This window comes from Streptomyces sp. NPDC007095 (assembly GCF_040634475.1).
Classification (GTDB): domain Bacteria; phylum Actinomycetota; class Actinomycetes; order Streptomycetales; family Streptomycetaceae; genus Streptomyces.
This window is the reverse complement of the sequence record NZ_JBEYFS010000005.1, coordinates 6246-112146: the sequence shown is the minus strand read 5'-3', so window position 1 is coordinate 112146 and position 105901 is coordinate 6246. Positions and strand designations below refer to the sequence as shown.

Here is a 105901-nt window from a genome sequence, read left to right as displayed (position 1 = left end):
TCCTCGTACTGGACGTACTTGGGCTTTCGGCCGGTGCGGCGAGAGTGCGTGCCGGGCGTCGCGACGGGGCGAACGTTGCCTGTTGCGGCACTAGCCATCGCGGGTCAGTGCAGTTCGGCGCACGGCATCGCTGGGTGCTGGGTGCTGGGTGCTGGGTGCAGGGCGTAGATCGCCCTGCACCTACCGGCGTTCCGTTCACACCCCCGCTACCCGGACACCCCCGCCCCCCGCCGCAACCGTCGCCGACGTATGCCATGGGTCAGGAACGCCACCGCGCCCGCCAGGCATAGCCCACCCGTGACGACGGGGATGATCGCGAACCACGGTGTGTCCCACCAACCGCCCGCGTCGCCCGCGTAGGTGACGCCCGCGGCGGTGAGGAAAAGGCCGGCGACCAGCTTTCCGGGCTGGAACTCATGACGTGGCACGGATCACCTCCGCCTGTCCCACGCCGACCTGGAGGTTCAGGTCGAGCGTGCCGCCGTCCTTGCCGCCGGTCGGGGCCGGCAGGGTCACCTGCTTGTGCTTGCCTGGTTCCACGTCCACGTCCTTCTTGCCGTCGCCCGGCAACTGGATGTCCCCGACGCCCACGTCGATGTTCAGCTTCACGGTCGCGTCCTTGGGGACGATCACCTTCAGCCGGCCCGCGCCCACCTCCGCGGTCGTCGTCACCGTCTGGCCCTTGGCGAGGCCGAGATGGGTGAGATCGAGAGTGCCCACACCCGTGCCGAGGTCGAAACTCTCCGGCACGGCGGCAGCGGACCTGGGAGTCCACTCGACCCGCATCCAGTGGGTGCTGATGTCCTTCGGCATGGCCACGGAGCCCGCCAGCAGCGCCGCCGTGATCACTGCGAGGAAGATCGACCCGGCGCCCGTACGCCCCACGAACGCGCTGAGCGCGATGCCCAGGCCGAACACGACGAGCGCGCAGGACAGACCGGTCTGCAGGCTGGTGGCGAGCGGATGGCCGTTCCACGTCAGGCCCGTGCCGAGGCCGCCTGCGACCAGCGCGAGCAGAAAGACCCAGCCGCCGATCCAGCGCGGGCCGCGCGGCTGCGGCTCACGGGCCGCGCGGAGGTCCCGTATGTCCGGGCGGGGCATGCCGCGGGCGATGTTGAGCGCCGCCGCGACATCCCGGTCCCGGGCGTCCGGCGGGCCCCACAGATAGCCGGTGCCGCCCACGTGCGAGCCGTCCTTGACGATCGGGTCGCGCCACCAGGAGGGGTAGGAGACGGGGACGGGCGGGGCCTGCGCCTCCGGCGGTGCGTCCGCCACCGCCTGGGCGGCAATGGGGCCTCCCCTGCTCGAGCGCAGCCGAGAGCTTGGGGAAGGGTCGGGGTCGGGGGCGCCGCGCTGCTGCGACCAGTACCCCGCACCCGCGAGAAGCAGGGAGAGGACGACGGCGAAGGTCAGCACGCTGCCGTTGTTCAGCATCGACAGGAACACCCCGCAGCCGACCAGCGCGAAGAGCACGGCCGCCAGCGCGTGGCCTTCGACGCGGCCGGTGAGGAGCTTGCGGACCTCGTTCTCCTCCTCGTCGTCGTAGGGAACGAACAGCCAGACGAAGCCGTAGAAGATGAGACCGATGCCGCCCGTGGCAGAGAGCACGGCGAGCACGATCCGGAAGATCACCGGGTCCATGTCGCACTGCCGCCCCAGCCCGGCGCACACGCCGCCCAGCATCTTCTGCCGACGGTCGCGCCGGAACCTGCGCGGGCCCTCGGGCGCGGGCGGCTCCCCGTGCGCGCGCGGTTCCTCACCTGTCGCGCCTGGTGCTCCCGCACCCTCCGCGGTTCCCTCGGCGCCCGTGGCGGTGCCCGTGGCGGTGCCCGCGGAGGGCGGCACGGCGTCCCGCGGCCCGGCGCCCGATGGTGGGGCGCCCGGGCCGGGGCCGGGATCCGGCTCCGCCGCCGCGTGCTGCTGATCTGTCATGTGTCCATGGTGACGGGCGGGAAGGCCCGGCGGCAGTCGGGACGACCCTGGCCGAACCCTGATATCGGCCCTGACGGGGGCGGAGGGAACCGTTCGAGCACCGGTCTCTCGAAGATCAGGGGAGTCTCGGGGGTCGACCCTGATGCTCCTGCCCTCCGGCCGTGTGAACATCGATGGCATGCCGGAAGCCGCAGCAGTGCCCCTCGACGACCCGCGGCCCCCGCGCAAGCTCTACCGCAGCAGCGACGGACGCTGGCTCGGGGGCGTGGCGCGAGGGCTCGCCGGGCACCTCGGGCTGCCCGTGATCTGGGTGCGGCTGGTGTTCGTCGGCCTGTTCATGGCGGACGGTCTCGGGGCACTGCTCTACGCCGCGTTCTGGTTCTTCGTGCCGCTCGGCGTCGGCGGCGTCGACTCCGGGCGCACCCCGGCCTTCACCACCGAGACCGCCCCCGACGGCCGCCGCAGACTCGTGGCCCGCAAGCCGGACCGGGGCCAGATGGTCGCCCTGCTTCTCATGGTCGTCGTGGCCATGGTCTTCGTCGGCAATGTGAATCTCGGCGGCGGGGCAAGGGCCTATCTCTGGCCGACCGTTCTCGTCGGCGCGGGCGTCGCCCTGGTCTGGCGCCAGGCGGACAACGCGCGGCGGGCCCGCTGGGTCGAGGTCGGCCGTCGTCGTCGTACGCTCACGCTGCTGCGCTCCGCGGCCGGTGTCCTGCTCGTCACCGCGGGCGTCTCCGGAATATTCGTGCTCCAGGGCTCGGCGGCCCACCTCGGTTCCGTCCTTCAGGCGGCACTCGCGGTCCTGGTCGGCACAGCGCTCCTCGCCGGCCCCTACCTCGTGCGCATGACCCAGGACCTCTCCGAGGAGCGCCTGATGCGCATCCGCGCCCAGGAGCGGGCCGAGGTCGCCGCCCACGTCCACGACTCGGTGCTGCACACCCTGACGTTGATCCAGCGCAACGCGGAGAACGCGAACGAGGTGCGACGGCTCGCCCGCGCCCAGGAGCGCGACCTGCGTGCCTGGCTCTACAAACCGGAGGGCACCGGCAAGGACGAGGCGGACGAGCCCGCGACCCTGGCCGAGGCGGTCCGCCGCAACGCGGCCGAGGTCGAGGACAAGCACGGCGTCCCCATCGAGGTCGTCGTCGTGGGCGACTGCCCGCTCGACGAGGGCCTGACCGCACAGATGCAGGCCGCGCGGGAAGCGATGGTGAACGCCGCCAAGTACGGTGGCGAGGGCGGCGCCGTACAGGTCTACGCCGAAGTCGAGGGCAGGACGGTCTTCGTGTCCGTCCGCGACCGCGGTCCCGGCTTCGACCTCGACGGGATACCCGCCGACCGCATGGGCGTCAGAGAATCGATCATCGGCCGCATGGAGCGCAACGGCGGCACGGCGCGACTGCGCGCGGTGCCGGACGGCGGCACGGAGGTCGAGCTGGAGATGGAAAGGGCGGAGAAGACGTCATGAGCGACGTGAACGGACCGACCGGGCAGGCCCCGGCATCGAACGGGCCGGAGGATGCCGCCGTGGGTACGGCCGGGACCGGGGCTGAGGCCGCGACCGAGTCGACCACCGGGCCGGACGCCGAGTCCTTCGCCGGTGTGGGCGCGCCCACGGGTTCGACCGCCGTCGGCGCCAACGCGAGCGCTGCCGCGGGCGGCCGTCGTGTGCGGGTCGTGCTCGTCGACGACCACCGCATGTTCCGTACGGGAGTGCAGGCCGAGATCGGAGAGACCGAGCGGACCGGCGTCGAGGTGGTCGGTGAGGCCGCGGACGTCGACCAGGCGGTCACGGTCATCACGGCCACCCGGCCCGAGGTCGTCCTGCTGGACGTCCATCTGCCGGGCGGCGGTGGTGTCGAAGTGCTGCGCCGCTGCGCCCCGTTGATGGCCGACGCCCGGCAGCCGGTCCGATTCCTCGCGCTCTCCGTGTCGGACGCCGCGGAGGACGTCATCGGCGTGATCCGCGGCGGCGCCCGTGGGTACGTCACCAAGACCATCACCGGCACGGACCTGGTGGACTCCATCTTCCGTGTCCAGGACGGCGACGCGGTCTTCTCGCCCCGCCTGGCCGGATTCGTCCTGGACGCGTTCGCCTCCACCGACGCCCCGCCCGTCGACGAGGACCTCGACCGTCTCACCCAGCGCGAGCGCGAGGTCCTGCGTCTCATCGCCCGCGGTTACGCCTACAAGGAGATCGCCAAGCAGCTGTTCATCTCGGTGAAGACGGTCGAGTCGCACGTCTCGGCGGTCCTCAGGAAGCTCCAGCTGTCCAACCGCCACGAGCTGACCCGATGGGCCACGGCGCGTCGGCTGGTCTAGCCGATCGCGTCGAGAGGGTTCAGGGCCACGTCCGCTGAGCCCGCCGGAGGTGCCCGGTGCCTACCGGTGTTTCGCGTCGGGCGCCGGTCCCAGTATCCGTAGCGCCCAGCGGTAGTGGCGTACGGCCTTCACGATGCCGATGAGGCCGGTCAGCCACAGGATCAGGCCGATGCCCATGCCCTGGACGACATCGCTGTACAGGGGGTGGCCGGGCTCGGCCCGCGCGGCCGCCGCGAAGGACGTCCAGGCACCGATCGCGCAGACGCCGAGTGAGGAGAGCAGCCAGAAGAGGCTGAGGCCGGGGGAGCGGAGCCGGGAGTCGGTCGCGGGGTGCCGGTCCAGCTCGGACCAGGCGTCGAGCAGTCGGTGTATGTGGTGGTCCCGGCGGACGGAGAGGGCGACGGCGACGACGGTCGGGGCGAGCGCGGCCAGGCCCAGCAGGGCGAAGAGCGGGCCCAGGACGAAACCGGTGGGGTCGCGCTGCTCGAGTTGTCGCAGCGGCAGCACCAGCAGCGCCCAGCCGACGATCGCCGCGAGCGCCAGCAGCCAGAGCAGCAGCACCCGGTGCACCCCCAGGCTCCGCCGACGCAGCTCCTCCAGCGCCCGCCCCCGGTCGGCCAGCAGCGCGGCCCGGTCCGGCCAGGTCCTGATGTGCGCGGGCGGCGGCGGAGGCGGCAGCAGAGAGCCGGGCATCAGAACCTCTCGGACGATGGAGCGTCGACGGAACGACGGCGGGACGACGGAGCGATGACGACGGAAACAGAGTCCGCGCCGACGCTACCGTGATCCACTTCTCCGTCCGCACCACACCGCGGTCGCCCCCGCGTCTTTCACGCCACTCGGGTGGCTCCCGCGAACGGCATCTCGTCGACCGGCGCCAGCCGCACGGGCGCCGACGGGTTCGGGGCGTGGATCATCTGGCCGTTTCCCACGTAGATGCCCACATGGCTGATTCCCGAGTAGAAGAACACCAGGTCACCAGGGAGGAGCTCGGACCGCGAGACCCGGCGTCCGGCGTCGATCTGCGCGTACGTGGTGCGTGGAAGCGAGATGCCAGCGGCGCGGTACGCGGCCTGGGCCAGGCCCGAGCAGTCGAAGGCGTCGGGCCCGGTGGCGCCCCAGACGTAGGGGCTGCCGAGCTTCCCGTAGGCGTACGCGACGGCCTCCGCCGCACGGGAGTTGGGCGCCGCGACGGAGCCGGGCGACGACACCGGGCCGAGGTCCCGCGCGGCGGAGCGCGAGGCGCGCTGCCCGGCGCTTCCCGTGCCCCCGGCCGATCCCAGGTCTCCGAGCTGCGCGCGCTGCTCGTCGGTGAGCCGCGACAGCAGTTGCCGCGCCGTGTCCAGCTTCCCGGTGATCGTCTTCTTGGCCCGCTTCAGCTCCGCCTGACGCGACTTGAGCGAGGCCAGCTCGACATGCGCGGCCCCGCGCAGCTGCTCGATCTCCCGCAGCTGCTTGCGCACCCGGGCCACGGCCTCCGCCTGTCGGCTGCCGGCCCGCTCGGCGAACGCGGCCCCTTCCAGGTACTGGTCGGGGTTGTCGGAGAGCGCGAGTTGCAGCGCGGGGTCCAGGCCTCCGCTGCGGTACTGCGCGGCGGCGATCGAACCCAGCGCGTCCCGAGCCGTGTTGAGCCGGTCCTCCTTGCGCGCCGCCTCGTCACGCAGCGCGTTCAGCCGCTGCTCGGCCTTGTCCGCCTTGTCCTTCGCGCCGTCGTACTTCTGGGTGGCGACCTCCGCCTCCTCGTACAACTTGTCCACCTTGGCCTTCACCTGTGCCGGCGACAACTGCGGGTCCGCGTGCCCCGTCCCGTCGAAGCCCGTCGCCGTGGCCGCTCCCGCGAGGGCGATGGTCGCGGCTGTGCGGGCCGTGTTTCCACCGAGCGAGCGCTGTCTGGGCTTTCGGTGCGCTGCCACGAGGGCCCACATCCTTCCCGGGGACTTGCGTACGACCGCCGGGGACGAGCGCGGTCAGGGGGGACACGTCCGGCGGCGGCCCCACACAGGGGGAGCGGGCCGCCGCCGGACCTTTCTCGGCGGTGGTGTCCGGCTGCCGCCCCTGGCCCGGGCGGCGGTGGGGAGCCGGCCACCTGGTGGAGGACGCTAAACCTGAGAGTGATGTCCCGGTGACGTCATGTACGGAAGTGACGCCACTGGATCGCGGGGTGACCGCATGTGACCGTGATCCCGGCCCGGCGCCGTCGACTTCACGCGGTGTGATGACCGATGGGGCGGTTCCGGGACAGTCGGTGGTTCCCAGGTGGTAGTGGTCTACAGGAGGTGGGCCGGTGACAAGGGGGGTGGGGGCCGCCGATTAGGCTCCGGCTCCATGGACGTACTCATCCATCTCTTCGTCGGCCTGCACATCATCGGCATCGCCTCGCTCCTCGGCGGTTTCCTCACCCAGATGAAGGCGATGGGCCAGGGCACCGCCCGGTTCGTCCCCGCCATGCTGCACGGCGCGCTGACCATGCTGGTCACGGGCGTCGCTCTCGTCGGCCTCAACCAGGCCGACGACCACTCGGTCAACACCATCAAGATCGGCGTGAAGCTCGCCCTGCTGATCGTGATCCTCGGGCTCGTCTATGTGAAGCGGGACGACGAGAAGGTGGACAAGGGCCTGTTCGGGCTCGTAGGGCTGCTCACGACCGCGAACATCTTCATCGCGGTGCTCTGGACCTGACGGTCCCCCGAAGGCCCCCACGGACGGCTACGGCGCTTCCGGACGCCCGACGACCACGGCGCGTGCGGACGCCCGACGACCACGGCGCGTGCGGACGCCCGACGACCACGGCGCGTGCGGACGCCCGACGACCACGGCGCGTGCGGACGCCCGACGGCTACGGTTCCTGAGGACGCCTGACGGCTACGGTTCCTGAGGACGTCCGACGGCTACGGTTCCTGAGGACGCCTGACGGCTACGGTTCCTGAGGACGCCTGACGGCTACGGTTCCTGAGGACGCCTGACGGCTACGGTTCCTGAGGACGCCTGACGGCTACGGTTCCTGAGGACGCCTGACGGCTACGGTTCCTGAGGACGCCTGACCGCTACGACCACCACCGCCAGCCACGCCGCGACCGAGATCCACAGCAGTACCTGCCCGAGCCCCCTGAGCCAGCCGACGCCGATGGCGGCCGCGACCGACAGCGCCGCGACCGCCGTCATCCCCAGCGGGAACACGGTCGCCCAGCGCAGCACGTCGTAGCGCGGGCGGGGCCACAGGGCCTCCGCCACGGCCAGCACGCAGTACGAGCCGAGGACGAGCACGAGCAGCGCCTCGGTCACCCAGCGCAGCACGCCGTTGTCGTCGTCGTTCCACAGGTAGATGTTCGCCTGGTACGCGAGGATCAGCTTCGACCCCGCCAGCGCCGAGATGGCGAGCGCGCCGCCCGCGACCCACTGGTCCCCGGCGCCCGTGGCGACCTCGCGGTAGTCGAAGTAGAACAGCGCCGGCGCGTAGAGCAGGAGCCCCAGCCAGAACAGCACCAGCGCGGTGTGCGCGAGCCAGTCCGTGTGCGTCGCGGGGGCGAGCGTCGCGCCGAGCACCGCGAGCCCCTGCGTGGCCACACAGCCGAGGAACACCGCTCCGGGCATACGGGGCCGCCATTGCCGTACGACCAGGAAGAGCAGCCCGGGCCAGAGCACCGCCGACAGGGCGAGCAGGGCCTCGGCCGGCACCTCCCACCCCAGCATGACCAGCCGCGTGCCGAGCACGGCGGTCGCCGCGACCGCGGTGAGCGCGCCCGGCGTAGCGGCCTCCGCCAGCCACCGCTCCCGCTCCCGCAGCAGCCGTACGACGAAGGCCGCGGCGAGCCCGAGCCAGCCGACGGCCGCCAGGGCCAGCACGATCCGGGACAGGATCTCGTAGCCGGTCTGCTCCAGCCCGATCGAGATGATGCCGGTGGCCAGGATCGCGGCTCCGGCGCCCGGCGGACTCTGCGCCCACCAGGTGCGCAGGTCGGTCCACCGGGCGCCGGGCGGGGAGATGGCTGACATGGGCCCGATGCTAAGGACCTTCGAGCGGGTTGGCGGCGGGCCACGCGCGCGTGGAGTCCGATGAGCCCCACGCGCGTGTGCCGGGCGCCGGGGCGTCAGGCCGGACGCACCACGCTGTGGATGATCGACTCACCGCCGTAGAAGATCGACTCCTCGCGGACGTACGCGCCCGGCTTGGGGGCGTGGATCATCATGCCGTTGCCGATGTAGAGGCCGACGTGGCTGATGTCGTCGTAGAAGAAGACGAGGTCACCGGGCTTGATGTCGGCGAGCGAGACGGTCGTGCCCGCGTTCACCTGGTCGTAGGTGGTGCGCGGGAGGGTGACGCCGGCGGCCTTCCAGGCGGCCTGGGTGAGGCCGGAACAGTCGTAGGAGCCGGGCCCGGTCGCGCCCCAGACGTACGGCTTGCCGATCTGGGTGCGGGCGAAGGCGAGGGCCTTGTCGGCCTTGGCGGTGTACGAGGAGTCGGTTGCCGAACTCCCGGAGGTGCCGGCGGAGCCAGTGGTCGCGGAGGTGCCGGAACCCGTCTGCTGCTGGGCGGCCGCCTCCTGGGCCTTCTTCTCCGCCGCGGCCTGCTGCTGGGCCAGCTCCGCCGCCTTGCGGTCGGCCGCTTCCTGCTTCTTCTTCTCGATCGCCGCGAGCCGCGCCTTCTCCTCGGCGGTCAGCTTCGAGAGCAGGTCACGCGCCTCGGCGAGCTTGCGCTGCACGTCGGCCTTGGACGTCCTCAGCGCGCTCTGCGTCGTGGTGAGCGTCTGCAGGCTCTGGGAGGCCTCCGCGCGCTTCTTGGTGGTGGCGGCCTGCTCGGTGATGTAGTCGTCGACGGCCACCTTCTGGCGGCTGGTCAGCCGGTCCATCAACTGGGTCTGGTCGAAGTAGTCCTGCGGATTGTCGGCCAGCAGGAGGGTCGCGGTGTCGGGGGCGGAGGCCCCGGTGCGGTACTGCGCCGCGGCGAACGAACCCAGCTCCTCGCGCGCGGTGTTGAGCTTCTCGGTGCGCTGGGCCACATCGTCGAGGAGGGAGTCGACGCGCTTGCGCTGCTGCGCGGTCTTCTCCCTGGTCGCGTTGTACTTCTCGGTCGCCGCCTCGGCCTGGTGGTAGAGGTCGTCGACCTTCTTCTCGACCTCTTCTACGCTCGGCTTGGCATCGGCCGAGGGCGCGGCGTTCGCCGTCTGGGAGAGCAGGGCCACGGAGGTGAGGGCCGCCGTGGCGAGGGCGGGGGTCCGTATACCCGCTATGCGCGTACCCGTAGGACTCCACTTGCGGTGCGACGCCAAGGTGGCGACTCCTTCCGTCATCCGCCTACCGAGTTAGCTGTCGGGTTCGGGCGGGTGATTCCGGAAGGTTTGCCCTACGGTCCTTGTCCCAGCGGACGGTTGGACCGATTCACCCCAAGGTCGGTTGGGTCCCCGGCTCCGGCTGCCACGTGGGCGCACCGGACTCGGCGGAGGCCGCACGGCCCGGCGGTGTTCGCCGGTTGGGTCGAGCGGCCTGCCCGGCACGCTAGCCAACTCATAAGTGTTCTGTGAAGTTTGATGTGCGATATGCCCGATACATTTTCGTGACCTTGATCCTGGGGGCCCTTGATCGGGACTGACTGTGACTGACCGTAATGAAACGATCCTGAACGGTGACGGCGTCCGCGGCGGAAAGAGCGGCGGAAAGGGATCAGGCGCGGTCGCGGAAAGAGATCATGCGCGGTCGCGGAAAAACCGGTCGGGTTTCCAGGGTGGCCGCGGGTTGTCAGTGGGGCCGCCTAGACTCGGAGAGCGATGAGCAGCCTCTTTGATGACAGCTTTCTGGCGGACCTCCAGCCTTCCGGGGCCCACGAGGAAGAGCCCCCGCCGCCGCCCGAGGACGGGGCGCCGGAGCCGCTTCCGGACGACCTGTTCGGCGGCCGCTTCGACGTGCCCGCGAGCCGGGACGCCTACTACCGTGACGGCGCGCCCCGCCCCGCCGTGGACCCGGCGGCCCTGCTGGACGGGCTGAACGAGAACCAGCGCGCGGCCGTGGTGCACTCCGGCTCCCCGCTGCTCATCGTGGCCGGCGCGGGCTCCGGCAAGACCCGGGTGCTCACCCACCGCATCGCCCATCTGCTGGGCGAGCGTCATGTCCACCCCGGCCAGATCCTCGCGATCACCTTCACGAACAAGGCCGCGGGCGAGATGAAGGAGCGCGTCGAGCAGCTCGTCGGCCCGCGCGCGAACGCGATGTGGGTGATGACCTTCCACAGCGCGTGTGTGCGGATCCTGCGCCGCGAGAGCAAGAAGCTCGGCTTCACCTCCTCGTTCTCGATCTACGACGCCGCCGACAGCAAGCGGCTGATGGCGCTCGTCTGCCGTGACCTGGATCTCGATCCCAAGCGCTTCCCGCCCAAGTCCTTCAGCGCCAAGATCTCGAACCTGAAGAACGAGCTGATCGACGAGGAGGACTTCGCCGCCCAGGCCGCCGACGGCTTCGAGAAGACCCTCGCCCAGGCCTACGCGATGTACCAGTCGCGGCTGCGCGAGGCCAACGCGCTCGACTTCGACGACCTGATCATGACCACGGTCAACCTGCTGCGCGCCTTCCCGGACGTCGCCGAGCACTACCGGCGCCGCTTCCGCCACGTCCTGGTCGACGAGTACCAGGACACGAACCACGCGCAGTACGCCCTGGTCAGGGAGCTCGTCGGCCCGGCCGCCGGTGACCGGCCGGAGGACGCGCCGCCGGCCGAGGGCGAGCTCGGGCCCGCCGAGCTGTGCGTCGTGGGCGACGCCGACCAGTCGATCTACGCCTTCCGCGGCGCGACCATCCGCAACATCCTCCAGTTCGAGGAGGACTACCCGGACGCGACGACGATCCTGCTGGAGCAGAACTACCGCTCCACCCAGACGATCCTGTCCGCCGCCAACGCGGTCATCGAGCGCAACGAGTCCCGCCGCCCCAAGAACCTGTGGACCAACGCGGGCGCCGGTTCGAACATCACCGGCTATGTCGCCGACACCGAGCACGACGAGGCCCAGTTCGTCGCCGACGAGATAGACCGTCTCACCGACGCGGGCGAGGCCAGGGCGGGCGACGTCGCTGTCTTCTACCGGACGAACGCCCAGTCCCGTGTCTTCGAAGAGATCTTCATCCGCGTCGGCCTGCCCTACAAGGTCGTCGGCGGCGTCCGCTTCTACGAGCGCAAGGAGGTCCGGGACGTCCTCGCGTACCTGAGGGTCCTGGCCAACCCCGAGGACTCGGTCCCGATGCGCCGCATTCTGAACGTTCCCAAGCGCGGGATCGGCGAGCGCGCCGAGGCCATGATCGACGCGCTCTCGCAGCGCGAGAAGATCAGCTTCTCGCAGGCGCTGCGCCGCGTCGACGAGGCGTACGGGATGGCGGCGCGGTCGACGAACGCCGTGAAGCGGTTCAACACGCTCATGGAGGACCTCCGCACGATCGTCGAGTCCGGTGCGGGTCCGGCGACCGTCCTGGAGGCGGTGCTCGAGCGCACCGGCTACCTCGCCGAGCTGCAGGCCTCGACCGACCCGCAGGACGAGACCCGGATCGAGAACCTTCAGGAGCTCGCCGCCGTGGCCCTGGAGTTCGAGCAGGAGACCGGCGAGGGCGAAGGCACGGGGGCGGCTGCGGGTACGGCGGATGCCGGTGCCGGTGTGGCTGCGGGTGCTGGTACGGCGTCCGGTGGGCTCTCCGCGTTCCTGGAGCGGGTCGCCCTCGTCGCCGACTCCGACCAGATCCCGGACGAGGAGGACGGCAACGGCGTCATCACCCTGATGACCCTCCACACCGCCAAGGGCCTGGAGTTCCCGGTCGTCTTCCTCACCGGCATGGAGGACGGCGTCTTCCCGCACATGCGCGCGCTGGGACAGGTCAAGGAGCTGGAGGAGGAGCGGCGCCTCGCGTACGTCGGCATCACGCGCGCGCGGGAGCGGCTGTACCTCACCCGTTCGTCCATGCGCAGCGCCTGGGGCCAGCCCTCCTACAACCCGCCGTCCCGCTTCCTGGAGGAGATCCCGGAGACGCACCTGGAGTGGAAGCGCACCGGCGCGACCGCTCCGGTGTCCTCGGGTCCCGTCTCCGGTGTGGCCGCCTCGCTGTCGTCCTCGCGTTCGCGGTCCGCGGCGTCCGGCCCCACCGGCTTCGCGACGCGCCGCGGGATCTCCGAGAAGCCGGTGGTCTCGCTGGCGGTCGGCGACCGGGTCACCCATGACCAGTTCGGCCTGGGCACCGTGGTCGGCGTGAAGGGAACGGGCGCGAACGCGGAGGCGACGGTCGACTTCGGCGAGGCGAAGCCGAAGCGGTTGCTGCTGCGGTACGCGCCGGTGGAGAAGCTGTAGTTCTACGGGTTCTACGGGGCGGCAGCTCGGAGCCCGGCGACGGCGTTCGCTCACGTCGTCGGGTGAGGAGCCGGTGGGTTACGTCGGGTCCAGGCCGTGGCTGCGCAGCCACGGCAGCGGGTCGATCGCCGAACCGCCCGCGGGGCGGACCTCGAAGTGCAGGTGCGGACCGGTCGAGTTGCCGGAGTTCCCGGAGAACGCGATCTGGTCACCGGCCTTCACGACCGTCCCCGACGGCACCTTGTAACTGGAGAGGTGGCAGTACCAGGTCTCCGTGCCGTCCATCGCGGTGACGATCGCCATGTTCCCGTACGCGCTGTTCCACTGTGTCCGTACGGTGCCGTCGGTCGCGGCCATCACCGGCGTGCCGTACGACACCGGGAAGTCGATGCCCGTGTGCACGGACATCCAGTTGATGCCGGCCTGGCCGAAGTAGGCGCTGAGGCCCCTCTGCGTGACCGGGAGCACGAATTTCGGCCGCAGCCGCTCCTTGCGGGCCGCCTCCGCCGCCGCCTTCTGCTTCTCGGCGGCCTGCTGAGCCTTGAGGTCGATACGTTCCTGCGTCCGGCTGGCCCGGTCGGCGAAGTCGTCCGCGCCCGCGGAGAGGCTCTGGAGCTGGGTGTCCAGTTTGTTGTTGGCGGCCGACGGCTTCACCGCGGTCCCGTCGGACGCGCTGAGGGTCGTGTTGTCCTTGCTGTCGTTCCCGCCGATGGTGCCCACGGAGGCGGCGGCGATCCCCGCGACCCCCATCACACAGGCCGAGGGAACCGCGACGGTCAGCAAGGCGGAACGCTTCGCCGGGGTGCGCCGCCGGGAACGGGACGCGGACCGGTTCGCGGCACGGGGGGCCGGAGTGACCTCTTCCATGTCCTCGAGCAGCGGCGCGTCCTGCGCGTCACCTGCGTCCTCGAACTCGTCCTCCGCTGCGCCGGGTTCCTCGTACGACACCTGCTCGAAGGTCGCGGTCGCCTGCTGGTCGAAGGGCCGGTCGTCCACGTCGGACTCGGGCACCGGCTGATGCTCGTAGGCCTCGGCGGCGAGCTGCTGCTCGTACGACTCGGCCTGCTGGTGCTGCTCGTACCCCTCGTACGGGTCGTGTTCGCCTGCGGTGTTCCACTGCGTGGCGTCGTACGCGCCCGTCTCCTGGGTGTGCGCGGTCCACTGCTGGGTCTGGCCGGTCTGTTCGGCCTGGAGCCAGGCGGCCGCGTCCCACTGGCCGGTGCCCTCGGGGCCCGGGTGCTGCGCGGGGATGTCGGCGAGCTGCTGGTATCCGCTCGCCCACGCGGTCGTGTCGTAGGCACCGGTGTCGTACGCGGCCTGGTGCTGTGCGGCGTACGGGTCGTAGTGCGGCGTCTGGTGACTGCCGGTGCTCCACTGCGTGGTGTCGTACGAACCCGTGCCGCCGCCGCCCGACATGTCGCCGAAGAGGGGGTCCGCCGCGAAGGTCGAGGTCTCGAAACCCGTGGTCTCGAAGCTTCCGGTCGCGTAGGTACCGGAGTTGGCGTAGCCGTCGTGCGAGGTGAAGTCGCCGTACTGGGCTTCCTGGCCACCGTACGACGCATAGGGCGCCGCGGCGGCATCGGAGGCCGGAGCCGGGGGCGTTACGGTCCCCGACGGGTGACGGTCGTTCACCAACTTCTCTTTCGCCTCGACAACAGGGGCTGGCAGAGCAGTGCGGCGACTGTACCCGGCGGTACGCGGGCGCGACAATCTTCGGCAGGTTTCCTCCACTCGGGAAACGGGCATTCGGCCGTGTTTCGGGGGAGGGCGGGCACGGCTTTGGCCTGGCGTTCGATTGCCGTTCGATGTTGGGGGTGTTCCGCGGAGGCGTTAGGCCACTGTCAGACCCCCGGTTTCGGCGGCGGGCGCGGCGGTGGGGCGGGCCTGTGTCTCCTCGAAGTCGAGTGCCTGCCGTATCCCGGCGGCGACCGCTGGGTGGACCGGCAGGGCGAGATGTCCGATTCCGCTCACTTGGACGCTCTGCGCGAGCAGGTCCGGATGGTCGATGGAGGCGGTCTCCAGCGGGTCCATCAGATGGTCGAGGTCGCTCCAGAAGCTCACGAACTGCGTACGGCAGTCGGGCGCGGGCTTGCGCAGCTCCTCGATCACCTCCGACCCCGGACGCATCTGACGGACGATCGGGTGCGCGTTCATCAGCGGAATGACCTTCGTGCCGGCGTGCGGCGTGCCGAGCGTGACCAGGGTGCGGACGCGCAGGTCTCCGCCGAGGCGCTGGACGTAGTAGCGGGCTATCAGTCCGCCGAGGCTGTGGCCCACTATGTCCACCTGATCGCGCCCGGTGCGCTCGCAGATGTCCTCTATGTGCCGTCCGAGCAGCTCCGCGGCGGCGCGGATGTCGTTCGTCAGCGGCGAGTAGTTGAGCGACTCGATGTGCTGCCTGCCGTGCTGGGCGAGGTTGCGGCGAAGCAGCACGAAGACCGAACGGTTGTCGATGAATCCGTGCAGCAGCACGACCGGCGGCTTGGTCCCGGTGGGCAGCCGGGGCGCGTCGGGCGGGGGGAGTGCGGGGGTGCCGCGGCGCTCCTGGGTGATGCCGGACGGATAGAGGAGGAGGTGCCCGGCGAGGATGGCGATCTCCAGGGCCGTCGCCTTCAACAGGGCCACCGAGAGCCCGGTCAGTCTGCCGGGCAGCAGACGCCGGTGGAGAGGGAGAAAGGGCAACTCAGCCCCGGTGACCTTCATGGCCGACCTCCAGTCGGCACGCGACGGGACCGCTTTGTCCCCCGTGTGCCCTCGTGGAAAGCCGCGGTGGTGGTGCCGGTGGCGATGGCGTGGGCGGTGGCCGACGGTGCGTCCGTGGCGTGTGGTGCGCCGGTGACGCGACGGGATTCCCTGCCGTCGTGCTCCCGCCGGTGCGCGGCACCGCCGTCGCGCCTCCCTGATGCGACGGTGGTGCTGCCACCTGCTGGCGGCTCTCCTTGCGCAGGCTCCGGCCACGGCCCGCGCGGCGCAGATCCCTGCGGCGCGTGTGCCGCAGAAACGCGGAGCGGTGCGCGGCGAATGTGTCCCACCGTGTGATTTCCCCCTCGGTCTTCAGCGGGAAACTGCGGTTTGCACGGATCTGACGATAACGTTCGTTCACTTCCCCTGCCGGTGCGGCGTGGGGCGGTCGATGAAGTCCGTTCATGGAGGCAGTGATGGGTGTGGCAGCCGGTCCGATCCGCGTGGTGGTGGCCAAGCCGGGGCTCGACGGCCACGATCGCGGGGCCAAGGTGATCGCGCGGGCGCTGCGCGACGCCGGCATGGAGGTCATCTACACCGGGCTCCACCAGACCCCGGAGCAGATCGTCGACACCGCGATCCAGGAGGACGCCGACGCGATCGGCCTCTCGATCCTCTCCGGTGCCCACAACACACTGTTCGCCGCCGTCATCGATCTCCTCAAGGAGCGCGATGCGGAGGACATCAAGGTCTTCGGCGGCGGGATCATTCCCGAGGCGGACATCGCGCCGCTCAAGGAGAAGGGCGTCGCCGAGATCTTCACGCCGGGCGCGACGACCGCCTCGATCGTGGAGTGGGTCCGGGCGAACGTACGCCAGTCTGCGGGCGCGTAGCGCCTCTCCTGCGGGGAAGCGGTCCCCATGGCTCGTGCGGCGGCTGCGGGTGGGTCGGGGCTGGTCGCGCAGTTCCCCGAGCCCCTCAAGGGGCGCTCCTGTCAGTGTGGGTCCGCACCATCCAGCTCCGAGGACATCACCGCGCGCAGACGCAGTGTGGTGACGAGGCGTTGGAAGGCCTCCGCCCAGTAGCCACCGGAGCCGGGCGCCGCGTTCTCCGGCTCGTCGGCGACCGCAGTGAGTCCCTCCAGCCGCCCCGCCTCCGCCGGATCCAGGCACCGCTCGGCCAGCCCCATCACCCCACTGAAGCTCCATGGATAACTCCCCGCGTCCCGCGCGATATTGAGCGCGTCGACCACCGCCCGTCCCAGGGGCCCGGCCCACGGCACCGCGCAGACCCCGAGCAGCTGGAACGCCTCGGACAACCCGTGCGTGGCGATGAACCCGGCCACCCACTCGGCCCGCTCGGCGGAGCCCAACGTGGCGAGCAGTTTCGACCGCTCCGCCAGTGACACCGCCCCCGGCCCGCCGGCCTCCGGAGCCGACGGGGCGCCGAGGAGAGCCCGGGACCAGCCCGGGTCCCGCTGCCGTACCGCCGCCCGGCACCACGCGGCGTGCAGCTCGCTCTGCCAGTCGTCCGCCACCGCAAGCGCCACGATCTCCTCCGGCGTACGTCCGCCGAGCCGTCGCGACCATGTCCCGAGCGGCGCTGCTTCGACCAACTGGCCCAGCCACCACGACCGTTCCCCTCGTCCCGCCGGAGCTTTCGGTACAACACCGTCGCGCTCCATGCTCGCGTCGCACTCGTGCGGCGCCTCGACGACGATCGAGGGTGTGCCCCGCGTCCGGTCGACGGCCACGCACGAGCCGGCCCGCGCCCCCATCCGCGCGGCGAGCGCCGAACCGGGCAGCGCGGACAGCAGTTCCGCCGCCGTGGCCCGGACGTTGCGGCTCCGGTCGGCGAGCGCTCGCTCCAGGAACGGTTCGTCCGCCGCGCGCAGTCCGGAGCGCAAGGAGTCGAGGAACATCAGCCGGTCCTCGGCCCGCTCGGTCGCCCAGGTGGTGGCGAGCAGCTCGCGCGCGGCCCTGGGGTCCTGGGCCCGTATCCCTGTGAGCAGTGCGACCCGCTCGGCGAAGAGTCCCTCCTGCCAGAGCTGTTGCGCGCGCCCGGAGTCCTCTGGGCCGGGCAGTGCGGTGCCGCCGCCGGGCAGCGAACGCAGGGCGAAGCGCCACTCCGGGTTCAGCCGGGCGAGCCACAGGGCGCGCGGGCCCGCGAAGGCCAGGACCGCCGGCCGCAGGTCCGTACGGCCCCGGGCCGCGTCGAGAAGCGCGGGCAGTGTCTCCGGGGGTGGCGCGAAACCCCGCGCGTTCGCCAGCGCGAGCCACTGCGGCAGCAGCTCCATGAGGTCGGGTGCCGTGCCCCTGCGGCCGCCGCCTCCCGTGCCGGGCCGGTCCGCCAGCAGCGTCGCCAGTCGGTGGGCCGCGGCGGACGGGAGGGCCGGTCGTGGGTCGGGCGCGGCGGGCTCGGGACGAGCGGCCGCCCGCGCGGCCCGCACCCCGGCCCGCCGCCGCAGGGTTTCCACGGCGGCCGCGTCCAGCAGGGCCACCGGCGCCTCGCGCCCGGCGGCCCAGGCCGGAGGCGAGCGCCGCTCGGTCCCCAGCAGGGCCAACGTGACGAGCTCCTCCCAGGAACCCCCGACGGGCGTGCCCGCGGAAGCGGAGGTCGTGTTCATGAGCGTCCTTTCCGTGGGGAGGCGGTGGTGAGAAGGGAAGTGGTGATGCGGGCGACGGACGTCGGGCGGGTGGTGCGGGCGGTGCCCGTGATGCGGGTCATGCGGGCGGTGCCGATGGTGCGGGTCGCGCGGGCGGTTTCGGCGATGCGGGTCGTGCCGGTGGTCAGCACAGTGACACCGGCTCCCCGTCGCCCTCCGGCCAGGCCGTCAGGGGAGTGAAGCCGTGGTGGCCACACTCTCCGAAGACTGTGACGGGAGCGCCGCCGGAGAGGGCGGCGAGGCGCCACAAGCCGGGTCGGGAGAGAAGGGAAGGGGCGATCGGAAGTCCGAAGTCGCCCTCGGCGTCCGCCAGTTGCCAGGTGTCGTCGACGGGGGTGGGTATCACCCGGGCCAGCGTGACCGGCTGAGAGTCGAGCCAGGGGTCGGCCCGCAGGGCCTCGCCGAAGCGGGCCGCCGCCTGGGGAGTGGTCAGCCCCGGCGGTCGTGTCCGCGCGGGGGCGGGCGGTGTGAACCGCTCGCCCAGGGCCGCTCGGAGCTGTCCGGCGCCCGGATACGCGGACACCTCCGCCTCGAAGACCAGCCCCACCGGCAGCGTCAGCTCCGGCGCGCGGCCGGCGGCCCCATAGGAGAGGAGCAGCACGGTGCGGCCGGTCTCCGCGCCGTAGAGCCAGATCCTGCGGGTCGTGAGCCGGGTGTCCGCCGTGTCGTACTGGGCGAGGACCAGCCAGCGGTCCCGCACCGGCGGCCCGTCCGCAGAACCGGGCAGCCCCACCCGTGAGCGAACCGTCGCGGCCAGGTCGTCCGGCAGCCGCTCACGGCGCAGCCAGCCCTGGTCGAGGAGATGGAGCAGCGCGCATTCCTCCAGCAGGCGCACCGGCCAGCCGGGTCCGGAGGAGGGAATCGCCCCCAACTCCCGCACCCGCGCGGCCAGTCCGGGCGCCTGCGCGTCGATCATGCGGGCCGCCGTCTCCTCCCACATCCCGTACCCCGCCTGCTCGGCCGACGCGAGCCCGCCCCGCAGCAGGTCCGCCAACCGCTGCTCCAGCTCCGCCGCCCCCGCGGTGATCCGCTCGGCCCGCCGCTGCGCCCTGCGTCGCGCCGCCTCCGGATCGCCCGGTGACGCCGTCCCAGATGCCCCGCCCGTCGTCCCCTTCTCCCCCGCTCGCTCTCGTCTCCCCTCTATCCACTGCTCCGCCCAGTCCGGCGCCGGCCCCCGCGACACCGAACCGTCCTCGCCCGCCCAGAGCAGCAGCAGTCCCAGCGCGTGCTTGCACGGGAACTTCCGGCTCGGGCAACTGCACTTGTACGCGGGCCCGGTGGAGTCCGCGATGTCGATGACCGTCTGATAAGGCCTGCTGCCGCTTCCCCTGCACAGTCCCCATACCGTCCCCTCGTCAGAACTGCCTGCCTCCGACCACGGCCCGGCCGCGCCGAGCTTGCTGCCGGCCGTACGTGACGCGGCATCAGGCGCCAGTGCCAGCACCTGATCCGCCGTCCAGCGCACCCCCTGCTGAGTCATGTCTTCGAAGGTAGGTCCCGCCACTGACAATCGACCTTCGCGAGAGTATTTGCGCAGGTCAGAGGCCATTGTCAGTGGCGTGGTGCACGGTGGAACCAGATCCGAACCGGCCGAGCCGGAGGGGGAGCGAGCCATGTCCGTGCCCGTTGAGTCCGTTGAACCGACGACCGTACGTCCGCCCGTGAGCGAGGGCCTGGGCGAAGGTGTGAGCGCAAGCGTGCGCGAGAGCGCGGGCGAGGCGCTGCGACCACATGCCGAGCACGCCTTCGCCGCCGAACTCGTCGCGCTGGCCGCGCAGGACGACCGGCCGCGGCCCGCCCGCTGGCGGCTGTCGCCATGGGCGGTGGCGACCTATCTGCTGGGCGGCACGCTGCAGGACGGCACGGTGATCACACCGAAGTACGTGGGACCGCGCCGCATCGTCGAGGTCGCCGTCACCACACTCGCCACCGACCGCGCCCTGCTCCTGCTCGGCGTGCCCGGCACCGCGAAGACCTGGGTGTCCGAGCACCTGGCCGCGGCGGTCAGCGGCGACTCGACCCTGCTGGTGCAGGGCACGGCCGGCACACCGGAGGAGGCGATCCGGTACGGCTGGAACTACGCGCAGCTGCTGGCCCACGGCCCCAGCCGGGACGCGCTCGTGCCGAGCCCGGTCATGCGCGCCATGGCCGAGGGCATGACGGCCCGGGTGGAGGAACTGACCCGTATCCCGGCGGACGTGCAGGACACGCTGATCACGATCCTGTCGGAAAAGGTCCTGCCGATACCGGAGTTGGGCCAGGAGGTGCAGGCCGTCCGCGGCTTCAACCTGATCGCCACCGCCAACGACCGCGACCGCGGGGTGAACGAGCTGTCCAGCGCCCTGCGCCGCCGCTTCAACACGGTGGTGCTGCCCCTGCCGGAGAGCGCGGACGCCGAGGTCGACATCGTCTCGCGGCGTGTCGACCAGATCGGCCGGTCCCTCGATCTGCCCGCCGTGCCCGAGGGCATCGACGAGATCCGCCGTGTCGTCACCGTCTTCCGCGAGCTGCGCGACGGGGTCACGGCCGACGGGCGGACAAAGCTGAAGTCGCCCAGCGGCACGCTGTCCACCGCCGAGGCGATCTCGGTCGTCACAGGCGGCCTGGCCCTCGCCGCCCACTTCGGCGACGGCATCCTGCGCGCGTCCGACGTGGCGGCCGGCATCCTCGGCGCCGTCGTCCGCGATCCGGCCGCCGACCGGGTCATCTGGCAGGAGTACCTGGAGGCGGTCGTCCGCGAGCGGGACGGCTGGAAGGACTTCTACCGGGCCTGCCGGGAGGTGAGCGCATGACGACCTTCACGGCGGGGCCATTGCTGCTGGGGGTGCGGCATCACGGCCCGGGGTCGGCCCGCGCCGTGCGGGCCGCGCTGGAGGCGGCGACGCCCGAGGTCGTACTGATCGAGGGACCCCCGGAGGCGGACTCGCTCATCCCGCTCGCCGCCGAGAAGGACATGCGTCCTCCCGTCGCGCTCCTCGCCCATGTCGTTGACGAGCCCGGCCACTCCGCCTTCTGGCCGCTCGCCGAGTTCTCCCCCGAGTGGGTGGCGATCCGGTGGGCCCTGGAGCACGGGGTCCCGGCCCGCTTCATCGACCTCCCGGCGACCCACACGCTGGCGTGGGGGAGGGAAGAGGAGAAGGAGGCGGCGGAGGAGGAGAAGGGGCAAGAAGAGAAGGGGGAGAAGGGGGAGAGGGAGGCCGATGCATCCGACCGTTCCGTCGATGCGGACGTGCGGATCGACCCCCTCGCAGTCCTCGCGCAGACGGCCGGTTACGACGATCCCGAGCGCTGGTGGGAGGACGTGGTCGAGCACCGGGGCGGGGCCGGGAGCGGGGCCGACCCGTTCGCGCCGTTCACCGCGCTGGAGGAGGCGATGGGGGCACTGCGGGAGGCCTACGGAGTCGGGGGACACGACCGGGACCTGGTGCGCGAGGCGTACATGCGGCTCCAGATGCGGGCGGCGCAGCGGGAGTTCGGGGACGAGGTGGCCGTGGTGTGCGGGGCCTGGCACGTGCCCGCGCTCCGGCAGAAGACGACCGTGGCCGCCGATCGGGCGCTGCTCAAGGGGCTCTCCAGGGCCAAGGCCGACATGACGTGGGTGCCGTGGACGCACCGGAGACTTTCGCGGGTCAGCGGGTACGGCGCGGGCATCGACTCGCCGGGTTGGTACGGGCATCTTTTCGCCGCCCCGGACCGTCCCGTCGAGCGCTGGATGACGAAGGTGGCGAGGCTGCTGCGCGACGAGGACCGGATGGTGTCGTCCGCGCACGTCATCGAGGCGGTACGGCTGGCCGACACGCTCGCCGCCATGCGCGGTCGCCCACTGCCCGGGCTGGCCGAGACCACCGATGCCGTGCGGGCGGTGATGTGCGAGGGCTCGGACGTGCCGCTGGGGCTCGTGCACGACCGGCTCGTGGTCGGCGATGTGCTGGGCGAGGTGCCTCAGTCCGCTCCCGCGGTGCCGTTGCAGCGCGATCTCGCGCGTGCGCAGAAGCGGTTGCGGCTCAAACCCGAGCCGATGGAGCGGGAGTTGGAGCTGGATCTGCGGGGGGAGACCGACGCCGGGCGGAGCAGACTCCTGCACCGGTTGCGGCTGCTCGGTATCGCGTGGGGGGAGCCCACCGCCTCGCGCGGCAGCACCGGCACCTTCCGGGAGACCTGGCGGCTGAGCTGGGAGCCGGAGCTGTCCGTGCGGGTCGCCGAGGCCGGGGTCTGGGGCACGACGGTGCTGTCGGCGGCGACCGGCAAGGCCGAGGCGGACGCCGTCGCCGCGCACGCCCTGGCCGACGTCACGGCACTGGCCGAGCGCTGTCTGCTCGCCGAACTCCCGGACGCGCTGCCCGTGGTGATGCGGGTCCTCGCCGACCGGGCCGCACTGGACGCGGATGTCGGCCACCTCGCCCAGGCCCTGCCCGCGCTGGTCCGCTCCCTGCGGTACGGCGATGTGCGCGGCACGGACACACACGCCCTCACGGACGTCGCCGTGGGTCTCGCCGAGCGGATCTTCGTCGGGTTCCCACCGGCCTGCACGGCCCTCGACGCCGAGGCCGCCGAGCACATGCGACGCCATGTGGACGCGGTGCACGGCGCGGTGGGGTTGCTGGGGGAGCCGGGTACGCCGGCCTCCGGCGGGATGCGTGAGCGCTGGCACTCCGTACTACGGGTGCTGGCCGGGCGGGACACCGTGCCGGGGGTGATCCGTGGGCGAGCGGTACGACTGCTGCTGGACGAGGGGGAGTTGGGGCAGGACGAGGCCGCGCGGCTCATGGGTCTCGTGCTGTCGCGGGGTACGGAGCCGGGGGACGCGGCCGCGTGGATCGAGGGGTTCGTCGGCGGTGGCTCCGGGGGCGGGATGCTGCTCGTGCACGACGAGCGGCTGCTCGGACTGGTGGACGCGTGGCTGACCGGGGTGCCGGCGGAGGCGTTCACCGATGTGCTGCCGCTGCTGCGGCGCACGTTCTCGGCGTACGAGGCAGGGGTGCGCAGAACGCTGGGTGAGCTGGTCCGGCGCGGCCCGGGGGCGCGGGGGAGCGCCGAGGCCGCCGCGTCCGGCATACCCGGGTTCGCCCCCGACCTCGACCCCGAGCGCGCCGACGCGGTCCTGCCGGTGCTGAGCCTGCTGCTGGGGCTGGACGAGTCCTGCGACGACGACTTTGTGGGGGTGGCCCGATGACAGCGGCACCTGTGGAAGCGACCGGCTCGAACGGAGCCGCCGGAGCCGCCGGAGCCGTCGGAGCCGTCGGAGCCGTCGGTCCCGCCGGACCCGCCGGACCCGCCGGACCCGCCGGAGCCGTCGGACCCGCCGGAGCCGCCGGAGCCGCCGGACCCGCCGGACCCGCCGAAGTCGCCGGCGAGCGGCTGCGGCGGTGGCGGCTTGTGCTCGGGGGTGAGGAGGCGGACGGCACCGGATGCGTGCTCGCGGCGCAGGACGCGGCGATGGACGGGGCGCTCACCGCGTTGTACGGGAAGGGCGGCAAGGGGCGGTCCGGGCGGGACCGTTCGGCGGGGCTCGGTGCGTCGGCGCCGTCGGTCGCGCGCTGGCTCGGGGACATTCGGACGTACTTCCCCTCGTCCGTCGTGCAGGTCATGCAGCGGGACGCCATCGACCGGCTCGGGCTGTCCACCCTCCTGCTGGAGCCCGAGATGCTGGAAGCGGTCGAGGCCGATGTGCACCTGGTCGGCACGCTGCTCTCCCTCAACAAGGCCATGCCGGAGACGACGAAGGAAACGGCCCGGGCCGTCGTGCGCAAGGTCGTAGAGGATCTCGAGAAGCGCCTCGCGAGCCGCACGCGGGCGACTCTCACCGGTGCCCTCGACCGCAGTACGCGCATCAGCAGACCCCGTCACCAGGACATCGACTGGAACCGCACGATCGCGGCGAACCTGAAGCACTACCTGCCCGAGTACCGCACGATCGTGCCCGAACGGCTGATCGGCTACGGGCGTGCCTCGCAGTCCGTGAAGAAGGAGGTCATCCTCTGCATCGACCAGTCGGGATCCATGGCGGCGTCCGTCGTCTACGCCTCCGTGTTCGGCGCCGTCCTCGCGTCGATGCGGTCCATCGCCACCCGGCTCGTCGTCTTCGACACGGCCGTCGTCGATCTGACCGACCAGCTCGACGACCCGGTCGACGTCCTCTTCGGCACCCAGCTGGGCGGCGGTACGGACATCAACAGGGCGCTCGCGTACTGCCAGTCGCAGATCACCCGGCCCGCCGACACGGTGGTCGTGCTCATCAGCGACCTCTACGAAGGAGGCATACGCGACGAGATGCTCAAGCGGGTCGCGGCGATGAAGGCGTCGGGGGTGCAGTTCGTGACGCTGCTGGCGTTGTCCGACGAAGGGGCGCCCGCGTACGACCGTGAGCACGCGGCGGCGCTCGCGGCGCTGGGCGCACCGGCGTTCGCCTGTACGCCCGACCTGTTTCCCGAGGTGATGGCGGCGGCGATCGAGAAGCGCCCGCTCCCGATACCGGACACCGCGTGAGGAGAGGTGAGAAGACGTGAGGAAATGCGAGGGGGCGTGAGGAGTGTGGGAAAGCGGACATGACTGCTCATCGGTAGCAGTGGCGACAGGGGGCTTGCGCAACCTCAGGAAACCCGTGCGAGGATCGACGCCTCTTCCCGCCGCATGAAGGATCACCCCGTCTTGACCCCGCCCGCCGCCGAACTGCCCTTCGCCGGTGCCGCTCTGCGCCTGACGCGCACGGCGGCCGGGCGGCGCGCGCTGCAACTGGCACTGCTGGTGGTCGGGTTGTTCGCAATCGGGCTCCTCTGCGGGGAGCGGGCGCATGCGGCGGACGGGGCGGGCGGGTTGGTGCCGACGGTTCCGGCGAGTTCGTCGGCAGGGGTGGTGAAACCGGCTGCTTCCCTCCCGGTGGCGCACTCGGCGGCGGCCCAGGCCGTCACTCACGTCACGGACGCCGTCATTCACGCTCACGCCACGGACACCGTCGCTCAGGTCGGCGGCACCGTCACCCGCAGGACCGACACCGTCGGGGACGTCGTACGGCCGGCTGCCGACAGCGTCGTACGGCCGGTCGGTGATCTCGTGGAGACAGTGACCGGCGAGTTGGGCCAGGCTCCGCCGAAGACCCTGCCGTCCCTTCCCTCGTCGCCCTCCAGGTCCTCCCTGCCTTCCCTGCCGGAGCTGCCCGGTCTGCCCGGTCCGCCCGCGTTTCCGGGGGCGGGGGGTCAGGTTCCGTCCGCCGGTTCGGGGCCCCATCAATCGGGTGCGGGTGCCGTGACCTCGTCGTCGCACGCGGTGGTGCGGCATGCGGACGCCGGGCCCGTCGGTCCGACGTACTACGGCCCCACCCGCCTCGGTACGGACACCGACGGTGTCGCCGTGCGTGGCGAGCACCGAGGCGTGGCGCCGGGACCGGGGCCGGGGTCCGACCGTCAGGCACCCCCCGGCGACCCCACGGGCGCGCTGGGCGCTCAGTCTGCCGTCGACAACGGCACGCCGCGCCACGGCGATCCTCACGCCGTCACTCCGAGCCACGAGGCGCCGCTGCGGCTCGTGCCCGGCGTTCCCGCGGCGGTGACTGCGGCCGGGACCCGGGACAGGTACCGGGACATTCCGGTCTTCCCCGGCTAGGGCAGTCCTTCCCCCGCTGCCGATCTGCCGCGCGGGGGCGGAACAGGTCTGCCCGCCGTCCGGACCCACTCGGACCCTCTCCGGTCCCCGGACGCAAGCCCAGGACTCTCGGAAACCCGAAGGATCTGACGTACACATGAACAAGAACATCCGCCGTTCCCTCGTCATAGCCGCCGGTGTCACCGGCGCGTGGGCGCTCGGCTCCGCCGTCGCCAGCGCCGATGAGCTGCCCTCTTCGTCGGTGTCGCTGCCCGACGCGACCGTGGGCGGCACGGACACCGCAGCCACAGGCGCCGCAGCCACGGACACCGCAGCCATGGACACCGTCGGCACGGACACCGCAGCCACGGACACCGCAGCCACAGGCACCGCAGCCACAGGCACCGCAGCCATGGACACCGTCGGCACGGACACCGCAGGCACGGACACCGCAGCCACAGGCACCGCAGCCATGGACACCGCAGCCATGGACACCGCAGCCATGGACACCGCAGCCATGGACACCGTCGGCACGGACACCGCAGCCACGGACACCGCAGCCACAGGCACCGCAGCCATGGACACCGTCGGCACGGACACCGTCGGCACGGTGACCGGCAAGGTCGGCGACACCGCCGCCAAGACGGTGTCCACGGTCGAGGACACCGCCCGGACCGCCGTCACCCACCAGATCAAGAAGACCGCCCCCACGGTCACCCACCCCTCGGTCCCGCGGGACGAGGTCGACTACCTCTTCGGCCCGCTCTCGGCCTTCGCGCCGCAGCTGGACCGGGGCTCCGTCGACGAGACCGCGTCGGCCGTCCTGCCGCCGGTCGCGGCCGGCGCCGTACAGGGCGTCACCCCGGTCGTGCACCACGCCGTCGCGCAGGTCGCCGACGACACCGCCGCCTCCGTTCTGCCTCCCGTCGCCCTCACCGCCGTGCACGGCGTGGTCCCGGTCGCCGGGCAGGCGGCAGGGGACGCGGGCGCTCTGGCGTCCGGAGCGCTGGGCGGTGTGCGGCCGCTCGCGGGCGGGGTCGTGGCCGACGCGGGCACCCTCGCGCACGGCGTCACCGGCCAGGTGGACCCCTTCGCCCAGGGTGTCGTCGGCGCCGTTCAGCCGGTCGTCGACCTCGTGCGGCCGGTGGTGGCGGGCGTCGAGGGCAGCGCCACCGGTCTGGCCTACGGCGTCGAGGGGAATGTCGGCGGCTTCGCGGGGGGCGTCGTGGACGCCGTGCGGCCGTTCGCCGGCGGCGTGGTCGGCCAGGCCGGCCCGCTCGCGGGACACGCGGTCACCGGTGCCCAGGGCGTGGCCGAGTCCGTCACGCCGAGCTATCTGCACCACGCCCAGTACGGCGGCACGTACAGCGTCTGACCGTCCCTCCCGCGGTACAGCGGTACAGCGGTAAAGCGGTACAGCGGTACAGCGGTATCGCCGTACCGCTGTACCCACCGACCGACTCCGCGGGGCCACGGTCCCGGACGGCCGAAATCCGTCGGCTGTGTCCGACCGAAACCCCGCGGATGGGGAGGGTGGTCCCCATTGGGGTGAGGACCACCCTCCCCGGGCCCCTCAGGGGCTGTTCGAGGGGCCTCACCAGGCAAACCCCAGCCTGGTGAGGCCCTGTCCCGGCCAGATCTGTGACAGGTATCACCGCTCAGGTGTGACCTGCGATTTAGGGACCCACGTCCTGCGGCGATAACCTGCGGGACGGACATGCCGCGCGCTCGGACATCGTGTGCGCCACCCTTGTGACAGCGGACGTCACGTTGCCCTTCGCGGCACGCCCACGCATCCAACGAACCGCGAGATCACTGATAGGGACGGACGCGCGTGGACCTGTTCGAGTACCAGGCGAGGGACCTCTTCGCCAAGCACGGTGTACCGGTGCTGGCCGGTGAAGTCATTGACACGCCTGAGGCAGCCCGCGAGGCGACCGAGCGTCTTGGCGGCAAGTCCGTCGTCAAGGCCCAGGTGAAGGTCGGTGGCCGCGGCAAGGCCGGCGGCGTCAAGCTCGCCGCCACCCCGGACGAGGCCGTCGCCCGCGCGACGGACATCCTCGGCATGGACATCAAGGGCCACACGGTCCACAAGGTGATGATCGCCGAGACCGCGCCCGAGATCGCCGAGGAGTACTACGTCTCGTACCTCCTCGACCGCACCAACCGCACCTTCCTCGCCATGGCGTCCGTCCAGGGCGGCGTGGAGATCGAGGTCGTCGCGGAGGAGAACCCCGACGCCCTCGCGAAGGTCCCGGTCGACGCCAACGAGGGCGTCTCGATCGAGAAGGCCCGCGAGATCGTCGCCCAGGCGAAGTTCCCGGCCGACGTCGCCGAGCAGGTCGCCGAGATCCTGGTGACGCTGTGGGACACCTTCATCAAGGAGGACGCCCTCCTCGTCGAGGTCAACCCGCTCGCCAAGGTCGCCGACGGCCGCGTCATCGCGCTCGACGGCAAGGTGTCCCTGGACGAGAACGCCGAGTTCCGCCAGCCGGAGCACGAGGCGCTGGTCGACCACGCCGCCGCCAACCCGCTCGAGGCGGCGGCCAAGGCCAAGAACCTCAACTACGTCAAGCTCGACGGCGAGGTCGGCATCATCGGCAACGGCGCGGGTCTCGTCATGAGCACCCTCGACGTCGTCGCCTACGCCGGTGAGAACCACGGCGGCGTCAAGCCCGCCAACTTCCTCGACATCGGCGGCGGCGCCTCCGCCGCGGTCATGGCGAACGGCCTGGAGATCATCCTCGGCGACCCGGACGTCAAGTCCGTCTTCGTCAACGTCTTCGGTGGCATCACCGCCTGTGACGAGGTCGCCAACGGCATCGTCCAGGCGCTCCAGCTGCTCAAGGACAAGGGCGAGGAAGTCACCAAGCCGCTGGTCGTGCGTCTGGACGGCAACAACGCCGAGCTGGGCCGCAAGATCCTGTCGGACGCCAACCACCCGCTGGTCCAGCGCGTGGACACCATGGACGGCGCGGCCGACAAGGCCGCCGAGCTCGCGGCTGCGAAGTAAGGGACGAGGGAAACAACCGCCATGGCTATCTTCCTCAACAAGGACAGCAAGGTCATCGTCCAGGGCATGACCGGTGCCACGGGCATGAAGCACACCAAGCTCATGCTGGCCGACGGCACGAACATCGTCGGTGGCGTGAACCCGCGCAAGGCGGGCACGTCCGTCGACATCGACGGCACCGAGATCCCGGTCTTCGGCACGGTCGCCGAGGCCATGGAGAAGACGGGCGCCAACGTGTCCGTCCTCTTCGTGCCGCCGGCCTTCGCCAAGGCCGCCGTCGTCGAGGCGATCGACGCGGAGATCCCCCTCGCGGTCGTCATCACCGAGGGCATCGCCGTCCACGACTCCGCCGCCTTCTGGGCGTACGCGAAGTCGAAGGGCAACAAGACCCGCATCATCGGCCCGAACTGCCCCGGTCTCATCACCCCGGGCCAGTCGAACGCCGGCATCATCCCGGGCGACATCACGAAGCCGGGCCGCATCGGCCTGGTCTCGAAGTCCGGCACGCTGACGTACCAGATGATGTACGAGCTCCGTGACATCGGCTTCTCGTCCGCCGTCGGCATCGGTGGCGACCCGATCATCGGTACGACGCACATCGACGCGCTCGCCGCGTTCGAGGCCGACCCCGACACCGACCTGATCGTCATGATCGGTGAGATCGGCGGCGACGCCGAGGAGCGCGCGGCGGACTTCATCGCCAAGAACGTGACGAAGCCGGTCGTCGGCTACGTCGCCGGCTTCACGGCGCCCGAGGGCAAGACCATGGGCCACGCCGGCGCCATTGTCTCCGGCTCCTCCGGTACGGCCGCCGCGAAGAAGGAGGCCCTCGAGGCCGCCGGCGTCAAGGTCGGCAAGACGCCGACCGAGACGGCGAAGCTGGCCCGCGAGATCCTCGCCGGCTGACCTTCTCCAGGCTGAACGGGCTCGCATCCCCACGGGGGTGCGAGCCCGTCGTCGTACCTGGCTCAGCCCGTCGTCGTACCCCGCGCGGCCTGACTCCGGAACCAGCTCAGCCCGGTTCCGGAACCAGGCGCTCCGGCCCGCTGACCGTCTCCCCCTTGAGCTTGGCGCGCAGGGCCAGCTCCTCCGCGGACAGCGGCCCGGGCGCGACCCGGGGCGGCACCCCGCGCACCGTGACGCCGGGCGCCAGCGGCGGTTCGTAGTGGTCCGGGGCCGTACGGAGCGTCAGCGTCGTGGCGCCGATGAGGACGACCGTGAAGGCGATGGCGGCGCGGGTCCAGTGCCGGGCGCGCTGCTCTCCGCCCCAGCGGACCGTGGTGGGCTTCGTGGCGCGCAGCCGCTCGGCGGAGGCGACCTCGGCGAGTCGCCGGTGCAGTTCCTTCGGCTCCGCCAGCTCCGGCAGCCGCTTGGCCACGGCCTCGCGCGCGTGCAGCAGCCGGTTGGCCGCCGCGGGCGTGCTCGCCTCCGTCTCGGCCGCGGTCTCCGGCAGATCGAGCCCGACCCCGTCGTAGAGCAGCAGGGTCCGCCGGTACACGGGCGGCAGTTGGAGGAGTACGTCGAGCAGCGCGCGGTCCGCGGGGGCGGTGGGCGGCGGCTCCGGGTTGCGGTGCCGGGGGCGCAGTCTGTGCCAGGGCGAGAGCGCGAACTCGTACGCCGTCGCCCGCACCCACCCCGCCGGATCGCGGTCCATGGCCACTTCGGGCCAGCGGTGCCAGGCCAGCTGGAAGGCGCGCTCCACCGACTCGCGCGCCAGTTCGCGCCGCCCGGTGAGCAGGTAGGTCTGCCGTACGAGGGCGGGGGCACAGAACGCGTAGAGGGCGTCGAAGGCCTGATCGGGCGTCAGGGGGGCCGAAAGGGGTTCGAGTCCGGGTTCGGGTTCGGGCGCGAGTTCGGAGGCGGGTGGGGTTTCGGAGGGCGGCTCGGGGGTGGTCTCGGCGTGGCCGGGGGACGCTCGTACGGGGCCGGTGACGGCGCCGACGAGCGCGGGAGCCGGGTTCTCCTGATGGGTGGTCACCTCCTCGGCGCCCGTCAGCAGCCGCGCGTACGCGTCCCGTTTGCTGCCGCGCGGCGTCGTACGGCCGTTCTCCCATGAGCGCACCGTCGCACGGGTGACGCCCATCGCGGCCGCGACGTCGGCCTGGCTCAGCGACTGGGCCTCGCGCAGGCGGCGGCGCTGCTCGGGGGAGGGCAGCGGGGTCTCAGGGGTGCGTGTCATGTCGGACCCCATAGGGTGCCCCTTAGTACGAAAAAGTACATAGCTGCATATTGAGCGACACATCCAAGGTTCGCCTGTTACGACGAGAAAGCGCGTGTCGTTGGGAGCATGGCGGACGTGACCCAAATGACCGCCCGCAGACTGTCGTTGTCGCCCCTCCTCACCCGGATGCGCCACCGTTCACCCGGACTGGGCGCCAGCCTCCTGGGTGGCGCCCTCGCGGCGGGGCTCGGACTCGGCTCGTTCGCCGTCCTCGTCATGATGTTGTGGATCAGCTCGCCCTATCCGGACAGCGGGCCGAGCGGATCGCTGCACGTGGCCGCCGCGTTGTGGCTGCTCGCGCACGGCGTGGAGCTGATCCGCACCGAGACCCTGTCCGGCCTGCCCATGCCGGTGGGTGTGACACCGCTGCTGCTGGTCGTCCTGCCCGTGTGGCTGCTGTACCGGGCGGCGCGCGGCGTGGCGGACGCCGAGGCCGGGGCGGGGCCGGGCACGGTGTGGACGGGGGTCGTCGGGGGCTATCTGACGGTCGGGCTTGCGGCCGCGCTGTACTGCTCGGGCGGGGAGTTGCGGCCGTCGTGGGTGTGGACCGCCGGATGCCTGCCGTTGCTCGCCGGGAGTGCGGCGGGCGTGGGCGTGTGGGCGGCGTACGGTCGCGCCGACTTCCCCGTGCCCGCGCCGGTCCGGCGGTTGCTCGCCGTGGTGCCCGCCGGCCGGCGCCGTTGCTCGCCCGAATTCTTCGTGGCCTCGGCGCGGGCGGCCGGGGCCGGGGCGGCGGTGCTCGTCGGGGGCGGCTCGCTCTTGGTGGCGGCGTCGCTGGTGTGGCACGGCGAAGCCGCCCGGGACTCGTTCGCGCAGCTCACCGAGGTGTGGTCGGGGCGGTTCGCGGTACTGCTGCTCTGTCTGGCGCTCGTGCCGAACGCGGCGGTGTGGGGGGCCGCGTACGGGCTCGGGCCCGGGGTCGTGCTGGGGGCCGGGCATGTCGTGGGGCCGTTGTCCGCGGCGGGGCCGGGGCCGTTGCTGCCGGCGTTTCCGCTGCTGGCGGCGGTGCCGGTGCCGGTGCCGGTGCCGGGGGCGGGGGCGGCGTGGAGTGAGGTGGGGATGGGGGTGCCGGTGGTGGCGGGGGTGACGGTGGCGTGGTTCCTGGTGACCGCGGGGGCGCGGGGGACGCCTGGGGAGGGGCGGGAGGGGCGTGAGGCCTGGTCGTGGGGGCGGGTCGTGGTGGGGGTGGGGGTCGCGGCCGTGATGTGCGGGCTGGTGATGGCGGTGCTCGCCGGGATGGCGGGTGGGCCGCTGGGGGTGGCGGCGTTGGCTCACTTCGGGCCGGTGTGGTGGCAGGTGGGGGGAGCGGTGGTGGTTTGGACGGTGGGGGTGGGGGTTCCCGTCGGGGTGGGGTTGTGGGGGTGGAAGCTTCGGCGGCGGGGGGTTTCTTGGCCTGCGTGGCCCTCTCGGCCCTCGTGGTTCTCGTGGGGGTCGTGCCGGTTGTGGTTCTCGCGGGGGTTCTGGGCGGGGCGGTCGCGGGGGGACGGAGGTCAGGTGGGGGTGACTCCGTCGGTGGGGGCGACTTCGGCCCCTGTCTCTGCCCCTGCCCCTGCCCCTGCCCCGGCCTCCGGGCCGGCTTCGGATCCGAGCTTGGAGCCGTACGACTTGTTGCCCTCCGATGGTGGGGAGGCGACGTTCTTGGCGACGCCGCCCGAACGGGGCGAGTGAGGAGCCCCCGGTTTCCTCGCCCCCGCCGCCCCTACCCTTTCCCCAAGCTCTCGGCTTCGATCGAGCAGGGGACCCCCATCATCCCCTGGGGCTCCGCCCCAGACCTCGCTCGGGGCCGCACCCCCAGGCCCCGTCCGGGGCTGCGCGCCTGGGCTGTGGTGGAGCTCGCTGCGGATGGTGGGGGCTGGGCACGCAGGTCCCCGCACCCCTGACAGGGCGCGTTCTCCAGCGCGGGACCATGCCCGCCTGTCCGCGTTCGAGCTAGTGCCGCAACAGGCAACGTTCGCCCCGTCGCGACGCCCGGCACGCACTCTCGCCGCACCGGCCGAAAGCCCAAGTACGTCCAGTACGAGGACTTCCGGCCGGCACGCCGAGAGCACGCACCGGACGCCGCTCCTTGACGGGCAAACGTTGCCTGCCGCGGCACTAGCTGTGCGTTCCCAAGACGCCCCTCAGGTCCTTCGGGAGGAGGTCGTTGCAGGACTGTTTGGCGGCGTTGGTGAGGGCGTCGTTCGTGCAGGAGTAGTAGTCGCTGTACACGAGCTGCGCGGTGAAGGTCGCGGCGACCATGACGATGGCCAGGGACGCGGTGACGAGGCCGCTCACCGCGGCGGTCGTCTGGGGGCGGGTGTTCGCTTCGGGGGCCGGGGTGTCCGGGTCCGGCGTGCGGGGCTTGGCGCGCAGGGCACTGCCGCCCCAGTACACGGCGAGCGCACCGAGCAGCAGTGCCACGTACGGCCAGCTGAACAGGGCGAAGAAGAACGCCCACATTCCGGAGAGCAGCGCGTAGCGCGCGCGGCGCTGGGCGGGGTCCGTCGGGTCCCAGCGCATTCCGGCGCCCGGCCCACCGCCAGGACCTTCCGGGCCGCCCTGACCCTGCGGAGCCCCGGGACGGTCGCCGAAACCGCCGCCCGACGAACGCCCCGGCTGCCGGTCGCTCCACTGACTGCCCCAAGGGGACTGTCCGGGGTCGGAACCGTCGTTCTCGTTCGGGCTCTGGCCGGACGCGGGACGTCGAGGCTGCCAGGGGCGGTCGGGCGTGCCCTCAGGCGGCGCAGCGAAGGGATTGTCCTCGGAGCCGGAGCCGGAGCCGGAGCCGGAGCCGGAGTCTGTGTCCGGGCCGCGTCCGCCCGCGGAACCGTTCGCCCCCGCGGGCGTGTCTCCGCTCTCCCGCGGCGGGGTAGGCGAAGGGCGCCGCTCGCGCAGCAGGAGCGGAGGGAGTCGGAGACTGCGGTCCGGCATCAGGTGTGCGTCTTCCCCTTGGTGGTTCTGGCGGGCGGCGTGTCCACACGGCATCGTGCTCGCGACGCGCACCCCGAGCGTCCTGCCCGGGGCTCGCACCCCGGGCGTTCGTTTCCAGGATCAGGACCCGGGATTCACGCCCCGGGTACCGCTCCGCAGAGTCCCTGCCCCGGGTTTTGCGTCCGAGGCCCGCGCCCCGGACGTTCGCCCCCGGGGCTCGTACCCCGAACGTTCTACCCGTCCCAGGTCAACGTCCCAAGCGCACAGGGCGTTCCCCGTGCTGAACGGTGTCCCGGGAGGATCCACCGCAGACGCTACCTTCCGGCCACGCCCCCGTCCCGTGGGGGCCGCCCGGTGTGCCGGTATCGTTGCTGACGGTCGGCCGCTTCGTAGACTTCCCCGTATCCAGGGGCGCGAAGCATTCGTACGACCGTACAAACGCTCCCCCGAGAAAGGGCCCCGTCGTGGCCAAGACCAAGCGCCTCGTCGTGCTGGTCTCCGGATCAGGCACGAATCTGCAGGCACTGCTCGACGGCATCGCCGCGGGCGGGCCGGAGGCCTACGGGGCCGAGATCGTGGCCGTGGGCGCCGACCGCGACGGCATCGAAGGGCTCGCCCGGGCCGAGCGGGCCGGGATCCCCGCCTTCGTCCGCCGCGTCAAGGACTACGACACCCGGGACGAGTGGGACCACGCGCTCGCCGAGGCCGTCTCCGACCACGAGCCCGACCTGGTGGTCTCCGCGGGGTTCATGAAGATCGTGGGGAAGGAATTCCTCGCCCGGTTCGGTGGGCGGTTCGTCAACACGCATCCCGCCCTGCTGCCGAGTTTCCCGGGGGCCCACGGCGTACGCGACGCGCTCGCGTACGGCGCGAAGGTCACCGGCTGCACCGTCCACTTCGTCGACGACGGCGTCGACACCGGACCGATCATCGCTCAGGGCGTGGTGGAGGTCCGGGACGAGGACGACGAGAGCGCTCTGCACGAGCGCATCAAGGAAGTCGAGCGAAGACTGCTCGTCGATGTCGTGGGGCGCCTCGCCCGCAACGGCTATCGCATTGAGGGACGAAAGGTAGTTATCCAGTGACCGCCGACAGCACAGTCACGGCCGAGAGCACCGAGGGCACCAAGCGGGTCATCCGGCGCGCGCTCGTCAGCGTCTACGACAAGACCGGGCTCGAAGATCTTGCCCGCGGGCTCCACGAGGCCGGTGTCGAGCTCGTCTCCACCGGCTCCACCGCCGCCAAGATCGCCGCGGCCGGGGTCCCCGTCGTCAAGGTCGAGGACCTGACCGGCTTCCCCGAGTGCCTCGACGGCCGCGTCAAGACCCTGCACCCCAAGGTCCACGCCGGCATCCTCGCCGACCTGCGTCTGCCCGACCACCAGCGGCAGCTGGAAGAGCTGGGCGTCAAGCCGTTCGACCTCGTCGTCGTCAACCTCTACCCCTTCCGTGAGACCGTCGCCTCGGGCGCGACGCCCGACGAGTGCGTCGAGCAGATCGACATCGGCGGGCCTTCGATGGTCCGAGCCGCCGCCAAGAACCACCCGTCCGTGGCCGTCGTCACCAGCCCCGACCGGTACGGCGACGTCCTCGCCGCCGTCAAGACCGGCGGCTTCGACCTCACCACCCGTAAGCGGCTCGCGGCCGAGGCCTTCCAGCACACGGCCGCGTACGACGTCGCCGTCGCCTCCTGGTTCGCCTCCGAGTACGCCCCCGTCGACGCCTCCCGGTTCCCCGACTTCCTCGGCGCCACCTGGGAGCGCGCGCACACTCTCCGCTACGGCGAGAACCCGCACCAGCCCGCCGCCCTCTACACCTCGGGCACCGGCGGTCTCGCGGAGGCCGAGCAGCTGCACGGCAAGGAGATGTCGTACAACAACTACACGGACACGGACGCCGCGCGCCGTGCCGCGTACGACCACGAGGACCCCTGCGTCGCGATCATCAAGCACGCCAACCCGTGCGGCATCGCGATCGCCGCGAACGTCGCCGAGGCGCACCGCAAGGCGCACGCCTGTGACCCGCTGTCCGCGTTCGGCGGGGTGATCGCGGTCAACCGGCCGGTGACGAAGGAGATGGCGGAGCAGGTCGCCGAGATCTTCACCGAGGTCATCGTGGCGCCCGAGTACGAGGACGGCGCCCTCGAAGCCCTCACCAAGAAGAAGAACATCCGCGTGCTGCGCGCCCACCGTGCGCCCGCGAACCCGGCCGAGCTCAAGCCGATCGACGGCGGCGCGCTGCTCCAGGTCACCGACCGCCTCCAGGCCGACGGCGACAACCCGGCGAGCTGGACCCTGGCGACCGGTGACGCCCTGAACGAGGGCGAGCTCGACGAGCTGGCCTTCGCCTGGCGGGCCTGCCGTGCGGTGAAGTCCAACGCGATCCTGCTCGCCAAGGACGGCGCCTCGGTCGGCGTCGGCATGGGCCAGGTCAACCGCGTCGACTCCGCGAAGCTCGCGGTCGAGCGGGCGGGCGCCGAGCGGGCCCGCGGGTCGTACGCGGCCTCGGACGCGTTCTTCCCGTTCCCGGACGGTCTGGAGATCCTCGCCGAGGCGGGCGTCAGGGCCGTGGTCCAGCCCGGCGGTTCGGTCCGTGACGAGCTGGTGGTCGAGGCCGCGAAGAAGGCGGGCATCACCATGTACTTCACGGGGACGCGGCACTTCTTCCACTGATCCGCGGCGGGTCGGTGTGTGCGCGGCGGTCCACCGGGGTTCCGGTGGGCCGCCGCTACCGTGCGGGCGCGGTGGTGGCGGCGCCCTTGACCGCGCGCTCGCAGTTCGGCCAGTCGTGGAAGTCGCGCTTCTTGCTCCACAGGCGTTGGGCCGCCCTGATGTTCCACTCCGGGTCCAGCGCCTGACGCGGGGTCCCGCCCAGCTCGCGCAGGCGCAGGTCGGATATCTGGAACAGACCCCAGTTACGGGTGCCGTTGGTGTTGGGCAGGATGTGCAGCGGGTCGAGGAACGACTGGCAGTCCGCGATGGCGACCGCCGCGTCGGGTGCGTCGGTGAAGACCGCGCGGATGTGCGCCCGTACCTTCGCCGGCGGCCACACGGTCATGCGTACGTTCGAGGTGTAGAGCGCCTTCTTGGTGGCGTCCCCGACGACTCCGTTGGGCTGGAGACCGGTGAACACCTGGAAGGCGGTGACCCGGCGCAACGTCTGCGGGCCGAAGTCCGAGTCGACGTCGATGTCCGCGCCCTTGGCGTGCAGCAGCCGTTGTACCTCGCCCACGCACGCGTCGTGCTGGCCCATGGCCACCACGGGCTGACAGGCGGCCGAGAAGAGCAGACGGCCGTCCGCCGCGGAGCCGCCGCCGCTGCCGGATGACGGGCGATCGGTCGTCAGGGCCCAGGCGGAGACACCGAGCGTCAGGACCACGGCCCCGATCACGACGACACGGAACCGGCCCTGCCGGAACTGGTCAAGACGGAAACGGCCCTGACGGACCGGCGGAACGGGCCCGACCTCCACCGCCCCCGACTCCTTGTCACCGTCACCGTCACCGAGATCAGTGGCGACAACGGCATCTGCGGGATCCACCGCGTCTCCTGCGGCCTCCGTCCCCGTCTCCGCCTCCGCCTTTGCCTCCGCCTCCGTCTCCGTCTCCGTCCCCGCCTCCGTCCGGGCGGCGTCGGCCAGGGCCCACTGACGGTGCAGCGTCCGCAGTTCGTCAGGGGTCGCGCCGCAGGCGGTGGCGAACCGGTGCACGCTTCCGTAGTCCTGGGGCACCGAAGTGCCGCGGCAGTAGCGGTGCAGTGTGGACCCGGCGGTGCCGGTCTTCTTGGCGAGGGCCTCGTAACTCAGACCTGAGCGGTTCTTCAGCGAACGCAACAACGCGGCGAACCGTTCGGTTTCCGGGCACGCGGGCATCACTGTTCCCCCCTGGCACTTACGGCACGCTGGTCAGACGTTCCAATGGCTGGACACAGTAGCCGTCCCACGGCCGTCCCAAGGGTTAGAGAACGCGCCAAGTAGCGGGCGTCCGGCCGTCCCGGCGTCCCAGCCCGCCCGGTCTCCTTGCCCGGCCGGGACACGCGTTGCCACCTTCTGGCTGTCCGACCACCAGCAGCCGCATCGCAAGGAGAAACAGACCCATGAACCTTTCCGTACGTCGTCCGCGCCGCCTCTCCCCGCTGCTCGCGACCCTCGCCGTCAGCGCGGCGGCCGCCACCACCCTGGCCCTGCCCGCCTCCGCGTCGGCGGCACCCGCCTCGGCCGCCGCCGTGGACTGCGCGTCGGGTGACGTCTGCTTCTGGACCGGCTTCAACTTCACCGGCAGCAAGTGCTCGTGGAGCGTCGCCGACCCCGACTGGCAGAGCGGCGCCATCAAGTGTTCCTGGGCCGCCACGACGAACGTGAAGTCGGTGTGGAACGCCGGCACCGGGTCGTACAGCGGTGTCGCCTTCTACGCGAACACCAACTACAACGGCCGGATCGGCTGCACCCGGCAGCAGCAGGGCGGCAACCTCGCCGGTACGTACAAGGTGCGGTCCCACCAGTGGATCACCGGTAACTGCGGCTGAGCCCTGGCACACGTGCGCGGCGGTGGCTTCCGGCCCCCTCGGGGGAGGGCCGGAAGCCACCGCCGCATTCCTTTGCGCTCGCTGTACCCCTAGGTGGACGCCGGTGAGGCTGCACCACCCAGATCGGGGCCCAGTCAACGGCCTCTACCTCACATGGCCGGAAGTCGGCCTGGAAGCCGGCCTCGTGGCGGCTGTGCCGCCGGTGGCCTCAGACCGAGTACTTCGGACGGTCGAACCAGGCGGCGCCGTCCGCCTTGCCGACGAACACCGCGATGAGGATGGCGAGCACGGTGTGCACCAGACCGATGACGATGAACGGGTAGATACCGAGGACCGCGGTGAGGATGCCGAACACCAGCGCGGCGATGCGGACGCCGCCGCCGCCGTTCGCGCACTTGACGCCGAGCCAGATCGCGAAGACGCCCCACGCCAGGACCGCGACCGTGATGCCCCACAGGACGCCGGCCGAGTAGTCCGCGAGCTGCTGGAACTGGACGTCGTTCTTGAGGTCCGCGTTGTTCTTCGCGGCGGAGACGGCGAGCGCCGAGATCGCGATCAGGACGGCGCCGAGCACCTGGAGACCGCCGATGACGAACAGCATCACGCGCGCGGCCTTGACCGTGCCGGGCATCTCCATCGGGCCGCCGGGGTAGCCGCCGTACGGCTGCTGGCCGAGCGGCGGGGCCTGCGGGTAGCCGTAGCCGGGCTGCTGCGGGGCGCCCTGGGGGTAGCCGTAGCCGGGCTGGCCCTGGGGCGGGTAGCCGGCCGGCTGGCCCTGCGGGGGACCGTAGGGGTTGTTCGGGTCGCCGAAACTCATGGCGGGTTTTCCTCCGTTGCCTGGTGCGGGGACGCGCGGCAAGGTGCGGAGGAGAGTTCTACAGAGCGGTCCGTCCCCCCGGTACTGTCCGCGGCACTGTGATGTTCATCGTTCTAAATGCCTTACTTATTTGTCCAGGGCCCTTCCGATTGTGTTGTGCAGGTGTTGTGCAAGCGCAACATCGCTGATCACGGCTGGTCGCGGCTGGTGGCAGAGGGAAAGGGGCGCCCGGATTGGAACCGGGAGCGGGTCATCCGCGAGGATGGGGCCATGACCGCCCAGATTCTCGATGGCAAGGCCACCGCAGCCGCGATCAAGTCCGATCTGACCGCCCGCGTGGCGGCCCTCAAGGAGAAGGGCGTCACGCCCGGCCTGGGGACCGTCCTGGTCGGCGACGACCCCGGCAGCCAGAAGTACGTCGCGGGCAAGCACCGCGACTGCGCCCAGGTCGGTATCGCGTCCATCCAGCGTGAACTGCCCGCGACCGCCACGCAGGAGGAGATCGAGGCGGTGGTGCGCGAACTCAATGAAGACCCCACCTGCACCGGCTACATCGTCCAGCTCCCGCTCCCCAAGGGCATCGACGAGAACCGCATCCTCGAACTGATGGACCCGGACAAGGACGCCGACGGCCTGCACCCGATGAACCTCGGGCGGCTGGTCCTCAACGAGCCGGCCCCGCTGCCGTGCACCCCCAACGGCGTCCTCACCCTGCTGCGCCGCTACGGCGTGGAGATCAAGGGCGCCGAGGTCGTGGTCGTAGGCCGCGGGGTGACCATCGGGCGTCCGATGCCGCTGCTGCTGACGCGGCGCAGCGAGAACGCCACGGTCACCCAGTGTCACACCGGCACCCGCGATCTCTCCGCGCATCTGAAGCGCGCCGACATCATTGTCGCCGCGGCCGGATCCGCCCACCTCATCCGCGCCGAGGACGTGAAGCCGGGTGCCGCCGTCCTTGACGTCGGTGTCTCGCGCAGCGCCGAGGGCAAGATCGTCGGAGACGTCCACCCGGACGTCGCCGAGGTGGCCGCGTGGATCTCCCCGAACCCCGGCGGCGTGGGCCCGATGACCCGCGCCCAGCTGCTCGTCAACGTCGTGGAAGCGGCGGAGCGCAGTGTCGGCTGACGGCGGGCCCGAGGACACCGCGGCCCGCGACACCGACCCCGACGCCGAGTCGGCCGTACGGGAGGCCGCGTCCGCGAACGGCGGGTCGGCCGTGCGGAGGTCGAGGGCGGTGAAGGGTGAGTCCGTCGTGCGGAAGGCGGGGTCCGTGAACGGTGAGGCCGGTCCTCGGGAGGCGGGGTCCGTGAACGGTGAGGCCGGTTCGGGGAAGGCGGGATCCGTGAACGGTGTGGCGGGTGTGCGGGAGGCGGAGGGCGCCGAGGGCGAGCCGGGTGCGCTCGACGCCGTGAGCGCGCCCGACGCCGAGGGGAAGCCGCGCCGCACCACACGGCGCTTCCCTCTGTTCACGAGGGACACCGCGCGGCCCGAGGGCGGCGGCCGGGCGGCGGGCGGCGACGCCCCGGCCCCGGCCCGCCAGTGGCCGATCCTCGCCGTGCTGTCGTCCGTCGGACTCGGCCTGCTGCTGACCGCCCTCGACGTGTTCCGGCTCGGCACGGTCCTGATCGGCGCCGCGCTGCTGGCCGGCGCCGTGCTGCGCTGGATGCTGCCCGATGTGGGCATGCTCGCGGTCCGCTCCCGCTTCACGGACATGCTCACGTACGGCGTGCTGGGCGTCGCCATCGTGCTGCTCTCGCTGATGGCACAGCCCAACCCGTGGCTGGTCATCCCGTTCCTGGACGACACGCTGCACTTCACCGTCCGCTGAGCCCCCCGCGCATGCCCTGAAGCAGGGCGCGGCCCGTCCCCTCCCCCGAGTAAGGACGGGCCGCGGCCGGGCGGCCGGACCGCCCGGATCAACCCTTCTGCACAGGCACCGCCTGTTCAACAGCCGTCAGTTCCCTGTGGCACGGAAGTGACCATTCCGCCATGGTGTCCGCGTCGCGTGACGGGAACCGTCCACCGCCCGGCGTCGTCAATCGCTCACGGGGAACGACACGGGAGCGCCTGGGAAGCGCTGCGGGAGGTGGGTGAGCGATGGGTGCCTGGCAGCCGCTGCCGGAGGAGCTTCCGGCGGAGGTACGGCACTTCGTCGAGCAGTTGCGACTGCTCAAGGACCGCACCGGGATGAGCCTGGTCGCGCTGGGCACGCGTACCGCGTACAGCAAGTCCTCCTGGCAGCGCTACCTCAACGCGAGCCAGCCGCCGCCCCGCCAGGCGGTCATCGCCCTGTGCCGGGTCGCGGGTGTCGCGGGCGAGGAGACCGAACGCTTCGGGGTGCGCTGGGAACTGGCGGTGCGGGCCTGGCCGCGTGAGCCCGTGCCGCCCGTGCCGCCCGTGCTCGTGCCGGAATCCGACGGCGTGTCCGGGCCACCGCCGCTCTCGGACGGGCTGTCGGACCGCGCCGACAGGACGACCGACGTGCCCCAGGCGACCTGGCTGCCCTCGGTCGGCCGGGACGCCGTCACCTGGGCACCGTCGGCCGGCAGGGTGTCACCGGCGTACGACATTCCCAGCCCCGCGTCGGTCAGCCGCCGGGTCGCCTCGGCGAAGGTCATGCCGGTGACAGGTGGCACGGCGTGCTTCTGCCGGGTGTTGAAGGACTTGTCCTGGCTGCCGTCGCTGCCCACCGGGCGGGCGATCCCCCGGTCGGGGTTGTGCACGTCGACGAGCTGGAGCTTGTGGATCTCCTGCGCCCCGGGCGGCGGCTCGACCACCACGACACGGTCCTGCCGGTAGTCGGCCCACTTCTTGTTGCCGTCCTTGAACCGCACGTCGGTCTTCGAGGCCTTTCCCTCGAAGGGGAGCAGCGGATTGCCGCAGGAGCACTTCACCGCGGGCAGTCCCTGTTGGTCGACCAGAATAGCGATTCCGGCCTGCAGCAGCGCGGCGTACGAAACCGCCTTGCCGTTCTTGTAGTCGTGATTCGTCACGAGAGTGTCGTGACGCAGTACGACGGGTGTGAGTCGATCGATATAACTCGGGATCTGATCGGTGCTTATATGCAGGACCCGCGCCCATTCCTGGGCCTTCGCCGAGTTCTTGGGGTCGGTGAGGAATTTCTTCAGCTTCGCCACGGCGCAGGTGCCGGGTTTCGTGCTGCCGCCCCACACGCCGGTGCCAGGGCCGGTGCCTGGGGCGGTACTGGGTGCGGGCGCCGGTGAGCCGCTTCCGGCGCTGCCGTCCGGGGCCCCGCCGTACAGTCCGGGGCTGTTACTGGCCTGCACGCCACCGCTGGGCCGGGCCTCGGGCAACTGGATGTCCGTGCCGAGCTGTCGGTCCTCCTTGAAGAAGGGGGAGACCGAGGAAACCCCCGCCGCCACGGCCCGCACCACGAACAACTGATCGGATTTGCTGCACCCGCTGACTATCAGTACCGAAACCAGCAGTAGAGCGAGCCTTCGGGCGGCGGAAAACCCCGCCCTTTGCATGGACGCACGAATTGACATGACCGCTCCCCCTGCGGTTTCCCCCGATGTCCCCCCATGCTACTGAACCGAAAAGCCTTTCACGCAAGGTGAATTGCAAAGTTAATTCAGCGGCCGCGTGCGTTGAGTGAGGCCAGATAGGCGTTGTACGCCTCGAGTTCCTTGTCGCCGTCGCGGTCTGCGGCCCGGTCCGTGCGGCGGGCCTGCCGCTTCTCGGAGGCGTACCACTGGAAGAGCAGCGCGATCAGCACGAGGACGGAGGGGATCTCGCTGAACGCCCAGGCGATACCGCCCGCGGCGCTCTGGTCGGCGAGCGCGTCGATGCCGAGCGAGGCGGGCGGGTTCTTGTACGTGTCGACCATCGGCGCGGACGCCATCATCAGCGCGATACCGAAGAACGCGTGGAACGGCATGCCCGCGAACAGCTCCAGCATCCGCATCAGATAGCCCGGCCGGTGCGGTCCGGGGTCGACGCCCATGATCGGCCAGAAGAAGACCAGGCCGACGGCGAGGAAGTGGCACATCATCGCGATGTGTCCGGTCTTGGAGCCCATCAGGAAGTCGAAGATGGGGGAGAAGTACAGCGCGTACAGGCTCGCGATGAACAGCGGGATCGTGAACGCCGGATGCGTGATGATCCGCATGTAGCGGCTGTGCAGGAACATCAGCAGCAGTTCACGCGGACCCTTGTTGCCTCGCGTGGCGGCCACCGGCAGTGCGCGCAGCGCCAGCGTGATCGGCGCCCCGAGCAGGATCAGGATCGGCGAGAGCATGCTGATCACCATGTGCTGCACCATGTGCACGCTGAACATGACCATGCCGTAGTCGTTCAGCTTGGTGCACATCACGAGCATCACGGTCAGCACGCCGAGCACGAAGGCGATGGTCCGCCCGACCGACCACTTGTCACCGCGCCGCGCGAGCCGCACGACCCCCCAGCCGTACAGGCCGAGTCCCACCAGGCAGGCGACGAGGAAGAACGGGTCCGCGGACCACACGAGCCCCCGCCCCAGCGTGAACGGCGGCAGATCCATGGTCATGCCGTGCCCGCTGTGATCCATCCGCCGGCTCCTGATTCGTACGTTGTGCGCTGTCTGTCCGAACCAGAGTAGAACTGACCCCGGCCACAACTGTGACCGGGGTCAGTGCAGCGCGAACGAACCCTCAGAGCACGCACTCCGCCTCGGCGTACCGCTCCTCGGGAACCGTCTTCAGGCTCTCCACCGCCTCCGCGAGCGAGACCATGACGATGTCGGTCCCCCGCAGCGCGGTCATCTTCCCGAAGTCGCCGCGATGCGCGGCCTCCACCGCATGCCACCCGAACCGCGTCGCCAGCACCCGGTCGTACGCCGTCGGCGTACCGCCCCGCTGGACGTGCCCGAGGATCACCGGCCGGGCCTCCTTGCCGAGGCGCTCCTCCAGTTCCAGGGAGAGCTGCCGGGCGATACCGGCGAAGCGCTCGTGCCCGTAGACGTCCTTGCCGCCCTCGTCGAATTCCATCGTGCCCGGACGAGGCTTCGCCCCTTCCGCGGCGACCACGATCGCGAACCGCTTGCCCGCCTCGAAGCGCTCGCCGACCCGCGCGGCCAACTCCTCGATGTCGAAGGGGCGTTCGGGGACGACGATGGCGTGCGCGCCCGCGGCCATGCCGGAGTGCAGGGCGATCCAGCCGGTGTGGCGGCCCATGACCTCCACGATCAGTACCCGCTGGTGGGACTCGGCGGTGGTCTTCAGCCGGTCCAGAGCCTCGGTCGCGACGCCCACGGCCGTGTCGAAGCCGAAGGTCACGTCCGTGACGGCGATGTCGTTGTCGATGGTCTTCGGCACGCCGACGATCGGCAGGCCGCCGTCCGAGAGCAGCCGGGCCGCCTTCAGCGTGCCCTCGCCGCCGATCGGGATGATCGCGTCGAGACCGAGCTCCTCGACATGGCCCTTGGCCCGTTCCACGCCGTCACGCAGCTGCGCGGGCTGGACCCGGGAGGAACCGAGGATCGTGCCGCCGCGAGCCAGGATGCCGCTCACCGCGTCGAGGTCGAGCTTCAGGTAGTCGCACTCCAGAAGCCCCTTCCAGCCGTCCCGGAAGCCGATGACCTCGTCGCCGTGGTCCACGACGGCGCGGTGCACGACGGACCGGATGACGGCGTTCAGGCCGGGGCAGTCGCCGCCGGACGTGAGGACACCAATGCGCATAGCCCGAAATACCTTCTCAACGTGGGCCGGGGACCGGACCACGCTGTCCGGCTGGAATCCCGGTCACCCTACCGGCGGGACGGGGTGGTGCCGTAGCGGGCGTCCGCCTGGTGGACGCGGCCGCACAAGTGAGCGGGCACCCGGTCAGGCGGGCCCGACCTGGGTACACCGTGCCGGATACGCCTCGGGCGCGCTTGAGGTATCCCTCGAGCGCGCCCTGCGGACATCCCGCACCGTTTGTCCGTTGTTGGCCGACCGTTCAGGCGGGCTGCTGCGCCGCGGCGATGCGCTCGCCCCGGAGCGCCTCGTACCAGCGGTCGTCGATCGGCGGCAGCGCGTTCACGTCGAGCGCCAGCTTCAGCAGCAGGTCCGCGATCTGCGGGTTGCGGGCGAGCACGGGCCCGTGCATGTACGTGCCGAACACCGTGTCGTTGTACGCGCCCTCGGTGCCGTCGCCGGTGCCGTTGCCCTTGCCGAGCCGCACCTGCGCGAACGGACGCGCGGTGGGGCCGAGGTGGGTGACGCCCTGGTGGTTCTCGAAGCCGGTCAGCTGCGGCAGGCCGAGGCGCGGGTCGATGTCTCCGAGTACGTCGCCGACGCACCGCTCGCCCTCGCCGCGCACCGAGACCACGTCGAGCAGGCCGAGGCCCGGCTCACGCTGTCCGAGGTCGTTGATGAACTCGTGGCCGAGGATCTGGTAGCCGGCGCAGACCGAGAAGACGATCGCGCCGTTGCCCACCGCGCGGTGCAGACCGCCGTCGCGGCGCAGGCGCTCCGCCGCGAGCCGCTGTGGCCGGTCCTCGCCGCCGCCGATCAGATAGATGTCGCCGGAGGTCGGGATCGGCTGGTCGCTGCGGACGTCGAGACGGGCGACGTCGAGACCGCGCTGGCGGGCCCGGCGCTCCACGACGAGGGCGTTGCCCTGGTCGCCGTAGGTGCTCAGCAGGTCCGGGTAGATCCACACCAGGCGCAGGCTGTTGTCACTCATTCTCTTGGTCCTCCGTGGCTGCTCAGTTGCCGACACGACGCCTCAAATCCTGGAATGCGGTGTAGTTCGCGATGACCTCGATGCGACCGGGCGGGGCGAGCCGCACCGCCTGGTCGAGGTTCTCGCAGACCTGGAAGGACTGGTTGGCGACCTCGAGACGCACGGCGAGGTCGAGCTTGCGGTCGCCGAGCACGAAGATCGGGTGCCCGGTCAGACGGGTGTAGTCGACGTCCCACAGCCAGGAGGTGTCGGTACCGTCGGCGCCCCGCGCGTTCACGGACAGGATGACCGGGGTCGGCGGCGGGTCGATCAGGGAGAACGTCTCGAGCCAGCCCGCGGGGTTCTTGGCGAGCAGCAGACGCAGGTCACGCTGCATGAACTGCACCACGTCATAGCGCCCGGCGACCGCCTGCACCTGGTACATGCGCTCCAGGGCGACCTGCGGGGGCACCCCGAAGACCGCGGCGACGGCGGCCGACGAGGCGGCGTTCGCCTTGTTGGCCCGGCCGGGCAGCTGGAGGTGGATCGGCCACGCGGAGCCGTGCGGGTCGAGGACGTGGTCCCCGGACAGCGCCCAGGTCGGCGTCGGACGGCGGAAGCCGCAGTCGCCGCAGAACCAGTCGTCGCCGGGGCGCTGCATCACACCGCCGCAGGACGGGCAGGACCAGGCGTCGTCCTTCCACATCTGACCGGCCGCCACCCACATGACGTTCGGCGAGGAGGAAGCGGCCCACACGACGAGCGGGTCGTCGGCGTTGGCGACCACGACGGCCTTGGAACCGGCCAGGCCCTCGCGCCAGTGCTCGGCCATCATCCGGGTCTCGGCGGCCCGGTCGAGCTGGTCGCGGGAGAGGTTGAGCAGGGCGATGCACTTCGGGTCGGTGTCGCGGGCGACACCCGCGAGGTACTTCTCGTCGACCTCGATGACCGCGAACTTCGCGTCCGAACCCCCGGCGAGAGCCGAGGTGATACCGGCCGGCATGTTGGCGCCCAGCGCGTTGGACACGACCGGGCCCGCGGCGCGCAGCGCCTCCGCGATCAGCCGGGTGGTCGTGGTCTTGCCGTTGGTCGCCGACACCAGGATCACGTCCAGGTGGGTGGCGAGCCTCGCCAGCAGATCGGGGTCGAGCTTGAGTGCCACCCGGCCGCCGATCACCGATCCGCTGCCGCGTCCGGCGGCCCGCGAGACGGCCGCCGCCGCCTTGCCCGCCGTCACGGCCAGCTTGGCCCGCGGCGTCAGCGGGTCCGAGTTGCCTGACATCGTTTCTCGATCCTCCTTGCGTACGCGCCGCGCCTCTGCCCCCGGCACCGTGTGGGCCTCAGCCTATCGAGATCCACTCACGTGCCCGAATCGCGGCACCTCCACGGTGCCCGCGCGACATTCGCGCGCCCATGAGGACCGTACCCTTGCCGCCATGCGACACGGCTCCATCCCCGGCACCCGAGGGCGCGTCCGGCCGGTGACTCTGCTCGGCGACCCCGTTCTGCACACACCGTGTGAAGACGTCACGGACTTCGGTCCCGAACTCGCCCGGCTCGTCGAGGACATGTTCGCGACGATGTACGCCGCCCAGGGCGTCGGCCTCGCCGCGAACCAGGTCGGCGTCGCCTCGCGGGTCTTCGTGTACGACTGCCCGGACGACGAGGACGTCCGCCATCTGGGACACGTGGTGAACCCCCGTCTCGTCGAGGCGGACGGAGTGGTCCTGCGCGGGCCGGAGGGCTGTCTCTCCCTGCCCGGCCTGGAAGCGGGGACGGAGCGGTACGACCACGCCGTGGTCGAGGGTTTCACGGTGGACGGGGAGCCGGTGTCGGTGCATGGCACCGGTTGGTTCGCCCGGTGTCTGCAGCACGAGTACGACCACCTGGAGGGTGGTCTGTACGTGGACCGGTTGAGCGGTTGGCGCCGGCGCCGGGTGATGAGGCAGGCGGCGCGGGCGTCCTGGGGGCGCTGAGCTCTGTCGGCCGGCTGCGGGTTGTCTCGGGTCGAGGGCGCAGTTCCCCGCACCCCTGAGGGGGCGCCGACCTGAGCGCCCCGTTTTTGGGGGCGCGGGGAACTGCGCGGCCAGCCACGACACTCCCGCAGCCGACAGCCGACAGCTGACAGCCGACAGCCGACAGCCGACAGCCGACAGCCGACAGCCGACCTCAGAACCCAGGACCCCCGACACGATCGCCGGCCGCGGCCAGCCGGCCCCACAGCAGGTCGGCCAGACTCCGTACCAACTCGGCCCGGGAGCAGGGCTGCTCACCGAGCCACCAGTCCCCGGCGGCATGCATCATGCCGACGATCCCGTGCCCCCACACCCGCGCCAGCTGCTGACTGCCCGGTCCGAGATCCACCCGTTCCTCGATGACCTCGGCCAACTCCTCGCCCATGCGGCGCAGCAGCGGCGCGGAGTGCTTGCCCAGGTCGAAGCCCCGGTCGGCGGACGAGGCGCCCTCCGTGGGATGCATCAGGAAGCGGTAGACCTGAGGGTGCGCCTCGATGGCCGCGAGATACGTGTCGAGCGTGGCCTCCACCCGCTCCCGGCGCTCCGCGGGCGCGTCCAGCGCGGCCCGCAGCGCTCCGAGGAGGGCGTCGGTGTGCCGCTTGGCCAGGGCCGCGTAGAGTCCGCCCTTGTCGCCGAAGTGGCGGTACAGGATCGGCTTGGTGATGCCCGCCTCGGCGGCGATGGCGTTCATCGAGGCGCCGGGGCCGTCGCGGAGCACCACTCTGTCGGCGGCCTCCAGCAGCTCGCGCCGGCGGCGGTCGGCGGACCTCTGCTGGTCGGTCCGCTGTGTGGTGTCCATGATCTCTCCCCACCCGTGGTGATTCGGTGACGCCTGCGCAAAGTAACACTCATCGGCCCATGCGCATCGAACGGGCTGCCGAGCTGAACGTGGGAGTTGACTTTTACTACTGATCAGTAACAGACTCCAGTTACCGCAAGTAACACTTTAGTGCAGTGCTGGAGGGGACATGGCCGAGTTCACCATGGAGCTCAACGACGAACAGAGGGAGGTCCGCGACTGGCTCCACGGGTTCGCCGCCGATGTGATCCGCCCCGCGGCCGCCGAGTGGGACGAGCGCGAGGAGACTCCCTGGCCGGTCATCCAGGAGGCCGCGAAGGTCGGCATCTACTCCCTGGACTTCTACGCCCAGCAGTACTTCGACCCGACCGGTCTCGGTATACCCATGGCCATGGAGGAGCTGTTCTGGGGTGACGCGGGCATCGCCCTGTCGATCGTCGGCACCGGCCTCGCCGCCGTGGGCGTCCTCGCCAACGGCACCGAGGAGCAGATCGGCACCTGGATCCCGCAGATGTATGGTGACGCTGCCGATGTCAAGGTCGCGGCCTTCTGCTCCTCCGAGCCCGACGCCGGCTCCGACGTCGCCTCGATGCGCACGCGTGCCGTCTATGACGAGGCCAAGGACGAGTGGGTGCTCAACGGCACCAAGACCTGGGCGACCAACGGTGGCATCGCCAATGTCCATGTCGTCGTCGCGGTCGTCGACCCGGACCTCGGCTCCAAGGGTCACGCCTCCTTCATCGTGCCGCCGAACACGCCGGGCCTCTCCCAGGGGCAGAAGTTCAAGAAGCACGGCATCCGCGCCTCGCACACCGCCGAGGTCGTCCTCGACAACGTTCGCATCCCCGGCTCCTGCCTGCTCGGCGGCAAGGCGAAGCTGGACGAGCGCCTGGCCCGCGCCCGGGAGCGCGCGAAGGCGGGTGGCGGTGAGCGGGTGAAGAACGCCGCGATGGCCACGTTCGAGGCGTCGCGTCCGGCCGTCGGGGCCATGGCGGTGGGCACGGCCCGCGCGGCGTACGAGGTCGCACTCGACTATGCGACGACGCGTGAGCAGTTCGGACGTCCGATCATCGACAATCAGGGTGTCGCGTTCCAGCTCGCCGACATGCGTACGTCGATCGACGCGGCGCGTCTGCTGGTGTGGCGGGCTTCGTGGATGGCGGTCAACGGGAAGCCGTTCACCGCGGCCGAGGGGTCGATGTCCAAGTTGTTCGCCAGTGAGACGGCGAAGAAGGTCACCGGGCAGGCGATCCAGATCCTGGGTGGAAATGGCTACACCCGTGAGTATCCGGTGGAGCGGATGCACCGTGATGCGGCCATTTACACCATCTTTGAGGGTACGAGTGAGATTCAGCGGCTCGTGATTGCGCGGACGCTGTCGGGAATGCCGATTCGCTAGAGGTGTCCGGCGCAGCCCCGCCCCCTGAAGACGGGGCGCCACCCTCACCGGTGTTTCAGAGGGGTGAGTTGCTCGATGTCGTACCTCGCCCTCAGTTCCTCGATCGCCGCATGGTCGGGTGGACCGCCCGAACCCAGGATCTCGAGCAGCTCCTCGAAGTAGCGCTCGTGGTCCGGGGGCGGGGAGGCCTGGAAGAACATCTTCGCCTGGGTCTCGGTGGGGTTGGAGAAGGCGTGCGGACAGCCCGGGGGCACGACGATGACCGTGCCCGGGGTCGCCCGTACCACCCTGCTGCCCGAACTCGACTCCCACTTCTGCCAGTTGTCGGGGGTCCGGATCAGGGGCTCGAAGGCGAGCACGTCCAGCTCGCCTTCGAGCACGTAGAACAGCTCCTCGCTGCGCGTGTGCACATGGGCGCCCACGTCGAACCCGGGCGGTACCAGTACCTCGAAGGTGGACGCCGTGCGCGAGTGTGAGCCGGTCACCTTGAACGTCACGTGCTGGGCCGGGGTTTGTACGATCCGGCCGTGACCGGGTGGTACGAGAAGCCCTTCGGTCATGGTCATCAGTCGCTCACCACGTCACGGGCAGGGCCTCGGGGCCACGGATCAACGCGCCTTTCCTGAACGGGACCTGACTCGGGGGGACGGCGAGCCGCAGCCCCGGCATCCGTTCCAGAAGCGCGTCGACCAGGAGTTCCGACTCCAGCCTGGCCAGCATCCCGCCCGGGCAGTAGTGCGGGCCGAAGCCGAACGCCACATGCGGATTGGGGCTGCGCTCGAAGTCGATGTGCTCCGGGTCCGGGAAGACCTCCGGGTCGCGGTTGGCGGCCAGGTACGAGACGTAGACCGGGTCGCCGGCCCGGATCAGTACGCCCCTGATCTCGATGTCCTGCCTCGCGATCCGCGACAGGCCGACCGTGTTGCGGTGCGGGATGTAGCGCAGCAGCTCGTCGATGGCCTGGGGGCGGATCTCCGGGTCGGAGCGCAGCCGGTCGGCCAGCGCCGGGCGGGTCATGAGCAGGTAGAACATCTGCCCGCTGTTGTTCGTGACCGCCTCGCCGCCGATCTGGAGGAGGACGGCGAGTCCGACGGCTTCCTCCAGATCGATCTCGTCCCGGCCCACGGCGGCGCCCAGCAGCGAGGTGACGTCCTCGTCCCTGCTGCCGCTCCGGGCGCCGATGAGCTTCCTGAAGTAGGCGCCCATATCCTCCTTGGCCTTCTCGCTGACCTCGGCACCGTGCGAGGAGGACAGGATCAGCTGCGTCCTGGTGTGTATGCCCTGCCGGTCGTCGGCCGGGACGCCCATCAGCTCGCAGATGACCGCGATGGGGAAGGGACTGAGGATCGCCTCGGTGAGATCGGCGGGCGGTCCGACCCGCAGCAGCTCGTCGACCATCTCGTCGAGCGTGCGCCGGGCCCTGACGCGGACCCGCTCCACCCCGCGCGCCGTGAAGGCCGCGGCCACCGAGCGGCGCAGCCGGGTGTGGTCGGGCGGGTCCAGGAAGCCCACCGCGCCCCGGGCCGGGATGAAGTGCGGGGCGAGCCGGGTGACCGGCTGGTCCATGACCGCCTCGCGGCCGAACCGCGGGTCGTTGGCGACCATGCGCACATCGTCGTGGCGGGTCACCAGCCAGGCCCAGCCCTCGCCGTTGGGCAGCTGGATCCGGGTGACCGGTCCCTCGCGCATCAGCTCGGTCAGGACCGGGTCGAAGTCCACGCCCTTCAGGTCGAGGGCGGGCCAGTGCCGGACAGGCGGCAGTGGCCCGGTGATCGTCTTCTGGGTCATTCGGGTTCACACCATCTCGTCGTTGGCGTTGCGCCAGCGGCCCAGGGCCATTTCCGCGGTGATGCCGGGGCCGAAGCCCGCGAGCAGTCCGCGTGCGGAGTGCTCGGCGCCGCCCTCGTCGAACAGCCGGCGCAGCGCGTCCAGGACGACGGCGCTGGCGATGTTCCCGTACTCGGTGAGGGTGGCCCGGCTGAACCGGAAGGCCTCCGGCGCGACCTCGAGGTACTTGCTGAGGTCGTCGAGGATCCTGGGGCCGCCCGCGTGGATGATGTAGAAGTCCAGGTCGGAGGCGTCCCAGTCGTGCTGTCGCGCGAGGGCGTGGAGGGCTGGGGCGAGCGGTTCCATCGTCCCGGGAACCCGCTTGTCCAGTAGGAAGTGGAAGCCCGTGGCGCGGACGTCGTACATGATCCAGTCCTCGGTCTTGGGGATCAGGTAGGAGCCGTTGCGCTCCAGGTGGATGCCGGTGCCGCCGTTGCCGCGGACGACGGCGGCGGCGATGCCGTCGCCGAACAGGCCGTTGCAGAGCAGCGAGCCGACGCTGAGGTCGGTCGGCTGGTAGCAGAGCGAGCAGAACTCGCAGGCCACGATGAGCGCGTTGGCGTCGGGGTACGCCGTGCAGAAGTCGTGGGCCCGGTTGATCGCGGCGCCGCCGGCCGCGCAGCCCAGCTGGGCTATGGGTATCTGCCGGGTGTCGCTGCTGAAGTCCATCGAGTTGATCAGCCAGGCCGTGAGCGAGGGCATCATGAACCCGGTGCACGAGACGTAGATGATCATGTCGATGTCGGTGGTGAGCAGCTCGGCGTCGTCCAGTGCCCGTTGTATGACGGCGGGGACGCGGGCCTTGGCCTCAATCTCGTAGACCTTGTTGCGTTCCTCGAAGCCCGGGTGTTTCAGCGTCTCCTCGATGGGCTGCACGATGTGCCGGGTTTGGACGCCGGTGTTCTCGATCAGCCGGAGTGCCAACGGCAGCTGGGGGTGGTCCTCATGACGGGAGCGGGCCAGCTCCAGCGTCTCCTCCATGGTGATCACGTATTCCGGCACGGAGACCGAAGGTCTGCACAAAGTCGCCATGACACGCGCCTTCTTTCGCCTTCCGGGGAACTCTCGTGCCCCGGCGGAAGGGTGGTTCACCCACGGGGGCGGTTCACCCACCGGGGTGGTCCATCCACGATCACCCGGAAGCGTGGGGATCTCTCGTCGGGTTACTCCATTCCGGGGATTCTTGGGAGGGTGCGGGAGCACGCGGGAAGAGGCCCCGGGACGGCCGAACCGAAGGAGTACGCCATGGTGCGCACGGCCAGGGAACTGCTGGAGGACGCCACGGCGAAGCTCGCCCCGGACCCCCACGCCAACCGGCTGTTGCCCCTCATCGCGCGGGGCGCGGCCCAGCGTTCCACGCTCGCCGCCCTCGCCCTCGAACAGCGCCATGTGATGGCCGCGGACCGCCGTGCGTTCCTGCATCTGGCCGAGCGTCCGGACGTCGAGCCGCAGAGTGCCGCCTTCTTCGCCCTCCTCGCGGAGGGTGAGGCTCTGGCCCAGGACCGGCTGGGTGCCTTTGCCGACGCCTGCGGGGTGGACGAGGCGCGGGCGGCGGCCTACGAGCCGCTCGCGGACTGCCAGGCCTATCCCGCGTACGTCGCGTGGCTGGCCCTGAACGGCTCACCGGCCGACGTGGTGCTCGCACTGAGCGCCAACTTCGCGACGTGGGGCGGCTATTGCTCGGCGATCGCCGAAGCCCTGCGCCGCCAGTACGGCTTCGGTGGCGAGGTGTGCGGCTTCTTCGACTTCTTCGCGGCACCCGCCCCGGAGCTGGAGCGGAAGGCGCTCACGGCTGTACAGGCGGGGCTGGACGCGGGGCGGATCGGGGAGACCGAGGTCCTCCGGTACGGGCGGCTGCTGCAGAGCTACGAGGCGAAGTTCTGGCACGCCCTGTGGGAACTCGACCAGCGGCCGGCCTGAGGGCGCGTCCGCCCGGCGCGCGGACCGGGCGGACGCGCGCCGTCAGTCGGACGTCGTCCCGCTGCTGTGCGCGATGCAGGCCACGTCGATGCGGTCGGCGAGTTTGGCGAGTTCGATGGTCAGCGTCGCCACCGTGTCCTCGTCGAGTCCGTCCTGGCCGGCCTCCACCAGGTGCAGCCACCGGCCGCCCACCGTGCGCAGCAGTTTGCTGACGTCGGCGGCCGCCACCTGCAACGTGCCGCGGTCGTCGACGATCAGAGGCAGGGTCACTTCGCGGTTCACAGGGGGATCGTAGCTGCGGAACGCTTACGCTCCGTGCCATACCGTGGTGATGTTGCAGAACTCGCGGATTCCGTGCCCCGACAGCTCACGTCCGTAGCCGGACCGCTTGGCCCCGCCGAACGGGAACGCCGGGTGGGAGGCGGTCATGCCGTTGAAGAACACGCCGCCCGCCTCCAGGTCGCGTACGAAACGGTCCACCTCGGCCTCGTCATTCGTCCAGACGTTCGAACTCAGCCCGAACGGCGTGTCGTTCGCGAGCGCCACCGCCTCGTCCAGATCGGCGGCGCGGTAGAGCGTGGCTACCGGCCCGAAGGTCTCCTCCTGGTGGACGCGCATCTCGGGGGTGATGTCGGTGAGGACGGTCGGCGCGTAGTACCAGCCGCGCTCCGTGAAGCCTTCGGGGCGCTCGCCGCCGCACAGCACGGTCGCGCCGTTCTCCACCGCGTCGTCGACGAGTTCCTCCAGGTCACCGCGGCCCTGTTCGGTGGAGAGCGGGCCGATGTCGGTGTCCTCGTCCAGCGGATCGCCGACCTTCAGCGCCTTCATGCCGGCCGCGAAGCGTTCGGCGAAGGCGTCGAACACGTCCGTGTGCACGATGAACCGCTTGGCGGCGATGCACGACTGCCCGTTGTTCTGCACCCGGGCCGTCACCGCGGTTTTCGCCGCCCGGTCCACGTCGGCGGACGGCATGACGACGAACGGGTCGCTGCCGCCCAGCTCCAGCACCGTCTTCTTGACCTCGTCCCCGGCGACCGAGGCCACCGAGCGCCCCGCCGGTTCACTTCCGGTCAGCGTCGCCGCCTTGACCCGGGGGTCGCGCAGGACGTCCTCCACGGCGCCCGAGCCGATCAGCAGCGTCTGGAAACAGCCCTCGGGGAAGCCCGCCCGGCGGAACAGGTCCTCCAGGTAGAGGGCGGTCTGCGGCACGTTCGAGGCATGCTTGAGCAGGCCGACGTTGCCCGCCATCAGGGCGGGCGCGGCGAACCGGACCACCTGCCAGAGCGGGAAGTTCCACGGCATGACGGCCAGCACCGGGCCCAGCGGCCGGTAGCGCACCAGGACGCGGGAGGCGCCGGAGTCCTTGACGTCGGAGCCGGCGGGCTCCTCGTCGGCGAGCAGCTCCTCGGCGTGGTCGGCGTACCAGCGCATCGACTTCGCGCACTTGGCGGCCTCCGCGCGGGCCTGCTTGACGGGCTTGCCCATCTCCGTGGTCATCACCCGGCCGATGTCGTCCCGTTCCTCGTCGAGGAGGTCTGCCGCCTTGTGCAGCAGCCGGGCCCGCTCGGCGAAGGACGTGGTGCGATAGTCGCGGAACGTGGTCTCGGCCCTGGCGAGCCTCCGCTCGATCTCCTCGGCGCCGAGCGCGTCGTACGTCTTGAGCGTCTCGCCGTTCGCCGGGTTCACCGTCGCGATGGGCATGGCCGACCTCCTGAAGCGGGCTGTTCTTCGAGCGGGCAGTTCTCCATAAGTCTCTACAGGCCCGAGTGCTCCGCCAGCCGGTCGAGAAACGCCGCCTGCGCCGGCACGATCAGCTCCCCGGCCCGGTCAAGGCCGAACCATTCCACCCGGTCCAGCTCGGGAAACTCCTGCCGCAGCCCCGACTTCGGCGGCCACTCCATCTCGAAGGTGCCCGGGACCACGGTCGCCGGGTCGAGGTCCGCCTCGATCGCCCAGGCCGTGACGACCTTGCCGTTCTTCTGCTCGACCTCGCCGAGCGGGACGGCCTCGCCGTCGGGCGGCGGCAGCCCCAGTTCCTCCTGGAACTCCCGGCGCGCCGCGTCCCAGGCGGTCTCGTCGGGCTCGTACTCGCCCTTGGGCACGGTCCATGCCCCGGCGTCCCGCCGCGCGAAGAACGGGCCGCCCATATGGCCGAGCAGCACCTCCGGACCGTCGTCGGCGCGCCGGTACAGCAGCAGTCCCGCACTGCGCTTCCCCTTCACGGGGCCACCTCCGGGTGTGCGGCGAGCAGGGTCTGGACCGTGTCGGCCTGCGCGGGCGTCTTGTCCTCGCGGTAGCGCACCACGCGGGCGAAGCGGAGGGTGACCCCGGCCGGGTAGCGGGTGGACCTCTGCAGACCGTCGTAGGCGATCTCCACGACGAGTTCGGGCCGTACGGTGACCACGTGGCCGCTGTCCTCGACGGCCAGCTCCCGGAGGCGCTCGGTCTGCCAGACCAGCATCGCGTCCGTCATGCCCTTGAAGGTCTTGCCGAGCATCGCGAAGGAGCCGTCCGCGGCGCGGGCCCCGAGGTGCAGGTTGGAGAGCTTGCCGGTGCGCCGCCCGTGGCCCCACTCGGCCGCCAGGACCACCAGGTCGAGGGTGTGCACGGGCTTGACCTTCAGCCACGACGCCCCGCGCCGGCCCGCGCTGTAGGGGGCGTCCAGGGCCTTCACCACGACACCTTCGTGACCGCGCTCCAGCGTCTCGGCGAGGAATCGTTCCGCCGAGGGGATGTCCTCGGGGCCGTGAGCGAGGGCGCGCCGCACCCGCATCGGCTCGGGCACCAGCCGCGCCAGCTCCGCGTGCCGTTCGGCGAACGGCAGATCCAGCAGATCCCGCCCGTCGACCGACAGCGTGTCGAAGAAGACGGGAGAGACCGGCACGCTCTTGGCGGCCGTGGCCACGTCCACCCGCGAGCCCACCCGCCCGGCCGTCTCCTGGAAGGAGCGCGGCCGCCCGACCTCGTCCAGTGCGATCACCTCGCCGTCCAGGATGAACCGGGTGCCCTGCAACTCCACCGCTGCGGAGGTGAGTTCGGGCAGCCGGTCGGTGATGTCGTCGAGGGTGCGAGTGTAGATCCGTACGTCGTCGCCGTCGCGGTGCAGCTGTACGCGGATGCCGTCGAGCTTCTCCTCGACGGCACACGCGCCCAGCTTCTCCACGGCCTCGGACACGGACGTGGCGCTGTGGGCGAGCATGGGCAGCACCGGGCGGCCCACCGTGAGCCGGAAGTCGTCCAGGGCCCCCGGGCCGTCCGTCAGCAGCGCCTGCGCCACCGTCTTCAGCGATCCGGCGAGCATCACCGCCCGCCGCACGTCCGCGGCGGGCGCGCCGGTCGCCTCGGCGAGCCCCTCGACCGCGACCGCGTCCAGCGCGCCCTGCCGCACCTCGCCGGTGAGCAGCCCGAACAGGAACCGCTGCTCGTCCTCGGTGGCCGCCGCGCGCAGCTCGTCCATCAGCCGCCTGCGCTCCGCCTGCGAACCGGTGCCCGTGACCGCGCCGACCTCCGTCAGCCGGGCGTCCACGTCCCGCACCGTGAGCGAGGGCTCGGGCGCCGGCGGCACAGGCCCGCTCAGCAGCTTCCAGCCGATGCCGAGCCGCCCCTGCGGGAGACGGCCCGCCAGATACGGGATCACGATCGGCACGTCGTCCGCTTCGGCGTCCCGGAACAGCTCGGCGAGCAGGGCGGTCTTCCGGGACCGCGCCGAGGTGGCGGCGACCTCCCGGGACACACGGGCGAGCCGGGCGAGCAGCATGGAGCCATGGTGCTACGGAGGGACGCCGTCCACACCCGGGCGGTTCAGCTCCAGGGCCGGGCCGCGTCGAGGTCGGCGAAGAGCAGCTCGCCGTTGAGCGTGGCCGCCGCCCGGTAGCCCGCGCCCGCGGCGTTCACGACCTGCTCGGCGAAGCCCACCGCGTTGCCCGCCGCCCAGACGCCGGGCACGGTCGTCAGGCCCGTCTCGTCGACCACCGGGTACGTGCCGAACGGGGTCTCGCGCAGCTCGGCGCCCAGCCGCTGGAACAGGTCGTTGCGGGGGACCGCGCGCGGCGCCACGAAGAGCGTCGAGCGGTCGTGGACGGTGCCGTCCGCGAGCCGGATCCCCGTGAGCCGGTCGTCCTCGACGACGAGCCCCGCGACCTCACCGGACACCACGGCGGCCCCGGCCGCGGCGAGCCGCCTCGTGTCGTCGGCCGTCAGCTCCTCCTCGGCGACCGTGTGCAGGAACAGGGTGACGTCCTTCGACCACTGGGAGACCATCAGCGCCTGGTGGACGCTCATCGGCGAGGCGGCCAGCACCCCGAAGGACTTGTCGCGGACCTCCCAGCCGTGGCAGTACGGGCAGTGCAGCACGTCCCGCCCGAAGCGCTCGGCGACACCCGGGACCGTCGGGAGCTCGTCCGCCAGCCCGGTGGCGAGGATCAGCCGCCGCGCGTGCACGGTCCGTCCGGCCGCGAGCTTCACAAGGAACTCGCCGCTGCGTTGCCGGGACACGTCCACCGCCCGGTCCCGGACCAGATCGACGCCGTACCGCGCGATCTCCTCGCGCCCCGCGGCGAGGAACTCCGCGGGCGGCATGCCGTCCCGGGTCAGATAGCCCTGCAGATGCGCGGCCGGCGCGTTGCGCGGCTCGCCCGCGTCGACGACGAGCGTGCGGCGCCGGGCCCGGCCGAGGACCAGTGCGGCGGACAGGCCGGCCGCGCCGCCTCCGACGACGACGGCCTCGTACCTCTCGGTCATGTCGGTCATGGTGACCACCTCCACCGGAGACGGTCGCCCCGCCGGTGCCGCATTGACAAACGGCTTTGCCGAATCTGCAATAGAGGCATGAGCAAGGGCATGGATGACGATTCCCGGACGGACGAGGTGCTGGCCGAGGTCGGGCCGAGACTGCGGCGCATCCGCAAGGAGCGGGGCGCGACACTCGCCGGCCTGTCCGAGGCGACCGGCATCTCCGTGAGCACGCTGTCGCGGCTGGAGTCGGGGCTGCGCAAGCCCAGCCTGGAGCTCCTGCTGCCGATCGCCCGGGCCCACGAGGTGGCGCTGGACGAGCTGGTCGGCGCGCCGCCGGTGCGCGACCCGCGCGTACGCGCCCAGCCGATCGTGCGCGGCGGCCGCACCCACTGGCCGCTCACCCGGCAGCCCGGCGGACTCCAGGCGTACAAGGTGCTCGAACCGCAGCGCAAGCTCGAGCCGGAACCCCGGACCCACGAGGGCTATGAGTGGCTGTACGTGATGTCGGGGCGGCTGAGGCTCGTGCTGGCCGACCATGACGTGGTGCTCGGTCCGGGGGAGGCCGCCGAGTTCGACACGCGGGTGCCGCACTGGTTCGGGTCGACGGGAGAGGGGCCCGTGGAGTTCCTGAGCCTGTTCGGGCCACAGGGGGAGCGGATGCACGTGAGGGCGCGTCCGACCCGCTCGTGAGGGCGTGACGCACACGACTGTTCCCTGATCGGCAAGCGACCGCTTAGTATGCGGTCGAGCCCGGTCAGACAGAGCAGTCCCGTGGAGGCCCCGCATGCAGGCATGGCAAGTACACCAGCTCGGCGAACCGAGCCAGGTGATGCAGCTCCAGGACGTGGAGCGACCGGTGCCCGGTGAGGGGCAGGTCCTGCTCAGGGTGCGCGCGGCGAACATCAACTTCCCGGACGTGCTGATGTGCCGCGGGCACTACCAGGTCAGGCCGCCGCTGCCGTTCACGCCCGGTGTGGAGATCTGCGGCGAGACCGAGGACGGGCGCCGCGTGCTGGCCAACCCCGCGCTGCCGCACGGCGGTTTCGCCGAGTACGCCGTCGCGGACGCCGCCGCCCTGCTGCCCGCGCCCGACACCCTTGACGACGCCGAGGCGGCCGCCCTGCACATCGGCTACCAGACGGGGTGGTTCGGTCTGCACCGCCGGGCCCGTCTCGAAGCCGGCGAGACGCTGCTCGTCCACGCCGCCGCCGGAGGGGTCGGCAGCGCGGCCGTGCAGCTGGGGAAGGCGGCGGGCGCCACCGTCATCGGCGTGGTCGGCGGGGCCGACAAGGTGGCCGTGGCGCGCGAGCTGGGATGCGACGTCGTCATCGACCGACGTACCCAGGACGTCATCGCAGCCGTGAAGGAAGCCACCGGCGGCCGGGGTGCCGACGTGATCTACGACCCCGTCGGCGGCGAGGCGTACACCCAGTCCACCAAGGTCGTCGCCTTCGAGGGCCGGATCGTCGTCGTGGGCTTCGCCAGCGGCTCGATCCCCAGCCCGGCGCTCAACCACGCCCTGGTGAAGAACTACGCGATCCTCGGCCTGCACTGGGGCCTGTACGGCACCAAGAACCCCAAGCTGATCCAGCACTGTCACGAGCAGCTCACCGAGCTGGCCGCGCGCGGTGCCATCAAGCCGCTGGTCAGCGAGCGCGTGCCGCTGGGCGGCGGCGCGGCCGCCGTGCAGCGGGTCGGCGACGGTGTCACCACCGGCCGGGTCGTCGTGGTGCCCTCTCTCGGGAACGGAGCAGCCGCATGACCGACGCAGCCGAACTGCGCACCCGTACGAAGGAGTTGCTGGCGGCGCACCCGCCCGCGACCACGGACCGGCTCGATTTCCTCAAGGCCCGTTTCGACGCGGGACTCGCCTGGGTGCACTACCCCGAGGGCCTCGGCGGGCTCGGCGCCCCGCGCACCCTCCAGGCCGTCGTCGACGCCGAACTGGAGGCCGCCGGCGCCCCCGACAACGACCCGCGGCGCATCGGCATCGGCCTCGGCATGGCCGCGCCGACCATCCTCGGCTTCGGCACGGAGGAGCAGAAGCGCGACTTCCTCAGGCCGTTGTGGGTCGGCGAGGAGGTCTGGTGCCAGCTCTTCAGCGAGCCCGGTGCCGGGTCCGACCTGGCCGCGCTCGGTACCCGTGCCGTCCGGGAGGGCGACAACTGGGTGGTCAACGGGCAGAAGGTGTGGACCTCCAGCGCCCACCTCGCCCGCTGGGCCATCCTCATCGCCCGCACCGACCCGGACGTGCCCAAGCACCGCGGCATCACGTACTTCATCTGCGACATGACCGACCCGGGTGTCGAGGTGCGGCCGCTGCGCCAGATCACCGGCGAGGCCGAGTTCAACGAGGTCTTCCTCACCGACGTCCGCATTCCCGACGCGCACCGGCTGGGTGAGGCCGGTGACGGCTGGCGGGTCGCGCAGACCACGCTCATGAACGAGCGTGTCTCCATCGGCGGTATGCGCATCCCGCGCGAGGGCGGCATGATCGGCCCGGTCTCCAAGACCTGGCGCGAGCGTCCCGAACTGCGCACCCACGATCTGTACCAGCGGCTGCTGAAGCTGTGGGTGGAAGCCGAGGTCGCCCGGCTCTCCGGCGAACGGCTGCGCCAGCAGCTCGTCGCGGGCCAGCCCGGCCACGAGGGTTCCGGGATGAAGCTCGGATTCGCCCGCCTCAACCAGGAGATCAGCGGCCTGGAGGTCGAACTCCTCGGCGAGGAAGGCCTGCTGTACGAGGACTGGACGATGCGCCGACCGGAACTGGTCGACTTCACCGGCCGCGACGCCGGCTACCGCTATCTGCGCTCCAAGGGCAACAGCATCGAGGGCGGGACCAGCGAGGTCCTGCTGAACATCGTCGCCGAACGCGTGCTGGGCCTGCCGTCCGAGCCGCGCACCGACAAGGACGTCGCGTGGAAGGACCTCGCCCGATGACAACACAGAGCACCCAGCCCGATCTGCTCTACTCGGAGGAGGAAGAGGCGCTGCGCGCCGTCGTCCGCGGCCTCCTCTCCGACCACTGCGACGCGGCGGGTGTCATCGCCCGCACCGAGTCGGACACCCCGCACGACCCCGAGCTGTGGAAGGCGCTCTCGGACGGGATGGGCCTGGCGGGCCTGCTCGTGCCCGAGTCGCTGGGCGGCCAGGGCGCCACCCACCGCGAAGTCGCCGTGGTGCTGGAGGAGCTGGGGCGTGCGGTCGCGCCGGTGCCGTATCTGACCAGTGCCGTCGTCGCCACCGAGGCGCTGCTGGCCTGCGAGGGCGAGGAGGCCGCCGGGCTGCTTTCGGCGCTGGCGTCGGGCCGGACGATCGGCGCGCTCGCCGTCGCGCTGTCCGTGCCCCCCGGCGGCGCCCACAAGACCGTACGGAACGAGGGCGGCTGCCTGTACGGGGAGCTGACGGGGATCGCGGACGCGGCGGTGGCCGACGTGCTGCTGGTTCCGGCGGACGACGGCGGGCTGTACGCGGTGGACGGGGACGCCGTGACGGTCACCCCGCAGGTGTCCCTCGACCTCACCCGGCCGCTCGCCACGGTCGCCTTGGACGGGGTGCGGGCACGTCCCCTCGGCGCCGCCGAACCCGCCGTACGACGGGCCCTGCGCAGCGGCGCCGGACTGCTCGCCTCCGAACAACTCGGTCTCGCCGACTGGTGCTTGACCGAGACGGTCCGCTACCTCAAGGAACGCAAGCAGTTCAACCGGCCCGTCGGCGGATTCCAGGCGCTCAAGCACCGGCTCGCGCAGCTGTGGCTGGAGGTCGTCAACACACGCGCCGCCGCCCGCGCCGCCGCCGACGCGCTCGCGACCGGCAGCGCGGACACCGACGTGTCGGCCGCCGTCGCCCAGGCGTACGCGGCGCCCGTCGCCGTCCACACCGCCGAGGAGGCCCTCCAACTGCACGGGGGCATCGGGATGACCTGGGAGCACCCGGTTCACTTGTATCTGAAGCGGGCCAAGGCGGACTCGATCGCGTATGGCACGGCGGGAGCCCACCGCGCGGCGCTGGCCGAACTGGTGGACCTGCAAGCCCCCTGACGTACATCTGCCGGAGGCCCGCCCCACCAGGGGCGGGCCTCTTGGCATGCGCACCGCGGGTGAAGTGAACGGACAGCGGCAGTCCGGCCAACTCCCTTCACCACAGGGTGTGTTGGGCTGCCCAGGACCGCATACTCGCTGAGGTCCGTAGCGCACCCTTCAAGGGAGGCAGAGCATGGCCCTCACCACCCGTCGCAGAGCCCTCACCACCCTCGGCGCCGCCCTGGCGGGCTCGGTCGCCCTGCCCGCCTCGCGAGCACTGGCGGGGGAGGAGAAGCACCACACGCGCCCCCTGTGGCGTGCCCACGCGCACAACGACTACGAGCACCCGCGCCCCCTGTTCGACGCCCTCGACCACCGCTTCGGCAGCGTCGAGGCCGACATCTACCTCGTCGGCGACCAACTCCTCGTCGCCCACGACCCGGCCGACCTCGACCCGACCCGCACCCTCGAATCCCTCTACCTCGCCCCGCTCGCCGCCCGAGTGAAGGCCAACCGCGGCTCGGTCTACCGGGGTTACCGGGGGCCCCTGCAACTCCTCATCGACATCAAGACCGAGGGCTCGTCGACGTACCTCGAACTCGACCGCCATCTGAGCCGCTACCCGCACCTGTTCACCACCTACGCGCACGGCCGGGTGCGCCCGGGGCCGATCACCGCGGTGATCTCCGGCGACCGCGCCGCCCGTACGCCCATGGAGGCGCAGAGCGTGCGGCGCGCCTTCTACGACGGCCGGCTGACCGACCTCGGCAGCGCGGCCCCCGCCTCCTTCATCCCGCTGATCTCGGACAACTGGACGCTCAACTTCACCTGGCTGGGTGACGGCCCGTTCCCCGATGCCGAGCGTGCGAAGTTGCGCGGCATCATCGCGGCGGCCCACCGGCGCCACCAGAAGGTGCGGTTCTGGGCGACGCCCGACCTGGCGGGCCCGGCACGCGAGGCGCTGTGGGGCGAACTGCTGGCCGCCGGCATCGACTACTTCAACACCGACGACCTCGCCGGGCTCGAAGCCTTCCTCGACGCGCACGAGTAGACGCGCACGAGTAGACGCGTGCGCGTAGCACGCACGCGAGTGGACGCGCACGAGCAGGTGCACGCGCTGGTGTGCGAGTGGGCGTAGACACCACACGTTCGGAGGACACGTCAGCCGCCCGGACGAACCCTCCGCTACGCGACACTTGCGGCCGAAAGCCGCGGTGTCGACGTGGCGGAGGAGGTTGACGATGGCCATTTCCATCTCTGTGGTGGTACTGCTCCTGATCCTCGCGGTGGTCTTCCTGCGCAACGGCGCGCTGAAACCCTCGCACGCGGTGGTCTGCGTACTGCTCGGCTTCTATCTGTCGACCACCAGCATGGCGCCGACCATTCAGAACGGGCTCACCGCGACGGCCGACATCGTGAGCAGCCTGCGCCCCTGACGTGCGGGTCCAGGTGCGTGTCAGCCCTGTGTCAGCTGTGTGAGAACACCCCGATGCCGTTGGGGACCGGGCGTTCGGTGCCCCCGGAGGGGTGGTTGAGGACGCTCACCGCGCCCGCTCCCGGCATCCGCGCGACCATGGTCGTGGAGCCGCCCCCATCCAGACCGAACGCGTCGACGGAGCCCAACGTCCGCATGGTGTGCGCCACTTCCGCGATGGTCAGTCCACCGCGGTAGGCGGGCGCGCCGTCGAGGGCGAGCAGAAGCAGGCGCCGCCCCTTGTTGGCGATGCCCACGGCGGTCCGTACGGCCGAGGTGGTGTTGTTCAGACCGGGCAGCGGCTGCCCGTGAGTGACGATCGGATGGCCGCCGATCGCGAAGCGGTACCGGATCCGGCTGCCGCCCGCGACGAGCCAGTGCTGAATGCGGACCGCCTGCCCCTTCGCCAGCTCGCGCAACTGCCGCGCGCCCGCCTCGCGCCCCACCAGCACGGTGGTGCCGGACACGATGGGACCGCTGCCGGGTGTGGTGGCCGCCGACACGACCCGGCCGCGGCGGACCGTCACCTCGTAGGTGTCCGCGCTGCAGGGCGCGGCGCGGTCGATGTCGGTGCCGCAGACGGCCCGCTTCCGGGAGACACCGCCCCAGGCCGAGGTGAACGCGCCGATCGAACCCTGCGGCAGCGCGTACTGGTTGAGCCCACCGAGCGCCCACCGCCCCCGGGAGCTGCGCACGGAACCGTCGAGGGCCAGACTGTCCAGCCGGGCCCGGCCGTCCAGGCCCACACCGAGCACGTCCTTCGTGGTCGTGCCGGGCGGCAGGGCGGGGCCGAAGCGCTGACCGTCCGGGACCGCCGCCTTGAGGATGCGGCTGTTCGCGATCGCCGGACCCACGGTCGCGCCCGTGGCCTCGACCCCCGGATGCTGGGTCTCGGAGATGTCGAAGAAGTCACCGTTGACGCCGGCGACGGCGCCCTGCGCCTCGGCCAGCCGGGAGACGGCCGCCCGGGAGGCCACGGCCGCGGAGTGGAGGAGATCGACCCGCACATGACGGTTGCTCAGATCGACGCTCAGTACGTGTGCGCGTGCCACGCCGTGGGCGGCCGGGACGTCGAACTCCTTGTACGTGATGCCCGAGGCGACGGCCTTGCCGGTGAGGGCCTTCGCGTCCGCGACCGTGCCGTGCCAGGTGTGGGTGCCTTGCACGCCGCTGGCCGGTGCCGCCCCCGCCAGGGCCGCACCGGCCAGCGCGCTCCATGCCGTGAGTACCGTCAGTGCTGTTCTGAGCCGTCCGTCGCGAGGTGTCACGGTGCCCCCTGAGGTCTCGTCAACTGTCCTAGGACTCAGGGGGATTGCAGCAGACCGTGACGACCTCCGCAGGGCCTAGGCGTCTACGACGCGGGAACGGATGAGAAAACGCACTCCTTCGGGTGCTTCCAGGGAGAAACCGCTGCCGCGGCCCGCCACGACGTCGACGATCAGTCGCGTGTGGCTCCACAGCTCGTACTGGCTCTTCGACATCCAGAACGTCACCGGCTCGTCGAGCCCCTCGACGTCCAGTTCGGCGAGCAGCACGTCGGAGCCGCCGGTGCGGAACTCGCCCTCCGGGTAGCACATGGGCGCACTGCCGTCGCAGCAGCCGCCGGACTGGTGGAACATCAACGGTCCGTGGACCGCCCGCAGCCGCCGCAGCAACTCGGCGGCCGAGGGCGTCAGCTCGACGCGCGGGGCGGCGTCCGTCGTCTCCTGGTGGTCCATGGCGTGTCCCTACCTTGATGTGCGGAAACGGAAGCCACCGCTCCGCGCGAGGGTCGGTCGGTCCCACCCAGTCAACTCCTGGCTTGGTTGCAGACAGGTTGCACGACGTCGGGGGAGGAGAACCAGGTGGCACGGCGAGGGAAGAGCCACGTGCGCTCGGTGCGCGGCGGCCGCCCGTCAGGGTTGGTGTGTGACGCTCACTTCTACGGTCAGCGTGCCCCTGTTGTCCTCGGAGCAGGACCCGGCGGCGTCGTTGATCCCCAGTTGCAGGGGGCCGTTTTGAGCTGCCCGGAAAGCCAGTTTCCGCCCGACGGTGTGGACGGGGGCGTCCTGACTGTCGGAGAGGCGTGCCAGCAGGGTGCCGAACGGCGCCGCGGGCTTGATCTTGCAGCTCTTCGCCCCGTCCAGTGACTGGTCCGTGAGCGCGTCGTAGCCGGTCGGCCCGGTCACGGGTTTGTTCCGGTAGTCGACCGTCCATTCTCCTGAAACGAACCGTACGGTGACCCGGTCCCCCCGCTGGACGGCCAGTCTGGTCACCGACTGCCAGCCGGTCGTCGACCGGACGACCTGAGTGGTGGTCGTCGTCGTGGCGTCCTTCTTGAGCGGCAGCACCCCGGTGAGGAACAGACCGCCGCTGACGCCCGCCACCAGCACCGCCGTACCGGCCAGTGCCCACCACAGCCGCGTCGGGCCACTCGGGCGGGACGACTGCCGGGGCGGTGGCTTGAGTGACGTGGTGTGCTGGGCCGTCGGTACGGGCTCCCCGGCCGGGACGAGTCGACCCTGGCCGCTGGTCACGGTGTCCGCGTCGGTCAATGCGGCTGAAGGCCGCGGCACCCGCACGGTCGGTGACGGCAGCGGTCCGGCGTCCGCCTCCCCCGCCGCGACGCGCCACAGCGCGGAACGCGCGGTGGCCGCCGAAGGGCGCTCGTCGGGGGACTTGCGCAGCAGTGCCTCGACGACCGGGCGCAGCGGGCCGAGCCGCTCCGACAGGACGGGTTCCTCGTACGCCAGCGCGTGCAGCGTCGCGGGCCGTGCCGGCCTGCGGAACGGGGACTGCCCGCCGCAGACCGTGGCGAGGGTCGCGCCCAGGGACCACAGGTCGGAGGCCGGGCCGACCGGCGATCCCATCACCCGCTCGGGAGCCATGTACTCGAGGGAGCCGATCAGTTCACCGGTGGTCGTCAGGGACTCGCCGTCGTCCAGGGCCGCGATACCGAAGTCGGTGAGGACGGCGTTGCCGTCGCGGCGCAGCAGGACGTTGGCGGGCTTGACATCACGGTGCAGGGTGCCGGCCGCGTGCACGGCCTCCAGCGCGTCGAGCAGTTGCACGCCCAGGGCAGCCGTGTGCTGCGGCGTGAGCGGTCCGCTCTCGGCGATCCCGTGGGCCAGCGAGGGCCCCTCGACGAGTTCCATGACGATCCACAGCCGGTCCTCGGACTCGACCAGGTCGTGGACACCCACCACATGGGGATGCGACACCCGGGCGACCGCGCGCGCCTCACGGACCGCGCGACGCACCCGTATGCGCTGATCCTCGTCGCCCTGGGTGAGGACGTTCAGTTCCTTGGCCGCGACCGGGCGGTCCAGCAGCTGGTCGTGGGCGCGCCAGACCGTGCCCATCCCGCCTCTGCCGAGAACGTCGTGAAGCAGATACCGACCGGCGATCAGCCGCCCTGAGCCGTGTTCCGAACGCGTCGCCGCCTGGTGATCGCCATCTCCGGATATCACGCGCTCTCTCACGTTTCCTTCCCGGTGGACTGGGCGCCCGCCGGCTGTCGTTCGATTGGTCGTTGTTCGTTCGTTCCGTCGTCGTTCGTTCGGGGCCGAGCATAGCGGAGCGCATCGTGGTCACGTGTCGTCAACTCGGGTGCGGCAAAGGGCCTTTGACGACCGATGTTCTACGGGGCGGGAGTCCTGGAGATCGCGCGTTCGGACGCGTTCGGACGGATCGTTCCCTTCGGCCGTGCGGGCCGCCCAGGGGCCGGTGGTCAGGATGCCCAGGGCGAGGATGGCCAGACCGCAGCCGGCGATGATCCACCAGGCGGCCGGGCGTGCCCCGGCGGCGATCGCGGCGCCGGTCACCGCGATGCCGAGTGCGGCGCCGACCTGGCGGCTGGTCGCGGCGATCGCGGCGGCCACCCCGGCCTGGGCACGTGGCAGGCCCGAGACCGCTGTGTGGGTGATGGGCGCGTTGACGAAGCCGAAGCCCAGTCCGAACAGTGCGTACGCCACGTAGATCAGGATGTCCGAGTGGTCGGCTGACCGGGTGGCGGGGACGGCCAGCAGGCCGCCGGCGGTGATGCCGGCCCCGGCGAGCAGCAGCGGGACACGCGGGCCGCGGCTGCCCACGATCCGCCCGGCCAGTGGCGGGCACACCAGGGACAGCACCGCCATCGGCAACAGGTGTACCCCGGTACTCAGGGCGCTGAGCCCCAACACCTGTTGCAGATAGAGGGAGTTGGCGAAAAGGAAGCCACCGAGCGCGGTGAAGGCGCACACCGCCATCACCGTCGCCCCGCTGAAGGGCACGCTGTGGAAGAGACGCGGGTCGACCAGCGGTTCGTCGCGCCTCCTCTCGTAGGGGACGAGGGCGGCCAGCGCACCGGCCGCGGTGATCAGGCAGGTCACGATGGCGGGGGAGGTCCAACCCCGGCCCGGTGCCTCGATGATGGCGTACGTCAGTGTGCCGAGCGCGGTGATCACCAGCAGTTGCCCCACCGGGTCCAGCCTGCGGGGCCGTGGCGCGCGTGACTCCGGGACGAACAGGGCCGTGAGCAGGAGCGCGGCCAGCCCGATCGGCACGTTCAGCCAGAACACCGACCGCCACCCGGCCGTCTGCACCAGTACGCCGCCGAGGATCGGACCGGCCGCCATGCTGATGCCCACCACCCCGCCCCACACGCCGATGGCCCTTGCCCGCTCCCGCGGCCCGGGGAAGGCGTTGGCGAGGATGGCCATGGCGACCGGGGTGAGCATGCAGCCGCCCACCGCCTGCGCCATGCGGAAGACGATCAGCCAGTCCAGCGACGGTGCCACGCTGCACAGCGCCGATCCGCCGGTGAACCACACGAGCCCGAGGAGGAAGACACGTCGTCTTCCGACGCGGTCGGCCGTGGAGCCGGCCAGGATGAGCAGCGAGGCCAGCACGATGGTGTAGGCGTCGAGGGTCCACTGCAGGCCCGACACGGAGCTGTGCAGGTCTTCCTGTATCGAGGGCAGGGCGACGTTGAGGATCGTGGTGTCGAGGCTGACCAGCAGCACGCTCAGGCAGCAGACGGCCAGGACCAGCAAAGGTCTGCTGCGGTCGGGTTGAGACACGTCGGCCGCCCTTTCCGGGGTCAGTGCCGCGGCCGGTCGGTGGTGTGGGCCTCGGCGAAGTCCCAGAGCACCGGGAGGAATTCCTCGGGCGTCTCGGTCTGGGGCATGTGGCCGGTGCCTTCCAGCAGACGGAACTCCGCTTCGGGGATGGCCTGCGCGTACGCGCGTCCGTAGTCGGCGTCCACGACCTGGTCGCTTGCGCCCCATGCGACCAGGGTCGGGTGGGTGACCTTGGCGAGGCGGTCGGGCAGGGTGGAGTCGGTCATGGCGTGCGGGCCCGAATAGATCTGCAGGGTGGCACGGTTGGCGGCCATGACCGCGCGCTGCGCCTCGGTCAGTGCGCTGGGGTCGAAGCGGAACTTCGAGGGGTCGTGGAAGGACAGTCGGGACAGCTCGACGGGCGTCAAGGAGAAGGTGTCGGCTATCGGGTGGCCGGGGACGGGGATGCCGACGGCGTTGACGAGGGTGATGCTGCTGATGCGAGGGCTGCCCAGGGTCGCGAGTTCGGCGGCGATCCAGCCGCCGATCGAGTTGCCGACAACGGCGACGTCCCGCAGGTCGAGAGCGTCGAGCAGTTGGGCGTAGACCTGGGCCAGGGTCGTGACGTCGGTCAGCCACTCGGGGCGGGCAGTGCCGTCGAAGCCGGGGTGGACGGGCGTGAACACCCTGGCCGGACGCTGCTCGGCCAGCAGGCCGGCGAACGGGGTGACGGTCTGCGGGCCGCCGCCTCCGTGCAGCAGCAGGAAGGGGTGCCCCTCCTGCCCGAAGAGGTCGACGGTGATGTCGAGGGTGCCTTGGTCGAGCGTGAGGGTGTGGGTGCTGCGGGTCATTCGGTGCTCCTCGAGTGGGCTGCGTCGAAGGGGAAGTCGAGAGGGAAGGGGGTTGCCGTCACGCGAAATCGGTCGCGGGGACGGTGGCGTAGCGGTTCATCACCGCGACGGTCGACTCCGGGGTCAGCTCCTGGCCACCCGCGATCATGTTCCGCAGGTCGCGGAAGTACTGGACGTACAGGTCGGGCGTGAAGGTGTTGAGCATCACCGCGGGCGTGTCACCGAGGTTGGCGAAGGTGTGCGGGGCGCCGGGCGGGATCATGGCGAGCGTCCCGGCCGGGGCCACGTGGGTCGTCTCCCCGATGGTGAAGTGCACGGTGCCGGAGACGACGTAGAAGCCCTCGTCGTGCTGGGCGTGGCGGTGCTGCGGCGGGCCCTGGGTGTGCGGGGCGATGGTGATCTCTCCGATTCCGAGGCGGTGCCCGGTGGTGCTCCCGTCCTCGAGGATGCGCATCTGTGTGGGGCCCAGCTGGATCGTCTCGCCGTCGTCCGGGCCGACCACGGAAACCGTGCTCATTGCTTCTCCTTCGTGAGAGCTGACTCTCATGAGAGTAGAGAAGTCGAGTGGCGTAATGCAAGTCGACTCTCATGACGAGCGGTGACTGCTAAAATGCGGGTGAGCCAACAGGAGGAGTCCCACAATGACGGCGCAGGCGGGCACCGGCCGCACCAACCAGAAGCAGCGCACGCGGACGGCGATCGTGGCGGCCGCCCGGGATCTCACCGGCACGGGCGCCGAGGTGACCATGCCCGCGATCGCCCGCGCGGCCCTGGTCTCCGAGGCCACCGCCTATCGGTACTTCCCCGACCTGCCGTCGCTGATCAGTGAGGCCCTGGCCGGCGTCTGGCCGCCCCCCGCCGAGGCGCTCGCGCCGGTCGCGGACTCCGCCGACCCCGTCGAGCGCGTCGCCTTCGCCTGCGAGTTCCTCCTTCGCGGCATCCTCGCCCGGCAGGGCTCGGTACGCGCGATGATCGCCGCCACCATTACCCGGCCCGAGACGGTGACCACGCGACCGGGCATTCGCTTCGGACTCATCGACCATGCGCTCCTCCCTTTGGAGGGCACGCTCGGCGCGACGGACCCGGACGCGTTCATCCAGCTCAAGCGGGACCTCGCGGTGGTCGTGAGCGCCGAGTCGCTCTTCACTCTCACAGATCTGTGCGGGCTCGACCCCGACGAGGCCGTCACCAGCGCCGTACGGACCGCGACCACCCTGACCGCGGCCGCGGTGCGCGCGATCGCTTAGTGCCTGGGCCGGGGTTCCCGACGAGGCTGCCGATCGACGGCGTCCACCAGCTCGTCAGGGCACCGATCGTGCTGGTGTGGGACCGGTCTAACACCCATGACTCCTGCACGATGCTGCAGTTGATCGCCGAGCGGGAGCGGCTGACGGTGTTCCTGCTGCCTGCCCACTCGCCCGACCTCGACCCGGTCGAGGGCGTGTGGGCGCACGCACGTCAAAACGCAGTCTGGCCGACCTCGCCGTTGTCGCCCTCGACCGCCTGGAGACGCTCGTCCGCAACCGGCTCAAACGCCTCCTGTACCGGCCCCAGATCCTCGACGGCTTCATCGCCAAAACCGGCCGGCCCTCGACGACTCGACGTCACCCTGACGAGCCGAAGGCAGGTAGGAGGGGACCTCACCAAGGGAGCAGCGACTGCCCGGCCGGACCAGTTGGAGTGGACAGGACCCGAGCACCCGGGGCCAACTGGGAGAAGAGGTCCGCTGTGGTCGTTTCCCGCGGCTGCCTGGATGCGTCGCCCGACACCATGGAGCGCTCATGAAAGGAATGGCCGCGGCGACAGTGCCGGCGGTTTCCGCCACGCCGCTTGCTGCTGCATGCGGCTGTCCCAGCCGGACGATCTCGTCCGCCTGCGTCAGGCCCGCATCTGGAGCGCTGCCGGCGGGCATCCCCGTATACATCGGCTCGGCCGCACCCGGCAGCGCGTTCGACACCACAGTGGTACGTCGTAAACGCGTCCGGCAGCAAGGTCGAACCCGATTGACGGGGGACCGATGACCGGGCACACGGGCGCGCGGATGCGGCGTCCCGGACGAACGGCGGCGGGCTTTTTGGCTGCTTTGCTGCCGGTCGCGGTCGCGGTGGGGGTGTATGCGTTCGGCCGCACGCACACACCCGACTACACCAGCGGCCTGTTCGGGCAGCACGGCGTCGGCGTCGTCGACCTCAAGGCGCGCCTGGGCAGCGCTCTGATGACACTCGCGGTCGTCCAACTGCTGCTCGGGCTGTGGATGTACCGGCGCCTACCGGGAGCGGGGGCCGCGCCGCACCGGGTGAACCCCACACACCGGCTCATCGGCCTCCTTGCCTTTCTGCTCTCGCTGCCCATCTCCTACCACTGCGTCACCGCCTACGGAGTTGAGTTCACGAGCAGCCGAGTGGCGGTGCACTCCATCATGGGCTGCGTCCTGTACGGCGCGTTCGTCGCCAAGGTGCTGGTGGTACACAGCCGCCGACTGCCCGGTTGGGCGCTTCCGGCCGCCGGCGGCGTCCTGGTCACCGCCATCGCCCTGATGTGGTACACAGCCGCCCTGTGGTTCTTCACCGGCTCCGCCCCCGGCTTCTGATGAACCGGCAGCTCACGGTGCAGGAGTTCGGTCACAGGCTCGCCCGGGACGTCTGCCACGGCGGGCGCGGGCAGATCATGCAGGCCTACCGCGAGGGGCAGGAGGACCAGCTCGGTGCGCCGGCCTGGTCCTGAACGCCGCGGTGCCGTGGACGCCCCGCTACCCGGATGCCGCTGTCACCGCTTTGCGGGCGCTGCCCGCCGAACGGCGAGAGCACGAGGTCCTGTACCCCCGCTGCTCCGGACGAGGGCGACGATCAGCGGTGAGGCAGAGCACGGCGGGCAACACCTGCCTCGGCGTGCCTCTCAGCCTGGCGCGCACCGCAGCATGATCGACCAGGGCATGGCATCGTCCTGGAATGGTGAACGGATACGCCTACGCGCTATCGAGCCCGACGACTGGACAGCGTTCACGCGCTACGCCGACGAAGACGGGCGGTGAGGGAGCCGGCTGGATCTATCGCGGTCCGCCGAGAGCGTCGGCTCGGCTTCACCGAGGAAGGGCGCCTGTGGGCCAACGAGTTCGACCAGCGACACGCGATGGGCGAACCATGAGCGGGTCATCCAAGCGTGTGCGGAACGGCACTCGAACTTGATCAACGTTCGCTGTTCGCAGGTGGAGGCGGCCTGTCATCGAAGGCGGAGGCGGCCTGCCACTGAAAGCAGGACTGCCCTCAGCTGCGCAAGGTGGCACGCAGACGCAGGCCGACAGGTGTGAGACCTTCGAAGGTGGTGACCTGGTAGCTGGGTTCCGGTCCGGGCGGCTCGCTCAAGTGGTAGCGACGGGCGGTCTGCGCAGTCAGGAGTGTCAGCATCGCCATGGCCAGAGCGGCTCCCTCGCAGCCGTGCGGCCCGGTACCGAAGGAGAGGAATACCCCGGGTTTGGCCCGCGAGCACGAATCATCGAGCCAGCGCTCGGGTTGGAACTGGTCCGGCTCGGAGTGTTCCCGTGCGTCGCGGTGGGCGGTGTAGGGGCAGACGAGAACGGTGGACCCGGCATCGATGGTGTAGCCGGCGAGCTGAGTCTGTCGCGTGGCGCGCCGGGTCAGTAGCCAGCTCGGGGGGTGCAGTCGGAGCACCTCGCGCACCAGTGCCTGGGTGTATTGCAGGCGGTCGAGGTGGGTGCTGGTCGTGGCGGCCGGATCCGCGGGCAGCAAGGCGGCTTCGGCCGCGACGCGGTCCGCTGCCTGGGGATACCGGGCCAGATAGAGCAGGATCCATCCGGCTGCCCGGGAAGGTGTCTCGAAGGTGGCGACGGTGATTCCGGGGAGAGTGTCGAGGACGGCCTCTTCCGGCAGTAGGCCGTAGCGGGGGGAGGGCCGGAGCATCTGTCCCAGCGTGTCGTCACCGAGCCGGCCCGATGAACGACGCCGGCGGACGATGGGCCGCAGAGCGTTGGTGAAGGCGACTTGCTGCCGTGTGCGGAACCGCCGAGCCGGTGTGGGCATCCAGCGCGGCCATACCCAGCGCGAGGGGCGTACGAGCACCTCCCGGGCCAGGAAGAGCCGTGAGGCAAAGGGCAGCAGGGTGGGGGCGTCTTCGGAGAAGAGGTAGCGCACGCCGATCTCCGCCAGGGCGTGCCTCACCGGGGGCAGGATTTCGACGTCCTGGCCCGTGGGCCACTGCTCAGCGAATCGAGCGGCACTGGGCGCAATCTCACCGATCCGGGCTGCGACCGCCTGCGGGCGCAGTCCTCGCATGCGGGCGGCGTGAGCGCGCGCACGCTCCTCAGGCGTCGGTGCTCCGCCCGACCGCTTCAACGGCGGGAAGAGAGGCGAGGGTGCCTTGGGGAAGTCCTGCGCCTGGCGCAGGACTTCTTCACACGGCCCGGCCCCAGCGGCTACGTAGACACCTGAGTCCAGTTGCCAGACGTCCCCGCACTCGTCAGCGCCACGGCGCGCCACTGCCAGCCGGTCGCGGCTCCAGGCCGCGAAGCTGGTTTCGGGCAGCCGCGGCGGCTCGTTCATTCGGCCCATGAGATCGTCCCTGACACTGGTACCTGTCCAGGCCGATACCGTCGGCAGCGTGGCCGGGAGCCGACGGGCGCCCGGGGGCGCGCGTCGGCAGTGCGGTCAAACCCGGTCGTCCCCGGCGTACCCGTCCCATTCGTGTTCCCCGTACGCACCGTAGTGGCGGGTGAAGGACAGTTTGCCGAGCAGCTTGGCGATCATGATGCACTCCTCTCGCCTGTCTGAGACCTCCCAGCCGAGGGTTCGGCCGAGAAGTTCCCGGCAGCACCAAATGCCGCACAAGCCATCTTGTCACACATGCCACATATGTCACATACCTGCCCGCCAGAACCTTCGGCGGGCGCGGCAGCCACCGGGTGTACTTCAGCCCGACGCCGGTCGATCCGTGCAGGATCTCGACCGGCACGCTGTGCCTTCAGCCGGCGCAGCAGGAGAGCTCGGCGACGTCCGCGGTGACTGGTGAAGGAGTGCCGCCCGAGGCTGTTCTCAGCCTTGAAGAGCACGCCCTTGCGCCGGGGAAGCGCCCCTACGACCTGCGCCACGCCGGCATCTTTCGAATCCCTGCTCAGGTGTGCGCCGAAAAGGGCACCTGACGGGCATCTGCCCTGTTCAGACGCCCTTTTTTAGTGTCTAGAAGAAGCCCGGCTTCTTCGGCGAGCAGGACACCAGGAGGTTCTTGGTCTGCTGGTGGTACACCGGCGTGATGCCTGCCGACCTGCGCAGATGGCGTACGCCAGAGGTTCTGCGTAGTGCTTTGGCCCGCGACTGGTCCGGATCTTGGATTGAGAGAGGAAGCAGGATGGTCTCCAGCCGGAGATGAGGCAGATGGTCCCGGCGTGCGGTGCCTCGGCTGTCATCAACGGCCTTGGCTGATTCGCTGGTTCGGGACCGGAGTGCAGCGCGATGAACAGGCCGGACACGAGGGGGCCGTCTTTGCTGCGGATTTGGTCGGCGAGCATGTCGAACCATGCCACGAGGTCGTCGCGCAGTGTGCCGGTACAGCGTCGTCTTGTCCAGGACGAGGTGCGCTGAGTGCAGACGGGGAGGTCCGCATGCTTGGTCTCTTGGATCCGGCTGTGCACTGCCGCCCGCGCCTTGTCCTCGGCAGCGGTCCCGGCGGCGGTTCGCCCATCTAGGACGGGCTTTCGTTCCGCGGCCGACCGACGGCGCGTTCCGCTGACCGTCGTCGACCTGAGTCGGTCCGACCTTCAGGACCGCCTGAGCAGCGGAATGCTCCTGTTGCGCCCGGATCGGCACGTCGCATGGGCCGCCGACGCGGCACCCACTGATCCGGGGAGCGTTCTGGACCGCGTCAGAAGTGGGCCAGGGCCTGCCGGTTGCCGTCCTCTCCCAGCCGCGCGGCCATCGGTTCCACCGACTTGCGCCGCCCGTCCAGCAGCAGGCCACGCAGGCAGACCCTTCCCCACTGACGCTGATCTGCCCGCGAAAACGGCTCGAACTGACCAGGCGCTACCAGGGCCTGTGTCGCGGATCGGGTCGCAGACACGGGGTCTGGCACGCCCATCTGCCGCGTTGTCGTCACTCGCTCACTCCGCCCACGCTCGAAACAACCTCGCGCGGGGGACCCCCATGGCGTCGGCTCTCTCCTCCGCCCTGCAGCTGCGCGCACCAGAACCCGCTCACCTGGATCTATGAGGCGCCGCAGCTTTCCTCCGACCTGATCCGCCGGACAGGCCCTGGCCGAGTTGATCAGCGTCATCGGCCGGGGCGGAACCGCTGAGGCCGAATCAGCCTTCGCCGGGGCTGCTTTCGACGGGTTCTGTTGAGGCACTTGGCCGTACGGCAGTCGCTGAGGGCACGCCGCCGGAGGGCGAGGAGGTCCGCCGTGTCCCGACCGGCGACCCCGGCATGGGCGTGATCCGCCACCTGGATGTGAGCTCCGGCCGCGCGAACAGGTCGCGATCATGCGGGGCGCACGGGTGCCGATGAGGAGCAGGATCCCCCCTGTCCAGTCGGCGTTCTGTGTGTTCGGATCCTTGACCCCTGCCCGGCCCTCCATAATGCTGTGTTGCGACACGTGAGATACGTGCCGTAATAAGCAACATTTGAATCGGGTCTCGTACCAGCTGAGGAGTGGCCATGACTCACCAGGTCCGTGCTGTCGTCGCGCGGGGGAAGGGTGCCCCCGTCAGCCTGGAAACGATCATCGTGCCCGACCCCGGCCCGGGCGAGGCGCTGGTGAAGATCGAGGCCTGCGGGGTCTGTCACACCGATCTGCACTATCGCGAGGGTGGCATCAACGACGACTTCCCGTTCCTGCTGGGCCACGAGGCCGCGGGTGTCGTGGAGTCGGTGGGGGAGGGCGTCACCGACGTCGCTGCGGGTGACTTCGTCATCCTCAACTGGCGTGCCGTGTGCGGGCAGTGCCGGGCCTGTCTGCGTGGACGGCCGCAGTACTGCTTCAACACCCACAACGCGAAGCAGAAGATGACCTTGACCGACGGCACCGAGCTGTCCCCGGCCCTGGGTATCGGCGCGTTCGCGGAGAAGACGCTGGTGGCGGTGGGGCAGTGCACCAAGGTCGACCGGGCGGCATCGGCGGCCGCCGCCGGACTGCTGGGCTGCGGAGTGATGGCGGGCATCGGCGCGGCCATCAACACCGGCAACGTCGGACGCGGTGACAGCGTGGCGGTCATCGGCTGCGGTGGTGTGGGGGACGCGGCGATCGCCGGCGCCCGGCTCGCCGGGGCGGCCACCGTCATCGCGGTCGACATCGATGACCGGAAACTCGAGACTGCGAAGAAGATCGGCGCGACCCACACCGTCAACTCCAAGCAGGGCGATCCGGTGGAGGCCATCCGCGAGCTGACCGGCGGCTTCGGCGCGGACGTCGTCATCGAGGCGGTCGGCCGCCCGGAGACGTACAAGCAGGCCTTCTACGCCCGCGACCTGGCCGGCACTGTTGTCCTCGTCGGCGTACCGACCCCGGAGATGAAGCTCGAACTGCCGCTGCTGGACGTCTTCGGCCGGGGCGGCGCGCTGAAGTCCTCCTGGTACGGCGACTGCCTGCCCTCCCGTGACTTCCCGATGCTCATCGATCTCTACCTGCAGGGCCGACTGGATCTGGACGCCTTCGTCACGGAGACCATCGCACTGGACGACGTCGAGAAGGCCTTCGAGCGGATGCACGGCGGCGACGTACTGCGCTCGGTGGTGGTCTTCTGATGGCCGGCATGGCGGGTGCACGCATCGAACACCTCGTCACCTCGGGGACGTTCTCCCTGGACGGTGGCACCTGGGACGTCGACAACAATGTCTGGATCATCGGTGACGACACCGAGGCCGTCGTCATCGACGCTGCGCACGAGGCCGAGGCGATTGCCGAAGCCCTCGGCGGACGCACGCTGCGGGCCATCGTGTGCACTCACGCCCACGACGACCACATCGACGCAGCCCCCGAACTCGCCGACCGTACCGGTGCTCCGATCCTGCTCCACGGCGACGACCTGCCGCTGTGGAAGCAGACCCACCCGGAGCGGTCACCCGACGGCGAACTGGCCGACGGGCAGGTCGTCACGGTGGCGGGTGTCGAGCTGACCGTGCTGCACACTCCCGGCCACGCCCCCGGCGCGGTGTGCCTGTACGCGCCGGGCCTGCAGGCACTCTTCAGCGGTGACACGCTCTTCGCGGGCGGACCGGGGGCGACGGGAAGGTCGTACAGCCATTTCGGCACGATCGTCGACTCGATCCGGGACCGGCTGCTGACCCTGCCGGGCGACACGGTCGTGCACACCGGTCACGGGGAGACGACCACCATCGCCGCCGAGGCCCCGCATCTTCAGGAATGGATCGACCGCGGATTCTGACCGCTGCCGACCGCGCGGCGGCGGCCTCGTCTCGACATTCGAAGACGCTCAGCACTTGTTGACGTCTCAGCACTCGATGACGTTGACCGCGAGGCCGCCGCGCGAGGTCTCCTTGTGCTGCACCTTCATGTCGGCACCGGTCTCGCGCATCGCCTTGATGACCTTGCCGAGCGAGACCACATGGGTGCCGTCGCCGCGCATCGCCACTCGTGCCGCATTGATCGCCTTGACGGATGCGAGGGCGTTCCGCTCGATGCAGGGGATCTGGGCCAGGCCTCCGACCGGGGCGCAGGTCAGTCCGAGATTGTGCTCCATGCCGATCTCCGCGGTGTTCTCGACCTGCTCCGGCGTGCCGCCGAGCGCCTCGGCGAGACCGGCGGCGGCCATGGAGCAGGCGGATCCGACCTCGTCCTGGCAGCCCACCTCGGACCCGGAGATCGACGCGTTCTCCTTGAACAGCGCCCCCACCGCGCCGGCGGCGAGCAGAAAGCGGACGACTCCGTCCTCGTCGGCCCCGGGAACGAAGCGCGTGTAGTAGTCGCGTGTAGTAGTGCAGTACCGCGGGCACGATCCCGGCCGCACCGTTGGTGGGCTCGGTAACCACGCGACCGCCCGAGGCGTTCTCCTCGTTGACGGCCGGCGCGAAGAGGTTGACCCAGTCCATGATGTGCAGCGGATCCACATCCTGGGAGTCCTCGGCGAGGCAGCGCAGCAGCTGCGGGGCACGGCGGGGCACCTGCAGCCGCCCGGGCAGGGCGGTCTCGGTCCGTGAACAGCCGCGCTCCACGCACTCCTGCATCACCCTCCAGATCCGCAGCAGGCCGGCGCGCACCTCGCTCTCGCTCCGCCGGGACAGCTCGTTGGCGAGCATCACCCTGCTGATCGGCAGGCTGGTCTCGTAGGCGCGCAGCAGCAGTTCGGATGCCGAGCCGAACGGGAGCGGTACCGGAGTGTCGTCGGGCTTGATGCGGTCGGCACCCGTCGCGCTCCCGTCCACCACGAAGCCCCCGCCCACCGAGTAGTACGTGCGCGCCCTCACCTCGCGGTCATCGTGGTCCCGGGCCGTGAGCACCATGCTGGTGGGGTGGAACGGCAGCGTGCGGCGACGGTGCAGTACCAGGTGCTCGCGCTCGCGGAACTCCACCTCTCGGCGGCCCAGCAGCCGCAACCGGCCGGCCTCGTGGATCCGGCGCACTCTGTCGTCCACGGTGTCGGTGTCGACGGTTTCCGGATCCTCGCCTTCGAGGCCGAGGAGTACCGCCTTGCCGCTGCCGCTGCCGCTGCCGCTGCCGCTGCCGTGGCCGTGACCGGTGGCGCCGAGCGATCCGAAGAGTTCTGCCCGGACCGAGGCGGTGCGGGGGAGCGGGCCGTCTTCGTGCAGCCCGGTGACGAAGTGGCGGGCGGCTTTCATGGGCCCGACGGTGTGGGAGCTCGACGGTCCGATGCCCACCTTGAACAGGTCGAAGACGCTGAGCGCCACGCCGGTTCCTTCATGCGGTGGGTTGTCTATGGCGCAAAGCGTTGCGTAAAAAGCAACATTGAACAAGGGGTCGGCCTGTCCTCTGGATGCCTTGACAAGGGTTTGGGGCCGCCCTCAAACTGGCGTTGCGCTTACCGCAATCCGTTTCGCTATACGCACCGAGGTGTCATGATGATTCCCGCGTGCCTTCTCGTGGATCTGCCGCGAGGCGAGGCCTACCGGCTAGACATCGATCCGCCGGTTTCGGTGTTCCACACCGATGACGGCGAGGTCTTCGCCATCGATGACACCTGCACCCACCAGGACGCGTCGCTCGCCGACGGCTGGCTGGAGGGCTGCGAGGTGGAATGCCCGCTGCATGCTTCGAAGTTCGACCTCCGGACCGGAGCCGTCGACGCTCCGCCGGCCAAGCGTCCGGTCCGCACCCATGAAGTCCTCATCGAGGACGGCATGATCTACGTCCGGCCGTCCACGGAGGCACCCAATCTGCCGCCCTGTGTTGCGTCCCGGCTCGCCGGAGGTCCCGCGTGAGGACAGTGGCCGTGGTGGGTGCCTCGCTGGCCGGTCTGTCGGCGGCGCGCTCGTTGCGGAAACGGGGGTACGACGGGCGGCTGGTCATCATCGGCGACGAACCGCACCGCCCGTACGACAGGCCGCCGCTGTCCAAGGAGTTCCTGGCCGGTGACATCGGCGAAGCCGATCTCGCGCTGGAGTCGAACGACGAGGACCTGCAGGCCGAGTGGCTGCTCGGCGCCCGCGCCGCCGGACTCGACAGCGCGGATCGCGCCGTGCGGCTCGCCGACGGCCGCGACGTCCGAGCCGACGGCTTCGTCATCGCGACCGGCGCGGCCGCGCGGACGCTGCCCGGCACCGACGGCCTGGCCGGGGTGCACACACTGCGCACCCTGGACGACGCCCGCGCCCTGCGGGACGAACTGGCCCTGGGCGGGCGGCTGGTCGTGATCGGCGGCGGATTCATCGGCGCCGAGGTCGCCTCCACCGCCTACGCTCTCGGACTCGACGTGACGGTGGTCGAGGCGGCGCCGACGCCGCTCGCCGGTCCGCTCGGCGAGACCATGGGCGGCATCGTCTCCGCCCTCCATGCGGACCACGGCGTACGGCTGTTGTGCGGCGTGGGGGTCAAGGGGCTGAGCGGGGAGAGCCGGGTCGACGCCGTCCTGCTCGAGGACGGCCGCAGTATCCCCGCCGACACCGTCGTCGTCGGTGTCGGCGCGCGTCCGTGCGTCGAGTGGCTGGAAGGATCCGGCGTTGCGCTCGACAACGGCGTCAAGTGCGGCGCGGACGGCCGCACCAGCCTCGCCGGTGTGGTTGCCGTCGGTGACTGCGCCTCCTGGTACGACCCCCACGCGGGGATCCACCGCCGCGTCGAGCACTGGACCGGTGCGCGCGAGCGGCCCGACGTGGCCGTGGCCACGCTGCTGTCGTGGGGTGCGGCGGAGCCGGGTGTGCCCCGGCCGCCGTACTTCTGGTCGGACCAGTACGGCGTGAAGATCCAGTTCGCCGGTCATTCAGCCGGTGCCGACAGTGTGACGGTCGAGGAAGGCGTCCCGGGCGACCGCAGTTTTCTGGCCGTCTACCGTCGTGCCGGGCATCCGGTCGCCGTGCTCGCGATGAACCAGCCGCGGCTTTTCATGCGTTGGCGCAAGCAGCTCACCGCCGCGACATCTTGACATCATCGATGCGGCATTTCATGCTCCTGTTGCGTATAGCACGCAGCGTTGCTCCATACAAAACGCCGTCCGGAGTCGCTCTTCCCGGCGCGTGAATGACCGATCCACGACGTTCTCCGAGGAGTGCACTGTGACCTCGACCAGCCTGCCGGACAGCCTGATCGCCACCCTGCCCGGCTCCTCCTACACGGATCCGGGGACCTTCGCCCAGGAGCAGGAGCGCATCTTCGAAACGATGTGGTTCTGCGCCGTACGCTCCTCGGATCTGGCCAGGCCCGGCGCCTTCCGGACCGTCGAGGTGGGCCGCGAGAGCATCCTGATCACGCGCGCACGGGACAACTCCATACGCGCCTTCTTCAACGTCTGCCGCCACCGTGGAGCCAAGCTCTGCACCGAGGAGGCCGGTGAGGTCAAGCGCGCCTTCCAGTGCCCCTACCACGCCTGGACGTACGACCTGACAGGCAAACTCGTCGCCGCGCCCAACCTCACCAAGATGCCCGACGTCAGCCGCACGGAGTACGGCCTGGCGAGCGTGGCGACCCATGAATGGCTCGGCTACGTGTGGGTGTGCCTCGCGGAGAACCCGCCTCCCTTCGAGGAGGTCGTGCAGGACGTCGTCGCACGCCTCGGCGACACCGAGTCGATCGAGCACTACGACATGGAGAACCTCGAGGTCGGCAAGCGGATCGTCTATGACGTCAAGGCGAACTGGAAGCTGATCGTCGAGAACTTCATGGAGTGCTACCACTGCGCCACGATCCACCCCGAACTCACCGAGGTGCTCCCGGAGTTCGCCGACGGGTACGCCGCTCAGTACTACGTGGGTCACGGCGCGGAGTTCGGCGCCCAGGTCAAGGGCTTCACCATCGACGGCTCCGAGGGACTGGACCGCATTCCGGGGGTCTCCGAGGCGCAGGACCGCCGCTACTACGCGATCACCGTCAGGCCGCAGGTGTTCATCAACCTCGTCCCCGACCATGTGATCTTCCACCGGATGTACCCGGTCGCCGCGGACCGCACGATCGTCGAGTGCGACTGGCTCTACCTCAAGCACGTCGTCGAAAGCGGCAAGGATGTCAGCCGGTCGGTGGAGCTCTTCGACCGCGTCAACCGGCAGGACTTCGACGCGTGCGAGCGCTGTCAGCCCGCGATGAGCTCCCGGCTGTACGCCAAGGGCGGCGTACTGGTGCCCAGCGAGCATCACATCGGCGAGTTCCACGACTGGGTCCAGGGGCGTCTCGGGACAGGGCGGTCGCAGTAACAGCGGTTCTCGGCAGGTCGACGGCGGCGGCTGAAGGTGCCGTCGGCGGCGGCACCTGGGCGTTCAGCCCAGGTAGCCCATCCGATGGCTGATCTCCTCCGCGCCCTTGACCAGCACCGGAGCGAGCTCGTGCATGCGCTCCTCGGTGAACCGGTATGCGGGGCCGGAGGCGCTGAGTGCCGCGATGACCTCTCCGTCCCGGTCGCGGACCGGCGCGGCCATGGCGTGGAGCCCGATCTCCAGCTCCTCCAGGGTCCAGGCGTAGCCACGCTCCCGAGCCTCGGCGAGATTCTTCTCGAGCTTCGTCTTCGAGGTCAGGGTGTGCGGGGTCACCTTCTTCAAGCCGGCCTCGGACAGTAGCGCGGCGCGCTGCTTGGCGGGCATGTGGGTCAGCAGGATCTTGCCGCTGGACGTGGCGTGCAACGGGGTCAGCTGGCCGACCCAGTTGTGCGCGGTGACGGCCCCCGGGCCGCGCACCTGGTACAGGTTGATCGCGTAGTGCTCCTGCATCACGGCGATGTTGACGGTCTCGCCGATCTCCTCGGCGAGGCGCTCGCAGACCGGGCGGCCCTGCTGGGTGATGTCGATGCGTCCCGTGACCCCGCCGGCCAGGCGTACGATGCCGAAGCCGAGGCGGTATTTGCCGCGCTCGCCCGCCTGCTCCACCAGACCGCGCGCCTCCAGGGCGCCGAGCAGCCGGAACGCGGTCGACTTGTGAACATCGATCTCGGCGGCCACCTCGCTGACGCCGGCCTCGCCGCGCTGAGCCAGGATTTCCAGCACGCTGATGGCACGGTCGACGGACTGTACCCCGCCGGACTGCGAACCTGTCGTTTCGGCATCTGGACTGTAGTTGCTCATAGCGAAACTATACGCGCAGTAAACAACAGCATGGCAAGTAACCGCATTGAAACGTAGACCATGCAAGTTGCGTTGCTCGCAACCTAGTGCGTATAGCGCTACTCGTACTAGCATGCCACGCGTATCTACGGCGCGAGCGAGACGAGGCACCATGGCTCCCCTGCAATACGACTTCGTCATCGTCGGCGGTGGATCCGCCGGCAGCGCACTGGCGAACCGACTCTCCGCCGACCCGGGCAACCAGGTGCTGGTCCTGGAGGCCGGCCGGCCCGACTACCCGTGGGATGTCTTCATCCACATGCCCGCGGCGCTGACCTATCCGATCGGCAGCCGGTTCTACGACTGGAAGTACGAGTCCGAACCCGAGCCTCACATGGGCGACCGGCGCATCTACCACGCGCGCGGCAAGGTGCTGGGCGGTTCCAGCAGCATCAACGGCATGATCTTCCAGCGTGGCAATCCGATGGACTACGAGCGCTGGGCCGCCGATGCCGGCATGGAGTCCTGGGACTACGCGCACTGTCTGCCGTACTTCAAGCGGATGGAGAACTGTCTTGCGGCCGACCCCGACGACGAGTTCCGCGGCCACGACGGCCCCCTCGTCCTCGAACGCGGCCCCGCCTCCAACCCGCTGTTCACCGCCTTCCTCAAGGCCGTCCAGGAGGCGGGTCACCCCCGCACCGACGATGTCAACGGCTATCAGCAGGAGGGCTTCGCCCCCTTCGACCGCAACGTCCACAGGGGACGCCGTCTGTCGGCCTCGAAGGCGTACCTCAAGCCCGCGAAGAAGCGGCCCAACCTCACCGTCACCACCCGTGCCCTGGTCACCCGCGTCCTCTTCGAGGGCAAGCGTGCTGTCGGTGTCGAGTACCGGCGGCGTGGCAAGGTCCAGCAGGTGCGAGCCCGCGAGGTCATCCTCTGCGGCGGTGCGATCAACTCCCCTCAGCTGCTGCAGCTCTCCGGCGTCGGCAACGCCGAGGAACTGAGCGCGATCGGCATCGACGTCGTCCACGACCTCCCGGGCGTCGGCGAGAACATGCAGGACCACCTGGAGGTGTACATCCAGTACGCCTGCAAGCAGCCCGTCTCCATGCAGCCGTACATGGCGAAGTGGCGCGCCCCCTTCATCGGCCTGCAGTGGCTCTTCCGCAAGGGCCCCGCCTCGACCAACCACTTCGAGGCCGGCGGCTTCGCCCGCAGCAACGAGGACGTGGACTACCCCAACCTGATGTTCCACTTCCTGCCGATCGCGGTCCGCTACGACGGCTCCTCGCCCGCCGGCGGGCACGGCTACCAGGTGCACGTCGGTCCCATGTACTCCGACGCCATCGGCTCGGTGAAGATCAAGAGCAAGGACCCGAACGAGCACCCGGCGCTGCGCTTCAACTACCTGTCCACGGAACAGGACCGCCGCGAGTGGGTCGAGTCGATCCGCGTCGCCCGCAAGCTCCTCAACCAGCCCGCGCTGGCCCCGTACAACGACGGGGAGATCTCACCGGGCCCGTCCGTGGAGAGCGACGAGGAGATCCTCGCCTGGGTCGCGAAGGAGGGTGAGACCGCCCTGCACCCCTCGTGCACCTGCAAGATGGGCACCGACGAGATGTCCGTCGTCGACCCCACGAGCATGCGCGTGCACGGTGTGGAGGGACTGCGCGTCGTCGACGCGTCGGTGATGCCCTATGTCACCAACGGCAACATCTACGCGCCGGTGATGATGATCGCGGAGAAGGCGGCCGACCTCATCCTGGGCAAGGACCCATTGGCCCCTTCCAAGGCCGCGTACTACCGGTACCGCGACGCCCAGAAGCAGGCCGGTTAGACCTTGGACGGCGAACACTTCCGGGCGCTGCTGCACAGCGTCCGCTACGAGGTGCTGCCCGCGAAGGCGACCGAGGACAAGGTCCTCGCCCATGTACCGCGCGACGTCGTCGTCACCGTGACGGCGTCGCCGGTCAAGGGCCTGGAACCGACGCTCGACCTCGCCACCCGGCTCACGGCGCACGGCTGTCGCGTCGTCCCGCACGTGCCCGCGCGGCTGCTGCGGGACGACGCGCATCTGAAGGATGTCGTCGACCGGCTCCGGGAGGCGGGAGTCGACGACGTCTTCGTCCCGGCCGGCGACGCCGATCCGCCGGCCGGGGCCTACGACGGGGCGCTACCGGTGCTGCGCAGGCTGAGCGAGCTGGGCAGCCCCTTCGCTCATGTCGGCATCACCGGTTACCCCGAGAGCCATCCGCTCATCCACGACGACCTCACCATCCAGGCGATGTGGGACAAGCGCGCGTACGCCACGTACATCGTGAGCAACCTCTGCTTCGACCCGCGCGTGCTGGGTGACTGGGTCGGCCGGATACGCCGCCGCGATATCACCCTGCCCGTCCACGTGGGCGTCGCGGGGCCGGTGCAGCGGGCGAAGCTGCTGTCCATGGCGGCGAAGATCGGGGTGGGGGAGTCGACGCGTTTTCTGACCAAGCACGCCTCGTGGTTCCTGCGCTTCGCGACCCCCGGCGGTTACTCGCCCGAGCGGCTGCTCGCCCGTTCCGCGGGCGCGCTCTCTTCTCCGTCGGCGGGGGTCGCCGGCCTGCACCTCTTCACCTTCAACCAGATCGCCGAGACCGAGCGGTGGCGCTGCGCTGCGCTTGACCGGTTGGGAGGGTAGGGCCTGTCCGGCGGATCAGGTCGGAGGAGAGCTGCGGCGCCTCATAAGCGCAGGTGAGCGGGGTCTGGTGCGTCCAGCTGCAAGGCGGGGGAGGGAGTCGACGCGATGGGGGTCCCCTGCTCGAGCGAAGCCGAGAGCTCGGGGGAGTCGGCAACCGGCGACAACGCCGCTGGGGGCACCCCCTGCTCGAAGGGCTTGGGGGAGGGCGTGCCAGACCCCGCGTCTGCGGCATGATCCGCCGGACAGGCCCTGGGGGAGCCTCACTGGCGCCCGGGGCGCAGCGGGCCTCGCTGGGGGCTGCGCCCCCAGACCTCCCTGTCGCCTCAACGCCTCGCCCTCAAACGCCGGACGGGCTGTTTGTGTCGGCCTGCGCCCCAAGAGCCGGCGTCAGAGGCCGTATACAGCGATGGGCGGGCCGGATTCCGGCCCGCCCATCGCTCGTGCTCGGCTCAGCGGAAGACAACCGTGCGGTTGCCGTCCACCATGACGCGGCTTTCGCTGTGCCACTTCACCGCGTGTGCGAGCACCTGCGCCTCCACATCCCGCCCGACCGTGACCAGCTCGTCCGGATCGAGGGAGTGGTCCACCCGGACCACGTCCTGATCGATGATCTGTCCCTCGTCCAGGTCCGGTGTCACATAGTGCGCCGTCGCGCCGACAAGCTTCACCCCGCGCGCGTACGCCTGCTGGTAGGGGCGCGCGCCCTTGAAGCTGGGGAGGAAGGAGTGGTGGATGTTGATGGCGCGGCCCTCCAGCTGTTTGCACAGGTCGTCGGAGAGGACCTGCATGTAGCGGGCCAGCACCACCAGGTCGATGTCCAGCTCGCGCACGAGCTCCAGCAGGCGCGCCTCGGCGTCTGCCTTGGTGTCCTTGGTCACCGGGATGTGGTGGAAGGGGACGCCGTAGGTCTCCGCCAGTCCCTCGAAGTCCCGGTGATTGGAGACGATCGCGGGGATCTCGATGTTGAGAGCGCCGGTGCGCTGCCGGAAGAGCAGATCGTTGAGGCAGTGTCCGAACTTGGACACCATGATGAGCGTCCGGGTCGGTGTCGAGGCGTCCCAGAGGGTCCAGGAAATCCGGTAGGCCTCGGCGACCGGACCGAATCGGTAACGCAGATTTTTCAGATCGGCGTTTGGATCGGAAACGTCGAAGTGGACCCTCATGAAGAAACGGCCCTGGAGTCGATCATCGAACTGCTGGCTCTCCAGGATGTTGCCGGAGTTCCTGACGAGAAAGCCGCTCACGGCGTGGACCAGTCCGGCGCTGTCCGGACACGAGAGAGTGAGGACGTACTCACGGCCAGGATGCGGTCGAGGGGACATGTGCAGCCTCCGTCGGTGCGTAATGCACAACATGGTGAGCGATACGCAACATGGTTGGGCTTGGCGCGGCTTGTGGTCAAGAGTGGCCGCGCAACTGCCCGCATGGCGAAATCGTCATCTGCCAACCCCTTGACGTATGTCCGCACATTCGCCAGGGTGTTCCACCACAAGCAATACGGTGCACGATGCGCAACGGAATTCGCTCGAAGGGCTCCACACGTGGCAGACCTGTATGTGGATGGAGAATGGCGCGATGCGGTGGCGGGAGGTCACCGGGAAATCCGCTGTCCCGCTGACGGCACGCTCGCGGCGACCGTGTCCGAGGGGACGCGTCCCGACACCGAGGCCGCGATCGCCGCGGCCCGCCGGGCCTTCGACGAAGGACCCTGGCCGCGCACCCCCGAGCGGGAGCGCGGTGCGCTGTTGCTGCGCACCGCCGACCTCATCGAGCGCGACGCCAAGGAATTCGCCCGCGCCGAATCGCTGGACACCGGCAAGCGGCTGGTGGAGAGCGAGTACGACATCGCCGACGTTGTCTCCTGCTTCCGCTACTACGGCGGGATCGGGGGCACCGATGCCGGCCGGGTGATCGACACCGGCCGCGACGACGCCGTCAGCCGCGTCGTCTACGAACCGGTCGGCGTGTGCGGGCTCATCACCCCCTGGAACTACCCGCTGCTCCAGGCGTCGTGGAAGGTCGCGCCCGCCCTGCTCGCGGGCAACACGATCGTCCTCAAGCCCAGCGAGCTCACCCCCTCCACCTCGATCCTGCTGATGCGGGCCCTTGAGGAGGCCGGGCTCCCGGCCGGCGCCGCCAATCTCGTCCTGGGCGCGGGCCCCGAGGTGGGTGCACCGCTCTCCGAGGAACCGGCCGTCGACATGGTCTCCTTCACGGGAGGTCTGGAGACCGGCAAGCGCATCATGGCCACCGCCGCCTCGACGGTGAAAAAGGTGGCGCTGGAGCTCGGCGGCAAGAACCCCAACGTCATCTTCGCCGACGCCGATTTCGAGACGGCCGTGGACTTCGCTCTCACGGCCGTCTTTCTGCACTCGGGCCAGGTCTGTTCGGCAGGCGCCCGTCTGATCGTCGAGGACTCCCTCCACGACGCCTTCGTCGACGAGGTCGTCCGCCGCGCCCGGCAGATCCGCCTCGGCGGACCGTTCGACCCCGAGGCCGAGACCGGGGCCCTGATCTCCGCGCATCACCGGGAGAAGGTCGAGGCGTATGTCGCGGCGGGCCTCGCCGAAGGCGCCGTACTGCGCTGCGGCGGCGAACGCCCCGGCGACCCCGCACTGGCGAACGGCCACTACTATCCGCCCACCGTGCTCGACGAGTGCCGGCAGGACATGCGCGTCGTGCACGAGGAGTCCTTCGGCCCCGTGCTCACCGTGGAGCGCTTCCACGGCGAGGACGACGCCGTACGCATCGCCAACGACACCGAGTACGGACTCGCCGGCGCCGTCTGGACGCAGGACGCCGGAAAGGCCCAGCGGGTCGCCCGGCGGCTGCGCCACGGCACGGTGTGGATCAACGACTACCACCCCTACGTGCCGCAAGCGGAATGGGGTGGCTTCGGGCACTCGGGCGTGGGCCGGGAGCTGGGACCGACCGGCCTGGACGAGTACCGAGAGCCCAAGCACATCTGGCAGAACATCCAACCCCGGCCGCAGCACTGGTTCCGCGGCTGAACGCCGAAAAGAGGTCGATCGTGACCCCAGCACAGACCGAGGTGCCGCAGCGGCGCGGCACGCCACAGGACTCGGCCCCCACCCCGGTCATATCCGTGCGCAAGCTGTGGAAGGTGTTCGGGCCGAAGGCAGACCAGGTACCGCACTCCGAGGAGCTGTGCGGGCTCACCCGCCGCGAGCTGATGGACCGCACCGGATGCACCGCCGCCGTGCGCGACGTGAACTTCGAGGTCTCGCCCGGCGAGGTCTTCGTCGTCATGGGTCTGTCCGGCTCCGGCAAGTCCACCCTGGTGCGATGTCTGACCCGGCTGATCGAACCCACCGCCGGGGAGATCGTCTTCGAGGGCGAGGACATCCGCGACGCGGACGACAAGCGTCTGCGTGAACTGCGGCGCCGCAAGTTCTCCATGGTCTTTCAGCACTTCGGGCTGCTGCCCCACCGCCGGGTCGTCGACAACGTGTCCTTCGGTCTGGAGATCCGCGGCATGAGCAAGGCCGAGCGCACCAAGCGGGCGCTGGAGGTCGTCGAACTGGTCGGCCTCTCCGGCTATGAGAACTCCTACCCCGACCAGCTCTCCGGCGGTATGCAGCAGCGCGTCGGTCTCGCCCGGGCGCTGGCCGGTGATCCGGACGTGCTGCTCTTCGACGAACCGTTCTCGGCGCTCGACCCGCTGATCCGCCGTGACATGCAGAACGAGGTCATCCGTCTGCACCACGAGGTCGGCAAGACGATGGTGTTCATCACCCACGACCTCTCCGAGGCGCTCAAGCTGGGCGACCGCATCCTCATCATGCGTGACGGCAAGATGGTCCAGTGCGGTACCGGCGACGAGTTGGTAGGCGCCCCGGCCGACGACTACGTACGCGAGTTCGTCAAGGACGTGCCGCGCGGCGACGTACTGACTCTGCGGTGGATCATGCGTCCGGCGGTGGACGGCGACGCCCTGGACGGTCCCGAGCTGGGCCCGGACGTCGTGGTGCGGGAAGCCACCCGGGCCGTACTGGCGGCGGACAAGCCGGTCAAGGTCGTCGAGAACGGCAAGCTGCTCGGCATCGTCGGTGACGAGGAGATCCTCGCGGTGGTCGCCGGGCAGGAAGGCGACATGTGATGACCGTCGCCATGGAGAAACCGGAGAAAACCGAGCAGGTGGCGGAGGCCGCGCCGGCGGTCGCGGGCGTGCGCAAGGTCAGCCGCTCCATGATGGTGGCCGCGATCCTGGTCGTCTGGCTGGTGCTCTTCGCCGTGCTGCGCGGAAAGCAGACCCTGACGCTGGCGGCGGCAGACCTCACCGGTCTGCACCGCTGGTTCAACGACCTCAGCGACTCGGTCGGCGCCAACCGCAACTCCAACCCGCTCTTCCTCTACTTCTTCAACGAGATCCGCCTGGTCATCGACAACCTGGTGACCTTCGTCCAGGACCTGATCTCGCAGTCGAGCGGCGACCGCCCGGTGCCGCAGATCGGCTGGCTCGGTGTCGTCGGCGTCACGGGCTTCGTCTCCTGGGCCGTCGGCAACTGGCGGGTCGCGCTCCTGGCCATGGCCGGTTTCACGTTCTTCGGGCTGCAGGGTCTGTGGCAGCAGAGCATGGACACCCTGGCGCTCACCCTCTCCGCGGTTCTCGTGGCGCTGGTTATCGCGATTCCGCTCGGTGTGTGGGCGGGGCTGTCCGACCGGTTCAACCGGATCATCACGCCTTTCCTGGACTTCATGCAGACGATGCCGACCTTCGTCTACCTGGCCCCGCTGACCCTGATCTTCCTCATCGGCCCGGCCTCCGCCGTGATCGCCACGGTGATCTACGCGGCCCCGCCGGCGATCCGTATCACCGCGCACGGCATCCGTTCCGTACCGGAGACCACCGTCGAGGCTGCCGACTCGCTGGGCTCGACCCGGTGGCAGTCGCTGCTGAAGGTGCTGCTGCCGATGTCCAAGCGGACCGTGGTGATGGGCGTGAACCAGACCATCATGGCCGCCCTGGCCATGGTGACCATCGCGGCCCTGATCGACGCACCCGGCCTCGGCAAGACCGTCGTCCAGGCCCTGCAGTCGCTCGACGTCGGTACGGCCTTCAACGCGGGCCTGGCCATCGTGATCATGGCCATCGTCCTCGACCGGGTCACGACCGCGTCGAGCACACGTGCGGAGCAGGCCCGCAACTCGGGCGGCCGCTTCCTCAAGTGGCGCCGGCCACTGCTCGCGGCGGGCGGGGTGGTCGTGCTGGTGCTGGTGTACCTGTCGCACACGTACCTGTGGGCGGCGCAGTTCCCCGGCCAGGGCAGCACCGGCAGCCATATCGCGAGCGCGGCGGACAGCGTGACGACGTGGGCGCAGGACAACCTGTCGGGCATCACGAACGGATTCCGCGACGCCATCACCAACGGACTGCTGAACCCCTTCCAGTCGCTGCTCACCGACTCCCCGTGGTGGCTCGTGGGTGCGGCGCTGATCGGGATCGGCGTGGTGCTCGGCGGCTGGCGGGCCGGGGTCACGACCGCTGTGTGCGTGGGCCTTCTTGTCGGCACGGGCGTGTGGTCGGACAGCATGACGACGCTGGCGTCGACGCTCGTGGCGACCGTGCTGGTGATGGTGTTCGGCATCGCCTTCGGAGTGTGGATGGGGCGCAGCATGCTGGTGGACCGGCTGCTGCGGCCCACCCTGGACGCGGCGCAGGTCATGCCGCCGTTCGTCTATCTGGTGCCGTTCCTCGCGCTGTTCGGCGCGACGCGCTTCACCGCGATCGTCGCCGCCGTCGTCTATGCCGCGCCGGTCGCCATCAAGATCACCGCCGACGGAGTGCGGGCCGTGCCCGAGACCACCGTCGAGGCGGCCACCGCTGCCGGGTGCAACAACTGGCAGATCATCACCAAAGTTCAACTGCCGATGGCACGCAGCGCCCTGACTCTCGCGACCAACCAGGGCCTGATCTATGTGCTGTCGATGGTTGTTGTGGGCGGCCTGGTGGGAGCCGGCGCCCTCGGCTACGACGTCGTGGCCGGATTCTCGCAGGGAGAGCTGTACGGCAAGGGGCTGGCGGCGGGGCTCGCCATCGTACTGCTCGGAGTCATGTTCGACCGGATCACTCAGGCAGCGGCGCGCCGTACCAGCGCTTAAGGAGCACGACACCATGGCAAGACACTGGCGAACCGGCGCGGCCGGCCTGGCCGTCCTCGGTCTCACTCTCACCGCATGCGGCGGAGCGAAGGTCGGCGACACCGCCTCCTCCGGCTCCAAGAGCTCGGGCAAGTGCGGCACCTTCAACCTCGCGGTCAACCCGTGGGTGGGCTACGAGGCGGACGCGGCGGTCGTCGCGTACGTCGCGCAGCACGACCTCGGCTGTACGGTCAACAAGAAGGACCTGAAGGAGCAGATCGCCTGGCAGGGCTTCGGCACGGGCGAGGTCGACGCGGTCCTGGAGAACTGGGGCCACGACGACCTGAAGAAGAAGTACATCTCCGGGCAGAAGACCGCCGTCGAGGCGGGCCAGACCGGCAACAAAGGCATCATCGGCTGGTACGTGCCGCCGTGGCTGGCCAAGGCGCACCCGGACATCACCGACTGGAAGAACCTCAACAAGTACGCGTCCAACTTCAAGACCTCGGAGTCGGGCGGCAAGGGCCAGCTCCTGGACGGCGACCCGTCGTACGTCACCAACGACGCGGCGCTGGTGACGAACCTGAAGCTGGACTACAAGGTGGTGTACGCGGGCAGCGAGACCGCGCTCATCCAGGCCTTCCGGACCGCCGAGAAGAACAAGCAGTGGGTGATCGGCTACTTCTACGAGCCGCAGTGGTTCCTGTCCGAGGTGCCGCTGGTCAAGGTGAACCTGCCGAAGTACACGACGGGTTGCGACGCCGTCGCGGCCAAGGTCGCCTGTGACTATCCCGTGTACGACCTGGACAAGATCGTCAGCGCCAAGTTCTCCACGTCGGGCAGCCCCGCCTACAACCTGGTGAAGAACTTCAACTGGACGAACGACGACCAGAACACCGTGGCCAAGTACATAGCCCAGGACAAGATGTCCGACGACGCCGCGGCGAAGAAGTGGGTCGACGCCAACCGCGACAAGGTCGACGCCTGGATCAAGTAGGGCGCGACGCGGCTCCGTCTCCGGCACCCCTCCGGAGCTGGACCGTTGACGCACGAGCGACCCGGAAATCCGCCGGACGGGCCCGGCAGGCTGCGCTGGCAGCCTGCCGGGCCTCGTCGCGTTTCGGGCTGTTTTCCGACGTCACGGACCCCTTGACACCCACTCCTCGTGACAGGCACATTGAGTTGCGCAACCTGAAGCATGTTGCGCAGACAGCAACTTGATTGCTTTCAAGTCGGAGGTGCGGCGATGGCGGGACCCCGAGTGGTCATCATCGGAGCGGGCGTCGTGGGAGCGGCGCTCGCTGACGAGATTTCCGCGCGAGGCTGGACCGAAGTGACCGTGGTCGACCAGGGCCCGCTCCCTGCCACCGGGGGATCGTCGTCGCACGCCCCGGGCCTGGTCTTCCAGACGAACTCCTCCAAGACCATGACCGAGTTGGCCCGCTACACGGTCGAGAAGTTCTGTTCCCTCGACGTCGACGGCCGGCCCTGCTTCCTGCAGGTCGGCGGTCTCGAAGTGGCGACCACCCCCGAGCGCGTCGCGGAGCTGCACCGCCGCCACGGCTGGGTCACCGCCTGGGGCATCGAGGCCCGGCTGCTGAGCCCCGAGGAGTGCGTCGAGCAGCACCCGCTCGTGAACCCGGACAAGGTCCTCGGCGGCCTCCTGGTACCGACCGACGGCCTCGCGAAGGCCGTCCTCGCCGTCGAGGCGCAGATCCGCCGGGCCACCGAGCGCGGTGTGCGCTTCCTCGCCCGCCACGAAGTCCTCGACGTGCGGCAGAGCGAGGGCCGCGTCATCGGCGTCCTCACCGACCAGGGCGAGATCCCCGCCGACATCGTCGTGTGCTGCGCCGGCATCTGGGGCCCGAAGATCGCCCGCATGGTCGGCATGAACCTCCCGCTCACCCCCCTCGGCCACCAACTGGCCTGGACCGGGCCGGTACCGGCGCTGGCGGGCCAGGCCGAGGAGGCGGTGCGCCCGATCCTGCGCCACCAGGACGCCGATCTCTACTACCGCGACCGCTTCGACACCCTGGGCATCGGCTACTACGGCCACCGTCCGATGCCGGTCTCCGTCGACGACATCCTGTCCGTGGACGAGGCCGACGAGATGCCGTCGGTCCTGAAGTTCACCGAGGACGACTTCGAGGACGCCTGGACCGAGACCCAGTCCCTGCTCCCCGCGACGCGGGAGGCCAAGGTCGAGGAGGGCATCAACGGCCTGTTCTCCTTCACCACCGACGGCCAGCCGCTCCTCGGTGAATCCCCGGACGTCAAGGGCTTCTGGGTCGCCGAGGCCGTCTGGGTCACCCACTCCGCCGGCGTCGGCCGGGCCATGGCCGAATGGCTGGTCGACGGCTACTGCTCGTCCTTCGACCTGCACGAGTGCGACGTCAACCGCTTCGAGCCGCACCAGCTCGCCCCGGAGTACGTCCTGGCCCGCGACTGCCAGAACTTCGTCGAGGTCTACGACATCCTGCACCCCCTCCAGCCGTCGGGGGACCCGCGCCCGATCCGCACGAGCCCCTTCTACGCCCGCCAGCAGGAACTGGGCGCCTTCTTCCTGGAGGCGAACGGCTGGGAGCGCCCCCAGTGGTACGAGGCCAACGCGGGCCTGGCCGAGGGCCGTTCCATCCCCACGCCCAACGACTGGGCCGCGCGCTACTGGTCGCCCATCGTCGGCGCCGAGGCACAGGCCACCCGTGAGACGGTCGCGATGTACGACATGACGGCCCTCAAGCGCCTGGAGGTCAGCGGCCCCGGTGCCGCCGACTTCCTGGAGCGCCTGTGCACCGGCAAGGTTGCCAAGTCGGTCGGCTCGGTGACGTACACCCTGCTCCTCGACCACGACGGCGGCATCCGCAGCGACATCACCGTCGCCCGCCTGGCCCGCGACCTCTTCCAGGTCGGCGCCAACGGCAACCTGGACCTCGACTGGTTCACCCGCCACCTCCCCGCCGACGGCACGGTCCAGGTCCGTGACATCACCCCGGGCACCTGCTGCATCGGCCTGTGGGGACCGCTCGCCCGCAAGGTCCTGGGGCCCCTCACCGACGCGGACTTCTCGAACGACGGCCTGAAGTACTTCCGCGCCAAGCGCGCCTACATCGGCTCGGTGCCCGTCACCGCCATGCGGTTGTCGTACGTCGGTGAGCTCGGCTGGGAGCTCTACACCACCGCCGACCAGGGCCAGAAACTCTGGGACACCCTGTGGCAGGCGGCCGAGCCGCTCGGCGGCGTCATCGCCGGCCGCGGCGCCTTCAACAGCCTGCGCCTGGAGAAGGGCTACCGCTCCTTCGGCACCGACATGACCTACGAACACGACCCCTACGAGGCCGGGGTCGGCTTCGCCGTCAAGCTCGACAAGGACGACTTCATCGGCAAGGCCGCACTCGAGCGGCGCAAGGCCGACGTGCGGCGCAAGCTCACCTGCCTCACCATCGACGACCCGGGGGCCGTCGTCCTGGGCAAGGAGCCGGTGTACGACGGCGACCGCCCCGTCGGCTATGTCACCAGCGCCGCCTACGGCTACACGATCGGCAAGGGCATCGCCTACGCGTGGCTCCCGGCGCAACTCGCCACCCCCGGCACCACCGTGCACATCGGCTACTTCGACCAGCGCGTCGAGGCGGTCGTCGCCGAGGAGCCCCTGTTCGACCCGACCATGTCCCGCCTCCGTGGCTAGCACGACATCGTCGGCTTCGAGGGAAGGAGCACTGCCAGTGACCGCACAGCTGCTCGACGGCAAGGCGACCGCCGCCGCGATCCGTCGCGAACTCGCCGAACGCGTGGCCAAGTTGACGGCCACCGACGGTCGCCCGCCCGGGCTCGGCACGGTCCTGGTCGGCGACGACCCCGGCAGCCATGCCTACGTCGGCGGCAAGCACCGTGACTGCGCGCAGATCGGTGTCGCCTCCATCCGCCGCGAACTGCCCGCCGATGCCACGCAGGGGCAGGTCGAGGACGTGATCGACGAGCTCAACGCCGATCCGGCCTGCACCGGCTACATCGTTCAGCTCCCGCTCCCGCGCCACCTAGACGCGAACGCCGTCCTGGAACGCATGGACCCGGCCAAGGACGCCGACGGCCTGCACCCTGTCAGCCTCGGCCGGCTCGCCCTCGGCGTCGAGGCCCCGATGCCGTGCACCCCGCGCGGCATCGTCGAACTGCTCCGCCGTCACGACGTGCCGCTCGCCGGAGCGCGGGTGTGCGTGATCGGACGGGGCATCACGGTCGGACGACCCATCGGGCTGCTGCTCACCCGCAAGTCAGAGAACGCCACCGTGACCCTGTGCCACACCGGCACCAAGGGCCTGGCCTGGCACGTACGCGAGGCGGACATCGTCATCGCGGCCGCCGGCTCGCCCGGGCTGATCACCAAGGACATGCTGCGCCCCGGCGCGGCGGTCCTGGACGTCGGCATCACCCGCACCGACCACGGGCTGGTCGGCGACGTGCACCCGGACGCGGCCTCGGTCGCCGGGTGGCTCGCGCCGATGCCCGGAGGCGTAGGACCCATGACGCGGGCGATGCTGCTCGCCAATGTCGTCGAGGCCGCCGAGAGGAACGCGAACGCCGTATGAACGCGCTGAACACCCCCCTGGCGGAACTGGACCCCGAGGTCCACGCCGCACTCCGCGCCGAGCTGCACCGCCAGCAGTCCACCCTCGAAATGATCGCCTCCGAGAACTTCGCGCCCTCCGCCGTGCTGGAGGCCCAGGGCTCGGTCCTCACCAACAAGTACGCCGAGGGCTATCCCGGCCGCCGCTACTACGGCGGCTGCGAACACGTCGACGTCACCGAGCGCCTCGCCATCGAGCGGATCAAGTCCCTCTTCGGTGCCGGGTTCGCCAACGTCCAGCCGCACTCGGGCGCCCAGGCGAACACCGCCGTCTTCTTCGCCCTGCTGCAGCCCGGCGACACCATCCTCGGCCTCGATCTCGCGCACGGCGGGCACCTCACGCACGGCATGCGCATCAACTACAGCGGCAAGATGCTCAACGTCGTGCCCTACCACGTCGCCGAGGCGGACAACCTCGTCGACATGGACGAGGTGGAACGCCTCGCCAAGGAACACCGCCCCAAGATGATCATCGCGGGCTGGTCGGCGTACCCGCGGCAGCTGGACTTCGCGGCCTTCCGGCGGATCGCCGACGAGGTGGGCGCCCTCCTCATGGTCGACATGGCGCACTTCGCCGGTCTCGTCGCCGCCGGGCTGCACCCCAACCCCGTACCGCACGCCCACGTCACCACCACGACGACGCACAAGACGCTCGGCGGTCCCCGCGGCGGCGTCATCCTCACCAATGAGGCCGACCTCGCGAAGAAGATCAACTCGGCGGTGTTCCCCGGTATGCAGGGCGGCCCTCTGGAGCACGTCATCGCCGCGAAGGCGGTGTCGTTCAAGGTCGCCGCGTCACCCGAGTTCGCCGAGCGCCAGGCCCGTACGCTCGCCGGCTCCCGCATCCTCGCCGAACGCCTCACCCGGGCCGACGCGGCCGCCGCCGGGGTGAAGGTCCTCACCGGCGGCACGGACGTCCACCTCGTCCTGGTCGACCTGCGGGACTCCCAGCTCGACGGCAGGCAGGCCGAAGACCTGCTCCACGAGATCGGCATCACCGTCAACCGCAACGCCGTGCCCTTCGACCCGCGCCCGCCCATGGTCACCTCGGGACTGCGTATCGGCACCCCGGCGCTGGCCACCCGAGGCTTCACGGATGACGACTTCGAAGAGGTCTCCGATGTGATCGCCCTGGCCCTTCAGCCCGAGCCCGACATCGCCGCCCTGCGCGCCCGCAGCGAGGCGCTGGCCGCCAAGCACCCGCTCTACCCGCACCTTTCAGAAGCAGAAGCAGAAGCAGAAGCAGAAGCAGAAGCAGAAGCAGAAGCAGAAGCAGAAGCAGAAGCACAAGAAGCCGGAGAAGTCCGATGAGCCCCCGCACCCCCGGCGCCGAGCTCCCCGAGCACCCCGACTGGCTGTGGCGCACGCCGGAGCCCAAGCGGTCGTACGACGTGGTGATCGTCGGCGGCGGCGGCCACGGTCTCGCCACCGCCCACTATCTGGCGAAGAACCACGGCATCACCAACGTCGCCGTGCTGGAGAAGGGCTGGCTGGCGGGCGGCAACATGGCCCGCAACACCACGATCATCCGTTCCAACTACCTGTGGGACGAGAGCGCCGGGATCTACGAGCACGCGCTCAAGCTGTGGGAGGGACTGGAGGAGGAGCTCGACTACCCGATCCTCTTCTCCCAGCGCGGTGTGCTCAACCTCGCCCACAGCCTCCAGGACGTCCGTGACAGCGTGCGCCGTGTCGAGGCGAACCGGCTCAACGGCGTGGATGCCGAATGGCTCGACGAGCAGCAGGTCAAGGACGTCTGCCCGATCGTCAACATCTCGCCCGACGTGCGCTATCCGGTCATGGGCGGCACCTACCAGCCCCGCGCCGGCATCGCCAAACACGACCATGTCGCCTGGGGCCTGGCCCGCTCCGCCGACGCGGCCGGCATCGACATCATCCAGAACTGCGAGGTCACGGGCCTCGACATCGTCGGCGGCCGGGTCGTAGGAGTGCAGACGACGCTCGGCCCGATCGCGGCGGGGAAGGTGGCGCTCTGCTCGGCCGGCCACACCTCGGTGCTCGCCGCCATGGCCGGCATCGAACTGCCGCTGCAGAGCCACCCGTTGCAGGCGCTCGTCTCCGAGCTCCTCGAACCGGTGCACCCGACGGTCGTCATGTCCAACGCGGTCCATGTGTACGTCAGCCAGGCCCACAAGGGCGAGCTGGTGATGGGCGCGGGCATCGACTCGTACAACTCCTACACCCAGCGCGGCGCCTTCCACATCATCGAAGAGCAGATGTCCGCCGCCCTGGAACTCTTCCCGGTCTTCGCCCGCGCCCATGTGCTGCGCACCTGGGGCGGCATCGTCGACGTCAGCCCCGACGCCTCACCCATCGTCGGACTCACCCCGGTCGACAACCTCTACCTGAACTGCGGCTGGGGCACCGGCGGATTCAAGGCCACCCCGGGCGTCGGCTGGGTCTACGCCCACACCATCGCCCACGACACCCCTCACCACCTCAACGCCCCCTTCTCGCTCGACCGTTTCACCACCGGCGCGCTCGTCGACGAGCACGGCGCGGCCGCGGTGGCCCACTAGGGAGCCGAACCCATGCTGCTCATCCCATGCCCCTGGTGCGGGCCCCGTGACGAGGCCGAGTTCCACTACGGCGGCCAGGCACACGTGCCCTATCCCGAGGACTCCGCCGCCCTGACCGACGAGGAGTGGGCGCGCTACCTCTTCTTCCGCGACAACCCCAAGGGCCCGTTCGCCGAACGCTGGAGCCACGCGGCCGGATGCCGCCGCTGGTTCAACGCGGTGCGCGACACGGCGACGAACGAGATTCTCTCCGTGTACCGCGCGGGCGAGCCGAGGCCGGACAATTCCACCCGGCCTGGGTTGTGGGCAGGCGTTCTGCAGGGCGGAGCAGGTGGGCACAACCCACCCACGGACCCGCAGTCGTCGACGGACCCCGCGCGGTCCGGGGCGGCAGCCCCAGTTTCGGGAAGGGGCGGGCTTGGGGAAGAAACCACTCCCGTCGCCACCCAACCGTTCCGGCTGCCCACCGGCGGCCGAGTCCACCGCGGTGAGCGCCTCCGCTTCACCTTCGACGGTACGGAGTACGAGGGCTTCCGCGGCGACACCCTCGCCTCCGCCCTCCTCGCCAACGGCGTCATCGAGGCCGGCACGAGCATCAAGCTCGGCCGCCCGCGCGGCATCTTCTCGGCCGGTGTCGAGGAGCCCAACGCCGTCATCCAGATCGAGGCACCCTTCCCCGAGCCGATGCTGCCCGCGACGACCGTCGAACTGTACGACGGTCTGGTGGCGAGCAGCCTGCCCGGTCAGGGACGCCTCGCCACCGAACCGGACCCCGCCCGCTACGACGCCGTCCACGCGCACTGCGACCTGCTCGTGGTCGGCGCCGGACCGGCCGGACTCGCCGCCGCGGCAGCCGCCGCGCGCAGCGGAGCGCGCGTCATCCTCGCCGACGACCAGCCGGAGCTGGGCGGCAGTCTGCTGGGGTCGGGCGAACTCCTCGACTGGGCGGAAGAGATCGGAGCGCTCCTCGAAGCCGCGCCCGAGGTGCGCGTGCTGCGTCGCACCACGGTCTTCGGCCACTACGACGACAACCACCTCCTCGCCGTCGAGCGCCGCACCAGTCACCTCGGCGCCGAGGCCCCGGAGCATGTCTCCCGCGAGCGTGTCTGGCGCATCCGCGCCCGTCGCGTCGTGCTCGCCACCGGCGCCCACGAGCGTTCGCTGGCCTTCGCGGACAACGACCGCCCCGGTGTGATGCTGGCCGCCTCGGCCCGCGCCTACGTCAACCGCCACGGCGTCCTTCCCGGCCGCCACACCGTCGTCTTCACCACCAACGACAGCGCCTACGCCGCCGCGCTGGATCTCGCGGCGGCGGGCGTGGAAGTCGCGGCGATCGTCGACACCCGGCCCGAGCCGGGGGAGTGGGCGCGCCGTGCCCGGGAGTCCGGGATCGAGGTGCTGAGCGGACACGCCGTGGTCGGCACCGAAGGCGCCCCGCGGCTCACCGCCGTGACGGCCGCTCCGTACGGGGATTCGGCAGGGACCCGGGAGTTCGCCGCCGACCTGCTGCTGGTCTCCGGCGGCTGGAACCCCGTAGCGCACCTGTTCAGCCAGGCGGGCGGAAAGCTGCGCTACGACGACACACTCGGCTCCTTCCTCCCCGGCACCTGCCGCCAGGCCGTCGAGGTCGCGGGCAGCGCGAACGGCGTCCTCGACCTGGCCCGGGCCCTCGCGCAGGGCGCGGCCGCCGGTGCCCGCGCGATCGAGGCCGAGGGCTACGCCTCCGAGGCGCCCCGCCTTCCCGACGTGGCCGCCGAGCCGCACTCTCCGGCCATGCAGGTCTTCCTCGTCCCCGGCGCCGCCGGCGCACCCCGCTTCGTCGACCTCCAGCGCGATGTCACCATCGACGACCTGACCCGCGCCACCGGCGCAGGTCTGCGCTCGGTCGAGCACACCAAGCGCTACACCACGGCCGGCACCGCCAACGACCAGGGCAAGACATCCGGGGTCCTGGCCAGCGGCGTCGTCGCCGAACTGCTCGGCGTGGACGTCTCGGCCCTCGGTACGACGACGTTCCGCCCGCCCTACACGCCGGTCTCCTTCGCCACGCTCGCGGGCCGCGACCGCGGCGCACTGCACGACCCGATCCGTACGACCGCTCTGCATGACTGGCATGTCATGCACGGCGCCCTGTTCGAGAACGTCGGTCAGTGGAAGCGGCCCTGGTACTACCCGCAGGATGGCGAGGACATGGAGACCGCCGTGCTGCGCGAGTGCGCCGCCGCCCGCGACGGCGTCGCCTTCATGGACGCCTCCACCCTCGGCAAGATCGACGTACAGGGCCCGGACGCCGCCGTCTTCCTGGACCGGCTCTACACCAACATGATGAGCACCCTGAAGGTCGGCATGATCCGCTACGGCGTCATGTGCCACCTGGACGGCATGATCTTCGACGACGGCACCGTCATCCGCCTCGCCCAGGACCGCTTCCTGGTCACCACGACGACGGGCAACGCGGCCGCCGTACTGGACTGGATGGAGGAATGGCTGCAGACCGAATGGCCCGGGCTGCGCGTCCACTGCACCTCCGTCACGGAACAGTGGGCCACCGTCGCCCTGGTCGGCCCCCGTTCCCGCGAGGTGCTGGGGATGCTCGCGCCGGCGCTGGCGGTGGACAACGACAGCTTCCCGTTCATGGCGTGGCGGGACACGACCGTCGCGGGCGTCGAGGCCCGGGTGTGCCGGATCAGCTTCTCCGGCGAACTGGCCTATGAGATCAATGTGTCACCGTGGGAGGCGCTCGCCCTGTGGGAGGCGCTGTACGAGGCCGGTGCCCCGTTCGGCATCACCCCCTACGGCACCGAGACCATGCACGTCCTGCGCGCGGAGAAGGGCTACCCGATCATCGGCCAGGACACCGACGGCACCGTCACTCCGCACGACCTCGGCATGAGCTGGGCGGTGTCGAAGAAGAAGCCCGACTTCATCGGCAAGCGCTCCTACGCCCGCGCCGACGCCGTCCGCCCCGACCGCAAGCACCTGGTCGGCCTGCTCCCGGAGGATCCGGGCACCTTCCTCCCCGAAGGCACGCAGCTGGTTGCAGACAGCGTGCTGCCCGCCCCGCCCGTCCCGATGCTCGGCCACGTCACCTCCAGTTACCGCAGCGCGGCGCTCGGCCGGACCTTCGCCCTCGCCCTGGTCAAGGGCGGCCGGGACCGCATCGGCGAGCGGCTCTACGCCCCCGTGGGCGACCGGCTGGTTCCGGTGACCGTCGCAAGCCCCGTCCTCTACGACCCCGAGGGAGCCCGCCGCGATGGCTGACACCGCCCTTACCATCCCGCGCCGCAGTCCCCTGTCGCATGCCGCCGACCGCCTGGCCGCCGCGACGCGCACCTCCGGGGGCGCGGTCCGGCTGGCCGAACTCCCCTTCCTGGCCCAGGTCAACGTCCGGCTCGACGCCAAGGGAGCGGCAGCGGACGCCGTCGGGCTCGCGCTGGGCCTCCAGCTGCCCCTCGAACCCAACACCGTCGTGCGCGCCGGCGAGCTGACCGCTGTGTGGCTAGGCCCCGACGAATGGCTGGTGGTGGGCCCGACCGGCGGTCAGCGGGATTTGGAGAGCCGGATCAGGACGGCGAGTGGCGACGAGCCCGTGGGTGTCACCGACGTCTCCGCCCAGCGCACCACCCTCCTTGTCACGGGTCCACGCGCCCGTGACCTGCTGGCACATGGCTGCCCCCTGGATCTGCACCCGCGTGTCTTCGGAGCCGGGTGCTGCGCCCAGACCACCCTGGCCCGCACACAGATCGTGCTGGTCGCCAGGGACGAACCCAAGGCCGGATTCTGGGTACTGGTCCGTTCGTCCTTTGCCGGCTACCTGACGGACTGGCTGCTGGACGCGGCGGCCGAATACGTCTGAACGAGCTCAACAGGGCGTGATATCCACAGGAGGTGGGAGGCGTCCGCGACCGACAGGCCGATACTGTCAGGATCCGTCGCTGTCCGCTGCGGCGCCCCTGTGCGGCGTGTGTCGGTGCGGGCGGTCCTGTCTGTCTGCGTGTCTGCGTGTCTGCGTGTCAATGGGGTCGGCCCGACCGTCCGGCGGGGATGCGGATTTGCACTCCCTGAAAGGGCGGGCAGCCAAGGCCACGCGGCCGGTGCCGATCCCTCCTGTGCTCGTCCGCATGTTGCGCGAGCGCGTGAGCCTGTTCTTACGCTCGACGAGCACGCCCTTGAGCTGGCGAAGCGCGATTACGACCTGCGGCAGGCCGGCATCCCGTTCTGGCCGGCCTCCGGCGTCGACCCCCCAGAGTGCGCGCGCCGAGCCGGGCAGAGCATCCAGGTCCTCTTCCGCTACTACGCCAAGTTCCTGGCCGAAGCGCGGAACCATGCCAACCGGCTGATCGAGGAGTCCATGCAGTGGTGGGACACCCCGACAGACGGCCCTGGGGGTGCCTTAGCGGGGCCACGGCCCGGAAAAGCCCCGGACCTGCTGGTCAGAGCTGGGATACCGGTGGGGGACAGCGGAAGTAGGGTCACCTTTCGACTCACTGCTCAAGTGCGCGCTCAAAAGAGCGCCTGACGGGCATCTGCCCTGTTCAGGCGCCCTTTTTCTGTGTCCAGAAGAAGCCCAGCTTCTTCGATGAGTACGACACGAGGAGGTTCTTGGTCTGCTGGTGGTACAGCGCTTGCGAGCCCCTGAACTGCTGTGATGGTGTAACGGGTGGCCTTTGCGGCTTGGTTGGTCCGCGCATGGTCCGGATCTTTCCTGTCCCGTGGCTTCGTGTGCGCGGGAGGGACTGAGGGCAGACCGGATCTCGCACTCGTCCAGGGTGAGACGCCCCAGGACGTCGAAACTGATCCGGCCGACGACCATGCCCGAGGTGCCCCGGCGACTGGGCCAGGTGGCGGTCGATGGTGTGACCGATGAGGGCGCCGTGTGGGCTGAAGTGCTGCTTTTCCGAGCTCCAGGCGCCGCTCGCGTGGAACGTGAGCTTGAAAGTGCTCATCGATGCGTTCGGAGTAGCTGTCCGTGAACGGGACGCCGGCGTGCAACGGAGCCCTCCTGCAGCGATGTTCGGGTCTGCAAAGGTTCACCGCCGGTCGGCCGGGCCGTCCTCGCTGGACGTGGCCCGTGGCGAGCGGCCGAGGCGCTGATAAGCGTAGGCGGCGGAAACCAGACTCATGTGATGGTGCCAGCCGGGAAAGGAGCGCCCCTCGAAGTCGAGCAGCCCGAACCACTGAGCCATCGCGCTCACGGCGACGGCGGGGCCGGTCGCGTACGACGCCAACTTGACGGCGTCCGATAGCTGCTGAGGCGGAAGATTCGTTATCCAGACCGCACCGGGACGGTTGCCCGTGCGCATTTCGGTAAAGAGCTGGAATGGCCGTTCCGAGGGCGAACCTGAACGCAGGGCCTGCACATGCACTCTCATGGACTGAACGCGGGTGGGACGGCACCCCCCGCCGGGGGTGGTGACGGTCAATGTCTCCAGCGGCTGCGCCGGGACCGTGAAGTGCACGGAGGCGTGAAGGGGTTGGCGAACCCCGAGACTCTGACTCATCGTCACCGCCAGATTGTGTGGCACTTTGATGACGAAGCGCTGGCCACGCTGGTTGAGCCCGTTGATGAGGAGGTTGACGTCCTGGTCCTCGCTCAAGTCCGCCACCAGTGGCGCCGACTTGACACGTGTCGCCAGCGTGTCCACGAGGCCGAGGACGTGGGCCCACGGCGGACGGTAGTGCTGGGTGTCCGGCACGCGGGCCTGTTGGCGTAGGTATGGGTCGTCGGTCCACGGCCCGGGCAGCGACAGCTCCCAGGCGACGGGTATGTACGCGGTGTCGATGCAGAGGAACGCGCCGTACCCCAGTTGGCAGTTCTGCGTGTGGTTGGAGGTCGGGTCGTAATGACGGTGTACGCCGACCGAGCGCTCACCGCGTTTGGGCAGGAAGGCCCGGCCGATGGTCCACGCGTGGGCCGGGCTGTGTCCTTCGGCCCAGGTGGCGAGTTCGTGGAGGACGGGCTCCCAGTTCCAGGGGCTCGCGTTGACGAACTGGCGCAGTGACTGCGCTGCGGCGGGGGAGGCCGAGATGGCGCGGGCGAGGCGACGAATGGACTTCTTGCCGGGCGTGGTGAGGAGCGCTTCCACGTAGGCATGGGCGCAGCGGCGCTGGTCGACCCGGGAAAGGTGCTTGAAGATCTGCGTGCAGAACGCTCTGAGATCCGGATCCTCGGTTAGTGGGACATAGGCATCCAGGACCGCCTCCCGCGTGTCAAGTCCGGAGTGATTCGCCATACTTCCCCCGTTTTCTCGAACGTCAGGCTTCTGGCTGAGTGGCATCGCTCGCGCGGTGCCCAGGTGAGCGATCGCCTGTCGCTCGAGCCGCTCGAAGACCGGCCACCCGGGTCGTGTCGAAGTGACGCTGTTTGGGCCAATGCGGGGGAGGGGGATGGACGGCCCTTCCCCGAGGATCGACAACAGGCAGTTACTCGGAGGTCAATTCGATGAGTTGGTCGGCGGCTGTGTTGTTGCCTTGGTCGGCGAGGCGGCGGAGTTCGTCGAGGTTGCCCTGTTCGGTGGCGAGTTCGATGAGTTGGTCGGCGGCTGTGTTGTTGCCTTGGTCGGCGAGGCGGCGGAGTTCGTCGAGGTCGCCTCGTTCGGTGGCGAGTTCGATGAGTTGG

General features: G+C 70.5%; 86 protein-coding genes, 9 pseudogenes and 1 riboswitch. Of the genes and pseudogenes, 52 read left to right on the top strand and 43 right to left on the bottom strand.

Annotated elements, in window-relative coordinates; translation table 11 throughout:
- Positions 1-206 precede the first annotated feature (206 nt).
- Together ABZ656_RS03420 and ABZ656_RS03415 are read right to left on the bottom strand one after the other, a co-directional pair.
- Positions 207-428: a hypothetical protein gene (locus ABZ656_RS03420; protein WP_101400180.1), complete on the bottom strand. Its 222-nt coding sequence runs from the start codon at positions 426-428 to the stop codon at positions 207-209.
- Positions 415-1932, bottom strand: a complete 1518-nt coding sequence (locus ABZ656_RS03415; RefSeq protein WP_360264037.1) for a PspC domain-containing protein — start codon at positions 1930-1932, stop codon at positions 415-417. The genes ABZ656_RS03420 and ABZ656_RS03415 overlap by 14 nt, the downstream gene beginning before the upstream one ends.
- 142 nt (positions 1933-2074) lie before the next feature.
- Here ABZ656_RS03415 and ABZ656_RS03410 point away from each other — a divergent pair, with 142 nt between their 5' ends.
- A complete protein-coding gene (locus ABZ656_RS03410) occupies positions 2075-3400 on the top strand; it encodes an ATP-binding protein (RefSeq protein WP_101400182.1) in 1326 nt (441 codons plus the stop codon).
- Entirely contained in the window at positions 3397-4254 is an 858-nt protein-coding gene (locus ABZ656_RS03405) for a response regulator transcription factor (RefSeq protein ID WP_360264033.1), read from the top strand. The genes ABZ656_RS03410 and ABZ656_RS03405 overlap by 4 nt, the downstream gene beginning before the upstream one ends.
- Before the next feature lie 60 nt (positions 4255-4314).
- Here ABZ656_RS03405 and ABZ656_RS03400 read toward each other — a convergent pair whose 3' ends face one another.
- Both ABZ656_RS03400 and ABZ656_RS03395 read right to left on the bottom strand, forming a co-directional pair.
- Positions 4315-4947 carry a hypothetical protein gene (locus ABZ656_RS03400; protein ID WP_101403687.1) on the bottom strand — a complete coding sequence of 211 codons (633 nt, stop codon included), beginning with the start codon at positions 4945-4947 and terminating at the stop codon, positions 4315-4317.
- Positions 4948-5084: 137 nt separating this feature from the next.
- Positions 5085-6167 (bottom strand): NlpC/P60 family protein, encoded by a 1083-nt coding sequence (locus ABZ656_RS03395; protein WP_360264030.1) that lies wholly within the window; start codon positions 6165-6167, stop codon positions 5085-5087.
- 412 nt (positions 6168-6579) lie between these two features.
- On the opposite strand from ABZ656_RS03395, the gene ABZ656_RS03390 reads away from it, so the two are divergent.
- Positions 6580-6933, top strand: coding sequence for a hypothetical protein (locus ABZ656_RS03390; protein ID WP_060901458.1), 354 nt, complete (start codon positions 6580-6582; stop codon positions 6931-6933).
- Positions 6934-7272: 339 nt separating this feature from the next.
- Here ABZ656_RS03390 and ABZ656_RS03385 read toward each other — a convergent pair whose 3' ends face one another.
- Both ABZ656_RS03385 and ABZ656_RS03380 read right to left on the bottom strand, forming a co-directional pair.
- Positions 7273-8247, bottom strand: a complete 975-nt coding sequence (locus ABZ656_RS03385; RefSeq protein WP_101400184.1) for a tellurite resistance/C4-dicarboxylate transporter family protein — start codon at positions 8245-8247, stop codon at positions 7273-7275.
- 95 nt (positions 8248-8342) lie between these two features.
- A complete protein-coding gene (locus ABZ656_RS03380) occupies positions 8343-9521 on the bottom strand; it encodes an NlpC/P60 family protein (RefSeq protein ID WP_101400185.1) in 1179 nt (392 codons plus the stop codon).
- 6 nt (positions 9522-9527) lie between these two features.
- Positions 9528-9701, bottom strand: a riboswitch (cyclic di-AMP (ydaO/yuaA leader).
- Positions 9702-10016: 315 nt separating this feature from the next.
- On the opposite strand from ABZ656_RS03380, the gene pcrA reads away from it, so the two are divergent.
- Positions 10017-12569: a DNA helicase PcrA gene (pcrA, locus tag ABZ656_RS03375; protein ID WP_360264025.1), complete on the top strand. Its 2553-nt coding sequence runs from the start codon at positions 10017-10019 to the stop codon at positions 12567-12569.
- 78 nt (positions 12570-12647) lie between these two features.
- On the opposite strand, the gene ABZ656_RS03370 is transcribed toward pcrA, so the two are convergent.
- Positions 12648-14201 (bottom strand): peptidoglycan DD-metalloendopeptidase family protein, encoded by a 1554-nt coding sequence (locus ABZ656_RS03370; protein WP_360264022.1) that lies wholly within the window; start codon positions 14199-14201, stop codon positions 12648-12650.
- 198 nt (positions 14202-14399) lie between these two features.
- Positions 14400-15272 (bottom strand): alpha/beta fold hydrolase, encoded by an 873-nt coding sequence (locus ABZ656_RS03365; protein ID WP_101400188.1) that lies wholly within the window; start codon positions 15270-15272, stop codon positions 14400-14402.
- Positions 15273-15727: 455 nt separating this feature from the next.
- On the opposite strand from ABZ656_RS03365, the gene ABZ656_RS03360 reads away from it, so the two are divergent.
- Positions 15728-16144 carry a cobalamin B12-binding domain-containing protein gene (locus ABZ656_RS03360; protein ID WP_101400189.1) on the top strand — a complete coding sequence of 139 codons (417 nt, stop codon included), beginning with the start codon at positions 15728-15730 and terminating at the stop codon, positions 16142-16144.
- 101 nt (positions 16145-16245) lie between these two features.
- Here ABZ656_RS03360 and ABZ656_RS03355 read toward each other — a convergent pair whose 3' ends face one another.
- The 3 genes from ABZ656_RS03355 to ABZ656_RS03345 are packed head-to-tail and all read right to left on the bottom strand — an operon-like array spanning position 16246 to position 19396.
- Positions 16246-17877, bottom strand: coding sequence for a DUF5691 domain-containing protein (locus tag ABZ656_RS03355; RefSeq protein WP_360264017.1), 1632 nt, complete (start codon positions 17875-17877; stop codon positions 16246-16248).
- A complete protein-coding gene (locus ABZ656_RS03350; RefSeq protein WP_360264014.1) occupies positions 17874-18047 on the bottom strand; it encodes a hypothetical protein in 174 nt (57 codons plus the stop codon). Before ABZ656_RS03350 ends, ABZ656_RS03355 begins: the two co-directional genes overlap by 4 nt.
- Complete coding sequence (locus ABZ656_RS03345) at positions 18041-19396, bottom strand: SWIM zinc finger family protein (RefSeq protein WP_360264011.1); 1356 nt, start codon at positions 19394-19396, stop codon at positions 18041-18043. Before ABZ656_RS03345 ends, ABZ656_RS03350 begins: the two co-directional genes overlap by 7 nt.
- A gap of 133 nt (positions 19397-19529) precedes the next feature.
- Here ABZ656_RS03345 and ABZ656_RS03340 point away from each other — a divergent pair, with 133 nt between their 5' ends.
- The 7 genes from ABZ656_RS03340 to sucD all read left to right on the top strand — a co-directional run bounded on the left by ABZ656_RS03340 (position 19530) and on the right by sucD (position 29413).
- Positions 19530-20708 (top strand): AAA family ATPase, encoded by a 1179-nt coding sequence (locus tag ABZ656_RS03340; protein ID WP_360264008.1) that lies wholly within the window; start codon positions 19530-19532, stop codon positions 20706-20708.
- The gene (locus tag ABZ656_RS03335) at positions 20705-23089 is read left to right on the top strand and encodes a DUF5682 family protein (RefSeq protein WP_101400193.1); all 2385 of its coding nucleotides are present in this window, start codon (positions 20705-20707) and stop codon (positions 23087-23089) included. The genes ABZ656_RS03340 and ABZ656_RS03335 overlap by 4 nt, the downstream gene beginning before the upstream one ends.
- Positions 23086-24402 (top strand): VWA domain-containing protein, encoded by a 1317-nt coding sequence (locus tag ABZ656_RS03330; protein WP_360264003.1) that lies wholly within the window; start codon positions 23086-23088, stop codon positions 24400-24402. Before ABZ656_RS03335 ends, ABZ656_RS03330 begins: the two co-directional genes overlap by 4 nt.
- Positions 24403-24564: 162 nt before the next feature.
- Positions 24565-25515, top strand: a complete 951-nt coding sequence (locus ABZ656_RS03325; protein ID WP_360264000.1) for a hypothetical protein — start codon at positions 24565-24567, stop codon at positions 25513-25515.
- A 136-nt stretch (positions 25516-25651) separates the two neighbouring features.
- A complete protein-coding gene (locus ABZ656_RS03320; RefSeq protein WP_360263997.1) occupies positions 25652-26869 on the top strand; it encodes a hypothetical protein in 1218 nt (405 codons plus the stop codon).
- Between the two features lie 459 nt (positions 26870-27328).
- On the top strand, positions 27329-28507 hold the full coding sequence (gene sucC, locus ABZ656_RS03315) for an ADP-forming succinate--CoA ligase subunit beta (RefSeq protein WP_101400196.1): 1179 nt from the start codon (positions 27329-27331) through the stop codon (positions 28505-28507).
- Between the two features lie 21 nt (positions 28508-28528).
- Complete coding sequence (gene sucD / locus ABZ656_RS03310) at positions 28529-29413, top strand: succinate--CoA ligase subunit alpha (RefSeq protein WP_075028438.1); 885 nt, start codon at positions 28529-28531, stop codon at positions 29411-29413.
- Positions 29414-29519: 106 nt separating this feature from the next.
- Here the strand turns inward: sucD and ABZ656_RS03305 are convergent, their stop codons facing one another.
- On the bottom strand, positions 29520-30686 hold the full coding sequence (locus tag ABZ656_RS03305; protein WP_360263992.1) for a sigma factor-like helix-turn-helix DNA-binding protein: 1167 nt from the start codon (positions 30684-30686) through the stop codon (positions 29520-29522).
- Positions 30687-30794: 108 nt separating this feature from the next.
- Here ABZ656_RS03305 and ABZ656_RS03300 point away from each other — a divergent pair, with 108 nt between their 5' ends.
- Positions 30795-32396 (top strand): DUF6350 family protein, encoded by a 1602-nt coding sequence (locus ABZ656_RS03300; protein ID WP_360263989.1) that lies wholly within the window; start codon positions 30795-30797, stop codon positions 32394-32396.
- 426 nt (positions 32397-32822) lie between these two features.
- On the opposite strand, the gene ABZ656_RS03295 is transcribed toward ABZ656_RS03300, so the two are convergent.
- Positions 32823-33638 carry a hypothetical protein gene (locus tag ABZ656_RS03295; protein ID WP_360263986.1) on the bottom strand — a complete coding sequence of 272 codons (816 nt, stop codon included), beginning with the start codon at positions 33636-33638 and terminating at the stop codon, positions 32823-32825.
- Between the two features lie 464 nt (positions 33639-34102).
- Between ABZ656_RS03295 and purN the strand changes: the two genes are divergently transcribed.
- Together purN and purH are read left to right on the top strand one after the other, a co-directional pair.
- Positions 34103-34723, top strand: a complete 621-nt coding sequence (purN, locus tag ABZ656_RS03290; RefSeq protein WP_101400198.1) for a phosphoribosylglycinamide formyltransferase — start codon at positions 34103-34105, stop codon at positions 34721-34723.
- A complete protein-coding gene (purH, locus tag ABZ656_RS03285; protein ID WP_101400199.1) occupies positions 34720-36309 on the top strand; it encodes a bifunctional phosphoribosylaminoimidazolecarboxamide formyltransferase/IMP cyclohydrolase in 1590 nt (529 codons plus the stop codon). Before purN ends, purH begins: the two co-directional genes overlap by 4 nt.
- A gap of 55 nt (positions 36310-36364) precedes the next feature.
- Here the strand turns inward: purH and ABZ656_RS03280 are convergent, their stop codons facing one another.
- Complete coding sequence (locus ABZ656_RS03280) at positions 36365-37507, bottom strand: helix-turn-helix domain-containing protein (protein WP_360263977.1); 1143 nt, start codon at positions 37505-37507, stop codon at positions 36365-36367.
- Between the two features lie 224 nt (positions 37508-37731).
- On the opposite strand from ABZ656_RS03280, the gene ABZ656_RS03275 reads away from it, so the two are divergent.
- Entirely contained in the window at positions 37732-38160 is a 429-nt protein-coding gene (locus ABZ656_RS03275) for a peptidase inhibitor family I36 protein (RefSeq protein ID WP_101400201.1), read from the top strand.
- 208 nt (positions 38161-38368) lie between these two features.
- On the opposite strand, the gene ABZ656_RS03270 is transcribed toward ABZ656_RS03275, so the two are convergent.
- Entirely contained in the window at positions 38369-38977 is a 609-nt protein-coding gene (locus ABZ656_RS03270; RefSeq protein WP_101400202.1) for a proline-rich domain-containing protein, read from the bottom strand.
- 270 nt (positions 38978-39247) lie between these two features.
- On the opposite strand from ABZ656_RS03270, the gene ABZ656_RS03265 reads away from it, so the two are divergent.
- The 3 genes and pseudogenes from ABZ656_RS03265 to ABZ656_RS03255 form a co-directional block, all read left to right on the top strand.
- On the top strand, positions 39248-40102 hold the full coding sequence (locus tag ABZ656_RS03265; RefSeq protein WP_054233749.1) for a bifunctional methylenetetrahydrofolate dehydrogenase/methenyltetrahydrofolate cyclohydrolase: 855 nt from the start codon (positions 39248-39250) through the stop codon (positions 40100-40102).
- Positions 40092-40805, top strand: a complete 714-nt coding sequence (locus ABZ656_RS03260; RefSeq protein ID WP_360263971.1) for a DUF3017 domain-containing protein — start codon at positions 40092-40094, stop codon at positions 40803-40805. The genes ABZ656_RS03265 and ABZ656_RS03260 overlap by 11 nt, the downstream gene beginning before the upstream one ends.
- A 269-nt stretch (positions 40806-41074) precedes the next feature.
- Positions 41075-41350 (top strand): annotated as a pseudogene (locus ABZ656_RS03255) (helix-turn-helix transcriptional regulator); the annotation flags it as partial.
- Positions 41351-41457: 107 nt separating this feature from the next.
- Here the strand turns inward: ABZ656_RS03255 and ABZ656_RS03250 are convergent.
- From ABZ656_RS03250 to ABZ656_RS03230, 5 genes and pseudogenes are all read right to left on the bottom strand, one after another.
- Positions 41458-42468, bottom strand: a pseudogene (locus ABZ656_RS03250) (PASTA domain-containing protein); the annotation flags it as partial.
- A gap of 104 nt (positions 42469-42572) precedes the next feature.
- The gene (locus ABZ656_RS03245; protein ID WP_101407827.1) at positions 42573-43526 is read right to left on the bottom strand and encodes a cytochrome c oxidase assembly protein; all 954 of its coding nucleotides are present in this window, start codon (positions 43524-43526) and stop codon (positions 42573-42575) included.
- Between the two features lie 103 nt (positions 43527-43629).
- Positions 43630-44655 (bottom strand): 6-phosphofructokinase, encoded by a 1026-nt coding sequence (locus ABZ656_RS03240; protein WP_075025354.1) that lies wholly within the window; start codon positions 44653-44655, stop codon positions 43630-43632.
- Positions 44656-44914: 259 nt separating this feature from the next.
- Positions 44915-45643 carry a glutamine amidotransferase gene (locus tag ABZ656_RS03235; RefSeq protein ID WP_101407826.1) on the bottom strand — a complete coding sequence of 243 codons (729 nt, stop codon included), beginning with the start codon at positions 45641-45643 and terminating at the stop codon, positions 44915-44917.
- 22 nt (positions 45644-45665) lie between these two features.
- Positions 45666-46904 (bottom strand): MurT ligase domain-containing protein, encoded by a 1239-nt coding sequence (locus ABZ656_RS03230; RefSeq protein WP_101407825.1) that lies wholly within the window; start codon positions 46902-46904, stop codon positions 45666-45668.
- Between the two features lie 154 nt (positions 46905-47058).
- Here ABZ656_RS03230 and def point away from each other — a divergent pair, with 154 nt between their 5' ends.
- Positions 47059-47598: a peptide deformylase gene (gene def / locus ABZ656_RS03225; RefSeq protein ID WP_168489785.1), complete on the top strand. Its 540-nt coding sequence runs from the start codon at positions 47059-47061 to the stop codon at positions 47596-47598.
- Between the two features lie 193 nt (positions 47599-47791).
- Here def and ABZ656_RS03220 read toward each other — a convergent pair whose 3' ends face one another.
- On the bottom strand, positions 47792-48436 hold the full coding sequence (locus ABZ656_RS03220; protein ID WP_101407824.1) for a TetR/AcrR family transcriptional regulator: 645 nt from the start codon (positions 48434-48436) through the stop codon (positions 47792-47794).
- A 169-nt stretch (positions 48437-48605) separates the two neighbouring features.
- Here ABZ656_RS03220 and ABZ656_RS03215 point away from each other — a divergent pair, with 169 nt between their 5' ends.
- Positions 48606-49835 (top strand): acyl-CoA dehydrogenase family protein, encoded by a 1230-nt coding sequence (locus tag ABZ656_RS03215; protein WP_101407823.1) that lies wholly within the window; start codon positions 48606-48608, stop codon positions 49833-49835.
- Positions 49836-49879: 44 nt separating this feature from the next.
- Here ABZ656_RS03215 and ABZ656_RS03210 read toward each other — a convergent pair whose 3' ends face one another.
- The 3 genes from ABZ656_RS03210 to ABZ656_RS03200 are packed head-to-tail and all read right to left on the bottom strand — an operon-like array spanning position 49880 to position 52754.
- Positions 49880-50401, bottom strand: coding sequence for a cupin domain-containing protein (locus tag ABZ656_RS03210; RefSeq protein ID WP_101407822.1), 522 nt, complete (start codon positions 50399-50401; stop codon positions 49880-49882).
- Positions 50402-50408: 7 nt separating this feature from the next.
- On the bottom strand, positions 50409-51623 hold the full coding sequence (locus ABZ656_RS03205) for a cytochrome P450 (RefSeq protein ID WP_101407821.1): 1215 nt from the start codon (positions 51621-51623) through the stop codon (positions 50409-50411).
- Between the two features lie 6 nt (positions 51624-51629).
- The gene (locus ABZ656_RS03200; protein ID WP_360264049.1) at positions 51630-52754 is read right to left on the bottom strand and encodes a type III polyketide synthase; all 1125 of its coding nucleotides are present in this window, start codon (positions 52752-52754) and stop codon (positions 51630-51632) included.
- Between the two features lie 153 nt (positions 52755-52907).
- On the opposite strand from ABZ656_RS03200, the gene ABZ656_RS03195 reads away from it, so the two are divergent.
- Positions 52908-53582, top strand: coding sequence for a transcriptional regulator (locus ABZ656_RS03195; RefSeq protein ID WP_360263961.1), 675 nt, complete (start codon positions 52908-52910; stop codon positions 53580-53582).
- 42 nt (positions 53583-53624) lie between these two features.
- On the opposite strand, the gene ABZ656_RS03190 is transcribed toward ABZ656_RS03195, so the two are convergent.
- From ABZ656_RS03190 to ABZ656_RS03170, 5 genes are read right to left on the bottom strand one after another with little or no spacing between them, the layout of a single operon-like run.
- Positions 53625-53864 carry a DUF6213 family protein gene (locus tag ABZ656_RS03190; protein ID WP_054228947.1) on the bottom strand — a complete coding sequence of 80 codons (240 nt, stop codon included), beginning with the start codon at positions 53862-53864 and terminating at the stop codon, positions 53625-53627.
- A 24-nt stretch (positions 53865-53888) separates the two neighbouring features.
- Entirely contained in the window at positions 53889-55283 is a 1395-nt protein-coding gene (locus tag ABZ656_RS03185; RefSeq protein WP_101407818.1) for an NADP-dependent succinic semialdehyde dehydrogenase, read from the bottom strand.
- Positions 55284-55336: 53 nt separating this feature from the next.
- Positions 55337-55804: an NUDIX domain-containing protein gene (locus tag ABZ656_RS03180; protein WP_101407817.1), complete on the bottom strand. Its 468-nt coding sequence runs from the start codon at positions 55802-55804 to the stop codon at positions 55337-55339.
- Entirely contained in the window at positions 55801-57339 is a 1539-nt protein-coding gene (locus tag ABZ656_RS03175) for an ATP-dependent DNA ligase (RefSeq protein WP_101407816.1), read from the bottom strand. The genes ABZ656_RS03180 and ABZ656_RS03175 overlap by 4 nt, the downstream gene beginning before the upstream one ends.
- Before the next feature lie 44 nt (positions 57340-57383).
- A complete protein-coding gene (locus tag ABZ656_RS03170) occupies positions 57384-58322 on the bottom strand; it encodes an NAD(P)/FAD-dependent oxidoreductase (protein WP_360264046.1) in 939 nt (312 codons plus the stop codon).
- An 87-nt stretch (positions 58323-58409) separates the two neighbouring features.
- On the opposite strand from ABZ656_RS03170, the gene ABZ656_RS03165 reads away from it, so the two are divergent.
- The 6 genes from ABZ656_RS03165 (at position 58410) to ABZ656_RS03140 (ending at position 63774) form a co-directional block, all read left to right on the top strand.
- Positions 58410-59006 (top strand): XRE family transcriptional regulator, encoded by a 597-nt coding sequence (locus ABZ656_RS03165; protein ID WP_360263955.1) that lies wholly within the window; start codon positions 58410-58412, stop codon positions 59004-59006.
- A 94-nt stretch (positions 59007-59100) separates the two neighbouring features.
- Complete coding sequence (locus ABZ656_RS03160; RefSeq protein WP_101407815.1) at positions 59101-60078, top strand: NADPH:quinone oxidoreductase family protein; 978 nt, start codon at positions 59101-59103, stop codon at positions 60076-60078.
- Positions 60075-61256, top strand: a complete 1182-nt coding sequence (locus ABZ656_RS03155) for an acyl-CoA dehydrogenase family protein (protein WP_360263951.1) — start codon at positions 60075-60077, stop codon at positions 61254-61256. Before ABZ656_RS03160 ends, ABZ656_RS03155 begins: the two co-directional genes overlap by 4 nt.
- Positions 61253-62356, top strand: coding sequence for an acyl-CoA dehydrogenase family protein (locus ABZ656_RS03150; protein WP_360263948.1), 1104 nt, complete (start codon positions 61253-61255; stop codon positions 62354-62356). The genes ABZ656_RS03155 and ABZ656_RS03150 overlap by 4 nt, the downstream gene beginning before the upstream one ends.
- A gap of 175 nt (positions 62357-62531) precedes the next feature.
- The gene (locus ABZ656_RS03145; protein ID WP_360263945.1) at positions 62532-63389 is read left to right on the top strand and encodes a phosphatidylinositol-specific phospholipase C/glycerophosphodiester phosphodiesterase family protein; all 858 of its coding nucleotides are present in this window, start codon (positions 62532-62534) and stop codon (positions 63387-63389) included.
- Between the two features lie 190 nt (positions 63390-63579).
- Complete coding sequence (locus tag ABZ656_RS03140; protein ID WP_054228939.1) at positions 63580-63774, top strand: hypothetical protein; 195 nt, start codon at positions 63580-63582, stop codon at positions 63772-63774.
- Between the two features lie 31 nt (positions 63775-63805).
- Here the strand turns inward: ABZ656_RS03140 and ABZ656_RS03135 are convergent, their stop codons facing one another.
- The 6 genes from ABZ656_RS03135 to ABZ656_RS03110 all read right to left on the bottom strand — a co-directional run bounded on the left by ABZ656_RS03135 (position 63806) and on the right by ABZ656_RS03110 (position 70198).
- Complete coding sequence (locus ABZ656_RS03135; RefSeq protein WP_360263940.1) at positions 63806-65080, bottom strand: phosphodiester glycosidase family protein; 1275 nt, start codon at positions 65078-65080, stop codon at positions 63806-63808.
- Between the two features lie 75 nt (positions 65081-65155).
- Entirely contained in the window at positions 65156-65530 is a 375-nt protein-coding gene (locus ABZ656_RS03130; RefSeq protein WP_101407810.1) for a DUF779 domain-containing protein, read from the bottom strand.
- A gap of 177 nt (positions 65531-65707) precedes the next feature.
- On the bottom strand, positions 65708-67261 hold the full coding sequence (locus tag ABZ656_RS03125) for a protein kinase (protein WP_360264043.1): 1554 nt from the start codon (positions 67259-67261) through the stop codon (positions 65708-65710).
- Positions 67262-67381: 120 nt separating this feature from the next.
- The gene (locus ABZ656_RS03120) at positions 67382-68851 is read right to left on the bottom strand and encodes a DHA2 family efflux MFS transporter permease subunit (protein WP_180362724.1); all 1470 of its coding nucleotides are present in this window, start codon (positions 68849-68851) and stop codon (positions 67382-67384) included.
- A 20-nt stretch (positions 68852-68871) separates the two neighbouring features.
- Positions 68872-69681 (bottom strand): alpha/beta hydrolase, encoded by an 810-nt coding sequence (locus tag ABZ656_RS03115; protein ID WP_360263935.1) that lies wholly within the window; start codon positions 69679-69681, stop codon positions 68872-68874.
- 58 nt (positions 69682-69739) lie between these two features.
- Positions 69740-70198: a cupin domain-containing protein gene (locus ABZ656_RS03110; protein WP_101407806.1), complete on the bottom strand. Its 459-nt coding sequence runs from the start codon at positions 70196-70198 to the stop codon at positions 69740-69742.
- A 124-nt stretch (positions 70199-70322) separates the two neighbouring features.
- On the opposite strand from ABZ656_RS03110, the gene ABZ656_RS03105 reads away from it, so the two are divergent.
- The 4 genes and pseudogenes from ABZ656_RS03105 to ABZ656_RS03090 form a co-directional block, all read left to right on the top strand.
- Positions 70323-70928 (top strand): TetR/AcrR family transcriptional regulator, encoded by a 606-nt coding sequence (locus ABZ656_RS03105; protein WP_101407805.1) that lies wholly within the window; start codon positions 70323-70325, stop codon positions 70926-70928.
- A 110-nt stretch (positions 70929-71038) separates the two neighbouring features.
- The gene (locus tag ABZ656_RS03100) at positions 71039-71656 is read left to right on the top strand and encodes a hypothetical protein (protein ID WP_360264040.1); all 618 of its coding nucleotides are present in this window, start codon (positions 71039-71041) and stop codon (positions 71654-71656) included.
- A 42-nt stretch (positions 71657-71698) separates the two neighbouring features.
- On the top strand, positions 71699-72271 hold the full coding sequence (locus tag ABZ656_RS03095; protein WP_101407804.1) for a DUF6529 family protein: 573 nt from the start codon (positions 71699-71701) through the stop codon (positions 72269-72271).
- Positions 72271-72461, top strand: a pseudogene (locus ABZ656_RS03090) (Tn3 family transposase); the annotation flags it as partial. The gene ABZ656_RS03095 and the pseudogene ABZ656_RS03090, both read left to right, overlap by 1 nt.
- A gap of 483 nt (positions 72462-72944) precedes the next feature.
- On the opposite strand, the gene ABZ656_RS03085 reads toward ABZ656_RS03090, so the two are convergent.
- Complete coding sequence (locus ABZ656_RS03085; protein ID WP_360263930.1) at positions 72945-73856, bottom strand: cytochrome P450; 912 nt, start codon at positions 73854-73856, stop codon at positions 72945-72947.
- 740 nt (positions 73857-74596) lie between these two features.
- Between ABZ656_RS03085 and ABZ656_RS03080 the strand changes: the two genes are divergently transcribed.
- Positions 74597-74833: a hypothetical protein gene (locus tag ABZ656_RS03080; protein ID WP_360263927.1), complete on the top strand. Its 237-nt coding sequence runs from the start codon at positions 74597-74599 to the stop codon at positions 74831-74833.
- A gap of 439 nt (positions 74834-75272) precedes the next feature.
- Positions 75273-75536 (top strand): annotated as a pseudogene (locus ABZ656_RS03075) (hypothetical protein); the annotation flags it as partial.
- A 28-nt stretch (positions 75537-75564) separates the two neighbouring features.
- Here ABZ656_RS03075 and ABZ656_RS03070 read toward each other — a convergent pair.
- Positions 75565-75765 (bottom strand): annotated as a pseudogene (locus ABZ656_RS03070) (transposase); the annotation flags it as partial.
- A gap of 269 nt (positions 75766-76034) precedes the next feature.
- Between ABZ656_RS03070 and ABZ656_RS03065 the strand changes: the two are divergent.
- The 3 genes and pseudogenes from ABZ656_RS03065 to ABZ656_RS03055 form a co-directional block, all read left to right on the top strand.
- Positions 76035-76282: pseudogene (locus tag ABZ656_RS03065) on the top strand (hypothetical protein); the annotation flags it as partial.
- Positions 76283-76340: 58 nt separating this feature from the next.
- Entirely contained in the window at positions 76341-77426 is a 1086-nt protein-coding gene (locus tag ABZ656_RS03060; RefSeq protein WP_101407800.1) for an S-(hydroxymethyl)mycothiol dehydrogenase, read from the top strand.
- Positions 77427-77434: 8 nt separating this feature from the next.
- A complete protein-coding gene (locus ABZ656_RS03055) occupies positions 77435-78067 on the top strand; it encodes an MBL fold metallo-hydrolase (protein ID WP_360263923.1) in 633 nt (210 codons plus the stop codon).
- A 66-nt stretch (positions 78068-78133) separates the two neighbouring features.
- Here ABZ656_RS03055 and ABZ656_RS03050 read toward each other — a convergent pair.
- Positions 78134-79547 (bottom strand): annotated as a pseudogene (locus ABZ656_RS03050) (L-serine ammonia-lyase).
- A 168-nt stretch (positions 79548-79715) separates the two neighbouring features.
- Here ABZ656_RS03050 and ABZ656_RS03045 point away from each other — a divergent pair.
- The 3 genes from ABZ656_RS03045 to ABZ656_RS03035 all read left to right on the top strand — a co-directional run bounded on the left by ABZ656_RS03045 (position 79716) and on the right by ABZ656_RS03035 (position 82499).
- The gene (locus ABZ656_RS03045) at positions 79716-80078 is read left to right on the top strand and encodes a bifunctional 3-phenylpropionate/cinnamic acid dioxygenase ferredoxin subunit (RefSeq protein ID WP_075025955.1); all 363 of its coding nucleotides are present in this window, start codon (positions 79716-79718) and stop codon (positions 80076-80078) included.
- A complete protein-coding gene (locus tag ABZ656_RS03040) occupies positions 80075-81238 on the top strand; it encodes an FAD-dependent oxidoreductase (protein ID WP_360263919.1) in 1164 nt (387 codons plus the stop codon). The genes ABZ656_RS03045 and ABZ656_RS03040 overlap by 4 nt, the downstream gene beginning before the upstream one ends.
- Positions 81239-81368: 130 nt before the next feature.
- Positions 81369-82499 carry an aromatic ring-hydroxylating dioxygenase subunit alpha gene (locus ABZ656_RS03035; protein WP_101407799.1) on the top strand — a complete coding sequence of 377 codons (1131 nt, stop codon included), beginning with the start codon at positions 81369-81371 and terminating at the stop codon, positions 82497-82499.
- 63 nt (positions 82500-82562) lie between these two features.
- Here the strand turns inward: ABZ656_RS03035 and ABZ656_RS03030 are convergent, their stop codons facing one another.
- Positions 82563-83360 carry an IclR family transcriptional regulator gene (locus ABZ656_RS03030; protein ID WP_101407798.1) on the bottom strand — a complete coding sequence of 266 codons (798 nt, stop codon included), beginning with the start codon at positions 83358-83360 and terminating at the stop codon, positions 82563-82565.
- 151 nt (positions 83361-83511) lie between these two features.
- Here ABZ656_RS03030 and betA point away from each other — a divergent pair, with 151 nt between their 5' ends.
- Both betA and ABZ656_RS03020 read left to right on the top strand, forming a co-directional pair.
- Positions 83512-85179: a choline dehydrogenase gene (gene betA, locus ABZ656_RS03025; protein ID WP_360263914.1), complete on the top strand. Its 1668-nt coding sequence runs from the start codon at positions 83512-83514 to the stop codon at positions 85177-85179.
- Positions 85180-85182: 3 nt separating this feature from the next.
- Complete coding sequence (locus ABZ656_RS03020) at positions 85183-86019, top strand: 5,10-methylenetetrahydrofolate reductase (protein ID WP_360263911.1); 837 nt, start codon at positions 85183-85185, stop codon at positions 86017-86019.
- A gap of 449 nt (positions 86020-86468) precedes the next feature.
- On the opposite strand, the gene purU is transcribed toward ABZ656_RS03020, so the two are convergent.
- Positions 86469-87341, bottom strand: a complete 873-nt coding sequence (purU, locus tag ABZ656_RS03015; protein ID WP_101407795.1) for a formyltetrahydrofolate deformylase — start codon at positions 87339-87341, stop codon at positions 86469-86471.
- A gap of 219 nt (positions 87342-87560) precedes the next feature.
- On the opposite strand from purU, the gene ABZ656_RS03010 reads away from it, so the two are divergent.
- From ABZ656_RS03010 to ABZ656_RS02965, 10 genes are all read left to right on the top strand, one after another.
- Positions 87561-89030, top strand: a complete 1470-nt coding sequence (locus ABZ656_RS03010; RefSeq protein WP_356780659.1) for an aldehyde dehydrogenase family protein — start codon at positions 87561-87563, stop codon at positions 89028-89030.
- A gap of 20 nt (positions 89031-89050) precedes the next feature.
- A complete protein-coding gene (locus ABZ656_RS03005) occupies positions 89051-90139 on the top strand; it encodes a glycine betaine/L-proline ABC transporter ATP-binding protein (protein WP_101407793.1) in 1089 nt (362 codons plus the stop codon).
- Positions 90139-92142: an ABC transporter permease subunit gene (locus tag ABZ656_RS03000; protein WP_101407792.1), complete on the top strand. Its 2004-nt coding sequence runs from the start codon at positions 90139-90141 to the stop codon at positions 92140-92142. The genes ABZ656_RS03005 and ABZ656_RS03000 overlap by 1 nt, the downstream gene beginning before the upstream one ends.
- Positions 92143-92155: 13 nt before the next feature.
- Complete coding sequence (locus tag ABZ656_RS02995; RefSeq protein WP_101407791.1) at positions 92156-93118, top strand: ABC transporter substrate-binding protein; 963 nt, start codon at positions 92156-92158, stop codon at positions 93116-93118.
- A 249-nt stretch (positions 93119-93367) separates the two neighbouring features.
- A complete protein-coding gene (locus ABZ656_RS02990) occupies positions 93368-95806 on the top strand; it encodes an FAD-dependent oxidoreductase (RefSeq protein WP_101407790.1) in 2439 nt (812 codons plus the stop codon).
- A 37-nt stretch (positions 95807-95843) separates the two neighbouring features.
- Positions 95844-96704 (top strand): bifunctional methylenetetrahydrofolate dehydrogenase/methenyltetrahydrofolate cyclohydrolase, encoded by an 861-nt coding sequence (locus tag ABZ656_RS02985; RefSeq protein ID WP_101407789.1) that lies wholly within the window; start codon positions 95844-95846, stop codon positions 96702-96704.
- Positions 96701-98053 carry a serine hydroxymethyltransferase gene (gene glyA, locus ABZ656_RS02980; protein ID WP_360263902.1) on the top strand — a complete coding sequence of 451 codons (1353 nt, stop codon included), beginning with the start codon at positions 96701-96703 and terminating at the stop codon, positions 98051-98053. Before ABZ656_RS02985 ends, glyA begins: the two co-directional genes overlap by 4 nt.
- On the top strand, positions 98050-99282 hold the full coding sequence (locus tag ABZ656_RS02975) for a sarcosine oxidase subunit beta family protein (protein ID WP_075025968.1): 1233 nt from the start codon (positions 98050-98052) through the stop codon (positions 99280-99282). The genes glyA and ABZ656_RS02975 overlap by 4 nt, the downstream gene beginning before the upstream one ends.
- A 12-nt stretch (positions 99283-99294) precedes the next feature.
- Entirely contained in the window at positions 99295-102543 is a 3249-nt protein-coding gene (locus ABZ656_RS02970; protein ID WP_360263899.1) for a sarcosine oxidase subunit delta family protein, read from the top strand.
- Positions 102536-103138 carry a sarcosine oxidase subunit gamma family protein gene (locus ABZ656_RS02965; RefSeq protein WP_101407786.1) on the top strand — a complete coding sequence of 201 codons (603 nt, stop codon included), beginning with the start codon at positions 102536-102538 and terminating at the stop codon, positions 103136-103138. The genes ABZ656_RS02970 and ABZ656_RS02965 overlap by 8 nt, the downstream gene beginning before the upstream one ends.
- Positions 103139-104029: 891 nt before the next feature.
- Here ABZ656_RS02965 and ABZ656_RS02960 read toward each other — a convergent pair.
- The 3 genes and pseudogenes from ABZ656_RS02960 to ABZ656_RS02950 all read right to left on the bottom strand — a co-directional run.
- Positions 104030-104274, bottom strand: a pseudogene (locus ABZ656_RS02960) (thioesterase family protein); the annotation flags it as partial.
- A gap of 38 nt (positions 104275-104312) precedes the next feature.
- Positions 104313-105515, bottom strand: coding sequence for a transposase (locus ABZ656_RS02955; protein WP_180362722.1), 1203 nt, complete (start codon positions 105513-105515; stop codon positions 104313-104315).
- A 190-nt stretch (positions 105516-105705) separates the two neighbouring features.
- Positions 105706-105901, bottom strand: a pseudogene (locus ABZ656_RS02950) (hypothetical protein); the annotation flags it as partial.

What these genes read in the sequence shown, in the direction of transcription:
- ABZ656_RS03415 (WP_360264037.1), bottom strand. Translation starts at nt 1,932, where the DNA reads ATGACAGATCAGCAGCACGCGGCGGCGGAGCCGGATCCCGGCCCCGGC.
- ABZ656_RS03410 (WP_101400182.1), top strand. Translation starts at nt 2,075, where the DNA reads ATGCTCCTGCCCTCCGGCCGTGTGAACATCGATGGCATGCCGGAAGCC.
- ABZ656_RS03405 (WP_360264033.1), top strand. Translation starts at nt 3,397, where the DNA reads ATGAGCGACGTGAACGGACCGACCGGGCAGGCCCCGGCATCGAACGGG.
- ABZ656_RS03400 (WP_101403687.1), bottom strand. Translation starts at nt 4,947, where the DNA reads ATGCCCGGCTCTCTGCTGCCGCCTCCGCCGCCGCCCGCGCACATCAGG.
- ABZ656_RS03390 (WP_060901458.1), top strand. Translation starts at nt 6,580, where the DNA reads ATGGACGTACTCATCCATCTCTTCGTCGGCCTGCACATCATCGGCATC.
- ABZ656_RS03385 (WP_101400184.1), bottom strand. Translation starts at nt 8,247, where the DNA reads ATGTCAGCCATCTCCCCGCCCGGCGCCCGGTGGACCGACCTGCGCACC.
- pcrA (WP_360264025.1), top strand. Translation starts at nt 10,017, where the DNA reads ATGAGCAGCCTCTTTGATGACAGCTTTCTGGCGGACCTCCAGCCTTCC.
- ABZ656_RS03365 (WP_101400188.1), bottom strand. Translation starts at nt 15,272, where the DNA reads ATGAAGGTCACCGGGGCTGAGTTGCCCTTTCTCCCTCTCCACCGGCGT.
- ABZ656_RS03360 (WP_101400189.1), top strand. Translation starts at nt 15,728, where the DNA reads ATGGGTGTGGCAGCCGGTCCGATCCGCGTGGTGGTGGCCAAGCCGGGG.
- ABZ656_RS03355 (WP_360264017.1), bottom strand. Translation starts at nt 17,877, where the DNA reads ATGAACACGACCTCCGCTTCCGCGGGCACGCCCGTCGGGGGTTCCTGG.
- ABZ656_RS03345 (WP_360264011.1), bottom strand. Translation starts at nt 19,396, where the DNA reads ATGACTCAGCAGGGGGTGCGCTGGACGGCGGATCAGGTGCTGGCACTG.
- ABZ656_RS03340 (WP_360264008.1), top strand. Translation starts at nt 19,530, where the DNA reads ATGTCCGTGCCCGTTGAGTCCGTTGAACCGACGACCGTACGTCCGCCC.
- ABZ656_RS03335 (WP_101400193.1), top strand. Translation starts at nt 20,705, where the DNA reads ATGACGACCTTCACGGCGGGGCCATTGCTGCTGGGGGTGCGGCATCAC.
- ABZ656_RS03330 (WP_360264003.1), top strand. Translation starts at nt 23,086, where the DNA reads ATGACAGCGGCACCTGTGGAAGCGACCGGCTCGAACGGAGCCGCCGGA.
- ABZ656_RS03320 (WP_360263997.1), top strand. Translation starts at nt 25,652, where the DNA reads ATGAACAAGAACATCCGCCGTTCCCTCGTCATAGCCGCCGGTGTCACC.
- sucD (WP_075028438.1), top strand. Translation starts at nt 28,529, where the DNA reads ATGGCTATCTTCCTCAACAAGGACAGCAAGGTCATCGTCCAGGGCATG.
- ABZ656_RS03305 (WP_360263992.1), bottom strand. Translation starts at nt 30,686, where the DNA reads ATGACACGCACCCCTGAGACCCCGCTGCCCTCCCCCGAGCAGCGCCGC.
- ABZ656_RS03300 (WP_360263989.1), top strand. Translation starts at nt 30,795, where the DNA reads ATGGCGGACGTGACCCAAATGACCGCCCGCAGACTGTCGTTGTCGCCC.
- ABZ656_RS03295 (WP_360263986.1), bottom strand. Translation starts at nt 33,638, where the DNA reads ATGCCGGACCGCAGTCTCCGACTCCCTCCGCTCCTGCTGCGCGAGCGG.
- ABZ656_RS03280 (WP_360263977.1), bottom strand. Translation starts at nt 37,507, where the DNA reads ATGCCCGCGTGCCCGGAAACCGAACGGTTCGCCGCGTTGTTGCGTTCG.
- ABZ656_RS03275 (WP_101400201.1), top strand. Translation starts at nt 37,732, where the DNA reads ATGAACCTTTCCGTACGTCGTCCGCGCCGCCTCTCCCCGCTGCTCGCG.
- ABZ656_RS03270 (WP_101400202.1), bottom strand. Translation starts at nt 38,977, where the DNA reads ATGAGTTTCGGCGACCCGAACAACCCCTACGGTCCCCCGCAGGGCCAG.
- ABZ656_RS03265 (WP_054233749.1), top strand. Translation starts at nt 39,248, where the DNA reads ATGACCGCCCAGATTCTCGATGGCAAGGCCACCGCAGCCGCGATCAAG.
- ABZ656_RS03245 (WP_101407827.1), bottom strand. Translation starts at nt 43,526, where the DNA reads ATGGATCACAGCGGGCACGGCATGACCATGGATCTGCCGCCGTTCACG.
- ABZ656_RS03240 (WP_075025354.1), bottom strand. Translation starts at nt 44,655, where the DNA reads ATGCGCATTGGTGTCCTCACGTCCGGCGGCGACTGCCCCGGCCTGAAC.
- ABZ656_RS03235 (WP_101407826.1), bottom strand. Translation starts at nt 45,643, where the DNA reads ATGAGTGACAACAGCCTGCGCCTGGTGTGGATCTACCCGGACCTGCTG.
- ABZ656_RS03230 (WP_101407825.1), bottom strand. Translation starts at nt 46,904, where the DNA reads ATGTCAGGCAACTCGGACCCGCTGACGCCGCGGGCCAAGCTGGCCGTG.
- def (WP_168489785.1), top strand. Translation starts at nt 47,059, where the DNA reads ATGCGACACGGCTCCATCCCCGGCACCCGAGGGCGCGTCCGGCCGGTG.
- ABZ656_RS03220 (WP_101407824.1), bottom strand. Translation starts at nt 48,436, where the DNA reads ATGGACACCACACAGCGGACCGACCAGCAGAGGTCCGCCGACCGCCGC.
- ABZ656_RS03215 (WP_101407823.1), top strand. Translation starts at nt 48,606, where the DNA reads ATGGCCGAGTTCACCATGGAGCTCAACGACGAACAGAGGGAGGTCCGC.
- ABZ656_RS03210 (WP_101407822.1), bottom strand. Translation starts at nt 50,401, where the DNA reads ATGACCATGACCGAAGGGCTTCTCGTACCACCCGGTCACGGCCGGATC.
- ABZ656_RS03205 (WP_101407821.1), bottom strand. Translation starts at nt 51,623, where the DNA reads ATGACCCAGAAGACGATCACCGGGCCACTGCCGCCTGTCCGGCACTGG.
- ABZ656_RS03195 (WP_360263961.1), top strand. Translation starts at nt 52,908, where the DNA reads ATGGTGCGCACGGCCAGGGAACTGCTGGAGGACGCCACGGCGAAGCTC.
- ABZ656_RS03185 (WP_101407818.1), bottom strand. Translation starts at nt 55,283, where the DNA reads ATGCCCATCGCGACGGTGAACCCGGCGAACGGCGAGACGCTCAAGACG.
- ABZ656_RS03175 (WP_101407816.1), bottom strand. Translation starts at nt 57,339, where the DNA reads ATGCTGCTCGCCCGGCTCGCCCGTGTGTCCCGGGAGGTCGCCGCCACC.
- ABZ656_RS03170 (WP_360264046.1), bottom strand. Translation starts at nt 58,322, where the DNA reads ATGACCGAGAGGTACGAGGCCGTCGTCGTCGGAGGCGGCGCGGCCGGC.
- ABZ656_RS03165 (WP_360263955.1), top strand. Translation starts at nt 58,410, where the DNA reads ATGAGCAAGGGCATGGATGACGATTCCCGGACGGACGAGGTGCTGGCC.
- ABZ656_RS03160 (WP_101407815.1), top strand. Translation starts at nt 59,101, where the DNA reads ATGCAGGCATGGCAAGTACACCAGCTCGGCGAACCGAGCCAGGTGATG.
- ABZ656_RS03155 (WP_360263951.1), top strand. Translation starts at nt 60,075, where the DNA reads ATGACCGACGCAGCCGAACTGCGCACCCGTACGAAGGAGTTGCTGGCG.
- ABZ656_RS03150 (WP_360263948.1), top strand. Translation starts at nt 61,253, where the DNA reads ATGACAACACAGAGCACCCAGCCCGATCTGCTCTACTCGGAGGAGGAA.
- ABZ656_RS03145 (WP_360263945.1), top strand. Translation starts at nt 62,532, where the DNA reads ATGGCCCTCACCACCCGTCGCAGAGCCCTCACCACCCTCGGCGCCGCC.
- ABZ656_RS03140 (WP_054228939.1), top strand. Translation starts at nt 63,580, where the DNA reads ATGGCCATTTCCATCTCTGTGGTGGTACTGCTCCTGATCCTCGCGGTG.
- ABZ656_RS03130 (WP_101407810.1), bottom strand. Translation starts at nt 65,530, where the DNA reads ATGGACCACCAGGAGACGACGGACGCCGCCCCGCGCGTCGAGCTGACG.
- ABZ656_RS03115 (WP_360263935.1), bottom strand. Translation starts at nt 69,681, where the DNA reads ATGACCCGCAGCACCCACACCCTCACGCTCGACCAAGGCACCCTCGAC.
- ABZ656_RS03110 (WP_101407806.1), bottom strand. Translation starts at nt 70,198, where the DNA reads ATGAGCACGGTTTCCGTGGTCGGCCCGGACGACGGCGAGACGATCCAG.
- ABZ656_RS03105 (WP_101407805.1), top strand. Translation starts at nt 70,323, where the DNA reads ATGACGGCGCAGGCGGGCACCGGCCGCACCAACCAGAAGCAGCGCACG.
- ABZ656_RS03100 (WP_360264040.1), top strand. Translation starts at nt 71,039, where the DNA reads ATGCTGCAGTTGATCGCCGAGCGGGAGCGGCTGACGGTGTTCCTGCTG.
- ABZ656_RS03095 (WP_101407804.1), top strand. Translation starts at nt 71,699, where the DNA reads ATGACCGGGCACACGGGCGCGCGGATGCGGCGTCCCGGACGAACGGCG.
- ABZ656_RS03060 (WP_101407800.1), top strand. Translation starts at nt 76,341, where the DNA reads ATGACTCACCAGGTCCGTGCTGTCGTCGCGCGGGGGAAGGGTGCCCCC.
- ABZ656_RS03055 (WP_360263923.1), top strand. Translation starts at nt 77,435, where the DNA reads ATGGCGGGTGCACGCATCGAACACCTCGTCACCTCGGGGACGTTCTCC.
- ABZ656_RS03045 (WP_075025955.1), top strand. Translation starts at nt 79,716, where the DNA reads ATGATGATTCCCGCGTGCCTTCTCGTGGATCTGCCGCGAGGCGAGGCC.
- ABZ656_RS03030 (WP_101407798.1), bottom strand. Translation starts at nt 83,360, where the DNA reads ATGAGCAACTACAGTCCAGATGCCGAAACGACAGGTTCGCAGTCCGGC.
- betA (WP_360263914.1), top strand. Translation starts at nt 83,512, where the DNA reads ATGGCTCCCCTGCAATACGACTTCGTCATCGTCGGCGGTGGATCCGCC.
- purU (WP_101407795.1), bottom strand. Translation starts at nt 87,341, where the DNA reads ATGTCCCCTCGACCGCATCCTGGCCGTGAGTACGTCCTCACTCTCTCG.
- ABZ656_RS03000 (WP_101407792.1), top strand. Translation starts at nt 90,139, where the DNA reads ATGACCGTCGCCATGGAGAAACCGGAGAAAACCGAGCAGGTGGCGGAG.
- ABZ656_RS02995 (WP_101407791.1), top strand. Translation starts at nt 92,156, where the DNA reads ATGGCAAGACACTGGCGAACCGGCGCGGCCGGCCTGGCCGTCCTCGGT.
- ABZ656_RS02990 (WP_101407790.1), top strand. Translation starts at nt 93,368, where the DNA reads ATGGCGGGACCCCGAGTGGTCATCATCGGAGCGGGCGTCGTGGGAGCG.
- glyA (WP_360263902.1), top strand. Translation starts at nt 96,701, where the DNA reads ATGAACGCGCTGAACACCCCCCTGGCGGAACTGGACCCCGAGGTCCAC.
- ABZ656_RS02975 (WP_075025968.1), top strand. Translation starts at nt 98,050, where the DNA reads ATGAGCCCCCGCACCCCCGGCGCCGAGCTCCCCGAGCACCCCGACTGG.
- ABZ656_RS02970 (WP_360263899.1), top strand. Translation starts at nt 99,295, where the DNA reads ATGCTGCTCATCCCATGCCCCTGGTGCGGGCCCCGTGACGAGGCCGAG.
- ABZ656_RS02965 (WP_101407786.1), top strand. Translation starts at nt 102,536, where the DNA reads ATGGCTGACACCGCCCTTACCATCCCGCGCCGCAGTCCCCTGTCGCAT.
- ABZ656_RS02955 (WP_180362722.1), bottom strand. Translation starts at nt 105,515, where the DNA reads ATGGCGAATCACTCCGGACTTGACACGCGGGAGGCGGTCCTGGATGCC.